This is a genomic window from Mesorhizobium sophorae (genome assembly GCF_002270415.1).
GTDB lineage: Bacteria > Pseudomonadota > Alphaproteobacteria > Rhizobiales > Rhizobiaceae > Mesorhizobium > Mesorhizobium sophorae.
Map to the genome: position 1 here is coordinate 797495 of NZ_NNRI01000007.1, position 110211 is coordinate 907705.

Consider the following 110211-nt stretch of genomic DNA (forward strand, 5'->3'; position numbering starts at 1 on the left):
CATCGAGGCCGGCGCCAAGTACATGCTCTATCTCACGACGCACTACGTGACCGAGCGAGACATCAAGCCCGTCGACCGGATCCTCATCACGCTCGCCGCCTACAATGCAGGCGCAGGAAATCTCAAGAAGATCCGGCGCGCCACGATGGATCTCGGGCTCAATCCGAATGTGTGGTTCGGCAATGTCGAGAACGGCGCCGCCAAGATCATCGGGCGCGAGACGGTCCAGTATGTTGGCAACATCTACAAATATTATATCGCCTACACGCTCTATGAAGAGCGCAAAGCCGAGCGGAAGCCTGAGACCGCTGTGGTGGGCGCCCAGTGATGGGCGCCAAAGTCGGTCGAATCCGCCTCAGCGCGACTTCACGGCCCGAAATGTTGTGCAAGTAGCGTCGAACGTGCTGATTGCGCTGAGACCTGGACCGTCTGCTGCGGATCGCCATGGCAGCTGGTGGGAGATTGAGCTGAGCGGCAGCTGGGACTTCAGCACCAGTTCGATGGTCTTCGCCAATGTCGAACACCAGCACGCCTTCGAGGGCGATTCCGACGATGTCGGGTTGGCAGGTTGACCGGCCGGGTGAGGATATTGCCAGCCTGGCCAATCGAGGCACGCTGCCCACTCAGCCTCATGCCCAATCTCCAGTGTGCAACCGCAAAATCACCGTTAGCTGTTTGCTCGATCTGGCAGCTTGAAATAACAGAACGGTGTCACCCCGGTGTTACCCCAAACATTGCGCCAGAAGTCTACCTTTGAATGCACGCCGTATTTGGTAATAAGATCAGCCTTTTACATGGCGCACCCGACAGGATTCGAACCTGTGACCTCTGCCTTCGGAGGGCAGCGCTCTATCCAGCTGAGCTACGGGTGCTTTCAGGACCGGCGATCTTGAAAACGAACCAGCCGGTGAACCGGCAAGTCACGGCTTCTTAGCGGAAGCCGGAGCGGGCTTCAACGGGCAATTGGTGATTGGCCGCGTCTGAGGGTCGAGCAGCCTGATCCGGTTCGCGCTCCGCGTGGCCCTTCGCAGGCTCCTTGCCCTTCGGGCGTTCAGCCCCCTCAAAAGGTCCACCGGACCTTTCGATCCGCCCGAAGGCGGACCGGGGTTTCACCGTTCGTCGTTCGGAAAGCCAAGCAATTGGCTTTCCGTCCGCTACCGCTCCTCCACTCCTCACCCCTTCACCGCTCGCGCCCTTCGCGGCGCGCGCTTTGGCTTCTTGGCGCCGGTCAGTTCGTGCATCGCGTCGAGCTGCATCTGCTGCATTTCGGCCAGGCGGGTCCATTGACGCGAGATGAGGTAGTCGAGTTTTTCGTGCAGATGGCGCACTTCGAGCTCGGCCTTGAGGTTGACCCGGTATTCGTTGAAGGAGCGCAGGCGGTCCTTGGTCTCCTGCCGCTTCTGGCTCATCATGATGATCGGCGCCTGGATGGCGGCGATGCAGGAGAGCAGAAGGTTGAGCAGGATGAAGGGGTAGGGATCGAAGGCGCTCACCGTGCCCTCGAGCAGGTTGACGCCGATCCACACCAGAAGCACGGTGGCGAAGGAGATCAGGAACCACCAGCTGCCGCCGAAGGCGGCCATGTTGTCGGAGACGCGGTCGGCAAATGTCCGGTGCTCCTCGAACTCCTCCTCGCTGTTTTCGGAAATGGTGTCTTGCCTGGCGATCGATTCGACCACCTGGCGGTCGAGCTCGGAGAATTCGCCATGCTCCTGCTGGAGCAGCTCCTCCATGTAGCGCATGCGGTAGCGGCCAAGCTCGGCGCGGCTGATGCGGGCGCCAGCCGGCAGGTCCGGATGGTCGGCATGGATGCGGTCGGCGAGGCTCGGGCGCAGCGTGTCGATGCGGACCAGATCGCGCTTGCGGAATTTCCGCCCCGAGATCGCCGATGGCTTTTTCTTCGCCTTGGCGTGTGATGCGCCTGGAGCCGATGGCTCCGAATCCGGCACTTCGGGCACCTCGGAGTGCTCGTCCGAACCATGCTCGGCCTCATGCTCGCCGATGGTCGGCGCCTCGAAATATTCGCCGCCGCCATCGTTCTGGTTTTCTGCCGGCTGCTCCGGCGTTTTCGGGACGGTGCTCATGGTGCGGGCTCCTGATGGGGGTGCTCAGCTTGACGATACGCCTATGCCGCAACATCGCCAGTTTCGCGACGGATTTCGCATGGCGTACAAGTTCTTGTGATCGATCTGAAGGGGCATCGGCTGGCATGGCCGAAGAATGCAGCGGCGGGATGGAAGCTCGTTCGGTAGCGATCCTTCCCACCCCCTCTGTCCTGCCGGACATCTCCCCCGCAAGGGGGGGAGATTGTATGTCACAACGGCTTTCGCCAATCCCCAACGTCGAAGAAAAGGCGCCGTCAGAGCAAACTGCCAATCTCCCTCCTTGCGGGGGTTGAGGAGTGGTCCGCGTAGCGGACGGGAAGCCAATTGCTTGGCTTTCCTAACGACGAACGTCCGGCAGGACAGAGGGGGGTGCCGTCCCGCCGACATCACACGAACTTCAGCACCGCGGCAGCGCTCCGAAGTCGCGGCATGGTTAGCGACGGCAACAAAAAACCCGCCTCGCGGCGGGTTACTCGTCCTGTAGGTCAGTTGGCGCAAATCAGCACCATAGCCGAATCTATAGCACAATTGCCCTCAGCGGGCAATGCTTGCTACCGGCAGCTCGCCCTTCGCAGACTCAGGGCGTTCGTCGTTCAAAAGCCAAGCAATTGGCTTTTTGTCCGCTGCGCGGACCACTCCTCACTGCTCGGCGAACATCAGCCTGGTCTTGGTGTCGGCCATGGCAGGCGACAGGCTGCGCTGGATCAGCGTCTCGACATGATCGTTGCGCTGGCGGGCGCTGTCGGCGCCCATCACCACGACGATCAGCTGGCGGCCGTCGGCGTCGTAGGAGGTGACGATGTTGAAGCCGGAGGCCCTGATGTAGCCGGTCTTGATGCCGTTGACGCCGCGCACGCGGCCGAGCATGTCGTTGTGGCCGCGCACCAGCCTGCCGCGGAACATGAAATCGCTTTCGGAGAAATAGTGGAACTGCTGCGGGAAGCGGGAATGCAGCGCCATGCCGAGCACCGCCATGTCGCGCGCCGAGCTGTGCTGGTCGTCGTCGGGCAGGCCCGACGCGTTGCGGAACACGGTGCTCACCATGCCGAGCTGGCGCGCCTTGGCGGTCATCATGGCGGCGAACTGCTCCTCCGAGCCGCCGAGATATTCGCCGACCGCCACCGCCACGTCGTTGGCCGACTTGACGACAATGGCGCGGATCGCCGAATCGACGTCGATGGTCTCGCCGCGCCGGAAGCGCATCTTGGTCGGCGGCTGCGAGGCGGCGTGATCCGACACCGGGATCTGCGTCTCCTTGGTGACGCGGCCGGTCTCCAGCGCCTCGAACAGCAGGTACAGCGTCATCATCTTGGTCAGCGAGGCCGGGTAGCGCTGCGCCGTCGAGTTGACCTCGAACAGCTGCTTGCCGGTTTTGGCGTCGACGACGATGGCGGCATATTTCTGCGGCGGCGCCGGCACCGCCAGCACGGCATCGGGCGGCGTCACGGTCGTGCAGCCGGCAAGCAGCAGCAACAGGCCAAGGGCCGCAAAAAGTCTCTGGACGAGCGGCAGTGGACGCGGGTTGGACAAGGGCAAGTCTGTTCTGGTCATACTGTTGCTGAGATGAGGCGAAGCTAACGTAACGCGCCAGCTGCGTCCAACTGGTTATGACGGTCTCAGGGCAATTCCCCTGGGTTTTGAACGGCGCCAACCGATTCTAGCCCCATCTTCCGGATGTTTGCGCTGCCCCTCACCCCCCTCTCCCCGTGAAGAACGGGGAGAGGGGGGTCGCTGGCGCTGGAGCTCTCCCTTCTCCCCGTTCTTCACGGGGAGAAGCTGCCGGCAGGCGGATGAGGGGCAGCGCCGACTTGGGATAGTGGTGCGCCCCTATCGAGCAGCCGCCCCGAAATCGCCTGTTTCCTGTCTTCCCTTGCCAAAGCCGCGCTTCCTGTGGGAAGGGGCGTGGCATCTGTCGGCTTGGGGGGCTTGGGCATGACGAACATCGGGGCTGGCGGCGTTGCGCCGTCGCTTATCAAGGCATCACTCAGCCGTACCGGCAAATGGGCCGGCAGCATCGCCTTTGTCGGGGGTGCTGCTTCAGACATCCTCAATCCGCTGGCGCCGTTCGCCGCCTATATCGCGCTGGTCGCCTCGGTGGCGGCGGTCATCATCGCCATCGCCATCGTTCTGCGGCTGGTGCTGGCGGCCAAGGCACTGCCGGCGCTCATTTTCGCCACCAGCGCCGCCGCCGTCGCCGGCGGCGTCTACGGCCTGCAACAGCAGACCAATTCGCAAAACGGGGTGATCGCCAGCCTGGTGCCAGCCATCGCCGGGCTGCAGCAATCGATGGGCATCGTCTCGGAGAAGGTGGCCAAGATCGAGCAGACCGTCACGCAGACGCAAAAGACGGTCGAAGCGGTCAAGCAGTCGACCGACACGGTGGCGAAGAAGACTGATGAGATCGCGTCGGCCCAGCAGCAGCAGACGCAGCAGACCGCGCAGGTGCAGAAGACCGCCGAAGAGGTGAAGAAGCAGACCGAGACGCTGGCCGCCGGACAGGCGCAGCAGCAGGCCCAGACCGAGAAGCTGCAGGCGACGACCGAGCAGATCGCCGCCTCGATCGACACCATCGCCAAGGGCTTTGCCGCCCTTGCCGCGCAGGGCGGGGCGATCGCCGAGCCGAAGCGGCCGGACGAGTTTTATCACAACGCCCGCGTCTACGAATTGTCGGGCGACATGCTCAATGCGCGGCGCTCCTACCTCGCCTTCGCCGGCTTCGATGTCGATGCCATCGACCCCTACACGCGCTTTGCCACGCTGCTTCGGGTGCAGGACGGCAAGGCCGGCGCCCGCGAGGTGTTCGGCGCCCTTTCCGACAAGGGCAAGGCGCTGTCGCTCAAGCTCGTCCATATCCTGCAGTTCGACGACGCCCAGCGCCTCGACAAGCTCAACGCCTTCATCGCGGCCAATCCGGATTTCGCACCGGCGCATTTCCTGCTGGCGCAGGAGTTCTCGGAAGATCGCCTCGGCGCCCAGACGCTGGCCGACAAGCGCAACGAGGCCAAGGCGCTGACCAAATTCATGTCCTACGAAAAGGACGGCGGGCTGCTCAAATATTTCGTCGACCAGACCCAGCTCGCCGACTGGCTGGACCGCAGCCGCAGCCGGCTGGCAGCACTCGGCGACGTGCTCGATCCCTCGCGCTTCGTGCCGACGCTGACGCCGATGCGCTCGAACCAGGGCTGGTCGATGACCATCTCGCTGCCCGAGCCGGCGACCGCCATCTCCTGGCGCATGGGCGACAGCGGCCCGTTCACCGACACCGGCTTCCTGGCGCTCAACGACCAGACCACCGGCAAGCCGATGCCCAATCCGAGTTTCGAGCTGCCTAGCAGCACCGCGGCCGGCACCATCGCCGTCAAATATCTCGACATCAGGGGGCGCGAGACCGGCCCGTTCGACATCCGCTTCGACCCGGAGGCAGCACTCCAGCAAGGCGACAAGCAGATCCTCGACCAGTTCTGGACCTCGTGGATCGCCTTCGACTCCGGCGGCAATCACGGCCTGGTCTATTTCACCCAGATGCTGTCTTACCGCTGCGCCATCAAGGAGGTGCATTACAGCCTGAACGGCGCCGCGCTCGACAAGTCGTTCGAAATACCGCCCTGCGACAAGAAAGACCCCTACGCCATCCCTTACGAGGCCAAGGGCTACATCAAGGTTGCCGACAGCGTGACGTCGATGTCGGTGCAGGTCACCTATACCGACGGCACCAAGTCGCCGGTGCGGGAGTACAAGCGGCAGTAAGCCGTTCATGGCGATGGCTTCGGGTCGAGATTTGCCTTGCCCAGCGTTTGCGCCGCCCCTCACCTGCCTGCCGGCATCCTCTCCCCGTATAGGAACGGGGAGAGGGGCGCTGTCGTCAACGGTTTCGCAATCACCAGCGTTGCGGAGAAGCGCGGGCGTTGCGGTCAGTTCCCTTCTCCCCGTCACTATACGGGGAGAAGGTGCCGGCAGGCGGATGAGGGGCAGCGCCGACCCGACGGTTTCGCTTGTGCCTGATGCAAAATGCCTTATGCGGTGCTTGCGCAAGCCGCGCCGAACGGGTTCTTCTTCCGCCCATCAGAATCGGTGAGAGCGCGATGACCATCAGCACGATCAAGGCAAAAGGCATTTCGGTCTCGCTCGACCTCACGGTCGGCCACATCGCCGACATGGTCGTCGAAAGCGGCGGCCGGAAGCTCAAGCCGCTGCATCGGGCGCCGTGGATCGACGAGCCGCGCGAGACGCTGCCGAAAGACCTGCCCGAGGGCACCGTCCGCCTGTCCGGCGACTTTCTCTGCGCGCCGTTTTCGCGCAGCGATGTCGAGGAGGCGCCGCTGCATGGCTGGCCGGCCAACAGCGCCTGGGATGTCACCGACAGCGCCGCGACCAACGATGGCTGGCGGGCCAGCTTCCGCTTGCGGCACAAGGTGATGGGCGCGACGGTCGACAAGGTCCTGACGCTGCGCGACGACCATCCGTTCCTCTATCAGGAGCATGTGTTTTCCGGCGGCCATGGCGCGATCTCGGTCGCCCACCATCCGATGACGGCGATGACGGGCGGCGGCAGGCTGGCCTTCTCGCCAAAGCGGTTCGCCGCGACGCTGGACGATCCGCTGGAGCCGGACCCCGCACGCGGCCGCTTCATGCTGGCCTATCCGGCGCGGTCCGCCGATCTCAGCCATTTCCCGGCCGCCGGCGGCGGCACGCTCGACCTGACGCAGTACCGCATGGACGACCGTCGCGAGGATTTCGTCACTTTGGTCGAGGCCGACCATGGCGGCCCGGGCTGGACGGCCTTGGCGCGCCAGGCCGAAGGCGATCTGGTGCTGGTGCTGAAGAACCCGGCCGAGCTGCCTATCACCATGCTGTGGCTCAGCAATGGCGGGCGCGACTACGCGCCATGGAGCGGCCGCCATCGCGGCGTGCTCGGCATCGAGGACGGCCGCGCGTCCGTCGGCCATGCCGCCTCGATCGGCGACAACTGGCTGAAGCGCGAAGGGGTGGCGACCGCCTTTGCGCTCGGCGAGGGCATCAGCGTTTCCTTTCGCCATGTCATCGGCGCCATGCCGCTCTCCGGCGGCGAGCCGCCTCGGGCAGTCACCACGGCGAACGGCCGCATGCTGCTGGCGGCCGGCGGCTCGACCCGGGAGGTTCCCTTCGACAACGATTTCCTGCGCATCGGCCAGCCTGTTCCAGGCTGAGTGCGCAGCATCAATGCGGATTTGAAATTTCCGCCGACTGCCGCCAAGATGTGGCCGAAATCATCATGCGGAACATGGTGGATTTGAAGCTCCTGCCAGAGAGAGGCTCTCATGTCCGAAATCGCCCATCTCGCCGCCACCATCTTCAAGCGCGCCGGCAAGGCACGGCGCTTCATCGTTGCCGTTGCCGGTCCGCCGGGCTCCGGCAAGTCGACATTGTCGGCAAGCCTGCATGACCTGCTGCCGGAAGGCGCGGTGGAAGTGGTGCCGATGGACGGCTTCCACTATGACGACGTCGTGCTTGAGCGGCGCGGCCTGCGCGCGCGCAAGGGGGCGCCGGAAACCTTTGACTTTGCCGGCTTCGAAACCTTGCTGAAACGCATCCGCGCCGGTGAACCCGATATTGCCATTCCGGTTTTCGACCGCAGCATGGAACTGTCGCGCGCCGCCGCCTCGATCGTCGCCACCGAGACCAAGTTCATCCTGGTTGAGGGCAATTACCTGCTGCTCGACGAGGAGCCGTGGTCGCGGCTGGCGCCGCTGTTCGATTTCTCGATCTTCGTCGATGTGCCGCGCGACGAGCTCGAGCGCCGCCTGCTCGAGCGCTGGCACGGTCATGGCCGCTCCGACGCGGATGCCCGCGCCTGGATCGCCTCCAACGACATGCCCAACATCGACCGGGTGCTTGCCCGCCGCCGGACCGCCGACCTGGTGATCGGCATTTCGGCGTGATTCTAAGGATTCTTCAAGGGGAACCTTAAGACTTTCAGTCCGTTATCCCACAGGCAATTCTGCCAGAAGAGGGATTCCATCCGATGGCACAAAAGGCAAGAAAACCCGCGCCCGCCAAGGGCAAGGCAACCCAATCGAAGGCAGGCGCCGGTCCGGCGATCGCCGAGCGTTCCAAGGACGCCAAGCCGTCTTTCGGCAAGGCGGCGCCGAAGAAAGTGGTGCCTGCCGCGGCGAAGACCGCGCCCAAGGTGGCAAAGCCCAAAAAGCCGGCAAACACTGGCGATTCGCTGTCGGGCAGCGCCATGCGCACGGTCAAGGCCACGGCCAATGTGGCAGCCGGCGCCGTCGTCGTCGCGGCAAGGGGTGCGGCATCGTTTGCCGCTTCCGTCGTGGGCAGGGGCGGCTCGAAAGCCAAGGCGAAGGCAAAATAGCAGCGTTCTGTCGAGGGCCTGGCCGGCTTTGATTCAGCCCTTCGCCGGGATGGTCAGGCCCTTTTGTACGGCTGGCCTGGCAAGGCCGCGTTCCAGCCATGTCCCGAGATTGCCGAAATCATCGAAGCCGACGAGTTCGCGCGCTTCGTAGAAGCCGATCAGGTTGCGCACCCAGCCGAGCAGCGAGATGTCGGCGATGGTGAAGTCATTGTCCATGATCCACCTGCGGCCCTTCAGCCGGCCGTCGAGCACACCGATCAGGCGCCGCGATTCATCGCGATAGCGCTCCAGCGGGCGCTTGTCGGCAATTTCTCGGCCGGCGAATTTGTGGAAGAAGCCGACCTGGCCGAACATCGGCCCGACCGAGGCCATCTGGAAGAACACCCATTGGATCGTCTCGTAGCGCCGCGCCGCGTCCACCGGCATGAGCAGGCCGGTCTTTTCGGCGAGGTAGAGCAGGATGGCGCCGGATTCGAACAGGCCGATCGGCTTGCCGTCCGGACCGTTCGGATCGATGATCGCCGGTATCTTGCCATTGGGGTTGAGCGACAGGAATTCCGGTGTCCAGCTCTCGTTCTTGCCGATGTTGACCAGATGCGGCTCGTAGGGCAGTCCGAGCTCTTCCAGAGCGATCGATATCTTCACCCCATTGGGCGTCGTGGCCGAATAGAGCTGGATCTGGTCCGGATGCCTGGCTGGCCAGCGCGTTGCGATCGGAAAGGCGGACAGGTCGGCCATGGAAAACTCCTGAACGGGGATGGCGCCGGGCGACGCTGGTTTTGGCGGGTTCAGCCAAGGATTTAGGCGGACCGCCGATTCTGATCAATATGGCGGCGACAGTTTCGCTGCGCCATTACCTTCGGTGTCCGAAGCACGTCCGTCATCAGGATGTCGGCAACGGGCGCGTGACATAGCGAACGTCGCGATCCGTGCTATATCTGGGCAGTTGGGGGGCTCGATGAACGACACCGACTACGCGCTGGGACATGCAGAGGCGGAGTTGCGCCGCCTCAGCACCCAGGCACGGTTGATCGATCCGATCACGCGTCGCTTTCTGGAAGCTGCCGGAATCACCAAAGGTATGCGCATCCTCGATATTGGCAGCGGCGCCGGCGATGTCGCGTTTCTCTGTGGCGAACTGGTTGGGCCGACTGGAGAAGTTGTGGGTACCGACCTTGCCCTTGCAGCCGTCGAAAGGGCGGAGCTGCGCGCCAGGAATGCCGGGTCAGGCACAATCTCCTTCAGACACGGCGATCCGGCTGAACTGAATTTTGACGAACCCTTCGATGCGATCGTTGGTCGCTACGTTCTCCAATTCATGCCCGATCCAGCACAGTCGCTCCGACGGATCGCCCGTCATTTGCGGCCTGGTGGGGTCGTCGTATTCCACGAACTTGACTGGGATGGCGCTCGTTCGTCGCCCCCGTCGCCGACATACGATAAGGTATGCGGGTGGCTCAGCCGTACAATCGAGGGGGCGGGAGCGCAGGTGCGCCTTGGTGCCCGACTTGCCTCTCTGTTTGAAGAGGCTGGTCTACCCTCGCCTGTCCTGAGGCTGGAGGCGGTCATCTCGTCAGGGCCACGGGCAGTTGACGTTGTACACCTTGTGACCGATCTCGTGGAAACACAATTGCCGACCATGGAGCGGCTAGGGATCGCAGCAGCTTCGCAGGTCGAGCCCCTTACACTCGCTGACCGCATCCTGTCGGAGGTCGGTGCCGACGGCACGTTGATGGGGCGATCGGAGATAGGTGCCTGGACCACGAGGCCGGAGTGAACGCACGCGTCGTCGTGCGATGGCCGCTCTGCAACCTCCTCCAGACGGTCTTCCAGCAGCACAGCATCGGGCAGACGCAACCGCCCGGATAGGCCGGGATCGCCTGCGGCCGGTCGAGACCGGGTGGGATCAAACCGCCTTGAAGGCCAGCACCGCATTGGTGCCGCCGAACGCGAAGCCATTGCTGATCGCCGTGCGCACCTTGCGTTCACGCGCCACGTTCGGCGTGATGTCGAGGTCGCAATCGGGATCGGCTTCGCGAAAATTGGCCGTCGGCGGCACCATGCCTTCACGGATCGCCATCACGCAGGCGATCATCTCCAGCGCGCCCGATGCGCCAAGGCAATGGGCATGCATGGATTTGGTCGACGACACCGACAGTTTGTAGGCATGGTCGCCGAAGACGCGCTTGATCGCCGCCGTCTCGATCTGGTCGTTGGCCTTGGTGCCGGTGCCATGGGCATTGAGATAGTCGACATCCTCGGGATTGAACCCGGCGTCGGCCAGGCAGGCGCGCATGGCGGCCGTCGGTCCTTCGATGGTTGGCGCGACGATGTCGGACGCGTCGGCGGAAAGGCCGGCGCCGGCAATTTCGGCAAGGATGGTGGCGCCGCGCGCCATGGCATGTTCGTAGCTCTCCAGCACCGCCATGCCGGCGCCCTCGCCGAGCGACAGGCCCTGGCGATCAGCCGAGAATGGCCGGCAGGTGTCGGGCGCTAGCACCCGCAATGCCTCCCAGCCCTTCAGGATGCCCCAGACCAGCGGCGCATCGGTGCCGCCGGCGACCATCACGTCGGCGCGGCCGAGCCTGATCTGGTCAACGGCCGAGGCGATGGCATGGTTGGACGACGAGCAAGCGGAGGTGACGCCGAAAACCGGACCGCGCAGGCCGAGACTCATGCTGACCTGGCCGGAGGCCGCACTGGGCATCACTTTCGGCACGGTGAAGATGCCGGCGCGGTTCTTGCCCTCGATCAGGATGGCGCGGTAGTTTTCCTCGATCGCTTCCCAGCCGCAAACACCGACGCCGACGACGGTGCCCATCCGGTAGGTGGTGGCTTCGTCCGAGGCCAGACCGGCCTGCTGCATAGCCTCCCTGGCCGCGATCACCGCCAGCAGGCTGAAACGGTCCATCGACACCAATTGCTTGCGGTCGATGCCGTGATCGGGAAGCGTCTTGATTTCGCAACCGACCTTGACCTTCAGATCATGCAACTGCGGACTGCTGATCTGGCCGATGGCCGAGCGGCCGGCGCGCATTTCATTCCAGATCGCGGGCGCGTTGGTGCCAAGCCCGCAAATACCGCCCATGCCGGTGATGACGACGCGCTGCTGCATTCAGGTCAGTCTTTTTTCGCGATCAGCGCGCGAACAGCTTCGACCATGTCGCCGACATTCTTCAGATTGCTCCAGGCATCGACCGTGTTCATCTCGATCTCGATGCCATAATCTTCCTCGAGATCGAAGATGATCTCCGTCAGCTCGAGCGAATGGATACCAAGCGAGGTCAATTCAGTGTTGGTGGTGATTTCTTCGCCGCCCGGCTCGGCATGAGCCTTGATCTTCGCGATGATATCCGTTGCCAGCTGGTCGGCCATTCGGTTTCTTCCCCACTATGTCGCGTTTCCCGGCGCCAATTGAGCAGCGCCCCTTTTTCTCCCGGTATCTAGCCGCCGTCTTCGCTCTATACCCCCGCCAAGCGCTGCATGACCGTACCAAGGTGGTTCCCTCTATAGAAACCGAAACGTTGTCAAGCAACAAGCTATATCAGGCCATGGATCGACAAAGGCGCCGGAGTGCTTAACGTGCTGGCATGGATAAGATCGAACATGGCAGGATTTCGACGCAGCGCGCCGCGGGCGCGGCTCGGCTTTCCTGCGCCGTCGTCGACGGTCGCACGCGGCTGCGGCGCCTCTATCAGGACGGTGCCGCCAAGATAAGGATGCCGGCGGTCTCGGCCGATCCGCTCGAAGCGGTGCTGATCAACACCGCCGGCGGGATGACCGGCGGTGACCGTATCGCCTGGGACGTGGATGTCGGTGCGGCGGCCTCGGCCTCGATCACGACCCAGGCCTGCGAGAAAATCTATCGGGCGGCATCCGACCATGCCGAGGTGCGGGTGAAACTATCGGTCAGTGAAAACGGCCGCATCGCCTGGCTGCCGCAGGAAACCATCGTCTTCGACCAGGCGGCGTTTGCCCGCACGCTGGACGTCGAGCTTGCCGTCGGCGCCGAGGCGCTGGTGCTGGAGGCCACGGTCTTCGGCCGCCTGGCCATGGGCGAACACGTCACGAAAGGCAATTTCCATGACCGCTGGCGTGTCCGCCAGGACGGCGAGCTCATTCATGCCGAGGATTTCCGCATCGGACCCGATATCGCGGCCACGCTCGACCGACCGGCGATTGCCGGTGGCGCGGTCGCGATGGCGACGCTGCTGTTGGTGTCGCCGCGGGCCGAGGCCCTGCTCGATCCGGTTCTGGAGATCGTCAGCGACCAGGGCAGCGCCAGTGCCTGGAGCGTGAGGAAATCTGGCAAGCTTCTTGCGAGGCTCTACGCCGGGGACGGCTATCGGCTCCGCCAGCGGCTGGTTCCGCTGGTCGAATTGCTCAACGGAAAGGCGGGGTTGCCCAAATTATGGTCACTGTAAGTCTGTCTATGCCAGTCCAGGGAAGCGCATGAACCTGACACCGAGGGAAAAGGACAAGCTGCTGATCGCCATGGCGGCGATCGTGGCGCGCAAGCGGCTCGAACGCGGCGTCAAGCTCAATCATCCGGAAGCGATCGCGCTGATCACGGATTTCGTCGTCGAGGGCGCCCGTGACGGCCGCCCGGTCGCCGAGTTGATGGAGGCCGGCGCCTACGTCGTCACCCGCGCGCAGGTGATGCAAGGCATCGCCGAGATGATCCCTGACGTGCAGGTCGAGGCGACATTCCCCGACGGCACCAAACTGGTGACCGTGCACGAACCCATCAGGTGAGGAGAGAAAAAGATGCTTGAGCTGCGTCCCAATTGCGAATGCTGTGACAAGGACCTGCCGCCGGAGGCGGCGGACGCGCTGATCTGCACCTTCGAATGCACCTTTTGCGCCGACTGCGTGGAACACATCTTGGGCGGCACCTGCCCCAATTGCGGCGGCAATTTTTCGGCGCGGCCGATCCGCCCGCCGGCGATGCTGAAGAAATATCCCGCCTCGACCAAGCGCGTTCTCAAAGCTGAAGGGTGCGGGCCCCGCAAGGCCGCGTGACACCACCACCCCGCAAACGAAAGGCAATAGAATGATGTCCGCCAAACGCCTGTGCCTGTCGGCGATCCTGCTGCTGGCAGCAGTCATGCCGGCCTATGCCCATGTCGGCATCGGCACGACCTCCTCCTTCACGGCCGGCTTCATGCACCCGTTCTCCGGCCTCGATCACATGACGGTGATGATCGCGGTCGGCCTGTGGGCGTCGCTCAAGGGCGGCAAGGCAATCTCGGCCTGGCCGGCGGCTTTTGTCGGCGTGATGCTGGTCGGCGGCGGGCTCGGCATGCTGCATATGCCGCTGCCGTTCGTCGAACCCGGCATATTGGCGTCCGTCGTGGCGCTCGGGCTGCTGGTGGCACTGGCAGTCGATCTGCCGGTCTCGGCCGGCGTCGCCATCATTGGCCTGTTCGCGCTGTTCCACGGCCACGCGCATGGCACCGAGGTGCCGGAAAATGCCGGCGGGCTGGAATATATAGCCGGCTTCGCCATCGCGACAGCGCTGCTGCATGCCACCGGCATCGCTGCCGGGCTCGGGCTTGGCATCAGGTTCCGTGGCCTGGCCCGCGCCGCCGGCGCGGGCTGCACGGCGGTCGGTGCCGGCCTCGCCTTCGGCATGTTGTGAGGCACGATGATCCCCGGCGAAATCATCCCCAAGGACGGTGACATCGAACTCAACAAGGGCTTGCCGACCGTCACCCTGAAAGTGGCCAACAGCGGCGACCGGCCGATCCAGGTCGGCAGCCACTATCATTTCTTCGAGACCAATGAGGGGCTGAGGTTCGAGCGCGACCGCGCGCGCGGCATGCGCCTCGACATCGCCGCCGGCACAGCCATGCGTTTCGAGCCTGGCCAGGAGCGCGACGTGACGCTGGTGCCGCTTGGCGGCAAGCGCGAGGTCTACGGATTTCAGCAGAAGGTGATGGGCAGGCTGTGAGATCGATGGCGTCTCATGCATGTCGCCCAAGAATGACTGGCGCTTTCGACTCAGTCCGACGGCTTGGCCGCAGCGTAGATGACGATCTTTCCAGGATCGTCGAATTCGACGGCGAGGACGTCCTGTGCAAGCACGCGCCGCGACTCGATGGCGTTGAACAGCAGCGCGTTGGCCTCGATCTCCTTGCGCAATTCCGCAATGTCGTCCTGATGCTGTTTGACCTTGCTCTCGATCACCGGCGGCGGGCCGCCTTCGCTACGCGCCGCATCGGTGAGGAGCACGATCTCGACCTTGTCGAGCTTGGACGTCTTGCGCACCGTGCCGATGTTTTCGCGCGTCCGGTCGATCGCCGTGTTGACGTTGCGGGCTTCGGCGGTGGCGCTGGCTTCTTCCTGCTTGACGTCCGAGCCGACGATACGGTTGACGGTCTCCGGGCTTTCAAGGCCCTGCGCATTCAACGTGGCGTGGGGCAGGCTCGCCGACAGAAACGCAGCCGCTGCAATGGCATGCAACCATCGGGCGTCGGGCAGGGTGGTGATGGTCATCGCTCGCTTTCGAGATTTGTTTCGACACTCAAAAGGCGAAACGAATCCAGCCCTGCCAAGGTTCCTTTACCTCTGCAGGCGGCGGGCCGGACGCCGGCCCGCCGCGCCGCGTCATCAGCTCGCCTTCTTGGTGATCAGGGTCAGCGCGCCATTGGGCTGCATGCTGGCGGCCACGACCTGTGCCGAGCTGAGCCCCTTGGCTTCGAGCGCGGACTTCACCTTTGGCGTGGCGTCGATCGAGCTGCGCAATTTCTGCAGGCCGGCGTCGCCACGCTGGGCGATCACCTGGTTGACCTGCGTCTGGGTGTCCTTCGGCAGCTCCGTGATGTCGACGATGTTGACGCTCTGGATCGTCGGAACGGCAGGCTGAGCCTTGGGCGCGGCCGGGGCAGGCGTGGTCGGCGCCGGAGCGGGCTGTTGCGCGGGTTGCTGCTGGGCATTGGCGGCGCCCGCCAGCATCAGCGTGGCGGCGGCTGCAATCAATATCGTCTTGCGCATGGATTTTCCTTCCATCGATTTGGCAAACGGTCGGTTTGGGGTGACGCCCTAACCTCAACCGTCAAATCGGATGAGAAGGTGTCGGCCAGCGGGTCATTGCGTGACCATTGGATGGCGACAATGTGCAGCCAGGCTTCAATCAAATCGCATTTCGGCAAACCACATTTCGGGAGCAATCGCTGATGGCCAGAGTTACCCGCGCCGCCTATGCGCAGATGTATGGCCCGACCGTCGGCGACCGCGTGCGGCTTGCCGACACCGAGCTGTTCATCGAGGTCGAGAAAGATCTCACCACCCATGGCGAGGAGGTGAAATTCGGCGGCGGCAAGGTGATCCGCGACGGCATGGGCCAGAGCCAGGTGTCACGCGCGCAAGGCGCGGTCGACACCGTCATCACCAATGCGCTGGTGGTGGATGCCAGCGCCGGCATCTTCAAGGCCGATATCGGTCTGCGCGACGGCCGCATCGCGGCAATCGGCAAGGCTGGCAATCCGGACATGCAGCATGGCGTCACCATCATCATCGGCCCCGGCACCGAGATCATTGCCGCCGAGGGCAAGATCCTGACCGCCGGCGGCTTCGACGCGCATATCCATTTCATCTGCCCGCAGCAGATCGAGGAAGCGCTGATGAGCGGCATCACCACCATGCTCGGCGGCGGCACCGGCCCGGCCCACGGCACACTGGCCACCACCTGCACGCCGGGGCCATGGCACATGGCCCGCATGATCCAGTCCTTTGACGCCTTCCCCATGAACATCGGCCTGTCGGGCAAGGGCAACGCTTCGCTGCCTGCGGCACTCGAGGAAATGGTGCTCGGCGGCGCCTGTTCGCTGAAGCTGCACGAGGACTGGGGCACGACGCCGGCGGCCATCGACTGCTGCCTGTCGGTTGCCGACGATTACGACGTGCAGGTGATGATCCATACCGACACGCTGAACGAGTCCGGCTTCGTCGAGAACACGGTGGCGGCGATCAAGGGCCGGACCATCCATGCCTTCCACACCGAGGGTGCCGGCGGCGGCCATGCGCCTGATATCATCAAGGTCTGCGGCCTGCCCAACGTCATTCCGTCCTCGACCAATCCGACCCGGCCCTACACGGTCAACACGCTCTCCGAGCATCTCGACATGCTGATGGTCTGCCATCATCTGTCGCCGTCGATCCCCGAGGACATCGCCTTCGCCGAAAGCCGCATCCGCAAGGAGACCATCGCGGCGGAAGACATTTTGCACGACATCGGCGCGTTCTCGATCATCTCGTCGGACAGCCAGGCCATGGGGCGCGTCGGCGAGGTGGCGATCCGCACCTGGCAGACCGCCGACAAGATGAAGCGCCAGCGCGGCGCGCTGCCGCAGGAGACCGGCAACAACGACAATTTCCGCGTTCGCCGCTACATCGCCAAATACACGATCAATCCGGCCATCGCGCATGGGCTGTCCAGGGATATCGGCTCGATCGCGGTCGGCAAGCGCGCCGACCTAGTGCTGTGGAACCCGGCCTTCTTCGGCGTCAAGCCGGATATGGTGCTGATCGGCGGCATGATCACTGCTGCCCCAATGGGCGATCCCAACGCCTCGATCCCGACACCGCAGCCGATGCACTACCGGCCGATGTTCGGCGCCTATGGCAAGGCCAGGAGCAACTCGTCGGTGACCTTCGTCTCCAAGGCGGCGCTCGAGACGGGGCTGCATGGCAGGCTCGGTGTCGACAAGCAGTTCGTCGCCGTCGAGAACACCCGTGGCGGCATTGGCAAGCATTCGATGGTGCTCAACGACGCCATGCCGCACATCGAGGTCGATCCCGAGACCTATGAGGTCCGCGCCGACGGCGAGTTGCTGGCCTGCGAGCCGGCGACAGTGCTGCCGATGGCGCAGCGGTATTTTCTGTTCTGATGCGGAATTGGCTAGCGAGCCGACGGGTGCAATATCCGTTGCGGCCCCTGGTGGGACGCAGCAATATGCGGCCGACGAACAGCTCCGTTGTAATCAAGCATGGCCACCGAAATCGCTTCCGCCCACGACATCTTCCCGCATATCCGCATCGTCATGGGCATGGTGATCGGGCTTGGCGTCGCCCGCCTGCTGTCGGGGGTGGCGCGCATCGTCCAGCATCCCGCCCAGTACCGGCTCTATCCCGTGCACCTGGCCTGGGTCGCCTCGGTGCTTCTGATGCTGGTGCATTTCTGGTGGTGGGAGTTCGGCCTCTACACCATCGAGACCTGGACCTTCGGCAAGTACCTGTTCATCATCTTCTATGCGATCACGCTGTTCCTGCTCTGCGCGCTTTTGTTTCCGGATTCGATGCTGGACTACACCAGCTACGAGGATTTCTTCTATTCGCGCCGGGCCTGGTTCTTCGGCCTGCTGGCGGCGACCTATCTGCTCGACGTGATCGACACACTGCTAAAGGGCCCGGAGCATTTTGCCCGCTTCGGCAACGAATATCTGTTCCGCACGCCTGTCTTCGTCGCGCTGTGCATCGCCGCGATCCTGGTGCGCGATCGACGTTTCCACATCGCCTTTGTCGCGGCCGCGCTCGTCTATCAGATATCGTTCATCCTGCGGCTCTTCGACACGATCGTTTGACTACAGCGCCGCGCGCCTTTCCGACGCGCAAAGGACGCTGTAGCACTTTGACAAGCGCCCATTGGGATGAAGTGAGGGATGGTCTAAGGCTTCCAGGGAAAGGCAGGTTTGCGCATGTACAAGGCCGTCGGATCGCGTGGATCCCGGGTCAGCCGCGTTCTCTGGATGCTCGAGGAGCTCGGGCAGCCCTATGAATTCGTCGAGGTCAAACTGCGCTCACCGGAAGCCTATGCGCTGAACCCTTCGGGCAAGGTGCCGATCCTGATCGACGGCGATTTCACGGTGACGGATTCGGCGGCGATCTGCGTCTATCTCGCCGACAAGCACGCCGACAAGGGCATGGGCGCCAATCCGGGCGTTGCCGGGCGTGCAGAGATGGATTCCTGGATGCATTTTGCCCAGAGCGAGTTTGAAGCGCCGTTGTGGAACAAGCTGCGCCATCGCTTCCTGCTGCCGAAGGAGGTGCGGGTCGATGTCGGCCCGGCGGCGGCTTACGACTTCGCGTCCGAGCTCAAGGCTCTGGACCGTCGGCTGGGCGACAGGCCGTTCGCACTGGGCGACCGGTTTTCGGCCGTCGACGTGCTGCTCGGCGACATGGGCGGCTGGGCGCGCGCCGGCCGGTTTCCAATCGAATCCGAGCGCGTCAACGCATATTTCGACCGCGTCTTGGCGCGGCCCGCCCGTGCAAGGGCGCAGGCTAATGGGGGATCCATGAAATGAAGCTCGACATCCGCACTGACTTCACCAAATTTCCCCGCGCCGTCTCGGTGCTGACCGCCGGCAATGCCGGGACCACGGCACCCTCCGGCCGCGCCATTCTCGCCCATGACGAGCGGCATCTGCGCCGCAGGGCGATCGAACTTGCCGACGGCAGCAAGGTGCTGGTCGACCTGCCCGAGCCCGTCGCCCTGAACGATGGCGACCGGCTGGTGCTGGAGGATGGCCGCCACATCGAGATCATCGCGGCACCGGAAGATGTCTACGACATCCGCGCTCGCGACGGCGTGCATCTGGCCGAGCTCGCCTGGCATATCGGCAACCGTCATCTCGCCGCGAGCATCGAGGCCGGGCGCATCCTCATCCTGCGCGACCATGTCATCAAGGCGATGCTGGAGGGGCTGGGCGCCACGGTGTCCGACGTCTCTGAGCCGTTCAAGCCGGTGCGCGGCGCCTATTCCGGCCACGGTGGGCACAGCCATGACCACGGCCATGCGCACGCCGAGGCCCACGCACACAGCCATGGTGAAGCGCATAGCCATAGCGAATCGCATTCTCATTCGCACAGCGGCCACCATCACGATCATGACTGACCAGCCTTCGAACATTGCTCTGCTGCGATTGATGGCGTGGCTGTCGCCGGCCTTTCCGGTCGGCGGTTTTTCCTACAGCCATGGTCTCGAACGCGCGGTGCATGATGGGCTGATCGTCGATACGAAAACCCTCGCCGGGTGGCTGGAAACGCTGGTCGAGATGGGCTCCGGCTGGAACGATGCGGTGCTGTTCGCCGAGAGCTGGCGCCGCGCACGCCACAGCGGCGACCTCGATGAAACAGCGACACTCGCCGAAGCGCTGGCCGGCTCGCGCGAACGCCACACCGAGACCATGCTGCAAGGTGCGGCCTTCCTCAAGGCGGCGGCAGCCTGGCCCAGCCCCGTGCTGGAGCGCTTGCCGGCCGAATGCGCCTATTGCGTCGCTGTCGGCGCCATCGCAGGCGGCAATGCGATTGCGCTTCAGGATGCGCTGTCCGCCTTCCTGCAAACCTTCTTCTCCAACCTCGTCCAGGCCGCGATCCGGCTCGGCATCGTTGGTCAGAGCAAGGCCACCGCGCTGCTTGCCGGCTTCGAGCCGCTGGCATTGTCGACAGCCGGCCGCGCCGCGCGCTCGGCATTGGACGATCTCGGCGGCTGCGCCCTTGTCTCCGAAATCATGGCGATGAGACACGAAACCCAGTATTCGCGGTTGTTCCGTTCATGATTTTTCTCGCCTTCGCGCTATCGTTTGTCCTGCTGCTGATCACGGCGCTGCATGTCTATTGGGGCATCGGCGGCACCTGGCCGGGCCGGGATGCGGCCTCTTGCGCCCATGCCGTCGTCGGCTTTCGCGGCGTCGATGAGATGCCGACCCCTTTCGCCAGTTTCGCCGTTGCCGCGTGCCTTGCCCTGGCGACACTGTGGCCGATGGCGCTTGAAGGGGTATTTGCCTCGCCCTTCCCCAGGGAGGGCCTCGCCGCCACCTCGCTGCTCATCGGGCTGGTGTTCCTGGGGCGCGGCATTGCCGGCTTCACGCCATGGTGGCGGCGGCTGGCACCGGAACAGCCTTTCGCGCGGCTCGACCTGCGCTACTACTCGCCGCTGTGCCTGTTGATCGGGCTCGGCTTTGCCATCCTCGCCATCACGGAGTTTCCCGCATGACACAGAAAAATGGCCCACTGCGCGTCGGCATTGGCGGTCCGGTCGGTTCGGGCAAGACGACGCTGACCGAAAAGCTGTGCAAGGCGCTGCGCGACGAATTCTCGATCGCCGTGGTGACCAACGACATCTACACCAAGGAAGACGCCATGATGCTGGCCCGGCTGCAGGCGCTGCCCGAGGATCGCATCATGGGTGTCGAGACCGGTGGCTGTCCGCATACCGCGATCCGTGAGGATGCCTCGATCAATCTGCAGGCGATCGCCGAGATGAACAAGAAATTCCCCGATCTCGATATCGTCTTCATCGAATCCGGCGGCGACAACCTCGCCGCCACCTTCTCGCCTGATCTCGCCGACCTGACGCTCTATGTCATCTCGGTCTGCCAGGGCGAGGAGATCCCGCGCAAGGGCGGGCCGGCGATCACCCGCTCCGATTTCCTGGTCATCAACAAGAGCGATCTGGCGCCCTATGTGAACGTCAATCTCGATGTCATGGAGAGCGACGCCGGCCGCATGCGCGGCAAGCGGCCGTTCGGCTTCACCGACCTGTCGCGCGGCAAGGGTCTGCGGGAGGTCATCGACTTCATCGTCGAGCACGGCGGCCTGCGGGCCGGAGCTGCTGCCAGCACGGCGGCGTAGGCAAAGACATCGGCGTCGGTCCCTGCACCAAGCGAAAGCGGTTGCGAGCCTCGGCTGGTCGCGGCATTCTCGCCAAAACTGGAGGATTTTCGATGAGCATCGCCCGCCTGCAAAAGGAAACGCTGACCAACCTGCCCTTCTATGAGGAGCGTGTCGATCTCGCCTGCGCCTTTCGCTGGACGGCGCGGCTCAACATGCACGAGGCTGTGGCCAACCATTTCTCGCTGGCGGTCAACGACGACGGCACGCAGTTCCTGATGAACCCCAACCAGGTGCATTTCTCGCGCATCAAGGCGAGCGACCTGCTGCTGATCGACGCCAACGATCCCGACACGCTCTCGGGGCCGAACGCGCCCGACCCGACCGCGTGGGGGCTGCATGGCGCCATCCATCGCAACGTCCGCCACGCGCGCTGCGTCATACATGTGCATTCCATCCACGCCACGGTGCTGGCATCGCTCGCCGACTCTCGCCTGCCGCCGATCGACCAGAACTCGGCGATGTTCTTCAACCGCCATGTCGTCGATGCCCACTATGGCGGGCTGGCCTTCGAGGAGGAGGGCGAACGCTGCTCGCAGCTCCTCGTCGATCCCAAGGTCAAGGTGATGGTGATGGGCAATCACGGCGTGCTGGTCATCGGCGACACGGTCGCCGATGCCTTCAACCGCATGTTCTATTTCGAGCGTGCCGCGGAGACCTACATCAAGGCGCTGTGGACCGGCCGCCCGCTGCGCACGCTGTCCGATGCGATCGCCGAGAAGACGGCAAGCGAGATGGACGACTATCCCGGTCAGGCCGAACGCCACCTCAGCGAGTTGAAGGCGATCCTGGACGAGCAGGAACCGGTCTACCGCAACTGAGCACCACGGGTTCTTGGCTGGCGCCTGTTTCGTCGTGAGAAGAATTTTCAGCGTCGCTCCGCCCCTCATTGCTCTGCCGGGCATTTCTCCCCGTATGGTGACGGGGAGAAAGGTCGCTGTCACAGACGGTTTCACCAATCATCAACGTTGAAGAAAGAGCACCAAGGTGTGGCAAGTCCCTTCTCCCCGTCACTATACGGGGAGAAGGTGGCGGCAGCCGGATGAGGGGCGGCGCCGACGTTCGTGAGTTCGATCAGAGAGCCAGCTCTTTCCGCAATTCCTCGGCGCTGTTGATGACGATAGCACCGGGCGGGCCTTCCATCGGCTTTTCCGGCCAGAAGATCGTCGTCATGCCTGCCGCCAGCCCCGCCATGGCGCCCGGCCAGCTGTCGTCGATCGCTATCGCCTCAGCAGGAGCGACGCCAGCGAGATACGCGGCGCGCAGGAAGGGTTCGGCGTGCGGCTTGCCCTCGCGCACATCGTTGCGGCTGATCGTCTTCATGCCGGGATAGGTCAGCCCGACCATGCGAAGGTTGGCGTCGACGATCATGCGGTCCGAATTCGACACCACGGCTTGCGCCACGCCCCTTGCCCGCAAGTCGTTGAAGATCTCGATCGCACCGGGGCGCGGCTGCAAGCGCTCGACCAGCGGAAGATAGTGCTCGTATTTGCGGATGATCCAGTCGTCGAACGGCAGGTCCAGGCCGAACTCGTCGCGCATCATCTCATAGACCGGCCAGGCGGCTACGCCGAGCACGCGCTCATGCAGGTCGACCGGCGGGACTAGGCCGACATTGCGCATCGCCGCCACCAAAGCGGCCTCGTGCAGCGGTTCGCTGTCGACCAGCGTGCCGTCCATATCCCAGAAAACCGCTTTCGGCGTCATGCAAGGCTCCTTTTTGCGATCCCTTAAAGGGTTTACGCAGGGAGATAAACCTTCCCGATCGCAGAACGTGCCGCATGTCGGAACTGAACCCGAAGGTCCTTCTCCGGCGTAAGCCTCGCCGGAGGAGGAAATTTGCGTGCCGTGTGCGCCGAGGGCTGCAAGCAATTGCCCTCGAGATTGACAATTGCGCAGCGGCCCGTTCCCTGCAAGAGTAGAAGCGGACCGCGCTCATGACCGGCGGTTTCGGGAGGCAGGACGTGAATACCCGGCAGGATGGCGGCAGCAACAGGCTGGACGACGCGGCACGCGCCGGCTGGCTTTATTATGTTGCCGGCAACACGCAGGACCAGATCGCCACCACGCTCGGCATTTCGCGGCAGACGGCGCAGCGGCTGGTGTCGCTGGCGGTGTCGGAAGGCTTGATCAAGGTCCGCGTCGACCATCCGATCGCCAACTGCCTCGAACTGGCGGCGCGGTTGAGATCTCGCTTTGCGTTCGACTTGGTCGAGGTGGTGCCGAGCGATCCCAATTCATCGTCCACCACCATCGGCATCGCCGAGGCGGCCGCGGCCGAGATCGAGCGCCGGCTGCGCTCGCCGACCCCAATCGTCATGGCGATCGGCACCGGCCGCACGCTGAAAGCGGCGATAGAACAGCTGCCGCCGATGGAATGCCCGCAGCACAAGGTGGTGTCCTTGACCGGGAACATCTCGCCGGACGGCTCGGCTGCCTTCTACAACGTCATCTTCACCATGGCCGACAGGGTCAAGGCGCGATCCTTCCCGATGCCGCTGCCGGTCATCGCCTCTTCGCCGGAGGAGCGCGAGATGCTGCTCAACCAGCCGATGATCCAGCCGACGCTGGCGCTGGCCGCCGAGGCCGACGTCACCTTCATCGGCATTGGCGATCTCGGTCCCAAGGCGCCTCTCTATGAGGACGGCTTCATTTCCGAAAGTGAACTGAAGGCGCTACAGAAGGCCGGCGGAATCGCCGAAATCGTCGGCTGGGTCTACGATCGCGAAGGCCGCATGATCGAGGGCATCACCAACGACCGGGTGTCGTCGGCTTCGCTGCCATCGCGCGAAAAATCACTGGTGATTGCACTGGCGATGGGCGAACGCAAACTGCCGGGTATCCTGGCGGCGGCCAACCGGCGGCTGATCAATGGCCTCATCACCGACGAGCGGACGGCGGCTGCCCTGCTGGCCAGCGTCTAACCGGGCTGCCGTCGATCGCAGACGCCGGCGCGACTGATTTCGGATAAAGCCAGCCGGGCTATTTGCCCCGCCCGAAAGGGTCGTTGCCGTCGAGGAAGCCGACGTCGCGCTGCAGATGCGGCGACAGGTCCCTGATGTCGAGATGCGTCCGTTTTCTGATTGCGAACCAGCCCAATCCGTCCGTGAGCCACGAAATCCAGCGATGATCCGGAGCGGGAGTGCACTTTTGCTGCGCCATGGTCATGATCGTCAACCTTCGCTATCCTGAACCCGAATGAATGGTTGACCCTGAATGTCGGTCTTGCAGGCCGGCTTTGCCAATCGAACATCTGTTATGACCCATAAGGAGGTTTTATGCCTGACCTCAGCTCGCGACAGCTCTCCCAACTCCCGCCGCTGCAAGCGATCAGGGTGTTCGACGCGGTGGCGCGGCATCTTTCCTTCACCAAGGCCGCCGAGGAGCTCGCCATGACGCAGGCGGCGGTCAGCTATCAGATCAAGGTGCTGGAGGAGCGCGTCGGCGCACCGCTGTTCCTGCGCCGGCCGCGGCAGATTGTGTTGACCGAGGCCGGACAGCGCCTTGCCCCGGGGGTCAGCGAAGCCTTTGCCCTTCTTGGCCAGGCCTACGCCGCGGCGCGTGGCGGTGCCGACGGACTGCTGTGCGTCACCACGGTGCTGACCTTTGCCTCGAACTGGCTGGCGCACCATCTGGGCTCGTTCCAGATCGCTCATCCCTCCCTTGCCGTTCGGCTCGAGACGTCAAGCCGCCTGACGGACTTCGCCCGCGAGGATGTCGATCTAGCCATCCGTTCGGGCGGCGGCAAATGGCCGGGACTGGAAGCCTACAAGCTGCTCGATGCCGATTTCACGCCGATGCTGAGCCCGAAACTCGCGGCGACCATCGGCGGCGTCAAAGAGCCGGCCGACCTGTTGCGGCTGCCGATCCTCGATCCCGGCGACATCTGGTGGACCGAGTGGTTTTCGGCTGCCGGCGTGAACTCGCACGACCTTGCCAAACGGCCCGGCAGCAGCATGGGCGCGCAGGCCTATGAGGCCAATGCAGCCATCGCCGGCCATGGCGTGGCGATCCTAACCCGGGCGCTGTTCAAGGCGGAACTCGCCGACGGCCGCCTGATCCAGCCTTTCGACCTGGTGGGCGACGATGGCCATGCCTATTGGCTGGTCTATCCCCAGGCGCGCCGCAACGTGCCGAAGATCCGCGCCTTCCGCGACTGGCTGCTGGCCGAAATCGCCTGCTGACCGGCAAGTCCTCCGGCAAGCCAATCCTGCCCTGTCGCCTGAATGCCCAGGACCGGCGCAGTCGGCTCGGCAATTTCCACGCACCCATGGCCCCGTCGATACCGCTGAGTGCTGCGCTGCAGCATCGAATCCGGCTTGACATAATTGACGTCAGGTGAGTAATTGCTCAAAGCCAAGGCAAATGCTCATCTTGGTTCATGGGAGGAATTTGATGAAACTTCGCACGCTCACCCTGGGCTTGTTGTCGGCCAGCGCTCTTGCCTTCGCCGCACATGCCGAATCCATCACCATCGCCACCGTCAACAATGGCGATATGGTCCGCATGCAAAAGCTGACGGAAGACTTCACCAAGGCTAACCCCGACATCCAGCTCAACTGGGTCACGCTCGAAGAAAATGTGCTGCGCGAGCGTGTCACCACCGACATCGCCACCAAGGGCGGCCAGTATGACGTGATGACGATCGGCACCTATGAAGTTCCGATCTGGGCCAAGCAGAGCTGGCTTCTGCCGCTCGACAAGCTCGGCGACGACTATGACGCCAAGGACATCATCCCGGCCATCGCCGGCGGTCTTTCGGTTGACGGCAAGCTCTATGCAGCGCCTTTCTACGGCGAGAGCTCCTTCGTCATGTACCGCAAGGACCTGATGGACAAGGCCGGGCTGAAGATGCCCGACGCGCCGACCTGGGACTTCATCAAGCAGGCCGCCGACAAGATGACCGACCGCGCCAATGGCGTGAACGGCGTCTGCCTGCGCGGCAAGGCCGGCTGGGGCGAGAATATGGCCTTCCTGACCGCCATGTCGAACTCCTTCGGCGCACGCTGGTTCGACGAGAACTGGAAGCCGCAGTTCGACCAGCCCGAATGGAAGAACACCCTGCAGTTCTATGTCGACCTGATGAAGGCCGACGGTCCTGAGGGCGCATCGTCCAACGGCTTCAACGAAAACCTGGCGCTGTTCCAGCAGGGCAAGTGCGGCATGTGGATCGACGCCACGGTCGCCGCATCCTTCGTATCGGACCCGAAGAACTCGACCGTCGCCGACAAGGTCGGTTATGCGCTGGCGCCCGACAATGGCCTAGGCAAGCGCGGCAACTGGCTGTGGGCCTGGTCGCTGGCCATTCCCGCCGGCACGCAGAAGGCAGATGCCGCCGAGAAGTTCGTTTCCTGGGCAACCAGTAAGCACTATGCCGACCTGGTGGCCTCGAAGGAAGGCTGGGCCAATGCTCCTCCCGGCACGCGCTCCTCGCTCTACGCCAATGCCGAGTACCAGAAGGCGGCTCCGTTCGCCAAGATGACGCTGGACTCGATCAATGCCGCCGACCCGACGCATCCGACCGTCAAGCCGGTGCCCTATGTCGGCGTGCAGTTTGTCGCCATCCCTGAATTCCAGGGCCTTGGCACCACTGTCGGCCAGCTGTTCTCGGCGGCTCTTGCCGGCCAGTCGAGCGTCGACGATGCCCTGAAGCAGGCCCAGGACGCTGCCACCGCGGCAATGACCGAAGGCGGGTATATCAAGTAGGCTCCTCCCGGTGCCGAATGCCGGTCGCCTCCTTGACCGGCAACGGCCGCCCGAGTCCCAGTTCGGGCGGCCGCCTTTAACGCCTTTTGAAAATTCCGTCTGACCATTGAAGGGTGACCGTCATGGCTACTCAGCAGACCCGTTCGCTTGCCCGTTTCATGATGGCGCCATCTGTCGTGCTCCTGCTGGTCTGGATGGTTGTTCCACTGGCGCTCACGCTGTGGTTCTCCTTCCAGCAGTACAACCCGCTCAATCCGATCCGCGACGGGTTCGTCGGCTTCTCGAACTACGCGCTGTTCTATTCCAACCCAGCCTTCCTGCAATCGATCCTCAACACGCTTACGCTGGTGATCAGCGTGCTGTTGATCACGGTGATCGGCGGCATCCTGCTGGCGCTTTTGATCGATCAGCCGATGTGGGGCCAAGGCATTGTCCGCATCCTCGTCATCTCGCCGTTCTTCGTCATGCCGCCAGTGGCCGCATTGGTGTGGAAGAACATGATCATGCACCCGCAATACGGGATTTTTGCCGACATAGCGCGCTTCTTCGGCGCCCAGCCGATCGACTGGTTCGGGCAGCATCCGATGACGGCGATCATCATCATCGTCGCCTGGCAATGGCTGCCCTTTGCGACGCTCATCCTGTTGACCGCGCTGCAGTCGCTCGACGGCGAGCAGAAGGAAGCCGCCGAGATGGACGGCGCCGGCTTCATCAGCCGCTTCATCCATCTGACGCTGCCGCACATGTCGCGCGCCATCACCGTCGTCATCCTGATCCAGACGATCTTCCTTTTGTCGGTCTATGCCGAGATCCTCGTCACCACCAATGGTGGCCCTGGATACGCCTCCACCAACCTGCCCTTCCTGGTCTACCAGAAGGCCTTGCTGGAGTTCAAAATCGGCCAGGCATCCGCCGGCGGCATCATCGCTGTCATTCTCGCCAATATCGTTGCCTTCTTCGCCATGCGCGCCGTCGGCAAGAACCTGGACAAGTAAGGGAGATTGAGATGGCACGTGCAGTCACCACCCAGCACAAGACAATCGCGACCGTTGCCGCCTGGATCGTCGCGCTGCTGATCTTCTTCCCGATCCTCTATACGATCATCACCTCGTTCAAGTCGGAGCAGGAAGCGATCCAGGGCTTCAACCTGATCCCGTCAGGGACGTTCGAGAGTTACACTGAAGTCCAGGCGCAGAGCGGCTACTTCAAGTTCTTCTTCAACTCGGTGCTGCTCTCGGTCGGCTCGACCATCCTGGCTCTGCTGGTCGCCATTCCGGCGGCATGGTCGATGGCTTTCTCGCCGACCAAGCGGACCAAGGACATCCTGATGTGGATGCTGTCCACCAAGATGATGCCGGCGGTCGCCGTGCTGTTCCCGATCTACCTGATCTTCCGCAACTTCGGGCTGCTCGACAGCCGCGTCGGCCTGATGGTCATGCTGATGCTGATCAACCTACCGATCGTGGTGTGGATGCTCTACACCTACTTCCGCGAAATCCCGGGCGAGATCCTGGAAGCGGCGCGCATGGACGGCGCTTCGCTGTGGAACGAGATCGTCTATGTGCTGACGCCCATGGCAGTGCCGGGCATCGCCTCGACCATGCTGTTGAACATCATCCTGGCCTGGAACGAGGCATTCTGGACGATCCGGCTGACCACCACGGACGCCGCACCCCTGACCGCCTTCATCAGCTCGTTCTCCAGCCCGCAAGGCCTGTTCTGGGCCAAGCTTTCGGCCGCCTCGACGCTGGCCATCGCCCCAATCCTGATCATGGGCTGGTTCAGCCAGAAGCAGCTGGTGCGCGGCCTGACATTTGGTGCGGTGAAGTAACAGAAATTGCCTGACGCAATCCGGCAGAAATAAGCCCTCGGGGAGGAAACCATGGGAAACATCACGCTCAAGAACGTCTCCAAGCATTTTGGATCGACGATCATCATCCCCGGCCTCGACCTGGTGATCGAAAATGGCGAGTTCGTCGTCTTCGTCGGCCCGTCGGGTTGCGGCAAGTCCACGCTGCTGCGCCTGATCGCCGGGCTGGAGGACACCAGCGGCGGCACCATCAACATCGATGGCCGCGACGTCACCGGTGAAGCGCCTGCCAAGCGCAAGCTGGCCATGGTGTTCCAGTCCTATGCGCTCTATCCGCACATGACGGTGGCCAAGAACATCGCCTTCCCGCTGAAGATGGCGGGGGAAGACCAGGCGACCATCGACAAGAAGGTGAAGGATGCGGCGCGCGTCCTGAACCTCACCAACTATCTCGAACGCCGGCCCGGCCAGCTCTCCGGCGGCCAGCGCCAGCGCGTCGCCATCGGCCGTGCCATCGTACGCCAGCCCTCGGCCTTCCTGTTCGACGAACCGCTGTCCAACCTCGATGCGGCGCTCCGCGGCACCATGCGGCTGGAGATCAGCGAGCTGCATCATCAGCTCAAGACGACGATGATCTACGTCACCCACGACCAGGTCGAAGCCATGACCATGGCCGACAAGATCGTCGTGCTGAACGCCGGCAACATCGAGCAGGTCGGCTCGCCGATGGAACTCTACAAGACGCCGCGCAACCTGTTCGTCGCCGGCTTCATCGGCTCGCCGAAGATGAACCTGATCGAAGGGGCGCCGGCTGCCAAATACAGCGCCAAGACCATCGGCATCCGTCCCGAGCACATGGAGATCTCGACCACCGCTGGCGAATGGAAAGCCATCGTCGGCGTCGCCGAGCATCTCGGCTCCGACACCTTCCTGCATGTCCAGGCCGACGGCGTCGGTCCGCTGACTGTGCGCGCCGACGGCGAACTCGCCGTCCACCACGGCGACACCATCTACCTGACCCCCGACAAAGCCAAGCTGCATCGCTTCGGCGCCGACGGGAAGGCGATGTGAGCGTGCGCCTGGACGGCAAATCCGCGCTGATCACGGGTTCGGCCCGTGGCATCGGTAGGGCTTTCGCCGAAGCCTATGCCGGTGAAGGCGCCACCGTTGCCATTGCCGACATCAATCTCGAGGCTGCGCAGAAGACAGCCGCCGAGATCGGCGGCAAGCACTATGCGGTCAAGCTCGACGTCACCGACATCGCCTCCATCGAGGCGGCGGTGAAAACCGTCGAGACGACGACCGGCGGCCTCGACATCCTGATCAACAACGCCGCCCTGTTCGATCTGGCGCCGATCGTCGAGATCACCAGGGCAAGCTACGACAAACTGTTTTCCGTCAACGTCGCCGGCACGCTGTTCATGCTGCAGGCCGCCGCCCGCTCGATGATCGCGCGGGGCAAGGGCGGCAGGATCATCAACATGGCGAGCCAGGCCGGGCGGCGCGGCGAGGCGCTGGTCGGCGTCTATTGCGCCACCAAGGCCGCCGTCATCTCGCTGACCCAGTCGGCGGGGCTCGACCTGATCAAGCACCGCATCAACGTCAACGCGATTGCCCCTGGCGTCGTCGACGGTGAGCACTGGGATCATGTCGATTCGCTGTTCGCCAAGTATGAAAACCGGCCGAAGGGCGAGAAGAAGAGGCTGGTTGGCGAGGCGGTGCCGTATGGCCGCATGGGCACGGCGCATGACCTCACCGGCATGGCGGTCTTTCTCGCCAGCAGCGAGGCCGAATACATCGTCGCCCAGACCTACAATGTCGATGGCGGCCAGTGGATGAGTTGAGGCGGGGACGGCCTCTGCTCTTCGTCCCTCCGCGGGGAGCAGAGGCCGACATCAAAGGGCGCATCGATCTCGAAAGGGTATGTGCCACCCCGAACTCTCTTCCCGTGAAAGACCGGGAGAGAGGGGAGTAAAGAAGGCCGAAGCCCGGCCAAAGGGTAAAACAGATGACCGTGAAACTCTCGTCTTCGAACCTCGCCAAGCTGCCCGCCAAGGTCGCCGGTCCAAAATATGATCGCGCGGCGCTCAAGCCCGGCATCGTGCATTTCGGCGTCGGCAATTTCCACCGCTCGCATCAGGCCGTCTATCTCGACGACCTGTTCAATTCAGGCATCGGCCACGACTGGGCGCTGGTCGGCGCCGGCGTGTTCGAGGGCGAGAAGATCGGCCGCGGCAAACTGGAGGAGCAGGACTGGCTGACCACCGTGGTCGAGCAGGACAGCGGCCATATGAGTGCCCGCGTCACCGGCGCCATGATCGACTTCCTGATGCCGGGCGATGCGGCAGGCATCATCGAACGGCTCGCCGATCCGGCGATCAGGATCGTTTCGCTGACCATCACGGAAGGCGGCTACTTCATCGACCCGGCTTCCGGCGTCTTCAACCCGACCCATCCCGACATCGTCGCCGACGCGCAGCCGGGCGCGACGCCGAAGACGGTGTTCGGCATCATCCTCGCCGGGCTGGTCCGCCGGCGCGATGACGGCGTCGTGCCGTTCACGGTCATGTCGTGCGACAACATCCCTCACAATGGCCATGTCACCTCCGACGGCGTCATCGGCCTTGCCCGGCTTATCGACGAGGATCTGGCAAATTGGGTCAGCGAGCATGTCGCCTTTCCCAATGGCATGGTCGATCGCATCACGCCGGCCACCACGGATCGCGAACGCGGCATCCTGGCCAGCGAGTTCGGGCTGGAGGACAACTGGCCGGTGTTCTGCGAGCCGTTCCGGCAATGGGTGCTGGAAGACCATTTCACCGACGGCCGGCCGCCGCTGGAAAAGGTCGGCGTACAGTTCGTCAAGGACGTCGCGCCCTACGAGCTGATGAAGATCCGCATCCTCAACGGGGGCCATGCCACCATCGCCTATCCAGCCGGGCTGATGGACATCCATTTCGTCCATGAGGCGATGCAGGAGCCACTGGTCAGCGGCTTTCTGGCCAAGCTCGAACGGGAAGAAATCATTCCGACCGTGCCGCCGGTGCCGGACACGGTCCTGGAGGACTATTACCAGCTCATCGAGAGCCGTTTTTCCAATCCGAAGATCGGCGACACGGTGCGCCGGCTTTGCCTCGACGGCTCCAACCGCCAGCCCAAATTCATCATCCCGACCATTGCCGACCGGCTGAAGGCCGGCAAGGGCGTCGCCGGCCTGGCGCTGGAATCGGCCCTTTGGTGCCGCTACTGCTTCGGCACGACGGACAGCGGCGCCGTCATCGAGGCCAACGACCCGAGCTGGGACCGGCTGCAGGCGACTGCAAAGGCGGCAAAGGACGCGCCGGCCGCCTGGCTTGCCATGGAGGACATCTATGGCGATGTCGGCCGCGCCAGCGTGTTCGTCGAGGCCTTCGCCCATGCGCTCAACGTGCTGTGGGCGAACGGCACACGCGCGACGCTGACGCGCTACCTCGCCGGCGAGCTCTGAGACCATTCGACGCCATGACGCCTGAACTGGTCATCTTCGACTGCGATGGCGTGCTGGTCGACAGCGAGGCGCTCTCCGTCTCGGCGCTGCTTGGCATGATCCGGCTTGCCGGCGGCAGCGTCAGTGAGGACACCGCCTACGAGCACTTCCTCGGCAAGAGCATGAAAAGCGTGCGCGAGATCCTCGGCCGCGACTTCGGGCTTGAGATCACCGACAGCCAGCTGACCGACATGCGCGTCGAATTGATGCGCAGGTTTCGCGAGGAGCTGAAGCCGATCCCTGGTGTCATGGAGATGCTGCCGAGGCTCGGGCTGCCGTTCTGTGTCGCGTCCTCGGGCACGCTCGACCGCATCCGCTACGCGCTCGACGTCACCGGATTGCTCGGGCTGATGGAGCCGTATCTGTTCAGCGCCGCTATGGTGACCATGGGAAAGCCGGCGCCAGATCTGTTCCTCCATGCCGCCGCCAGCATGCGGGCCCATCCGCGCAAATGCCTCGTCGTCGAGGACAGCCCGGCCGGCATCGCGGCGGCGCGGGCGGCGGGCATGCGCGTCTTTGCCTTCACCGGCGGCTCGCATGCCGGCAACCCGACCTTGCAAGCGCGGCTTGCGTCGAGTGAACCGGACTTTATATTCGCTGACATGCTGCAATTGCCCGATCTGATTGCAGGCCTGGGAGCGAGAGTAAGAGCATCTTGAAACAGTTCGTTTGCGCGGTCGATGTCGGCACCGGGAGCGCTCGCGCGGGCATTCTCGACACCAGCGGCACCTTGCTCGGCCGTGCCGAACGGCCGATCGCCATGAACCAGCCGAAGCCCGATCACGCCGAGCATAATTCGCGCGATATCTGGTCCGCCGTCTGCATCGCCGTGCGTGCCGCGCGCGAGAAAGCCGGCGTAGCCGCCGAAGATGTCGTCGGCATCTCCTTCGACGCCACCTGTTCACTGGTGGTGCGCGACCGGCAAGGCGACCAGCTCAGCGTCTCGGTCACCGGCGACAGGCGTTGGGACACCATTGTCTGGCTCGACCACCGCGCGATCGCCGAGGCCGACGAATGCACGGCCAGCGGCCACGCCGTGCTCGACTATGTCGGCGGCGTCATGTCGCCGGAAATGGCGACACCGAAGCTGATGTGGCTGAAACGGCACCTGCCGAAGATCTGGAATGAAGCCGGCTATCTATTCGACCTGACCGACTTCCTGACCTGGCAGGCGACCGGCTCGCTGGCTCGTTCGCAATGCACGCTGACCGCCAAATGGACTTATCTGGCGCATGAGGAGACTGGTTGGCGCCGCGATTTCTTCGAGCTCGTCGGCCTCGACGATCTTTTCGAGCACGGAAACCTGCCCGAGAGGGCCAGTCCTGTGGGCACCGATATCGGGCCGCTGACGGCGCAAGCAGCGGCGGATCTCGGCCTCACGCAGAAATGCCGGGTCGGCGCCGGCGTCATCGATGCCTATGCCGGCGCGCTTGGCGTGCTCGGCGGTTTTGCCGGCGACGAACAGGACATCGGCCGGCACCTGGCGCTGATCGCCGGCACGTCGAGCTGCGTCATGGCGATGTCGCCCGATCCACAGCCCTTCGCCGGGGTATGGGGTCCGTACTACGGCGCGGCGCTGCCGAAGCTGTGGCTCTCGGAAGGCGGGCAGTCGGCCACCGGCGCCCTGCTCGACCACATCATCCGCTGGCACGGCGCCGGCGGCGAGCCGGACGCCGCCATGCATGCCAAGATCGCCAGGCGTGTCGCCGAACTGCGCGCCGCCGAGGGCGAGGCGCTCGCGGCAAGGCTGCATGTGCTGCCGGACTTCCACGGCAACCGGTCGCCGCTCGCCGATCCGCACGCTGTCGGCGTCGTCAGCGGGCTGACGCTGGACTCCTCCTTCGACAGCCTGTGCAAGCTCTACTGGCGCACCGCCGTCGGCATTGCGCTGGGCGTGCGGCATGTGCTGGAGGCGTTGAACGAAAACGGCTACCTGATCGACACGCTGCATGTCACCGGCGGCCACACCAAGAACCCGCTGCTGATGGAGCTCTATGCCGACGCCACCGGCTGCACGGTGGTCGAGCCGCTGGCCGACGAAGCGGTGCTGCTCGGCACCGGCATGGTCGCCGCCACCGCGGCCGGGATTTTCCCGGACCTCAACGCCGCCTGCCTTGCGATGCAGCAAGGCGGCAGGACGCGTGCGTCGAACCCGAAATCGGCCGGGCGTTTCGACCGCGATTACAGGGTTTTCCTCGAAATGCACCGGCAGCGGCAGATGCTGGACGCGATCCGGTAGGAACGCGACCCGATCGCTGGCTCAATCTGTTCCGGCCCCTCCTCTCTTGCCTTCATGTCGCGTTTCGTCCAAAAGCTGACGCAAACGCTGCGAAACCGAAGGTTTTGCCGTTTGAAATGCGGCTTCCGGCTTCTTGCCGACGCGCCGTATCTGGAAAGAGCGGAACAATGTCTGCGATCGAAGCCGGCGCTCGCGCGCCGGAAAATCTTTGGCGTCAGGAAATCAGGGCGACGCTGGCGCTCGCCTGGCCGATGGTGCTGACCAATCTCGGCCAGACCGCCATGACGGCCACCGACGTCATGATGATGGGTCGCCTGGGGGCGGACACGCTGGCCAGCGGCGCGCTTGGCGCCAACCTCTATTTCATGCCGCTGATCTTCGGGCTCGGCCTGATGCTGGCGACGTCGCCGATGATTGCCACCGAGCTTGGCCGCCGCCGCCATTCGGTGCGCGACCTGCGCCGCACCGTGCGCCAGGGCCTGTGGCTGGCGATCCTGATCTCGATCCCGATCTGGCTGGTGCTTTGGCACGGCGAGGCCATTCTGCTGGCGATGGGCCAGGAACCCGCGCTGGCGCATCAGGCCGGCATCTATCTGCGCTGGCTCGAATGGGCGGTGCTGCCTTTCTACGGCTATATCGTGCTGCGCTCGTTCATCTCGGCGCTGGAGCGGCCGGGCTGGGCGCTGATCATCGTCTTCGTCGCCGTCGCCTGCAACGCCCTCTTCAACTGGGTGTTCATGTTCGGCAATCTCGGCGTGCCATCGATGGGGATTGCCGGCTCAGGGCTTGCGACCACGCTGTCCAGCACGCTTATGTTCATCGGCATGGCAGTGGTGGTGATGCTGGAGAAGAAGTTCCGGCGCTACCGTCTGTTCGGGCGCTTCTGGCGGTCCGACTGGCCGCGCTTCAAGGGGCTGTTGCGGCTCGGCATGCCGATTGCCGGTATCCTGGCCTTCGAGGTGACCATCTTCAACGCCGCGGCACTGCTGATGGGCCTGATCGACGCCGATTCATTAGCCGCGCACGCAATCGCCATCCAGATCGCCTCGATCAGCTTCATGGTGCCGCTCGGCCTCAACCAGGCGGTGACGGTACGCGTCGGCCTGGCGCATGGCGCCGGCAATCCGGAAGGCGTCTCCCGTGCCGGCTGGACCGCCTTCGTCATCGGCGTCTCGTTCATGGCGCTGATGGGGCTGGTGATGATCCTGTGGCCGCATCTGCTGATCAGCGCCTTCATCGATCTCGCCAACCCGGCCAATGCCAGGGTGATCGCGCTTGCCGTGTCGTTCCTGGTCTTTGCAGCCCTGTTCCAGATCTTCGACGGCGCGCAGGCGGTTGCCGCCGGCATGCTGCGTGGCCTGCACGACACCAAGGTGCCGATGATCTATGCCGCGATCGGCTATTGGGGCATCGGCCTGCCGCTCGGCGTGCTGCTCGCCTTCCATTTCGACTTCCATGGCGTAGGCATCTGGATCGGCTTATCGTCGGGGCTGGCCGTGGTGGCGGCGCTGCTGCTGGCGCGCTGGCTGCGGCGGGACCGCCTGGCGCCGCCCTTGGTGTTTGGGCATTGAGCCAAGGCCAACATCGTGGCTCGTCAAACGACGGCCCGCGAAACGTCGTTAGGCGCCATGAGCCGACGCTTGGCACCGAGGCGACGAATGCATTAGCAGTCCGGCATCGGGTTGCTCGCCAACAGTGATGATCCGATGTCTCCGTCGAGCGCAAGACGCTCGCAGCGCTCGCCGTCGGCCTCATCGATGAAGCTCTCGATATGGTTGAAGCCGAGCTTCGCCAATATCCGCAGCGACGCGAAATTGCGCGCCGCCGCCTCGGCCGTCACCCGTTCAAGCGCCAGAGTTTCAAAGGCGTAGCGGAGGACTTCGCGCGCCGCCTCGCTGCCCAATCCGTGCCTCCAATGCGCACGCGCCAGCACAAATCCCATTGCCGCTGTCTTGGCGTCGGTTGCGCCGAAGGACAGGGTTATCGTCCCGATCGCGTCCGATACCCCTGCCTGGTCTATGGACCACTTGATCGCCTTGCCGTCAGCGAACCGCTGACGCGAACGGGCGAGCCATCGTTCGCCTGCGCTTATGTCGTCGGGAACGGGATCGCCGGCAAGGGAGGCGGATTCGACATCCGTCGCGCGTGCAAACCATGCCGGGATATCCCGTTCGCTCGGCGCCCGAAGCACGAGCCTTGGTGTCGAGAGCCTGGGAAATCGGACAGCTTCCATGGGGGCATTTTCGACGTGAGGCGGCGCCGATGCAACGGCCGGGCATACTGCCGTGTGCTCAGGGGCGCCTGCCCCCGCGTCCGAAACTAGGCATCCGGCAACAATCAGCCCGCAAGGCGCGCACGAAACAAGGTGCAGCCGTCCGTCAGGCGCGACCTGGAGATATCGCGGAATCCAGCCTCGGTCATCCACGCTCGATACTGACCTTCAGTGTACGATTCGCCGTTGCGATAGAGGTTCAAGAAGGTGAGATTCAGAAAGACACCCTCACGCGGGCCGAGGCGGTCGTCATCGACGACACCCCACCCCGCAATTGCGATCTCGCCGCCCGGTGTGAGGCAACGCGCCGCGTTCAGGATCGAACTGCGCGCCTGGTCCGGCGGCAGGACCTGGACGACGGCCTTCAGGATCGCCAGATCGTGCCGACCGACCGATGGCGCGACAGTTATGTCCCCCTCTTCGACAACCACGTCGTCGGCACCATATTCCGACAGGATATCCGGCGCGACCGCTGCGACCGTTGGGAGTTCCATCAGCGTTGCCGCAATCTGCGGCCACCGCTCGCGAAGTCCGACGAGAATGGTCCCTGGGCCCCCACCGATGTCAATCACCGAACCGATCGCCGAGAGGTCCATCTCCTGGGCCAGAAGTCGGCCGAAAATCACCGCCCCCGGTGCGAGCATGCGGCTGAAGGCCGCCGCTTCCTCGGGCCCTGCTTCGGAAAAATCGTGTAGCGCAGCCGGCCGGTTCTGTCGCAGCGACTCTGCGGTCAGCAGATCGGCTCCCCAGAGCTCGCGCAGGAGCGCATGATCGCCGACGCGATAGGTCGGCTTGGACGCGTCGAGGAAGGCCGACGCTTCGGCTCCGTTGCGAAATTGGCCATCCTCGACTTCGAGGAAATCGATGCTGGCGAGCGCGTAGAGGAGCCGCGACAGACGATCGGGCTCGACTTTGAGCGCGGCCCCGAGGCTGTCAGCAGTCATCGCGCTGCCACCGAGCCGGGTGAAGATGCCAAGGTCCAGCCCGGCTCGAAGCGCCAAGGCGGGGGGCACCGCTTTGATCATCTTGTCGATCCGATCAGAATCCACCATGTCGCATCCCCTTCCGCGATCCAGGACCGGCTAAGATTAGAACTCCACTCTCCGGAAAGTGAAGACAAGATCAACTATTTCGACCGACCGACACGATGACGTCACGGCACCGGCAATCGGCGGCCGTTTTCGTTTTCGCACAGGTCCGGTCAGTTGCCTTCGGACGACATCGCGCCGAGCAGCCTGCGGATGTCTCCGAACTTGGCGATCGCCCCGAACACCAGGGCTGCCACCGCGACGAAGAACACCGACACCGACGCCATGGTCGGCGTGTAGCCGTAGCGCAGCGCGTTGAAGATCTTGATCGGCAGCGTCTCGGTGGTGAACCCGATCGTCATATAGGCGACGATGTATTCGTTGAGCGACAGCACGAAGGCGAAGGCGTAGCCGGAGACGAGGTAGGGCAGGATCAGCGGCAGTACCACCGTCTTCAGCACCGTGCGGTCGTCGGCACCCATCGTCGCGGCGGCCTCGACCAGCGAGCGGTCGATCGAGGCAAAACCCAGCGACAGCGTCACCAGCGGCAGCGTCACGAAGAAGATGGCGTGGCTGATGATAGCGGTGAAGAACTGGCCGAACAGCCCGACCGTCGCCCAGAAGGTGAGGAAGCCGAGCGCGGTGATGACCGGCGGCAGGATGAAGGGCGCGAGCCCCAACACCTGGAAGATGTTTGCCCAGGGCGCAATGCGCCGCCACAGGAACCAGGCGAGCGGCAGCGCGATGGCGACCGCGATCGCCGCCGAGCAGACGGCGAGCGTCACCGAATGGATCAGCGCCAGCCGCCATTCCGGATCGGCAAAGATCTGACCATACCAGGCGAGCGAGAAGCCTTTCGGCGGGAAGGTCAATTCCTGCCGCGCGTTGACCGAAACGCCGGCGACGACGATCAGCGGCGCGGCCAGGAACAGGGCCACGATGGTGAAATAGAGCCGGCGAAGGAAGGTGGCGGTCATAGTGCGTTCTCCCTGCGGCCGACGAGCAGCGTCAGCCCGACCAGCGCCAGCGAGATCAGCACCAGGAAGACCGCCATGGCGGCTGCGAACGGCATGTTGGACTGGTAGATCGCCTGGTCTGTGATCAGCACCGACAGCGTCCAGTGGCGTGGCCGGCCGAGGATCTGCGGCAGCAGATAGGAGCCGAGCGCGAAGACGAACACCATGATCAGCGTCGCCACGATGGTGTTGCGCAGCGCCGGGGTGACGACGTTGAAGAAGGCTTTGACCGGCGAGGCGCCAAGTGTGCGGGCGGCCTCGAGCAGCGTCGGGTCGAGGCGGACCAGGGCCGGATAGAGCACCAGTATTGTGTAGGGCAGCGCCTGGTAGATCATGCCGGCCAGCACAGCGCCGAAGGTCGGCAGCAGCGCCACCGGCTTGTCCATCAGCCCGAGCGCGACGAAGAGGTTGGTGATGCCGGCGGTCTGCGAAAACAGCGTCGACCAGGCAAAGCCGATGATGACTTCCGACAGCGACAACACAGACAGCAGGCCGACCAGCCACAGCGTCTGCGCGCGGCGCGAGCGCTTGGTCAGCAGATAGGTGAAGGGAAAGGCGATCGAGACGCAGCAGACGGCGACCAGCACCGCCAGCATCAGCGAAAAGCCGAGCACGCCGGCGAAGAAGGTGGTCAGGAACCGCGCATAGTTGTCGATGACGAAATCGGGCGTGTAGAAACCGGCCGGATTGCGCTTGAAGAAGCTGACCGCGATCATCGTCGAGAACGGTACGACGAAGAACACCACGAGCATCAGCCCGGGGAACAGGAGCGGCGTATAGTCGGCGAATGATTTTGGCGCTTCGCGTCTCATGAGCCGAGCACCACGCAGCTCTCGGGCGGCAGCGTGACGCCGACCTTTGCGCCGACCGAGACGTTGGGTCTTTCGCGCGGCGTCGCCACCGCGATGATGCTGGTGCTGCCAACCTCGACGAAGGTCTCGATGGTGCCGCCGAGATCGCGCACGAAGGTCACCTGGCCGGTGATGGCGCGGCTGCCGGGTTGGCCCAGGTGCACGTCTTCGGGACGGATCGACACCGAGGCCCTGGTGACGCCGGCCGGCATGGCGAGGCCCGGAATGGCGGTACCGAGGATGGTGGTGCGTCCGGCGCTGTCGACCTCCGCCGGCAGAAGGTTGGTGATGCCGATGAAATCGGCGACGAAGGCGTCGGCCGGCTTGCGGTAGATCTCGATCGGCGGTGCCGCCTGCAGGATCCTGCCGTGGCCCATGACCACGACCAGGTCGGCCATGGTCATCGCCTCGCGCTGGTCGTGGGTGACGACGATGGTGGTGATGCCCAGCCGCTGCTGCAGCTGGCGCAGTTCCACCTGCATGGCCTCGCGCAGTTTGGCGTCGAGCGCCGAAAGCGGCTCGTCGAGCAGGAACAGCTTCGGCGACAGTGCCAGCGCACGGGCGATCGCCACGCGCTGGCGCTGGCCGCCGGAAAGCTTCGCCACCGGCCGGTCGGCAAAGCCGGGCAGGTGGATCAGCGTCAGCAACTCGTCGACGCGCTTCTTCTGCTCTTCCTTCGAGGCGCCGCGGATGCGCAGGGCGTAGGCGATGTTGTCGCCGACCGAAAGATGCGGAAACAGCGCCAGCGACTGGAACACCATGCCGAGATTGCGCTTGTGGGTCGGCAGCGGCGTAATGTCCTCGCCGTCGAGTACGATGGCGCCGCTGGTCGGCTCCTCCAGCCCGGCGATCATGCGCAGCAGCGTGGTCTTGCCGCAGCCGGATGGTCCAAGCAGGCAGACGAAGGTGCCGTGCGGCACGTTGAGCCGAACATTGTCGACCGCGATGAAATTGCCGAAGGCCTTGGTGATGGCGTTGATATCAAGTCCGGACATGGCTGATCCTGTTAACCGGAGGATATGGAATGGTTCCTCGCCGCCTCGTTTTCGCGGCGGCCTCTCCTCGGTCGCAAGAGGAGAGGCGCCGCGATTTCGGCGCGTAGCATATCCTCTCCCATCGCAATGGGAGAGGTGGTTCGCGAAGCGACCCGTCATGAGGAGCGCTTCGATGTCGGGCGAGCCGTTTTCGGCTTAGCCGACGATCAGCTCGGTCCACTTCTGGTTGATCCAGTCGGCCTTGGACGTATAGAGGTCGTAGCGCGGAATGATCGGCTCGATATCCGACGACACCGATGCGAACTCGGCCGGCGTCAGGTCGAGCACCTCCTTCTTCAGCGTCGGCGTGGTGCCGACCTTGCGCGACATCACGCCCTGCATCGACGGCTGGCTCATATAGTCGATGAAGGCATGCGCCTCATCGACCTTGGTCGAGGCGCGCGACAGCACCCAATTGCCGGAGTCCTGGATGCCGCCCTCCTTTGGGAAGGTGGTGCGGACATGGAAGCCGTCGGCGATCGCGAGGCCGGTGACGTCGTGATAGTACTGGCCCATCGGGATTTCGCCCGACTTCAGCGCCTGTTCGAACTGCGCCTCGTCGCGATACCACAGGCGCACATTCGGCTTGACCTCGGCAAGCTTCTCGAACGCCTTGTTCAGCCCTTCCTCGGTGTCGAGGGCATTGGTGCCGCCCATGAAGGTCTTGGCGGTCACTTCAAGCAGGAACGAGTTGGAGGCGAGCGCCAGCAGGCCGAGCTTGTCCTCGTTCGCCTTGTCCCAGAATGCCGCCCAGGAGGTCGGCGCCTCCTTGTAGACATCGGTGTTGGAGACCAGCGTGATCCACCAGGCCACCGCACCGATGCCGGCAACGCGGCCATCCGGATATTTGTTGATGAAGCGCGGCAACAGGTCGCCGTAATGCTTGAACTTGGAGGTGTCGAGCGGCGTCCACAGTTCGGTCGACTGGCCCTTGAGCGTCGAGGTCTGCGACATCATCGAAAGATCGGCCGGCGCCTGGCCGGCCTTGGCTGCCTGTTCGAGCTGCACCAGCCACGCCTCGCCGGTCGGCTCGGCGACCGATTCCACCGCGATGCCGGTGGCCTTGGTGAAGTCGGGGAAGACGTGCTCGTCGAAGGATTTCTTGAAGTAGCCGCCATAGACGCCGACCTTGAGCGACTTGTCCTGCGCCCGCAGGATCGACGGCATGGCGAGCACGCCGGCCGTCGCCAGGCCAGCGCCAAGCACGCTGCGCCGGCTGACTTGTGTTGAGATCAATCTGTTCATCTGGTCTCTCCTCTGTTTGTGCCGGCTCTCCGGCTGGTTCCCTTGATTCCGTTGCCCGCCGTCTTCTTGCGGCTCAGTGGGCGGCGCGTCGTTCGAGCGAACGCGCGTATTGCGTCAGTGGAAAACACATGACGAAAAAGATCAGCGCCACCAGCCCGTAGACCTTGAAGGGTTCGAAGGTCGCATTGTTGATGGCGTTGGAGGTCCGCACCAGCTCCTCGAAGCCGATGATCGAGGTGAGCGCCGTCGACTTGATGAGCTGCACCAGGAACCCGACGGTCGGCGCGCGGGTGATCGAAAACGCCTGGGGCAGGATGATCAGACTCAGCTCCTGCAGATAGTGCAGGCCAAGGCTGGCGCCGGCATCCCACTGGCCACGCGGCAAGGCGTCGACGCCGCTGCGCCAGATCTCGGCCAGATAGGCACTGGCGAAGAAGGTGAGGCCGAGCACCGCCGCCGTCCACGGCTCGATGCGCAAGCCGAGCATCGGCAGGCCGAAGAACATCAGAAACAGCTGCATCAACAGCGGCGTCCCCTGGAACAGGGCGATATAGCTGGAGGCAACGCGCCGGCTCCATTTATTCTTGGCGATCCTGAAGAACAGCACGACCATGCCGACCACGCCGCCGCCAACGAAGGCGGCCAGCGACAAGAGCACCGTCCAGCGGGCGGCGAGCAAAAGGTTGCGCACGATGTCCCAGAAGGTGAATTCGATCATGACACGCCAGCCCCCAGGACGCGGCGTCCGCCCGTGACCAACAGCCGGCGCAAGGCCAACGACAGGACGAGATAAACCAGCGTCACGACAAGATAGGTCTCGAAGGACCGGAACGTGCGTGCCTGCAGCATGTCGGCCTCGTAAGTAAGCTCGCGCACCGCGATCTGCGACACCACGGCGGACTCCAGCATCATGATGACGATCTGGCTGGTCAGCGCCGGATAAATCACCTTGAGCGCCTGCGGCAGCACGATCTTGACGAAGACCTGGCGTGGCCTCAAGCCCAGCGCAAGGGCTGCTTCGGTCTGGCCGGGCGGCACGGCGTCAAGCCCGGCGCCGACGATCTCGATCGTGTAGGCCGCCATGTTGAGCGTCATCGCCAGGATGGCGGCCAATACCGGGTCAAGCCTGATCCCGAGGCTGGGCAGCCCGAAGAAGATGAAGAACAGCTGCACCAGGAACGGCGTGTTGCGCATCACCTCGACATACCAGGCAATGGCCCGCTTGAGCAGCACCGGGCCGTTTCGCCGTCCCGCAGCACCCAGGATGCTGAGGAACGTCCCCGCCAGCGTGGTCACAGCGATCAACAGGATCGTCGTGACCGCTCCGCGCGCGATGTCACCCGCAGCCCCTGGAAGCCAGGCAAAGGCCACCGGATCTCAATCCTTGAGGTTGTCGGGGTTGAGCGGCGTCTTCAGCCAGGCCTGCGAGCTTGCGTCCAGCTTGCCGTCCGCCAGCATCTTGGCGATGGCGTCGTTGACCGCCTTCTTCAAGCTGTCTTCGTTCTTGTTGAGACCGATATGCGAAGGCGAGGTCAGAAGCTGGAACTTCTGCTCCGGCTTCAGCGCGTCCTGCTTGGCCAGCACCTGCGCGCCGACATCGTTGCCGACGACCATCAACTGCGTCTGGCCGGAGATGAAAGCCTGGATCACCGAATTGTAGTTGTCGAAACGCTTGATGTCGGCCGACGCCGGAGCCGCTTCGGTGAGCGAGGTGTCTTCGAGCGTGCCACGGTTGACGGCGATCGACTTGTCGGCAAGGTCTTCCTTGCCTTTGACCGTCAGCGCCGCCGGACCGATCACGGCGATGTAGTAGGGCGCGTAGGCAGCGGCGAAGTCGATCACCTGCTCGCGTTCCTTCGAATAGCCGACGCTCATTAAGATGTCGACGCGATGGTCGTTCAGGTACGGGATACGGTTCTGGCCGGTGACGGCCACGGGATTGAGCTTCACCTTGAGCGTGTCGGCAATGTATTGCGCGACATCCATGTCATAGCCCTTGAGGCTCATGTCGGCGCTGGCCGAGGAGAAGGGCGGAAAATCGGCGAAGACGCCGACATTGATGGTGCCGGCCTTGGTGATGTCCGCCAGGGCGTCGGCATTGGCGGCTTGCGTGGCGAGGCCAAGGCTTGCGGTGCCAAGCATCAGCACGGCGGCGATGGATGATTTGAGTGCGATACGGATCGTCATTTTTATTCCCCTCTGGAAGCTTTGTGTGTTTGGGTCGGCCGCCGGCTCCAGCGCGGCAGCCACCTTTGCTTGTCTAGACGTCAGGCTCCTTTACCGGTGATCGCCGGGCTGAACACCATCAGGCTCAGGATTTCGAACAGAACCTGGGCGCCGGCGTGCGCCGTGTTGGTGGTCGCGTCGTATTGCGGCGCCACCTCGACGACGTCGCCGCCAACGATGTTGAGGCCCTTCAGGCCGCGCAGCAGTTCGAGCACTTCGCGCGTCGTCAGGCCGCCGACCTCGGGCGTGCCGGTGCCAGGCGCGAAGGCCGGATCGACGCTGTCGATGTCGAAGGAGATATAGGTCGGCCCGTCGCCGACGATCTTGCGCGCCTTCTCGATGATGGCGGGGATGCCGAGACCGGTCACCTCCTCGGCATGCACGACGGTCATGCCGGACTCGTAGGTGAACTCCCACAGATATTCAGCCGAGCCGCGAATGCCGATCTGGATCGTGCGCGTCGGATCGAGGACGCCGTCGAGCACCGCGTTGCGGAACGGTCCGCCGTGGTGGAACTTGGTCATGTCGAATAGGCCACTGGTGTCGCAATGGGCGTCGATGTGGATCAGGCCGACCGGAGCCTTCTTGCCGACGGCCTTCAGGATCGGATGGCTGATCGAATGGTCGCCGCCGACCGACAGCGGGATGACGCCGGCATCGACGATCTGGTTGGTGCGGCGCTCGATATCCTCATGGCTGATCTCGAGCCGGTAGCGGCTGCGGAACGGCGTGTCGCCGATGTCGGCGACCCGAAGTTCATGCGTCGGGGCGCATTCCAGCACGTGATTGTAGGGGCCGATGCGTTCGATGGCGCGCAGCGCCCTTGGCCCGAAACGCGAGCCCGGCCGGTTGGTGACGCCGAGGTCCATAGGCACGCCGATCATCGCCACCTGCAGGTCGCCGAAATCCGGATTGTCGGCCGCTATTTCGCGGTAGGGGGCGGCGAGGAAGGTCGGTATGCCGGAATAGGGCGCCAGCCGGGTTCCGGACTTGGAAAATATCTTGTCGGCGACGCGCCGGAATTTCGGGTCGAACATTTCGCCGCCATGGCTCTCGCCATATTTACGACGCAACGCGTCGAGCTTGCCGCGATCGTAACCCATGTCCGCTCCTCCTGCCGGGCCTGATGCAATGCGGCCGCCGGTGATCTTGGCGAAGCGACCGTCATCCGGCCGGGTCGTTGTCCCGCTGGCTGCCTGCAGATTTCACGTCTTGATGCTGTTCCGGGCCAAAGTGTCTGGCAGCCGCATTGAAAAATCAATTGATATTGTTAGGGTGTTGGCTGTGAGAAAATCTCACAATTAACTCTAAGCACTATCTCATCCGAAAAACCGGCCTCCATTTTTCGGGATCGTGCTTCAATGGATGCTCATGGCCAAGCGCCTGCCACCGCTGAATCCGCTGCGCGCCTTCGAGGCAACGGCCCGCCATGGCTCGCTGACCAAGGCGGCGAGTGAGCTGAATGTCACGCATGGCGCCATCAGTCACCAGATCAAGGCGCTCGAGCAGTCGCTCGGCGTCAAGCTTTTCGAGCGCGCCGGCCAGCGGGTCAAACTGACGCCACATGGTGCCGAGCTGCTGCCGGCGGTCTCGAGCGCCTTCGACGGCATCGCCGCCGCCACGCAGCGCATGACAAGGCCGGCGAGCAGCGGCACGCTCTCCGTCTCCTGCGTGCCGGCATTGCTCTTGCTGTGGATGACGCCGCGGCTCGGCAGTTTCATGGCGCAATACCCTGACATCAGGCTGACGCTGATCCCTTCCAACGACGCCAAGGATATCCGCGCGCCGCAGATCGATGTCTGCGTACATTACGGCGATGGCAGCTGGACCGATTGCTGGATGCGCAAATGGTCGGGGCTCGAACTGTTTCCCGTGGTGAGCCCGACGTTGATCAACAACCGTCCGATCCGCAGCTTCAGGGATCTCGCCGACCATGTCTTCCTGCATGGCGATGACGGCCGCGAATGGCACACCTGGCTGGCGGCCGCCGATGCGCTGGACCTGGAACGCGGCCGCCGTCATCATCTGGGCGATGCACGCATGGCGGTTGAGGCCGCGGTCCACGGCCATGGCGTGGCGCTGGGCGATTCGGTGACGGCCAGTTCGCTGCTGGCCAGGGGCATGCTGGTGGCGCCGTTCAGCTTGTCGGTGCCGGCGATCGACGATTTCTATGTCGTCTGTCGCAACGAGATGAAGTCGACGCCGATCGTGCAGTTGTTCATCGACTGGCTGTTTGCCGAGAAGGCGCAGGACGACGGCCGCGCCGATGCGCCGGTGGCGGGCCGCGTCGTCACCCGCCGCAAGCGTCCGGCGCTCAGGGTCATCGGCGGCAGAACCGGGATCTGACCCCGGCCGGTCGTTGGCGGCGACGGCCGATTGTATTCGGCGGCGTGCAGGGTTCTCTTTTTGTCGGGCCAGCCTGAAACCGGGCAGCGTTTTGGTCAATTCGATGCTATGAGGCCTGTCGCGGTTGTGGGTAGCAGGCAGCGAGGGCAGTGTTGAAACATGGCTAAGACCGATATTGCGCGGCGTGTCTATAATCACACCTGGAAGCTCGACCCGATCGTGCGCAGCCTGCTCGATACCGATTTCTACAAGCTTTTGATGCTGCAGATGATCTGGGGCATGTACCCCAAGGTCGACACGACCTTCTCACTGATCAACCGCACCACCTCCGTGCGGCTGGCCGAAGAGATCGACGAGGGCGAACTGCGCGAACAACTCGACCATGCCCGCACCTTGCGCTTCAGCAAGAAGGAGATGATCTGGCTCGGCGGTAACAATTTCTACGGCCGCAAGCAGATCTTCGAGCCGGAATTCCTCGCCTGGCTGGAGAATTTCAGGCTGCCGGAATACGAATTGTCGAAGCGCGACGGCCAGTATGAGCTCACCTTCAGCGGGCCTTGGATGTACACCACGCTGTGGGAAATCCCGGCGCTCGCCATCATAAATGAACTCCGTTCCCGCGCGGCCTTGCGGGCGTACGGCCCGTTCGCGCTCGACGTGCTCTATGCCCGCGCCAAGGCCAAGATGTGGGCCAAGACCGAACGGCTGAAGGCGCTTCCCGGTATCCGAATCTCTGACTTCGGCACGCGCCGGCGCCATTCCTTCCTGTGGCAGCGCTGGTGCGTCGAAGCGCTGAAGGAAGGCATCGGCGAGGCCTTCACCGGCACCTCCAACGTGCTTTTGGCCATGGACAACGACCTCGAAGCGCTCGGCACCAACGCGCACGAACTGCCGATGGTGTTCGCAGCGCTCGCCAATTCGGAAAAAGAGCTGAAACAGTCACCCTACAAGGTGCTGCAGGACTGGCAGCGCTATTATGGCGGCAATCTGCTGATCGTGCTGCCCGACGCCTTCGGCACGGCCTCGTTCCTGCGCGACGCGCCGGACTGGGTGGCCGACTGGACCGGTTTTCGCCCCGACAGCGCTCCGCCCATCGAGGGCGGCGAGAAAATCCTGTCCTGGTGGCGCGACAGGGGTAAGGATCCCCGGCAGAAACTGCTGATCTTCTCCGACGGGCTCGAGGTCGAAACGATCGAGGAGACCTACCGCCATTTCAGGGGCAAGGTGCGCATGTCGTTCGGCTGGGGCACCAACCTCACCAATGATTTCGAGGGCTGCGCGCCAACCGAAACCAACAGCCTGGACGCCATATCGCTGGTCTGCAAGGTCACCGAGGCCAATGGAAGGCCGGCGGTCAAGCTTTCCGACAACCCGGCCAAGGCGACGGGCGACGAGAAAGAGATCGAGCGTTATTTGCGCATCTTCGGTCAGAAGGACCGCGTGGAGCAACTGGTCAAGGTGTGAGGGGTGATGGGTTGAATGACATGACCGCCCGGTCGCATTCCCTCCCACCCCCCTCTGTCCTGCCGGACATCTCCCCCGCAAGGGGGGAGATCGGCCGCCACCTCTGGTTTCGCCAATTTTCAACATTGCAAGAAAGGCGGCCGGCAGATGAACTGCTGATCTCCCCCCTTGCGGGGGATATGTCCGGCAGGACAGAGGGGGGTGCGAAGGATCGCGGCAGTGGCGTGTATCCCTGCTCGACGATTGCCTTTGTCGGAGCCCTGATCTTTGTCCTCCCCACGCCCGCCTTCGCCCACGCTTCCGACCGTGGCCATGTCCTGCTCTTGCCGACCGGCTACTATCTGGCCGGCGGGGCTTTCGCTGTGGCCGTCAGTTTCCTCGTGCTGGCGCTGCTGCCGGGGGATTGGCTTGATCGTTTCTGGCGCCGGCGCATGCCGCTGTTCAGCTTTGGCGACAGCGCGCGCACCACAGTGAGCCTGATCTCCTTTGCCGGCTTTGCAATCCTCATCGCCGCCGGCCTTTTCGGCAGCCGCGACCCGCTTTCAAACCCTTTGCCGCTGGTGATCTGGACCCTGCTGTGGGCTGGCGTCACGCTGCTGCAAGGCGTCTTCGGCGATCTCTGGTCATGGCTCAATCCATGGTATGGGCCGTGGCGTCTTGCCTCGCGTTTGCTCGGCGCCGGGGACGAAGGGAGATGGCGACTTCCCGGGTGGCTCGGCTGCTGGCCGGCGGTCCTGTTGTTCTTCGCCTTTGCCTGGTTCGAACTCATCGATGAGGCGCCCGACGATCCGGCGCGGCTGGCGTATGCTGCCGGCCTCTACTGGCTGCTCACCGTCCTTGCCATGCTGGCGTTCGGCTGTCGAAACTGGAGCCGCAACGGCGAATTCCTGTCGGTCTTCTTCTCGATGGTGGCGCGTTTCGCGGTCGTCGAGCGCAACGAAACCGGCGGGCTTGGCCTGTGCTGGCCGGGTGCCAAGCTGCTCGCCGCCGAGCCGTTACCGGCCAGCGGCATTGCCTTCCTGCTTCTTGCCCTGTCGTCGGTGTCCTTCGACGGCCTGTCGAAAACCTTCTTCTGGCTCGGCCTGTTCGGCATCAATCCGCTCGAATTTCCCGGCCGCACGGCGGTGCTCGGCAGCGGCAGCCTTGGGCTGGTTCTGATGTTCATGTTGCTTGCAGGCGTGTTCATGCTTGCCGTCTGGCTCGGCCAGCGTCTTGCGCGCAGCGATCGCCCCATCGGCCAGGCAGCCGGACTGCTGGTGTGGTCGATCGTGCCGATCGCGCTTGCCTATCATGCCGCGCATTACCTGACGTTGCTGCTCGTCGACGGCCAGTATGCGCTTGCGGCACTGTCCGACCCGTTCGCGCTGGGTTGGAACCTGTTCGGCACCGCCGACATGCAGATCGAGGCGGGCATCGTTGCCGGTGCGGATTCCGCCTGGTGGCTGTGGAATGTCCAGGCCGGCGCCATCATATCAGGCCATGTGCTCGCCGTCCTCGTCGCACACGGCTTCGCCTGGCGCCTGCACCCGAAGCCCTCCCGCGCGGCCCTCAGCCAGTTCCCGCTCACCGTGCTGATGATCGCCTATACGGTCTTCGGCCTCTGGCTGCTTGCCACGCCGACGGTTGGCTGAGCCGTTTGCGCTGGAAAATAAACCGGGCTTCCCCCACGGAACCGGCATTGCCGTGTCCGGACTTTGGTGATTTAGTTTGTACACATGCAATTTTTCGACTTCCGGAAATGAGCGGACTTTGCGCTCCTAAACGCTGAACAAGGGGAACGGCATCATGGACAAGAGCAAGACCTTCGACCTCTCGAAAACCGGTCTCACCCGCCGCACGGCGCTGAAGGGGCTGGCCGCCACCGCCGGCCTGGTCACCGCGCCAGGCTTCGTCCGCTATTCCCAGGCACAGAGCTCGGCGCCGATCAAGATCGGCTTCCAGTCGCACCGCACCGGCATCGGCGCCGCCTATGGCCGCTGGTACGAGAAGACCACCGCTGCCGCCATCAAGGCGATCAACGCGGCCGGCGGCATCAACGGCCGTCAGGTCGAGGTGATCATCGAGGATGACGGCACCGATCCGGGCCGTGGCGCCGAAGTGGTCGGCAAATTCGCCACCCAGCACAAGACCGACATCGTGTTCGGCACATTGTTCTCGCATGTCGTCATCGGCTCGGCGCCCGCCGCCGGCGAGGCCAAGATCCCCTACTTCGTCGTCAGCGAAGGCCATCATGTCGCTTCGACCAAGCTCAACCGCTATGTCTTCCAGCCCGGCATCACCGACGTGAAGAGCCAGATCCAGTCGATGGCGCCGTGGATCGCGGCCAATGCCGGCAAGAAGGTGACGCAGATCTTCCCGGATTTCGCCTTCGGCTACGACCACCGCGACTACCTGCCGCCGGCGCTGAAGGCGCAAGGCGCCGAAGTCATCGCGCAGATCGCCATCCCGCCGACAGAATCGTCCTTCACCAAATACTTCCCGCAAATCCCGGCCGAGACCGAGGTGATCTACCATGTCATGGTCGGCCCGGCGGTGCTCACCTTCGTCAAGGAACTCGGCGAGTTCTACGGCTCCAACCGGCCGCAGCTGTTCGGCTTCATGGATTCGCTGGAGGCCACCGACATCAACAGCCCTGGGCTCGAGTTTTTGGACGGCAGCCATTTCTGGGAGGGTTCGCCGCGCTATGCGCAGGCCGATGACAGCGCCGGGCAAAAAGCCTATCGCGCCGCCGTCGGCATCGACGACAATGGCGCCGCCGTCGGCGATCCAAAGGACGTCTCCACCGCGTCGCACATGTTCGGCTGCTGGGAAACGCTCTATGTCGTCAAGAAGGCGATGGAAGACGCCGGCTACAAGGGGCCGGAAGACCGCGCCAAGCTGGTCGAGGCGACCGAGGCGCTGACCGCCTTCGCCGAAGGACCCGAGCATCCGCAAGGGCCAAAAACCTTCAACGGCAAGATCCACCAGTGCTTCGGTATCCAGAACATATCCAAGGTCGAAGGTGGCAAGCTGAAGGTCGTCCACAAGACCAAGATCGAGGACGGGCTTTACGAGGCCGAGGGGGATTACACGACGCAGGCGCTGTGAGCTTAGCTGCTCCAGCAAGCGTGAGCGCCAAGCCACCCCCCTCTGTCCTGCCGGACCCGGCCCTTCGCTGTCGCTCCGGGCGTTCGTCGTTCGGAAAGCCAAGCGATTGGCTTTCCGTCCGCTACGCGGACCACTTCTCACCCCCCTCAAGGGGGGAGATCGGCAGGTCGCATGGCGGTACCTATTTGCCAGTGTTGATAGTTGGCGAAACCCGCGGTGAAATCCAATCTCCCTCCTTGCGGGGGAGATGTCCGGCAGGACAGAGGGGGGTGCCTCGCGCATCCGCCGGCGCTTAACCGATGCACTTCGGTCCCCACCTCCTCCTCGCCGCCCTCGAAGGCCTCGTCACCTCCGCCGTGCTGGCGCTGACGGCGCTTGGGCTGTCGTTGGTGTTCGGCGTCATGCGCGTCGTCAACGTCGCCCATGGCGAGTTCTTCATGCTCGGCGCCGTGCTCGCCTGGGCGATCACCACGGCGATCGGGGGGCACCCGGCGCTTGGCTTCCTGGCGGCGCTGGTGATTGCGCCACTGATCGTCGGCGTTATCGCGCTGGTTGCCGAACGGCTGGTGCTGCGCCGGCTCAACTACAATCCGGAAGCCACCATCGTCGCTACCATCGGCATGCTCTATATCATCCAGCAGCTGGCGCTGACCTTCTACGGTCCCGAGGCGCGTCCGGTGGAGCCGCCGTTCAGCTATCGCATCCTTTTGCCGTGGTTCGGCTATTCCGGCTACAAACTGTCTGTCATCGCCGCCTCCGCGCTTCTGCTGGTGGCGACATGGCTGGTGCTGACGCGCACGAAGATCGGCCTGGTCATGCGCGCCACGCAGTACGACAGCGAGACGGCGCAAGCCTTCGGCATCCCGGTCGGCCGCGTCTATGGCGGCGTCTTCGCGCTTGGCGCCATGCTGGCGGCCATCGCCGCGGTGCTGATCGTGCCGATCAGCCAGGCGCACTACCTGATGGGCCAGGATCCGCTGCTGCTGTCCTTCATCGTCGTCATCATCGGCGGTCTCGGCTCGCTGCGCGGCACGGTCGTCGCCGCCGTGCTGATCGGCCTGTCCGACGGCATCATCTCGGTCTTCTTCTCGCCGACGCTGGCCAAGATCATCGCCACGCTGCTGGTCGCCATGGTGCTGGTGTTCCGGCCCCAAGGCCTGTTCGGGACGGCGTCGCGATGAGCGAAGCTTCGCCGGCAAAGGCCTACGGCCTGCATTTCGGCGCCATCGCGCTGCTGTTCGTGCTGAGCTTCCTTTTGCCGGAGTACTATCACGGCCTGCTCGCCCGCATCATGGTCCTGGCGGTCTTTGCCATGGGCTACAACATGCTGTTCGGCTATGTCGGCCTGCTCAGCCTCGGCCACGCCATGTTCTTTTCCGCCGGGCTCTACGGTGCCGGCCTTGCCGTCATCCAGCTTGGCTGGAGCGTGCCGGCGGCATTCGCCGCGGGCCTCTGCTGCGGTGTCGTTCTTTCCCTGGTGATCGGCCTGCTGGCGCTACGCACGTCAGGCGTCGCCTTCATGATCGTCACCATGATGTTCGCGCAGGTGTTCTACCTCATCATTCTCTACTTCTCGTCATGGACCGGCGGCGACCAGGGCATGGTCGTGCCGCAGCCGGCGCGGGTGCTTGCTTTCGGCGCCACATCGCTCGATCTCACCAACCCGACCGTGCGCTACATGAGCGCGCTCGGCTTGTTCTCGCTGGTGCTGATGATCACGCTTGTCCTTGTCCGATCCAGATATGGCCGCGTGCTGGTCGCCATCCGCGAGAACGAGGAGCGGACGAAGATGCTGGGCTACGACACCTTCTCCAACAAGCTCGCCGCCGTCGTCATCTCCGGCATCGTCTGCGCTGCCTCGGGTGCTGCCTATGCGCTGCTGTTCGGCTATGTCGGCTCGGGCTTCGCTTCGGTGCAGTATTCAATCCTGCCGCTGCTGTGGGTGCTGCTCGGCGGCGCCGCCACGACGCTTGGGCCGCTGATCGGAACCTTGTTCATGTACTACGTCATCGACATCACCAGTGGCTACACCTCGGCCTATCTGCTGATCGTCGGCGTCGCCCTCATCCTGCTGGTGCTGTTTTTCCCCAAGGGCATTCTCGGCAGCATGCGGCAGCGCTGGCTCGGGTGGCTGCCGTGACGCCGCTTTTGACCACCAAGGGCCTGTCGCGCAACTTCGGTGGCCTGCGCGCCGTCGACAGTGTCGATTTCACCTTGATGCCCGGCGAGATCCGCGCCGTCATCGGCCCGAACGGGGCGGGGAAGACCACCTTCGTCAGCCTGGTCAGCGGCCGCATCCAGCCGTCGTCGGGCATGATCGTCTTCGATGGCGCCGACATCACCGGCCTGCCTGCCTATGTCCGCGTCCGCCAGGGCATCGCCTACACGTTCCAGATCACCAGCGTCTTCGCCAACCTCACCGCCTACGACAATGTCGCATTGCCGGTGCAGCGCACGCTGAGCGATGGCCGCTCGAAGGGCGCGGTGCGTGCCGGCGTCATGGCGGCGCTCGACCGCACCGGCCTGGCCGACCGCGCCCACATGCCGGCCGGGCAATTGTCCTATGGCCACCAGCGCTTGCTGGAAGTGGCGATGGGCCTGGCGCTGAAGCCGCGCCTGCTGATCCTCGACGAGCCGACGCAGGGCCTGGCTGACAGCGAGATCGACAATTTCATCACCCTGGTGCGCGAGATCGCCGCGAATGCGACCGTGCTCCTGATCGAACACAACATGCCGGTCGTGATGCAATTGGCCGACCGCATCACCGTCTTCAACGCCGGCAAGATCCTCGCCGAAGGCACGCCCGAGGCGATCCGCGAGAACGCGGCCGTTCAGCAAGCCTATCTGGGGACCGCCCCATGACCGAAACGACCAAAGCGGAGACAAGGTCCGAGGCGCTGGCGATCTCGGGGCTGGACTGCTTCTATGGCGAGGTCCAGGTGCTTTACGGCCTCGATCTCGTGCTGAACAAGGGCGAGGTGCTCTGCCTGTTCGGCCGCAACGGCGCCGGCAAGACGACGACGCTCAAGGCCATCATGGGACTGGTCCCCTCAAGCGCCGGCTCGATCAGGCTCGGTGGCCAGGAATTGACCGGTCTGCCGGCGCATGAGGTGCCGAAGGCCGGCGTCGCCTATGTGCCGCAGGGAAGGCGGCTGTTCGCCGAAATGACGGTGGCTGAAAACATCGAGATCGGCCTGATGGCTCGCGGCAAGGGCAAGGCGACGCGCGAAACCGTGCTCGACCTTTTCCCGCTGCTGCGCCAGCGGCTGCGGCAACGCTCGGGCACCTTGTCCGGCGGCGAGCAGCAGATGCTGGCGATGGCGCGCGCGCTTTGCCTGGAACCGCAGGTGCTGCTGCTCGACGAGCCGACCGAAGGGTTGATGCCGTCGATGATCGCCAAGATCCGCGAGACGGTGTCGACGCTGCGCGACATGGGTGTGTCCACGATCCTGGTCGAACAGCGGGTCGATGCGGTGCTGTCCGTTGCCGACCGTGTTTGCTTCATCGAGAACGGCCGCAACCGCGAGACGGTCGATGTCGAGGAACTGCGTGCCGACCCGTCGGCAGTGCGTCGCTATGTCGGCGTGGGCTGATCAGCCGAAGAACAAAAAGCCGGCGACCAGGAAAGTCGGGATCAGCACCAGCCCGGACCACAGCATGTAGCCGAAGAAGCCCGGCATCTTCACGCCGCGATGCCTTGCGATGGCATAGACCATGAAATTGGGTGCATTGCCGATATAGGTGTTGGCGCCCATGAACACCGCACCCGCCGAAATCGCCGCCAAGGTCGAGGCGAACTCCGTCATCAGATGCCGAGGGTCGCCGCCGGCGAGTTCGAAGAACACCAGATAGGTCGGCGCATTGTCGAGGAAGGACGACAGCGCCCCGGTCAGCCAGAAATAGGCGAGATCGTTGGGCTGGCCGGAGGGCGAACTGACAAGTGCCACCAGCGGCGCCAGAGCGCCGTCATGGCTTGCCCTGAGGATGGCGATGACCGGCACGATGCAGATGAAGATGCCGGCAAACAATTTCGCCACCTCTGCTATCGGCCCCCAGTTGAAGCCGTTCGCTTTGCGGTGGCTCTTGTACGATAGGGGAAGCGACAGCAAGGCCAGCGCCAGGTTGATGGCGTCGCGCACCAGATTCTGCAGCTCGAGGCTCACGCCCAACACGGAAAAGGTCACGCCCGGCTTCCAGGCCGCCGACAGCAGGATCGCACCGATCACGCCAGCCAGCAGCGGAAGGTTGGCCAGGCCGCGCAGGCGCACCTTCGTATCCGGTGTCGGATCCTTGATCTTCGGCGCCCCAGCTTCGCGCCGGTGGAGGATGATGTCGATGGCCAGGAAGACGGCCAGCACGACGACGCCGACGAACAGCGTCTCGCGCCAGAGGTTGGCGGTGGTCCAGAAAAAATCGACGCCGCGCAGGAAACCAACGAACAGCGGCGGGTCGCCGAGCGGCGTCAGCGAGCCGCCGATGTTGGAAACCAGGAAGATGAAGAAGATGACGACATGGGCGTTGAACGGCCTGGCGTCGTTGGCGCGCAGGATCGGCCGGATCAGGACCATCGAGGCGCCGGTCGTGCCGATCACGGAGGCCAGGATCGCGCCGGCAAGCAGCAGCCCGGCATTGACCAGCGGCGTCCCGTGGATGTTGCCGGCAAGCAGGATGCCGCCCGAAATCGTGTAGAGCGCGAACAGCAGGATGATGAACGACATGTATTCGGTGAGCAGCGCGTGCAGCACCGCCTCGGTCGCGCTGGGAATGCCGAAGGCCAAGGCCAGCGGCACGATCACCAGCGCCGACCACAGCGCTGATATCTTGCCATAATGATGCTCCCATATGTGATGGAAGAGCAAAGGCCCGGTGGCGATCGACAGCAGCAGGCCGGCAAAGGGCAGCGCCCACCACAGCGACATCGCGGCGCCGGGCAGCGCGTGTTCCTCCGCTGCCAAGGCCTGGCCTGGAAACAGCATTGCGACGGCGATCACAGCGCCCGCTCCTGTCGCAATCCGCAAAAAGCCCCTCTTGCGCCCCACGTTCAGTTCAATCCAAGACGTGGTCTTCAAGCGTCACGCCGGCGTCGCGCATGCGGTGCAGCATTGTCTCGAGCGAACCGTTGAGATCGATGCCACGACAGGCATCGAGCCGGACGGTGGTTTTGAAACCTTGGCTGATGGCGTCCAGCGCCGAAAAGGCAACGCAGAAATCGGTTGCCAAGCCGACCAGGGTCAGCGTGTCGATGCCGCGCTCCCTGAGATAGCCGCCAAGGCCGGTCGGCGTCGTCCGGTCGTTCTCGAAGAAGGCCGAGTAGCTGTCGATGGCAGGCCGAAAACCCTTGCGGATGACGAGCTCCGCCTTGGTCCAGGCGAGGCCGGAATGGAAATCCGAACCCAGGCTGCCCTGGATGCAGTGGTCCGGCCACAAAGTCTGCTGGCCGTAGAGCATGTCGATCATCGTGAACGGCTGCGAGCCCGGATGGCTGGAGGCAAAGCTCGAATGGCCGGCGGGATGCCAGTCCTGCGTCAGCACGACATGATCGGCGTGCCGGATCAGGTCATTGACCAGCGGCACGATCTCGTCGCCGCCGGCAACCGCCAGTGCGCCGCCCGGACAAAAATCGTTCTGCAGGTCGATGACAACAAGCGCTTCGTCGGCCATGCGGCTTCCTTCCTCTCTGTCTTGATGCCGCTGTTGCGACCGGAGGCAGAAACTCGACCAGATGACTGGCTGCGTCAACCTCTGGCAGCATAACAACATCGTAACAAATGCGTGCCGACCGAGCCGCTGCAAACTCCGGCTTTGACAATTCCTGCCGTCTTGATATCATTTGCATACGAATGAATTCCGCCCGGCTCCAATGCTGGTGGAGTCTTTCGAAATACCGGTTTCTGGAAGGCCTCTTTTCTGGAAGGCAAAGCGTGATCCGTTACGCGAAACCCACCATAGTCGACGAAGCGCTCGCTTTGCTTGGCGAGGGCGCCTGGCGCATTCTAGCCGGCGGCACCGATTTCTATCCGGCACAAGGCAGCAAGCCGTTCCGTGACAATGTTCTCGACATCAATGGCCTGGCGGCGCTGCGCGGCATTGCCGAGACGGATGACCACTTCGTCATCGGCGCGCGCACGACCTGGACCGACATCATCCGCCATCCCTTGCCACCGGCCTTCGATGCGCTGAAGCAGGCGGCGCGTGAGGTCGGCTCGGTGCAGATCCAGAACGTCGCCTCGGTCGCCGGCAATCTCTGCAACGCCTCGCCGGCCGCCGACGGCGTGCCGGCGCTGCTCGTCCTTGATGCTGAGGTCGAACTGCGATCGGCGATAACGACACGTTATTTGCCGCTGCAGGACTTCATTCTCGGCAATCGTCGCACGGCCCTGCAGCCCGGCGAGATGGTCACGGCCATCCGCGTGCCGAAACCTGCAGCCGGCACGTCGGCTTTCGTCAAGCTCGGCGCGCGGCGCTATCTCGTCATTTCCATCGCCATGGTGGCGGCGCGTCTGGTGGTTGACAACCGCATTGTCGTGGAAGCGGCGGTTACCGCCGGCTCCTGCTCGGTGGTGGCCAAGCGCCTCGCCGGCGTCGAAGCCGCCTTGCGCGGCCGGCCCGCCGGCCAGGCGCTCGCCGATGCGGTCCTGGCCGCGCCGATGGCTGAGCTGTCGCCGATCGCCGATGTGCGCGGCAGCGCCGAATACCGGTTCGATGCGGTGCGCGAGATCGTTGCCCGCGCCGTGCTCAAGGCCTGTGGGCTGATGAACGACCCCGAGGTGGTGGCGGCATGAGCCAGGTCTCGCCTGAAATGCGTGAAGCTCTGCCCGACCTGGGCGACGGCCAGCCTCGCCTCGGCCCTGAGCGAGCCGACATCGCCTTCGAGGTGAATGGCGCAGCCATCTCGGTCAACGTGCCGCCGCTGCGTCGGCTGTCCTCGGTGCTGCGCGACGAACTGCTTTTGACCGGCACCAAGGTCGGCTGTGACGCCGGCGACTGCGGCGCCTGCACGGTGCTGGTCGACGGTGATCCGGTTTGCGCCTGCCTGATGTCGGCGGCTTCCGCGGCGGGAACGGCTGTGACAACCGTCGAAGGGCTCGCCAATGGCCGGCTGTCGGCGCTGCAGGCCTCGTTCCTCGACCATGGCGCGGCACAGTGCGGCATCTGCACGCCGGCCCTGCTTGTCGCGGCCACGGCATTGCTGGACAAAAAGCCCAAACCGACCGAGACCGAGGTCCAGGACGCGCTGGGCGGCATCCTCTGCCGCTGCACCGGTTACCGGAAAATCATCGCAGCGGTGATGGATGCCTCCCTGCAGGAAGGAAGCCTCGATTTCCGATTGCCGCAATCGGGCCAAGCTGTGGGCTCTTCGCCCATTCGGCTCGACGGCGTGCCGAAGGTCACCGGCGGTGAAAAATTCGGCGGCGATTCCTTCCCCGCCGATGCATTGGCCGTGCTGGTGATGCGCTCGCCGCATTACCATGCCAGCTTTACCTTCGGCGACCTCGACGGCTGGGTGAAGGCGCATCCCGGCATCGCCGGTGTCTTCACCGCCGCCGACATTGCGGGCAAGAACTGCTTCGGCGTCATCGGCCCGTTCGCCGACCAGCCGGCGCTGGCAGAGGGTTTCGCACGCCTTCGGGGCGAGGCGGTGGCGCTGGTCGCCGGCGAGCGCGAGGCCATCCTCGATCTCGACCTGTCGGATTTCCCAATACGCTGGAGCGAGTTGCCGCATCTCCTGCAGCCTTGCGAGGCGCAGTCCAGCGGCGCCAGGCTGATCCACGACAATCGCCCGGCGAACCTGCTCACCGCCGGCTTTGTCGAGCGCGGCGATCCCGAGGCGGCACTTACCGGCGCTGCCATCACCGTGTCCGGCGCCATCGACACCTCCTATGTCGAGCACGCCTATATCGAGCCGGAAGCCGGCTATGCATATCTGGATGGCGACACGCTGGTCGTCGTCGCCTGCACCCAGGCGCCCTATATGGACCGCGACGAGACCGCGAAGGTGCTCGGCCTTGCCATCGACAAGGTGCGCATCGTGCCGACCGCGACCGGCGGCGGCTTCGGCTCCAAGCTCGACGTTTCGCTGCAGCCTTTGATCGGCCTTGTGGCGCTGAAGACCGGTCGGCCGGCGGCGCTCGCCTATACCCGCAACGAATCGATGATATCGACCACCAAGCGCCATCCGGCCGAGATGAAGGCGACCATCGGCGCCGATGCCGAAGGCCATGTCACCGGCATGATCTTTGCCGGCGACTTCAACACCGGCGCCTATGCCAGCTGGGGGCCGACTGTGGCAAACCGCGTGCCGGTGCACGCCTCCGGCCCCTATGCGACACCGAACTATCGCGCCGAGGGCCGCGCCATTCACACCCATGGGCCGATCTCCGGGGCCTTCCGCGGCTTCGGCGTGCCGCAAGCGGCGATCATGCAGGAGACGCTCTATGACGAGCTGGCCGACAAACTGGGCATCGACCGGCTCGAGTTTCGCTTGAAAAACTGCCTTCGGAACGGATCCGAAACGGTTACCGGACAGCGGCTGGAGTCCGGCGTCGGCATCGCCGAATGCCTGGAATCGCTACGGCCGCATTGGACTCGGGCGAAGGCCGATGCTGCCGCGTTCAACGATACCAACAGGGATAGAAAGCGCGGCGTTGGTGTGGCTTCCTGCTGGTATGGCTGCGGCAACACCTCGCTGCCCAACCCGTCGACCATCCGCGTCGGCATCGCGGCTTCAGGCGACATCATCCTGCATCAGGGCGCGGTCGATATAGGCCAGGGCTCGAACACGGTCATCCCCCAGATCTGCGCCGACGCGCTCGGCCTGCCGCTGGAAAAATTCAAGCTTAGGAGTGCCGATACTGCGATCACCCCCGATGCCGGCAAGACATCGGCCTCGCGCCAGACTTTCGTGACCGGCAAGGCTGCCGAAAAGGCCGGCCGTGCCTTGCGCGAAAAGATCCTGCGCTTTGCCAATGTCTCGGAGAAAGCATCCCTGCAACTGGATGGCCCGGCGATAATCATCCGCGAGGGCGAGGCCACGCGCCACATCGACCTCGCAGCTTTGGATGTGGATGCCGATGGCTTCGTCTTCCGCGCCGAGGAAAGCTACGACCCGCCGACACTGCCGCTCGACGCCAAGGGCCAGGGCAAGCCCTATGCGGTTTATGGCTACGGTGCGCAGATCGCCGAACTCGAAGTCGATCTCAAGCTCGGCACGGTCAAGCTGATCAAGATCACCGCGGCGCACGACGTCGGCAAGGCGATCAACCCGCTGCTGGTCGAGGGCCAGATCGAAGGCGGCATCGCGCAAGGCATCGGCATGGCGCTGATGGAGGAGTATATCCCCGGCCGCACCGAGAATCTGCACGACTACCTCATTCCGACCATTGGCGACGTGCCGCCGATCGAGACCATCCTGATCGAGGTTCCCGATCCCGAAGGACCGTTCGGCGCCAAGGGCCTGGGCGAGCATGTGCTGATCCCGACGGCGCCGGCGATCCTCAACGCCATCCGCCACGCCACCGGCGTTCTGGTCACCAAGGTTCCGGCGACGCCGACGCGCATCCGCGCCGCCATTCGCGAAAAGGAGGCACGTCCATGAGCGAGCTTGCCGAACGCTTCGAAACCCACGATCCCGGCGAAAAGCAGATGGCGGAGAAGATCCGCTGCGATGCCTGTCCGGTCATGTGCTACATCGCCGATGGCCGTACCGGCGCCTGCGACCGCTACGGCAATATCGGCGGCAGGATCGTGCGCGTGGATCCGCTGACCATCCTCGACCATGCGGCCGAGACCGGCGCGGCCATGGTGCCGTTCATCGCCGAGGGCGAGGCATGGGACGGCGAGCTGGTCAACACCGGCCGCCGCTTCGTCACCGCCATCGGTGCGGGCACCACCTATCCCGATTACAAGCCGGCGCCGTTCATCGTCAGCCAGCAAGTCGAAGGCGTCGATCTCGTCACTGTCGTTACCGAGGGCATCTTCTCCTACTGCGGCGTCAAGGTGAAGATCGACACCGACCGTCATATCGGGCCCGAAACGGCTACAGTACGATCGCAAGGCGAAGCGATCGGCCATATCACGACGGGCGAATATGGCTCGCAGATGCTGTCCCTGGGCGGCGTGCATCACCTGACCGGCGGCTCGAAGTCGGAAGGCCGGGCCACTTGCGACGCAATGCTCCATCTGTGCAACCGCAAGCCAGTGGAGCTCAGCATCGACGGCGGTGCCACCGTCATCGTCGAAGCCGGCAAACCACCGGTTATCGACGGCAAGCAGGAACACCGCATGCGTGTCGGCTGCGGCTCGGCCACCATCGGCATGTTCGCCACGCAATGGCGCGGGCTGGTCGACGAGGTGGTGGTGGTCGACGACCACATCACCGGCGTCGTGTCCGAGCATCAGGCCGGCAAGGTACTGGGCTGGCAGGACACGGGCATAAAAATCATCGGCCGCCGCTCGACGCCGGGCCGCTATTTCAAGGTGTCCGATCCCGGCCTCGGCTGGGGCGGCACCAGCATATCCGACCCGCTGTCGATCCTCGGCGAGTGGAACGCCAAGAAGGGCGCGCGGCCGGGCCTGTCGCTGCTGATGGTTTCGACCACCGGCGAGCAGTTTGCCTATTACGAACTCGATGACGACTTGAAACCAGTACAGAAACCCTTTCCGGAGCGGCTGCAAAAGTCAGTCGGGCTGATCGAGGACAATTGCGAGCCAGCGCTGTGCACCGTGCTGTTCATCGGCGGCGCCGGTGGCTCGCTGCGCGCTGGCGTCACCGAAAACCCGGTCAACCTCACCCGTTCCGTGCAAGGCCTGAGCACCTACGTGACAGTCGGCGGCGCGCCGGTCTATGTCTGGCCGGGCGGCGGCATCACGCTGATGGTCGATGTCACGCGGGTGCCGGAAGGCGCCTTCGGCTATGTGCCGACCCCGGCGCTGGTGGCGCCGATCGAATTCACCTTGCGCCGCGACGACTATGTCAGGCTCGGCGGCTACGAGGCCGAAATCCGCAGCGTCGAGGATATCGTCGCCAAGGGAGGTGAGTATCTCAATCCGCGCCGCGGCTCAGGTGCCGCGGCCGGCAATCCATGGCCGCCGCTGGCACAATTGCACCGTGTTCGCTCCAACGGGGCCGGGTGATGTCCGGCCCGCAAGCGCATTGGCTGCAGGACGGCAAGCGGCTGCATCTGAACCACGGGCCGATCGACCTGATCGTCGAGGCCTTTGGCGAGGCGCACGAATGCCGCAAGGCCTTTGAGCAGGCGGTGGCGCGTTTCCAGACCATCTTGCCGGAGATGGTCGAGGAATTGCCGGAATTGCGCCAGCCGGCCACGAGTCGACCGCGCGCTTTCGCCGGTTCGACAGCGCAGCGCATGGAAGCGGCCGTCGCGCCCCTAGCGAAAGATTTCATCACGCCGATGGCCGCCGTCGCCGGTTCGGTAGCCGACGAAATGCTCGAGACAATGTTTGCCGGCCGGAAGCTCGACCGCGCCTATGTCAACAATGGCGGTGACAGCGCGATCCATCTCGGCGCCGGCCAGTCGATGACGCTTGCCATCGCCGGCACCGGCCACGGTCTGGCCGACCGCATTGTCATCCATGCCGGCGATGGCGTGCGCGGCGTCGCCACCAGCGGCTGGCGTGGACGCTCGTTTTCGCTTGGCATCGCCGATGCCGTCACCGTGCTGGCGCGGACCGGGGCCGAGGCCGATGCCGCCGCGACGCTGATCGCCAATGCCGTCGACCTGCCCGGCCATCCGGCCATCCGGCGCGTGCCGGCGCGCGATCTGGCGCCGGACAGCGACCTTGGCGACAGGTTGGTGACGCAAGAGGTAAACCGGCTTTCCTCAGAGGAAATCGCCACGGCGCTGGACGGCGGACTTGCCGTCGCCGAAGATTTCCGCCGCAGGGGATTGATCGCCGCATCGGCGCTGTTTCTTGCCGGCCAGACCCGCATCAGTGGTTCCATGGCGCTTGCCGCGCCCGACAAAAGTCCAGGGAAGGAAGTTGCCCATGCCTGAGTTTCCGATCCGCAAGATCGCGGTTCTGACCGAAGAGATCTTTCACGAGGGCGGGCCGGTGGCCAAGGTGCCGCGCCGGCGCGCCGCCGCCATGGCGCTGGTCAAGAACCCGTTCGCCGGGCGCTATGTCGAGGAGTTGCAGAGCGCCATGGACGATCTGAAGCCGCTCGGCCTGCTGCTGGCCGACCGGCTGATCGAGGCGCTCGGCGGCGACGTGAAGCAGATCGACGGCTATGGCAAGGGCGCCATTGTCGGCACCGCAGGCGAACTGGAGCACGGCGCGCTGTGGCATGTGCCCGGCGGCTACGCCATGCGCGAGCGGCTCGGCGATGCCAAGGCGATCGTGCCGTCGGCGAAGAAGGTCGGCGCCTTCGGCTCCAGGCTCGACGTGCCGCTTGGCCACATCAATGCCGCCTATGTGCGCAGCCATTTCGACGCCATGGAAGTCGGCATCAGCGACGGCCCGCGCCCCGACGAGATCCTGTTCTGCCTGGCCATGACCTGCGGGCCACGCGTGCACGACCGCATGGGCGGCCTGGCGGCCGGGGATATCAAGGCCTGGGACGGGCTGCGGTGAGCGCCGAGGACAATCTGCTGAAGCTGGTCGAGGCCGAAGAGCCTGACGAAAACGACTATCGCTTGCAGGAGCAGGTCGGTTTCATCCTGCGCAAGGCGCATCAGCGCCATGTCTCGATCTTCGCCGCCCATATCGCCGATCTGACGCCGCCGCAATTCGCGGCACTGGCCAAGCTGCGCGATGTCGGCGAGACCTCGCAGAACCAGCTCGGCACGCTGATTGCCATGGACGCGGCGACGGTGAAGGGTGTCATCGACCGGCTGAAGGCGCGCGGCTTGGTCGATCTCTCCAAGCATGAGGTCGACAAGAGGCGGCTGCTGGTCAATTTGACCGCTGAAGGCCGCGACGCGGTCGAACGCCTGATCCCGCTTGCCCGCGACATCACCCAGGAAACACTGGCGCCGCTCTCGGCCAAGGAGATCGCCACATTCATGAAGCTGCTGGCGAAACTGGCCTGAGTCCCGACAGGCCCGAGCGCCTTTCGCACAAGGTAGCGTTCAGAGCTTGAACGCCTCCGAAGAAAGCTCCCGCAGCTTTGGGAAGACGCCCTTGCCGCCCGTGATGACCAGCGTCCCGTCCCGTAGCACCGTCTCCGGATTGGGTTTCACGACCATGCCGTCGGCTTCCTCGACCAGAAGCATGCCGGCCAGGCAATCCCAGGCGTTCATGTGCTCCTCGACATAGCCGAGCAGGCGGCCGGCGGCGACGTAGGCGAGCATCAAGGCACCCGATGCGTTGCGGAAGAAGACGCCGCCTTCGGCCAGCAGCATGCGGACCAGCACGGCGACATTTTCGGTGTCGGCACGGTTTGAAAATCCGGTCCCGACGGATCCTTCTTCCAGGCTGGTGCCCGCACTGGTCCTGATCGGTCTGCCGTTGACGAAGGCGCCGCCGCCGAGCCGGCCGTGAAACGTCTCGCCGGTCGACGGTTCGTGGATCACGCCAACCACGGTCTCGCTGTGCAGGGCGCAGGCGATCACCACGCACCAGGCCGGGATGCCGCGCACGAAATTGGCGGTGCCGTCGATGGGATCGATCACCCAGTCATAGCCTGTCGAGCCGGTGACCGAGGCATGCTCCTCGCCGACGATGCCGTCTTGCGGATAGTCGGTGGCAATGGCCGCGCGGATGAACAGTTCGACCTCGCGGTCTGCTTCAGAGACCAGGTCCTGATGGCCCTTGCTCTCGATGGTCAGGCTGTCGAGGTCGCGAAAGTACTTCAGGCCGAGTTCGCCGGCACGCCGCGCCAGTTCGATGGCAAACTGCATGCGTGCGTCATGGTCATTTTTCACGGGGGAGCTCGATCTTGCGGAAGGGTGCCCCGCCCTTAGCAGAAGCACCCCGTATCCTCCAAGCCAAGAATATCAGGCCGCCTGCGACAGCGATTTGTGGGCCTCGGCCAGGATCTCGAACGACCGCACACGGGCCGCATGGTCGAAAATCTGCGCGGTGACCATCAGCTCATCGGCGCCGGTGCGGCGCACGAACGCGTCGATGCCTTGCCGGACCGCTTCCGGAGACCCGACGACAGCGCAGGACAGCGCCTGGCCAAGCATGGTCTTGGCCATCGGATCGAGATCGCGGTCATAGTTCTCGACCGGCGGCGGCAGCCGACCGGGCCGGCCGGTGCGCAGATTGACGAAAGCCTGTTGCAGCGAGGTGAACAGCAGCCTCGCCCCCGCATCGGTGGGCGCGGCAAAGACGTTGAGGCCGAGCATCACATGCGGTTTGTCGAGTTGTTCCGACGGTTGGAAGCGCGAGCGGTAGACGTCCAGGGCATGGTCGAGTTCCGCCGGCGCGAAATGCGAGGCAAAGGCATAGGGCAGGCCGAGCATGGCGGCGAGCTGGGCGCCGTAGAGGCTGGAACCGAGGATCCAGATCGGCACGTTCTGGCCCTCGCCCGGCACGGCGCGGATGCGCTGGCCTTCCGCGGCCGGCTGGAAATAGCCCATCAACTCGACGACATCCTGCGGGAAATTGTCGACGCCGGCCTCGAGGTTGCGCCGCAAGGCGCGTGCGGTGCCCATGTCGGTGCCGGGCGCGCGGCCGAGGCCGAGATCAATGCGGCCCGGATGCAAGGCGGCCAGCGTGCCGAACTGTTCGGCAATCACCAGCGGCGAATGGTTGGGCAGCATGATGCCGCCGGCGCCGACGCGAATGGTCCTGGTGCCGCCGGCGACATGGGCAATGACGACCGCAGTGGCGGCACTGGCGATGCCCGGCATGTTGTGATGCTCGGCCAGCCAGTAGCGCTTGTAACCCAGCCGCTCGGCATGACGGGCAAGATCGAGCGAGTTGGCGAGCGACTGGGAGGCATCGCTGCCTTCGATGATCGGCGACAGGTCGAGAACGGAAAGAGCGGTCATGAATGGGGTCCTGTGTAAGGTCCGCATGTAGGAAGCGCCTGGCGACGCCGCAAATTCAAAAATATTGATCAGCCCTTCGCGGATTCCGTGTCGGCGATGTCATCTTCCACGACGACGGCCGTGTGCTGCGCGGCGAGGAAGTTGCCGACAGGGCTGAGCCCGTCGAAATGATCGCAGAACACCTTGATGACGACCAGCAGCGGAACCGCCATCAATGCGCCGACGAAGCCCCAGAGCCACGACCAGAAGGCGATGGCGATGAAGATCGCCACGGCGTTGATCTCGAGGCGCCGGCCGACCACCATCGGTGTCACGAACTGGCCTTCGACGATGTCGCACACCAACACGAAGGCCGGCGCCAGCAGCGCGTAGGAGATGGTGTCGAAGCTGATCAGCGCCATGATCGCAACCAGCACGATGGTCATCAGCGCCCCGACATAAGGCAGGAAGTTGAACAGGGCGGCGGCGACGCCCCAGACCAGCGGGTTGGGCATGCCGAGCGCCCACAAGCCAAGGCCGATGACCGTGCCAAGACCGGCGTTGATGATGGTGACGGTGAGCAGATAGTGCGAGATTTCCCGTTCGACGTCATAGACGACGCGCAGCGCGCGCTTCTTTTCGCTGAGGCTGGCGAAGGACTGGATGATCTTCTCATAAAACATCGTGCCCGAAGCGAGCAGAAACAGCGACAGCACGAAGATGATGGTGAGGCCTGTTCCCGCCGACAGGATGTTGCTGGCCGCCGACGACAGGATGCCTGATTGGGCGACCGCCACCTTCTGGATGCCGGACTCCTGCGACGTCTCGGTCAGTTGCTCGATCTGGTGCGAGATCTGCATGATCCTCTCGAACGGACGCCGCAATTGCGCCAGCCGTTCGGTGAGCTGCTGGCCGATCGACGAGGTGTTGTTGATGAGGTCGATGACCGGGCCGCTGAGCAGATAGCCTGCACTAGCGAAAATGCAGACCGACAACAGCACCAGAAGGGTCGCAGAAACCACCTCGGGAACGCCGCGCCTGCGCAGAAGCCGGACGATCGGTGTCAGTGTCAGCGCCAGCAGGAAAGCCAGGATCACCGGCATGAAGAAAGCGCGGGCGAAGTAAAGCGCGTAGATGGCCATGAACAGGAAGATGCCGACGAGCAGCGAACGCATCAGATGCGTGTCCGCGCGTGCCGCTGCGCGCGGGTCTTCAGGCTCGGCAACGCCTGTGCCTAAAGCGGCAGGTTCGGCTTTCATCATGGACCCTCACCGGCGCACCGCAATTGGTGCAATCCAATGACGAAAACGCCTCTACCGCCGCTTGGGTTCCGTTAGCCGGGCAAGGCCCGGAGCGCGGACCTCCCGCTCACCTCTATGCAACGGGCGCCGGCACCGCGGGCGCGGACTTCGCTGTTTCCTTGCGCACGATCGGCGCCACCCTGGTGCCGAAGAGCTCGATCGCCTTCATGATCCTGGCATGCGGCATGGTGCCGATTGCCATCTGCAGCAGGAAGCGGTCATTGCCGAAGATCCTGTGCTGGGCGACGATCTTTTCGGCCACCTGCTCGGGATTGCCGACGAACAGGGCGCCATTGGGGCCACGCGACTGGTCGAAATGCGCCCGCGACGTCGGGCCCCAGCCGCGCTCGCGGCCGATGCGGTTCATCACTTCGGCCTGCGGACCGTAGAAATCATCGGCCGCCTGCTCGGTCGTTTCAGCGATGAAGCCGTGCACGTTGATGCTGGTGGCGAGGCTTGCCGGATCGTTGCCGGCGCGGTTGGCGGCCTCACGGTAAAGATCGAACAGCGGCGCGAAGCGCGCCGGCTCGCCGCCGATGATGGCGAGCGCCAGCGGCAGGCCAAGCGCGCCCGCGCGGGCGGCAGACTGCGGTGTCCCGCCAATCGCGATCCAGACCGGCAACCTGTCCTGGAACGGCCTGGGATAAACGCCGCGATCGTTGATTGGTGCACGCAGATTGCCGGACCATGTGACTTTCACGCTGTCCCGGATGGCGAGCAGCAGGTCGAGCTTTTCGGCGAACAACTCGTCATAATCCTCGAGATTGTAGCCGAACAGCGGGAAGGATTCGATGAACGAACCGCGCCCGGCCATGATCTCGGCACGGCCACCCGACAGAAGATCGAGCGTGGCGAACTGCTGGAAGACGCGCACCGGATCATCGGAGGACAGGACGGTGACCGCGCTGGTCAGCCTGATACGCTTCGAGCGCTCGGCGGCCGCGGCGAGCGCCACCACCGGTGCGGAGCCAGCATAGTCGGGCCGGTGATGCTCGCCGAGACCGAAGACGTCGAGGCCGACCTGGTCTGCCAGTTCGACCTCCTCGATCAGGTTGCGGAGCCGCTCATGCGGGCTGATGGCGCTGAGCCCCGGCTGCGGGCTGACGTCGGCGAAGGTGTAGAGACCGAGTTCCATTCGAATGTCATCCTGGTGTTGGAGTTTCGAGCTAGAGGTAGCCATCGACCCGCCTCGCCGCCAGAGGGGCGGACGGTGAACAGTGCATGTCGGTCCGGTCAAAAATACGTCTCCCAGGTGCAACATCCCGGAATTTCATGGCTGGCATGCCGTTTTGGCGCTTGAACTCTCGGTATTCGCGCGTATGTAAGCGTCGCGAATTGACTTCAGGGAAGTGGACTTGGCTATCTACAGGGAAAAAGACATTTTCGAGCGGCGCAATGCCGCAAACGAGGCAAAGAAGGCGCTTCTGGAGCGCTTCAAGTCAAAGCCGGCAGCAGACGATCCTTCGGTGCTGGCACGACAGGCCGAACGCAAGGCAATCCTCGAGGCTCGCCAGATACGCGAGGCTGAAAAGGCCATGCTGAAGCAGGAAAAGCTGGCACGCGAGGCGGTCGAGAAGGCCGAGCGCGAGGCAGCAGCCGAAGCGGCACGCATCGCGGCCGAAGAGGCGGCGCAGGCTGAAGCCAAGATTCGGGACGCCGAAGAAAACGAGCGCATCGCCCGTTTGCTGGCCGACGAAGCCGAACGCAAGGCCAAGCGCGACGCGCGTTATGCCGCGCGCAAACAGCGCACGGGCAGGACGCCTCCGGGCTTCTCCGCCCGCTAGCCTCCAGGCAACGGAGCAATCTGCTTCGAAGATCAGGGTCGCCTTGCAGCGGCCCTGAATGTGTCTGTCCAATGCATGTCTCGCAAATGAGGCCCCGGTTTTGGGAGGACGACATGCAAGACCCTAAAGCGCCTCACCCGAATCCGGCCAAACGCGACGCGCTTTGGAGCAATTCCAGGAAAAGTGTGAAGCGGTTTTCCCGGGAAGAGCGCGTAGCGCTTTCCCTCAGGGAATTGCGTAAAACAAAAAGATAGAGCGGTATGATCAGGCGGCGAACTTCAGCCCCATGATGCCGCAGACAATGAGCGCGATGCACGCCAGCCTGATCGCGGTGGCCGGCTCGCCGAGCAGCCAGATGCCGAGCAGTGCCGTGCCGACGGTGCCGATGCCGGTCCACACCGCATAGGCGGTACCGACGGGCAGCGCCTTCAGCGCCAGGCCGAGCAGAGTGAGGCTGACTATCATCGAGGCAACGGTCAGCACGGTCGGCATCAGCTTCGAGAAGCCGTCCGTGTATTTGAGGCCGATTGCCCAGCCGATCTCGAACAGGCCGGCAAAAAACAGAAAAATCCACGCCATCGACTACGCTCCATCAAAGCATCGGACCGAATTCGGATTCGGTATCCGACGCTCAATCAACAATGGCGGGTCGTCCCGGCCGGATTTTCGGGGAAAGCGCGAGGTCGTCCCCGCCCCGCCAATATAAGAAATTCGAGCGCTCGATCAACAACGACCGGCAACAACATTGCCGGTCGCAATCCCGTTCGGACGGGTATTGCCCGGACCTACTTGTCCTTGAGCTTCATCGCCTTGACCGGCGGCGCCTTCAGGGCCGGAGCCGGGGCTGGCTTCTTGGCATCCTTCTTCGGCTTGCGGGCTTCCTTGCCTGCCTTCATCGCACCTTTAGCCATGATTCGTTCCTCCGATTGCGGGAAGCGAAGTGAAACAAGAGAAACGTCCGACTGCAAGAGGCCAGCGCCTATCGACACCGCCAGCCGGCCGCTTTTAACCGGTTTCTAATTTGCTCGTAAACCACGCCGGTCCGTGCCATGGTCATCTTCGCACTGCAGCATCAGCCCGGCTTTTCGCCGGGCGATGAACAGGCAGGCCGGTCAGGACGACAATGCGAATCCATATCGGCTGCGAGATGAGCTTCGACTTTCCCCAGGAAACCCCGCTCATCGCGATGCTGAGTGTTCACTATTCCCGCGCCTCCGACCTTGAGCGGCCCGACTTTTTGACCTCCAACCCGCCCGTGCCGATCGAGAGTTATCGCGACAGTTTCGGCAATTGGTGCAACCGGTTCGTCGCTCCGCCAGGGCGGTTCACCTTCGGCACCGACGCGGTGATCCGCGATCCCGGCACCTTCGAGATGGGCGACCTGATGGCCTGGCAGCACGAGGTGCGCGACCTGCCGGCGGATACACTGCTGTTTCTGCTGCCCAGCCGCTTCTGCGAGAGCGACCTTCTGGCGAGCGAAGCGTGGCGGCTGTTCGGCCACACGCCGCTCGGCATTGCGCGTGTGCAGGCGGTCTGCGACTTTGTCCACAATCATATCGTCTTCAACTACGGCAATGCGCGGCCGACTCGTACCGCGGCGGAAGCCTATCGCGAACAGAGTGGTGTCTGCCGCGACTTCGCGCATCTCGCGGTCACCTTCTGCCGGGCGCTCAACATCCCGACGCGCTACTGCACCGGCTACATCAGCGACATCGGCACGCCGAAGCCGTGGTCGAGCATGGATTTCGCCGCCTGGATGGAAGTCTATCTCGGCGGCCGCTGGCATGCCTTCGACCCGCGCAACAATGCGCCGCGCATCGGCCGCATCCTGATCGCCTCCGGTCGTGACGCCGCCGACGTGCCGCTGACCCATATCTTCGGGCCGGGCACGCTCGCCGGTTTCAAAGTTTGGACCGACGAGGTCGTCGAATAGTCGACCGAACGAGCCGACGGTTCGCGCGTTATGGTCTTGTGGAGCTTTGACGGGCTGGCCGTTAGACTGGCGCCTTGAACGGGGGCAGCATCATGGCCGGGCATGGCGGCTCAAAAAGGGTGATCTACGCGGCGCTCGCCGGCAATCTCGCCATCGCGTTGACCAAGTTCGCCGCCGCTTTCTTCACCGGCAGTTCGGCGATGCTGTCGGAAGGCGTGCACTCACTGGTCGATACCGGCAATGGTGGCCTGCTGCTCTATGGCATGCACCGCGCCGCCCGCCCGGCCGATCGGACGCATCCGCTCGGTCACGGCCGCGAGCTTTATTTCTGGAGTTTCATCGTCGCCCTTCTGGTCTTCGCGCTGGGCGCCGGCGTGTCCTTCTACGAAGGCGTGATCCACATCATGGCGCCGGAGCCGGTCGTCAACGCCAAGGTGAACTACATCGTTCTTGGCCTGTCCTTCCTGTTCGAGGGCAGCTCCTGGTTGGTGGCGCTGAGGGAGTTCCACCAGCAGAAGGGTAAGCAGGGCTGGCTGCAGGCCGTGCAGTCGAGCAAGGACCCCAGCGTCTACACCGTGCTGTTCGAGGACAGCGCCGCCCTGCTCGGCCTGATCGTCGCCTTCGCCGGCATCCTTGCGGCGGAACTGCTTGAGATGCCGGAGCTCGACGGCGCCGCCTCGATCGGCATTGGGCTGATCCTGGGCGCGACGGCGATCTTCCTGGCCCGCGAAAGCAAGGGTCTGCTGATCGGCGAGCCAGCCTCCCCAGAGGTGCAGAGACAGGTGCTGGCGATCGTCCAGCAGGATCCGGCGGTGCAACAGGCGAACGGCGTTCTGACCGTCCACATGGGGCCGCAAGAGATCGTCGCTGCTCTCAGCATCGAGTTCGAGGATCACCTGACGGCGCCGGAGATCGAAGCCTGTGTGGAGCGCCTGGAGGCGCGGCTGAAGACAGAGATGCCGGAGATCGCCAGGCTGTTCGTCAAGCCGCAGACGACCGGGACCTGGGAACAGCGGCGCAAGATTGTTGAAGCCGCGTCAGGAGACGAGCCGGATCAGGCCGGTTAAGATGCCGACGAAGCAGGGAGAAACAAGATGAAAATCGACGGCGGCTGCCATTGCGGCGCTATCGCCTACGAGGCGGAGGTCGACCCGGAAAAGACCTCGATCTGCCACTGCACCGACTGCCAGAAACTGACCGGCACGGCCTTTCGGGTGACTGTTCCGGCGCCTGAGGATCACTACCGGATCACCAAGGGTACGCCGAAAATCTATATCAAGACCGGGGCGAGCGGCGCCAAGCGCGCCCAGGCCTTTTGCGCTGACTGCGGTTCGCACCTTTACGCCACCTCGGTCGCAGATGGTCCGAAGGTCTATGGAATTCGAGCGGGAACCGCGCGGCAACGCGAGGATTTGGTCCCGACACAGCAAAAATGGCACAGTTCAGCGCTGCACTGGCTGCCGGAATTCCAGGGCATGATCACCGTGGAGGAGCAGTAGCGCTCCTCAGGCGTCAGTCGTCGCCTTCGACGACCCTCAGCCTGAGCTGCCCGGTCTTCGAATCGGCGACGCGGGTCCCTGTCTCGACCTTCGCGGTGGCAGGCCGTGATGCGGCTTCGGGGCCAGCCTCACCGTCGGGCTGGGCGCCGAACTCCAGTGCCTCGATCTTCTGGCCGCGTCTGGTCACCTTCGACGTCGAGACGAGGATGTCGTCGATGTCCTTGGCCGACTGGCCGAAATGGACCTGCAGCTTGCGCACCCGCTCGTCGACGCGCGCAACGTCTTCCATCAGCCGGATGACCTCGCCCTGGATCAGATGCGCCTGTTCGCGCATGCGGGCGTCCTTGAGGATGGCCTGGATGACCTGGATCGACAGCATCAGCAGCGACGGTGAGACGATGACGACGCGAGCGCGGTGCGCCTTGTGGACGATGGCCTCGAAATTCTCGTGGATCTCGGCGAACACCGATTCCGACGGCACGAACATGAAGGCGGTGTCCTGCGTCTCGCCCTGGATCAGATATTTCTCGGATATATCACGGACATGTATCTCGATGTCGCGGCGGAAGGCCTGGGCAGCGACCTTCTGCAGGTCGGCGCCATCGGCGGCGCGGATGGCGTTCCAGGCTTCGAGTGGAAATTTGGCATCGATGGCGAGCGAAGGCGCGCCATTGGGCATCTTCACCAGGCAGTCCGGCCGGCTGCCATTCGACAGTGTTGCCTGGAACTCGTAGGCACCGTGCGGCAGGCCGTCGGCAACGATCGCCTCCATGCGCGACTGGCCGAAGGCACCGCGCGTCTGCTTGTTGGAGAGGATCGCCTGCAATTGCACGACCTGTCCGGCAAGCGACTGGATGTTGCCTTGCGCGGTGTCGATGATCGCCAGCCGCTCCTGCAATTTGGCCAGGCTCTCATGCGTGGATTTGGTCTGCTCGGTCATGGTCTGGCCGATGCGGCCGGTCATGGCGTCGAGGCGCTGGCCGATAGACTGCGTCAGCTCGGCTTGGCGTGCTCCGAACACTTCGGCGATGGCGCCCATGCGGCCCTGCATCTCGGCCTGGCTTTGCAAGATGCCGGCCATCCGCGCCTCGGCGTCGCGGGCATGATCGGCGGCCTCAGCGGCGGCGACGGCGCGCGCCTTGGCCGACCGCCACAGCGCGATGACAAGCGCCACGAACAGGCCGAGAAACAGCAATGCGCCGACGGCCAGAGCATGGCCGAGCGTGATCGTGGAGGCGCCAAGCCGGGCGACAGGCTCCGAAAGGATGGATGTCAGATCATTCATGTGGACAGCATAGCCGATTCGCGGGGCTGGCACAGATCAAAACGTGAACGGCGCCCCGGCGCCCCGGTTGACGCTTTTCGCTGGAGGTCTTAGGTGGAACGCCATGCCGATCAAGCCGCTCATCATCCTTCCCGACCCCATCCTGCGCCAGGTTTCGAAGCCGGTGGAGCGCGTCGACGGGCCTTTGCGCAAATTAGCCGACGACATGCTGGCGACCATGTATGACGCGCCCGGCATCGGACTGGCGGCAATCCAGATCGGCGAACCGGTGCGCATGCTGGTAATCGATCTGGCCAAGGAAGACGAGACGCCGGCACCGCATGTCTTCATCAACCCGGAAATCCTGAGCAGCGCCGACACCCGCTCCGTCTACGAGGAAGGCTGCCTGTCGATCCCGGACTACTATGCCGAGGTCGAACGCCCGGCAGCCGTGCGGGTGAATTATCTCGACCGCGACGGCAAGCTGCAGGAGATCGAGGCCGAGGGGCTGATGGCGACCTGCCTGCAGCATGAGATCGACCACCTCAATGGCGTCTTGTTCATCGACCACATCTCGAAGCTGAAGCGCGACATGGTGGTGAAGAAGTTCAAGAAGCTCGCCAGGGACAAGGCGCCAGGCAAGATGGTGGGATAGGGGAAATGCCCCTTCGCGTCATCTTCATGGGCACGCCGGAGTTTTCGGTGCCGACGCTGCGGGCCATCGCCGAGGCCGGACATGAAGTCGCTGCCGTCTATACGCAGCCGCCGCGCGCCGCCGGACGGCGCGGGCTTGAGCTGACGCCGTCGCCGGTACAGCGCGAGGCGGAGCGGCTGGGCATCGAGACACGCACACCGGTCTCGCTCAAAGGCGAGGCCGAGCAGGCCGCTTTCCGCGCCCTGCGGGCCGATGTCGCAGTGGTCGTCGCTTATGGCTTGCTGCTGCCGAAGGCGGTTCTGGAGGCACCCCGGCTTGGCTGCATCAACGGCCATGCCTCGCTTTTGCCGCGCTGGCGGGGTGCCGCGCCGATCCAGCGCGCGATCATGTCCGGGGACAGCGAAACCGGCATGATGGTGATGCGCATGGAAGAGGGCCTGGACACCGGCCCGGTGGCAATGGTTGAAAAATGCGCCATCGAACCCGATATGACTGCCGGCGATCTGCATGATCGGTTGATGAGTGTCGGTGCTGCACTGATGGTGGAAGCGCTGGCGCGACTGGAAAGGAACACCCTGACATTTACCGCACAAGCGGTGGAAGGGGTGACCTACGCCAAAAAAATCGATAAATCTGAGACTCGCTTGGACTGGACTCGCTCGGCGAGCGAAGTGCACAATACCATTCGTGGCCTGTCGCCCTTTCCCGGGGCCTGGTCCGAGATTGCAATTGGCGGCCGCCCGGAGCGGCTGAAACTGCTTCGCTCGGCGCTATCGCAAGGCGCCGGCGAGTCGGGAGGAATTCTCGATGACCGGCTGACGGTCGCCTGCGGGGCAGGCGCGATCAGTCTGGTCGAAGTTCAACGGGCGGGCGGAAGGCCCGCTGCCGCGTCGGAGTTCCTGCGCGGGGCCAAGATCGAAAAAGGAATGAAATTCTCATGAGCATGATGTCGATACGCGCGGCGACGCCGCGGGATCGCGAGGCCATCCGCCTCGTCGAGGAACACGCTTTCGGCCAGCAGGCGGAGGCCGGACTGGTCGACGCGCTGGTGACCGGCGGCGACGCCGTTGCCGAACTGGTGGCGGAAGAGGACGGCCAGGTGGTCGGCCACATCCTGTTTTCGCGGCTGTTCGTGCAGAGCGGCGGCAAGAACTTTGCGGCCGTGGCGCTCGCGCCGCTGGCGGTCGAGCCCTCGTTCCATGGCAGCGGCATTGGCGGCGCGCTGATCCGCGAGGCGCATATCCGCCTCAGGGATGCCGGCGAGACGCTGGCCGTGGTGCTGGGTGATCCGGCCTATTACAGCCGTTTCGGCTACACCCATGCACGCGCCGAAAAGTTCGAGAGCGAGTACCAGAGCGAGGCCCTGCAGGCACTGACCTGGGGCGACGCCCCGGAAGCCGGCAGGCTGGTTTACGCCTCGGCCTTCGGGTCGGCGCTCGCCGCGTAAGCGGCATCTGAATGCGCCTCTAACTCAAAGAGATAGAAGCATGATGTCGTCCGAAAGCCGCTTCACACTTTTCGGCATCATGCTCTAGCATGCCGCGTTTTCGCCTCGACATCGAATATGGCGGCAGCTTGTTTGCCGGCTGGCAGCACCAGGCGGATCAGCCTTCGGTGCAGCAAGCGATCGAACAGGCGATCGAAAAATTCTGCGGCGAAGAGGTCCGGTTGCGCGCCGCCGGCCGCACCGATGCCGGCGTGCACGCAACCGCCCAGGTGGCGCATGTCGACCTCGCCAAGGCGTGGCCCAGCGACAAGGTGCGTGATGCCGTCAACGCACATCTGCAGATGGCCGGCGCACATATCGCCGTCCTGAAGGCGACGGTCGTCGCAGACAGCTTCGATGCGCGCTTCTCAGCCACCGGCCGCCACTATGTCTACCGCATCCTCAACCGTCGCGCGCCGGCAGCGATCGACAAGGGCAAGGTGTGGTGGGTGCCGAAACGGCTCGACGCCGGCGCCATGCACGAAGCGGCGAAAGTCCTGCTCGGTCGGCATGACTTCACCACCTTCCGCTCGACCCAGTGCCAAGCCAACAGCCCGATCAGGACGCTGGAGCGGCTGGATGTGAGCCGAGAGGGCGACCTGATCGAGGTGAAGGCTTCGGCGCGCTCGTTCCTGCACAATCAGGTGCGTTCGATGGTCGGCTCCCTCAAACGTGTCGGCGAAGGCGCCTGGACCGTCGCCGACCTGAAAGCGGCGCTCGATGCGCACGACCGCGCCGCCTGCGGCCAGGTGGCGCCGCCCGACGGGCTTTTTCTCATTGGCGTCGATTATCCCGGGGGCGTCGACTATCCAGGATAGAGCCCCATAAGGCTCTATCCCGAGATGAACCCGGAAAGGCTCTGAGACCCGAGATCGTCCGGCACGGTGATGCCGAGCAGCGCCTGCAGGCCGAACAGCGCCAACAGCGAGGCGATGAACATGCCGACGAAAACGGCCGAGCCGATGGCTACGCCCTTGCCGATTGTGGTGTTGGTCATGCGCCAGGTCAGCACCATCGACAGGGCAAACAGCAGCAGCGACACAAGGCTCGAAACCTGGCTTGCCGACGACAGGAAAAGCCTGATCAGCGCCGAGGGCAGCATCAGCCAGGCGGTGATGGCCGAGGCCCAGTTGCTGGCAACGACATAATGGACGAAGCGGCCGCCAATGCCGGCGCGCGGCGCGACCAGGGCCAGAGCGATGAGCGGCAGCACCCAGGAGCCGATATCGACCGTCGCCAGGCGCAACAGCATGCTGAAGCGTCCGGCAAAGGCCTCGGGATCGCCGATCTCGTTGGCGATGCCGACCCAGCCGACGATCAGCGCCGGTGCGGCAATGATGATGGCGAAAAAGGAATTCCAGAAGCCGTCGGCCGACAGGTCGAGCAGGCGCAGGCCGTCGGCCTTGCCGAGCATCAGCCGCCAGGCGCCCGTCAGCGAAGCTTGGGTTTCGTCCGCTGAAAGCATGCTCATGCCTGCCCGAACCAGTCTTCGATGAAGCGTTGGTAGATTTGGGTCAGTGTTTCCAGATCTGCAATGGCGACCCGCTCGTCGACCATGTGCATGGTCTTGCCGACCAGCCCGAACTCGACCACCGGACAATAGTCCTTGATGAAGCGCGCATCCGAAGTGCCGCCCGAGGTCGACAGCGTCGGCTCCTTGCCGACCGCCGACCTGATCGAACCGCGCAGCGTTTCGATCAGCCTGTCGTCACGGGTCAGGAAGACATGGCTGGGCCGGTCGCGCCAGACAAGGTCGTAGTCGACCGGCGTCTTCTTGCCCTGCCGGTACTTCTTGCGTTTGGCCGCCTGATCGAGCCGATTGTGGATTTCCGCCTGCACGGTCTCGGCTGTCCAGGTGTCGTTGAAGCGGATGTTGAAGGTCGCGGTCGCCTTGGCCGGAATGACATTGGTGGCCGGGTTGCCGACGTCGATGGAGGTGACCTCCAGATTGGTCGGCTGGAAGTCCCTGGTTCCCTTGTCGAAGACAGGATGCAGCAAGGCATCGACCAGGCCCATCAGGCCGCGCACCGGATTGTCGGCAAGATGCGGGTAGGCGACATGGCCCTGGCGGCCGTTGACGGTGATGGCGCCCGACATCGAGCCGCGGCGGCCGATCTTGATCATGTCGCCAAGCGCGTCCGGGTTGGTCGGCTCGCCGACGATCGAGGCATCCCATTTCTCGCCCCTGGAAGCCGCCCATTCGAGCAGCTTGACCGTGCCGTTGATGGCCGGCCCTTCCTCGTCGCCGGTGATCAGCAGCGAGATCGAACCTTTCGGGCCGCCATTGTCCTCGACATGGCGCGCCACGGCGGCGATGAAACAGGCAATGCCGCCCTTCATGTCGACGGCGCCCCGGCCATACATCTCGCCATTGGCGATTTCGGCGCCGAAGGGCGGATGCGTCCAGGCGGTTTCGTCGCCGACCGGCACCACGTCGGTGTGGCCGGCGAACATCAGATGCGGGCCGTTGCCGGAACGCCTGGCATAGAGGTTTTCGATGTCCGGCGTGCCATCTTCCGAAAACACCGGCCGATCGACCAGGAAGCCGAGCGGTTTCAGCATCGTCTCCAGCGCAGTCAGCGCGCCGCCTTCGGCGGGCGTCACCGAAGCGCAACGGATAAGGGCGGCGAGGTTCTCGGTGGGATCGGTCGGCAGCGTCATGGCAAAAGCGATAATCGAAAGCGGCGGGCCTGTCACGGCCAGACATAAGGGCCAGTGATGGCGCCGACATTATGGTTTTCATGTCGTATAGTTGCGGGCCGGTGCGGAGCGACGGGATGGCAAACGCGGACAAGAGGATCGTCATTGCCGGCGCCGGCAGCATCGGCTGCTATGCCGGCGGCTGCCTGGCGCTCGCCGGGCGCCGGATGGTCTTGCTGGCGCGGCCGCGCATCGAGGCGGCGTTGCGGCAGCGCGGATTGCGGGTCAGCGACCTCCAGGGCCGCGACCGCATGATCGCGCCGGACGCGCTTGTCGTCACCGCCGATCCGGCTGTCGCCCTGCCTCAAGCGGACGTGATCCTGGTCACGGTCAAGAGCGGCGCGACGCAGGATATGGCAGACCTCATCAGGGCTCACGCCCACCGCGATGCGGTGGTGATCAGCCTGCAGAACGGCGTCGACAATGCCGACAGGCTGCGCGCCGGGCTCGACGGCCGGACAGTGCTGGCCGGCATGGTGCCGTTCAACGTGGTGCAATCCCCGGACGGCGAGTTGCCGCTGCGTGTGCACCGCGCCAGCGACGGCAAGGTGATAATCGAAGACGGTGATGCCGGCCTGGCTGGCCTTCTCGGTGTCGAAGGGTTTGCGGTCGAAACCCATGGCGACATGAAGGCCGTGCTGTGGGGCAAGCTGCTGATGAATTTGAACAACGCGCTGGTGGCGCTGTCCGGCCTGCCGATGGCGAGCGAACTCGCCGACCGTCGCTGGCGCCTGATCCTGGCCGGCCAGATCGACGAGGCGCTCACGGCGATGAAAGCGTCCGGCATCGAGCCGGCGCGGATCACCGGCTTGCGGCCGACACTGCTGCCGAAGGTGCTCAGGCTGCCGGACTGGCTGTTCAGGCTGCTGGCGCGGCGCATGCTGGCGATCGACCCGCAAGCGCGTTCGTCAATGTGGGACGATCTGCAGCGCGGCAGGCCGACGGAGATCGGCGAACTGCAAGGGGCGGTGCTCGGCCTCGCCGAACAGACGGGTACGCCGGCGCCCCTGCTTAAAAAGGTTACCGCCTTGGTGCGCGCGGCGGAGGCGGGGCGGCTTGGCTCGCCGGGCCTGGCGCCGGAGCAGGTTGTTGCGCCGCCGGATGGGCCTCGATCAGCGTGATCTTCTGCCAGATCTTGCGCGACAGGTTGGACGCCAGGTTCTCGATGTCGTTGACGCCGTCGATGACCACGTCGTCATTGACCGACTGCGCGAACAGTGCGGCGATCTTGCCGGTGATCGACAGCATTTCGGAGCAATAGTCGAGGTATCGCGCCAGGTCGGCGGCATTGGTGATGCGGGCCGGTGAGTGCGAGGTCGGCTTGAAATTGGCCGAGAGGGCCGCCGGATCCTTGGTCAGCTGGTGCATGTCGATGACATGGATCAGCGACCGCAGGCCGTGCAGCTGGCGAAACCCCCGCTTGCGCTTGATGCGCTCCTCGGTGCGGACCAGCGCCAGGAAGCCGAGCACGGCGAGGATCATCATGTTGATCGTGGCTTCGATGCCTTGCACCGACTGAACCGCGTCGTCGGCCTGGGAGATGTGAATGAGCGGCAGGATGGTGCCGACGAACAGGAAGACCAGCGCGCCGGCGACAACGGCGGCGACGATGAGCCCGCGCAGCCACCAGATCGGCGCCTCGAGCGCCTGAGCCGCCTTGGTCAGATCGCGCGACAGGGACACCAGTTCGGCGGCGACGCCGCGTAGTCCGGCGTTGGGAAAGCGCTCGGCGACGCGGCCCTCCAGCCGTTCGGCGGTGTCGATGATCAGTTTCGGATCAAGCGTGCGGTAGCGCATGTCCGATCGGCCCTCAGGATTGCGCCGGCTCGTTGGTGCGCCGGCCATAGCGATTGGGCCCAGGCTGCCCTGGAAACAGGCACAACACAAGGAAGGCGACGATCGAGACCACCGGCACGAACAGGATCAGCGCGGCAATGCCCGGCTTGTCGACGTCGTGCAGCCGCTTCACCGCCAGCGCGATGTTCGACCATAGCGAGGCGATGAAGGCGATGAAGAAGATGAACGACCACATGTTGCTCTCGGCCGAACCTTCCGGCACCAGCGTGAAGCGGTAGAGCGGAAAGGCCTGTATGATGGCGACGAGCAACCCGCCAAGAAAATAGGCCGCGCGACTGACGCGGCCCGATGTTTTGAAGAAAAGCCAGGTGAGATCTGATCTGTCAGGCAAGCGGGTCCGGTCCATATTGATTGGCGCCCTTGGCGCCTTCGAGAATGCCGCACTCCACCAGAAACCAGATCCCGCCGATGATCGGCACGAGGATGATCAGGCTCCACCAGCCGGACTTGCCGCGATCGTGCCAGCGCTTGGCGTAGACGGCGAAGATCGAATAGAGCATGGCGAGCGAGTAGAGCAAATAGATAAAGCCGTAGGGCATTTGGTTGAACGTCGTGCCGAGTATGTTGTCGAGGATCGTCGCGATGATCCCGCCGACAAAGACAACGCCGACACAAGCCCAGAACTTGGCACGGTTGATGCGACCCTCGTAGCTGGTCAGCAGATACTTCCAGTCCATGTCACCCCTCCATCAGTCACGCGCGACTCATTGTCGCGCCGGCGGAAGGTGCGTCCCTTTCCGGAAAAGATCAATCGCGCAGCAATTCGTTGATCGAGGTCTTGGAGCGGGTCTTGGCGTCGACCCGCTTGACGATGACGGCGCAGTAAAGACCCGGGCCTGGCTCGTTGTTCGGAAAAGGCTTGCCAGGCATCGACCCGGCGACAACGACGGAATTCGGCGGCACTTCGCCGTAGAAGACTTCGCCGGTGGCGCGGTCGACGATCTTGGTCGACTGGCCGATGAACACGCCCATGCCGAGCACAGAGCCTTCGCGCACGATGCAGCCCTCGACCACTTCCGAGCGCGCGCCGATGAAGCAATTGTCCTCGATGATGGTCGGGCCGGCCTGCATCGGCTCCAGCACGCCGCCGATGCCGACGCCGCCCGACAGGTGCACGTTCTTGCCGATCTGGGCGCAGGAACCGACCGAAGCCCAGGTGTCGACCATGGTGCCGCTGTCGACATAGGCGCCGACATTGACGAAGGACGGCATCAGCACGGCGCCCGGCGCGACATAGGCGGAACGGCGCACGATCGACGACGGCACGGCGCGGAAGCCGGCCTTCTCGAAGTCGACGGCGCTCCAGCCGTCGAACTTCGACGGCACCTTGTCCCACCACACGGCCTGGCCGGGACCGCCCTTGATGATCTCCATCGGGTTGAGCCGGAAGGACAACAGCACGGCCTTCTTCAGCCACTGGTTGACATGCCATTTGCCATCAGCCTGCCGCTCGGCGACGCGGACGCTGCCTCGGTCGAGCAGGTCGAGCGCCGACTGGATGGCGTCGCGGGTTTCGCCACGGGTCGCCGTCGAAATCGCGTCGCGTTCCTCGAAGGCCTTCTCAATGGTCTTCTCGAGGCTCGCCAGATCGGGCTTCGACATGAATTTGCTCCATTACCAAGCTGTTAAGGGGCTGCGCCTTACCCTGTTTTGAACGTCGCGCGGACCCCTGGGCAGGCTTTGCCCGCCTGGGTCTTTGCATGTAGCAGGTTCTTGTCGCAAAACCGCCGGACACTTTTGCGGAACCTGCTTATGTTAAGGCTCAATGGGGGTCAATCGCGGCTGCGCCATGGGACGGCGCAAGTGAAGAAATTGGACGGGTAAGGTAATTATGACTCCTATGGAAAAGGCGGGGTGGACCCCGCTGCCGCATTCGGACGAGGATCTGGAGCGGTCGAAGAGCGTGCCGGACACGCCGCAGACGCGTGCCGAGACCTACCGGCTCGCCTGGAACGATCCCGAGTTCATGACGCGGCGCGAATTGCGCGCGGTCAGGCTGCAGCTCGAACTCTTGAAGCCGGAAATGATCCTGGCCGAACGCGGCATCCGCTCGACGGTGATCCTGTTCGGCGGCGCACGCCTGCCGGAACCCGGCGGCGAGGCCTGGGCGGCCAAGAACGAGACGCAGAAGAAGAACCTCGAGGAAAACAGCAAATATTACGAGGAGGCGCGCAAGTTCGCGCGGCTGTGCTCGCAGCAGTCGGCTGCGTCATACTACCGCGAATATGTCGTGGTGACCGGCGGCGGGCCTGGCGTGATGGAAGCCGGCAATCGCGGCGCCGACGATGTCGGCGCGCCATCGATCGGGCTTAACATCGTCTTGCCGCACGAGCAGGCGCCGAACGCCTATGTGACGCCGGAGCTCTGCTTCAACTTCCACTATTTCGCCATTCGCAAGATGCATTTCGTCATGCGCGCCAAGGCGGTCGCGGTGTTTCCCGGCGGCTTCGGCACGATGGACGAGTTCTTCGAGACGCTGACTCTGATCCAGACCGGGCGCATGGAGCGCGTGCCGGTGATCCTGTTTGGCAAATCCTTCTGGAAACGGGCGATCGATCTCGATTTCCTCGCCGAACAGGGCACGATCAGCCCCGGCGACCAGGACATCATCGATTTCGTCGACACCGCCGACGAGGCCTGGGGGATCATCAGCCGCTTCTACAATCTGTGAGAGCACTGACGGTTCGAGGTTCATCGAGATTCAGGTCAGGCCGAGCCGAAAACGGTGGGTTCCGAGAACCGGAGCGGAGCGTACGTTCGGGTACGTGAGCACCGGAAGCGCAGGAAGCCGCCGTTTGCAGGCCGGCATCACCTGAATATCCATGAACCTCAGGCGGTGAGCTCGACGATCGCGGTCAGGAAGCCGGCGAGGTCGTCGGTGACGAAATCGACATCATCCTCGTTGGCCGGGTCGCGCTCCCATATCTCGGAGAAGGTCGGCTCGAAATTGCGTGGCACGACGAGCACCGTGGTCATGCCCAGTGACTTCGGCACCGCAAGGTTGCGGGCAAGGTCCTCGAACATCACCGCATTGTGGCCGGTGACGGCGTGGAGTTCGGCGAATTTCTCGTAGGTCTGACGTGCCGGTTTGGGATTGAGCCCGGCAGCGACGATATCGAAGATGTCGTCGAAATGGTCGAGGATGCCGAGCTGGCGCGCGGTGCGTTCGGCGTGCCTGCGGTCGCCATTGGTGAAGATGAACTTGCGGCCCGGAAGCTGGCGGATGGCGGTGCCGAGAACGGGATCGGGCACCAGCCACGAATAATCGATGTCATGCACCTTCTCGAGGAAATCGTCAGGGTCGATGCCGTGGCGCGTCATCAGCCCGTTCAACGTCGTGCCATATTCCAGATAGAGCTCCTTCTGCAGCTTGCGTGCCGCCTCGCGCGGCAACGCCAGCAGTTCGCCGACATAGGCGGTCATCTTGACGTCGATCTGCGAGAACAGATTCGAATGATGCGGATAGAGCGTGTTGTCGAGGTCGAACACCCAGTCGGTGACATGAGCGAAGCGGGCGGGGTCAGGCAGCGTGGTCATGCGCTCCTTATGGCATGAAACGGACATTCTGAAAGAGACTTTATCCACAACTTATGCGCGCCGAGAGTCGCGGAAATAGCGTCACCCTTCAATTTTTAAGCATCCCGGAAAGGTAGCCTTCAGGGCTTGCTGGCACAGAGGCAGACCTGTGGGAGCACGCGATGAATAGCATAATTTTGAGATCCGCCGCCGTTGCTTTTGCCTCTGTCGCAGCCTCTCTCCTTTTGACGCTGATCATCGTTCCGGCGATGGGATTTCCTGTCAACCGCACGATCTGGCTGACCACCACGCTCTGTCCGCTGGTCCTCGCCTGGGTCGCCAGCGCAAGCACTTTCTGGCAAAGCGACAGGCTGAAAAGCGCCCATCGCGACCTTGCCCGAGCCCATGCCCAGCTCGCCGCCGCGCATCGCCGCCTGGCGGACAAGGCGAGCCGCGACGACATGACCGGCATGCTCAACCGGGAAAACTTCTTCGCCGCCCTCGATGGTTCCCGCCGCAAGTCCGATCGCGGGGCGCTGCTGATCATCGACGCCGACCACTTCAAGAGGATCAACGACAATTTTGGCCACCTGACCGGCGATGACGCACTGCTCTTGATCGCCAGCGCGATCGAACGCGGCGTGCGCAGCGGCGATGTGCTCGGCCGCATCGGCGGTGAGGAGTTCGGCGCCTTCCTGATCGGCGCCACCGAGCAGGAGGCCAAACGCGTCGCCGAGCGCATTCGCCGCGAAGTCGAGCTGATCCGCTTCCGGCCCGTCGACGAGCGGACCGTTCCGCTCACGGTCAGCATCGGCGGAACCGTCTGTGGCGAGGATATCAGCGTATCGGACCTGATGCGCGCCGCCGACCGGCGCCTCTACCAGGCCAAGCACCGGGGCCGCAATCTGACGATCCTCGACACGGACATTTCCGAGGCGGCGTGATCAGGCCGCCGATCCACTGGATCCGGCCCGTTAAGAAAATCCTAACCCTGTTCACACTCGGTTACGCCGTTTACCCGGTTTTCGCTGCTTTGCGGGTAGCCTGGCACAATACTGGCTTCTGCCGCGATGCATGTGCCGTTCCGGGACCCGTCGTTCAGGTAACGCCATGCGCCGTCGAAGCCCCCACCCGAGAGACCAGCCATGAGTTTCTTCATCAAGAAAATATCCCGCCGCACGATCGTGCAGGCGTTGATCGCACTGCCTGCCCTGTCCCTGTTCCGCACGCTGCCTGACGCCGATGCCTCGCATGCTGATCCAAACCGAGCCGACCCGACACGGGCCGATCTGAACGAGATCGTCGAGATCAATGGCTGGATCCTGAAGCGGAGCGATCTGGCATGATCTTCGACAGCTACGATGCGTTTCGCGCCGCGAATTTCACCGCCAAGGTCTGCATCCTTGGCTCCGGCCCGGCCGGCACCACCATTGCCCGCAAGCTTGGCGCCGCCGGCATTCCGGTCGTGGTGCTGGAGGCCGGCTCGCGTGAATTCAGCGACGAGTCGCAGGATTTCTACCGTGGCACGACGGTCGGTGATTTCTACTTCGATCTCGACGTCACCCGGCTGCGGTTCATGGGCGGCAGTTCGAACCACTGGGCGGGCTGGTGCCGCGTGCTCGACAAACAGGATTTCGAGCCTAAGGCCTGGGCGCCCGACACGGGTTGGCCGATCCGCCGCTCCGACATCGAACCCTATCTGCCGGAAGTGCACGATATCCTCGAACTTCCCGGTTTCCGGCCGGACGTGCCGGTCTCCGACGACATTCGCTGGGTGCAGCTGATCAAGAGCCCGGCGGTGCGCTTCGGCGAGAAATTCGCCGACGAGCTCGACAAGAGCGGGAACATCGCGGTCGTGCTCAACACCTACGCCACTGAACTTGCCGGCGACGGCAAACGCGTGACGGGCGCCAGGCTGTGGTCCAACGGGCAGGATGCCGGCGCCTTCAGCGCGGACTATTTCATCGTCTGCACCGGCGGACTGGAGAATTCGCGCCTGCTTCTTTGGTCGAACCAGCGCTCGAACGGCGGCGTCGTGCCGAATGCGACGGCGCTTGGCCGCTACTGGATGGAGCATCCGACCTTCGAGGGCGGCAATGCCATCCTGGCCGACTATGGCGAGTTCGAGGTCGATGCCGTCAACGAGGTCTTCTTCTCGCCGACGCTTGCCGCGATGGAGCGGCTACAGATCATGAATTTCGGCATCAGGCTGATCGAGACGCCGTATCCGGGCGTCAAGAGCCTGATCGCCGACCTCGCCTGCACGGCGCCAGACATGGCCGAATGGATGTCTGCCAAGCTCAGCCAGAATCTGCGATGCGCGGCCCAGCTCTATGTCGCCTGGGAACAGGCGCCGCTGGCCTCCAACCGGATCGAACTGTCGACGACCGATGTCGACCATGCCGGCGTGCCGCGCATCGAGCTGCACTGGAAGAAATCGGAGCTGGAACACCGCACCCTACTCGAAGGGCTTAGGCTGTTCGGCACGACGCTGATCGAGAAGAATCTCGGCCGGGTGCGCATTGCCGACTGGATCACCAATGGCAGCGACTACCCGACCAATGACGAGACGGCGGGCCATCACCATATGGGTGGCACGCGCATGGGCACCGACGTCACCAAGAGTGTTGTCGACGCCAACTGCAAGGTGCACGGCATGGACAACCTCTATGTCGGCGGTTCCTCGGTGTTCTGCACATCGGGCGAATGCAATCCGACGACGACGATCACCGCGCTGGCCTGCCGGCTGGGTGACCATCTTGCCAAGGTGGTCGCCGTCTGACGGTTCCATGGGGAGCCGGCGCCAGTGATGGCGCCGGCTGATGTGCGGCATCGATTTTTTTTTACGCAATTCCCTCAGGGAAAGCGCTACGCGCCTTTCCCGGAATTGCTCTAGCTCAGAAGCCGTAGACGGCGATGCGCGCCAGAACCGCGGCAGCGGCCAGCGCCACGAGCAAAATGCCCAGGCCGATGGGAGATCCCCATCCGTACCATTCCATGGCCAGCTTGGCATATTTGAACTCTTCCTCATGCGAGAGGGGCGTACGCTGTTGAATCAAGCTCATTTTTTCACTCCATGATGGCGGCCGGCTCTTGCCTTGTGGGCGCTGCAACCGCATATTGTTGAGATAGTCTAAATATTAGACGGATTGATAGTTAGATGATCGAAATAAATTCGTCAAGCGAGAATCGGACAGAAATGACGACGGCCATCGGCCTTGCCATCATGCAATGGCAGGACGCGACGCAGGCCTATGACGAGGCGGTGGGACTGAGGCTGGGGCTGAACATGGCCGAACGCCATTGCATCGGCCTGCTCCATGGCGGCCCGCAATCGGCCGGTGCGATCGCCACCGCAACCGGGCTGACGCCGGCCGCCGTGACAGCGCTGATCGACCGGCTGGAGGCGCGCGGCTTGCTGACGCGCACGCGCAGTCTCGAGGACAGGCGCAAGGTGGTGATAGAGGCGACCGAGGCCACGCGGGACCTGTCGGCGCGCTACTACGGCACTATTGCGCGGGAAGGTGAAAGGGTCATCGCGACCTTCAGCGAGGCCGAGCTCGCCACAATATCGCGCTTCGTCAACGCCGCCCTCGACCTGCAGCGCGCCCAGCTTGCGCGGCTGAAGGCCGAGGGGTCGGACATCCGCGGGCAATAGGGTGCGATGTGTTGGCGGCGTTACTGCGAATGTCGGCAGGCAACGGGACTATTTCGGCTGGACCCCATAGGCGACAAGAAACGCCCCCACTGAGGCATCCGCGTGCCGTTCCAGTTCGACCTTGGAGCGCCGGTTGCTTCCCGTGAACATGGCTTCATTCATGGGGATCCAAAGAAGCATCCCAAAAAAGTGGCTGGCTGCCAGATAGGGGTCACTGGTTTGTATCAGCCCTCGACTGGTGAGCTTTTGAAAGCAGGAAGCCATTGAGCCAAGCATGCGCTCGAAGCCCTTTTCGTACCAACTGCGGCCAAGCTGCGGCATTCGATCCGCATTGGCGATGATCAAGCGCCGCAGCTTCAACAACTCTTCATCCATGAGCGTCGTTATCAAACATCGAGCGAGCTGCTGCAGGCCGCCTTCCATGAATTTCGCCTCGGAAAGCAGCGTCGTCACGGACTCGATGACATCGTTGGCCTGGGTAGCGGTTGCAAGAACGACTTCGCCGAACAGCGTCTCCTTGTCGGTGAAATGCTTGTAGACGGTCTGCTTGGAGGCCCCCGCCCTGGTGGCGATTTCCTCCATGCTGGTCCCGTCATAACCCTTGCCGATGAACGCCGCCGTGGCCGCCTGGATGATCTCACGATCCTTGCGTGCCGATCTCGTCTCACCGTCGATTTTCATGGCGACCTCCTGACCAGTACTAGACGGTACCGTTCCCGTATGATAGTCATAAAAACGGTACTGGACTGACTAGTACCTGTCAACGAAGGCAAGGCTTAGACCGATGACCAAGATGATCTTCATAAATCTGCCGGTGCGCGATCTGCAGGTAGCGACCAAGTTTTATCTCGCGATCGGCGGCACACTAAATCCGCAGTTCTCGAACGACCAGGCCAGTTCGATCATGTTCTCCGACTCGATTGGGGTGATGCTGCTGACGCACCAGCACTATGGCCAGTTCACAACGCGTCAGATCGGCGACGCCAGGCGTGACAGCCAGATGCTGATCGCACTCACCGCCGGCAGCAAGGACGAGGTCAATGCCACAATCGAGAAGGGTGTGGCGGCAGGCGGCCGCGCCGATCCCAACCCTGCGCAGGACCTCGGCTTCATGTTCAACCGCCACATCGAGGACCCCGACGGCAACGTCTGGGAGTTCCTGTGGATGAACCCCGCCGCCATGCAATAGCCCAGCGGGATCAAAGCGTCCAAAGCGCGTCGCGTCGACACGGATTCATGCGACGCGCTTTGTGTTTCATGCAAGTCGTTCCCGGCGGAAACAATTCTCCCGGAATTGTTTAGACCGTCGCCGGGTCGAGCGCCGGCTGGCCTTTGTGGCGCCCGACGATCGCCTCGAAATCGGCGGTCTGGAAGGCATCGCGCAAGACGTCGAACGACGGCAGCACGAAATAGGCGCGCTGGAATTTGTCGATCTCGTAGCCGGTGCGCATCACCGTTTCGAGGTCGAACGGCACGTGGTGGGCGTCCTTGCCGTCGACGGCGAACTGCAACTCGGTAAACGACGACATCAGGCCGGCCCCAAAGGCCTTCAGCTGCTGGCCGTTCTCCTGCATAAGGCCATATTCGGCCGTGTACCAGTAGAGCCGGGTGATCATCTCGTCGCCGCCCAGCGCAATGATGTCGCCGGCCTTGCGGCCATACATCTGCATGAAGTCGGCAAACACCGGCTGCGACAGCACTGGTACGTGGCCGAAGAAATCATGGAACATGTCCGGCTCGACGATGTAGTCGAGCTCCTGCCTGGTCCGAAGCCAGTTGGTGACCGGGAAGCGGCGGTTGGCGAGATGGTCGAAGAAAGGTGCGGCGGGAATGAGACCCGGCACGGCGACGATCTCCCAGCCGGTCAGCTTGCGCAGCTTGGTGCTGACGTCCTCGAAATCGGGGATGCGGTCGAGCAGGCCGAGCTTCTCGACGCCGTCGAGATAGGACTGGTGGGCGAGCTTGCGCGTAAGTTTGGTCTGGCGGTCGCACAGCGTGCGCCAGACCGCCTGCTCCTCGGAGCTGTAATCGTAACCCTGCGCTACGGTGAAATCGGCACGGCAAACCGAATAGTCGCCGCGCAACCCTTGCGCCGCGCAGTCGCGGGCATATTCGGCAACGCTCATCGTCGTCATGGTTCTTCTCCCTGCAAGTCATGAATGGCGGACGTGCCGAAAGGATAACCGGATCTGCCGAGGCAAATCGGTTTTGATGATGGCTCGAGCGCGATATTTTGGATAACATTCACTCCAGAAACGCTTTCATGGAGTGAAAATGCCTCAATTCGATGATTTCGAGATCAGGATGCTCGAGGTCCTGCAGGGCGACGGGCGCAAGCCGGTGTCCGAGCTGGCGCAAGAGATCGGGCTGTCGACGACCCCATGCGCACGACGCTTCGAGGCGCTGCAGGAGGCCGGCATCATCAAGGGTTTTGCCGCGGTAATCAGCCGCCGCGCGGTCGGCCTGATGGTCGAGGTGTTCATTCAGGTGCGCCTCGTCAGCCACAGCGACGGCTCGCCTGAAAGCTTCATCGCCGCCGTGCAGCGCATGGACGAGGTATCGTCATGCTGGACGATGACCGGCGACCACGATTTCCTGCTGCATGTCATGGTGCCGTCGGTCGACGAGCTCAATGCTTTCGTCATGCACCGGCTGATGCGGCTCGACGGCGTGCGCGATGTCCACACTCAGCTGGTGCTGCAGAACATCAAGGGCCCCGGCCACGTGCCGCTCGGCCACCTCAGGCGGTGATGGTGCCTGCCCTGCCCATCCCTGGGGAAAAGCTGCACGCAAACTGCTGAAACGGGCCAATCGGGCGTCCATATCGCCGGCCAACATCCGCGGACCAACTTGCCCGGAGGTCCACCATGAAAATCGTCCTGATCAATCCGCCGCACACCGCCATCGGCAGCCGCGTGCCGGACGATCACCTGCCGCCGCTCGGCCTGCTGGCGCTCGGCGGACCGCTGATCGATGCCGGCCATGAGGTGCGCCTCGTCGACGCCGAGTTCGGGCCGATGCCGCTCGACATGGTGGTGCGCAATGCCCTGGACGATGATCCCGATTTCGTCCTGATCGGCCATTCCGGCTCGACCTCGGCGCACCCGACCGCCTTGCTGATAGCCGGCATGATCAAGCAGCGCGAGCCGGCGACCATCATCATCTATGGCGGCGTGTTTCCGACCTACCACTGGGGCGACATCCTGGCTGAAACGGACGTCTTCGACTTCATCGTGCGCGGCGAGGGCGAGGCGACTGTCGTGGCGCTGGTCGAGGCGCTGGAAATGCACCAGCCGCCTGCAAGCGTGGCGGGCATCGCCTTTCGCGACGATCTGCGCCGTCCCTTCGCCACGCAGCCGGCAATGACCATCGCCGATCTCGACGCCTACCGTGTCGGCTGGGAGTTGATCGACCATATCAGCTACAGCTACTGGGGCGGCAAGCGTGCAGTGGTCATGCAGTTTTCGCGCGGCTGCCCGCATCTGTGCAATTATTGCGGCCAGCGCGGCTTCTGGACCCGCTGGCGGCATCGCGATCCGGTGAAATTCGCCAAGGAGATCGCCTGGCTGCACCGCGAGCACGGCGTCGAGCTGATCAACCTTGCCGACGAGAACCCGACCGTATCGAAGAAGGCCTGGCGCGCTTTTCTCGACGCCATGATCACCGAGAACGTACCGGTGCTGATCGTCGGCTCGACCCGCGCCGACGACATCGTGCGCGATGCCGACATCCTGCATCTCTACCGCAAGGCGGGCGTCATCCGCTGGCTGCTCGGCATGGAAAACACCGACGAACAGATGCTTGCATTGATCCGCAAGGGCGGCAGCACCTCGTCCGACCGCGAGGCGATAAGGCTGCTGCGCCTCAACGGCATCCTGTCGATGGCGACCTGGGTGGCCGGTTTCGAGGACGAAGGCTTTCGCGACCTGTGGCGCGGCTTTCGCCAGCTCATCGCCTACGATCCCGACCAGATCCAGGCGCTTTATGTCACGCCGCATCGCTGGACACCGTTCTTCAGGATCGCGCGGGATCGCAAGGTGATCCAGAAGGATGCCCGCCTGTGGGACTACAAGCACCAGGTGCTGCAAATGACGCGGCTGAAACCGTGGATGCTGTTTTTCAGCGTCAAGCTGATCGAACTGGCGGTGCAATCGCGGCCGAAGGCGCTGGCGCGCATGCTGTTCCACAAGGACCCCGAGCAGCGGCATTCGATGCGCTGGTACACGCAGATGGGGCGCCGCGTCTGGTTCCGCGAGGTCTGGGGATTTCTAGCCCGCGACGGACGGGTGACGGACGGCCCGACGCTTGCCGAGTTCTGGGGGGCGCCGCAGGACGCCGAGGAGGAATCGATGAGCGTTCGCCGCCCGCCGCGCAAGCTGGCTTTGCCCGGGATCGCGGTCTCACCGAACGCCTGACCGCTCGTCTCTTGAATTAATATACGTCGCGTATGCGTATTGACATACGAAGCGTATGCACCCACATCGAACATACGGGACGTATGTCAATAGCCGCCCCGCGCAGTGGAGTGCAGTGATCCAAAACCCTTAAGCCTTACGAACGGCACTCGCCTTGCCGGCGAAGCCAATTCGCGACGCTGGAGGCCTGGGCTGCCTTGTTTGAAATGGAGTGAACTATGACCAAACGCGACGCGATCTTCCCTGCCGGCCGGCAGGCTCTCTACGAGATCAACCGTTACTCGGCGGCGATCCGCTCTGGCGACTTCCTGTTCGTCTCTGGCCAGGTCGGCAGTCGCGAGGATGGGTCGGCCGAGCCGATCTTCGAAAGGCAGGTCCATCTGGCTTTCGACAATCTCGCCGCGGTGCTGAAGGCCGCCGGCTGCACGTTCGACGACATTGTCGACGTGACCACCTTCCACACAGATCCGGCCACGCAATGGGGAGCGATCGACGCCGTTCGCCTGAAGGCGTTCGGCGAACCGCCCTACCCGAACTGGACCGCGGTGGGCGTGAACTGGCTGGCGGGCTTCGATTTCGAAATCAAGGTCATCGCGCGCCTTCCGCAGCCCGCCTGAGCTTCGGCTCAGCGCACGATCAGCGTGCCGGCGCCGTGTTCGGTGAACAGCTCAAGCAGCACCGAATGCGGCGTCTTGCCGTTGAGGATGACGACGCCCTCGACGCCGCGCTCTATCGCCTCGATGCAGGTCTCGACCTTGGGGATCATGCCGCCCGAAACCGTGCCGTCCTTGATCAGCGCCTTGGCCTCGGCCACGGTGAGTTCGTCGATCAGCTTCTTGTTCTTGTCGAGCACGCCGGGCACGTCGGTGAGGAACAGCAGGCGCGTTGCCTGGCAGGCGCCGGCAATGGCGCCGGCGAAGGTGTCGGCGTTGATGTTGTAGGTGTGGCCGTCGCGGCCGGGCGCCACTGGCGCCAGCACCGGGATCATTTCGGAGCGCGCCAGGAGGTCGAGCAAGGTGCGGTCGACCTCGACCGGCTCGCCGACGAAACCGAGATCGAGGACGCGTTCGATGTTGGAGTCCGGATCGATCATCGTCTTGCGCGCCTTTTCGGCGAAGACCATGTTGCCGTCCTTGCCGCACAGGCCGATTGCCCATTCGCCCTCGGCGTTGATCAACGCCACGATCTCCTTGTTGATCGAGCCGGCCAGCACCATCTCGACGATCTCGACCGTCTTCTGGTCGGTGACGCGCAGGCCGCCCTCGAACTTGGATTCGATGCCCATCTTGGCCAGCATGGCGCCGATCTGCGGGCCGCCGCCATGGACGACGATCGGGTTGACGCCCGATTGCTTCAACAGCGCGATGTCGCGCGCGAAAGCCTTGCCGAGCTCGATATCGCCCATGGCGTGGCCGCCATATTTCACCACGACCGTCTTGTGCTCGTAGCGCTGCATGTAAGGCAGCGCCCGCGAAAGCAGGGCGGCCTGCATTTCGGCGGTGGCGGTGATTTCCGTCATCGGCGTGGTTCCTGGCTTTTGGTTTTGTGCATGTCGTCGTCCCAAAACTGCTGGGCACTCTTGGGCGACATGCACTTGGTTTATGCATGATGCATCAGGTAAGGACGGCGGCGTCTTAGCGGGAATTGGGGCCAGCCGCAAATGGCTTTGCTGTCATATTCGGGCGCCTCACGACGTCGTCATCATGACGGCACCCTCAGCGGCGCCCTGCGGCCCAACCAACCCGAGATCTTCTCCATCTGCGCGGCAAGCGACAGCAGTGTCTCCTCGTCGCCCGGCCGGCCCACCGCCTGGATGCCGAGCGGCAGGCCGGCATCGGTGACATGGACCGGCAGCGCGATCGACGGCTGGCCGCTGACATTCTGGATCGCCGGCCAATGGGTGAACCCGAGGCTCTTGTCCATCAGTTGGCCGAGCAATGGCTTCAGCTTCAGCAAGACGGTGAGATGAAGCTTGTCGAGCAGGTTCTCGATGAGTTCGTCAGCGCCTTTCGGGTCCATGGCGCCGCAGGCGAGCGGCGGGTGGGCGATGATCGGCATCAGCACGGCATCATATTGCGCGGTCTCCGCGATCAGCTGTCGCGAAGTCGCATGCAGCCGCTGCAGGCCGGCGTAGATCTCGCCGGCCGATACGAGCTCGCCGAAGCGAGCGAGGATGCGCGTCGCGCGCTCGATGTCGCCCAGAACGGAACGGCCGACACGCAGCGCCTCGGCCCGCATCGTACCGGCGACGGCCGAGGCCACGCCCGTGGCAAAATCGGCGAAGAAATCGCGCCGGATAAAGGGCAGGTCGATGTCCTCGACCGTATGGCCGCCCTCGCGGGCGAGCGTGACCGCGGCGTCGAGCGCGACAAGCGTCTCGACCGAGACCGGCAGGCCAAGCGGCGACTTGCGGTACACGGCCAGCCTGAGCTTGCCGGGATCGCGCGCGGCAGCCGCCACGAAGCTGCCCTTGGGCGACGGCGCCGCATAGGGCGTCAAAAGATCGGGACCGTGGGTGAGGTCGAGCAGCAGCGCGCAGTCGCGCACCGAGCGGGTGAGCGCATGGTCGACGACCATGCCGTACCAGCTCTCGCTCACCAGCGGCGTCAGCGGTATGCGGCCGCGCGACGTCTTCAGGCCGACAAGCCCGGTGCAGGCGGCAGGCACCCGGATCGAGCCGCCGCCATCCGAGGCATGCGCCACCGGCACGACGCCGGCAGCGACCAGCGCCGCCGCACCCCCGGATGAGCCGCCGCTGGTATGGCCGGTGTTCCAGGGATTGCGGGTGATGCCGAAGGCCTTGGATTCGGTCATCAGCCGAAGCCCGTATTCCGGCGACGTCGAGGTGACGATCGGAATGAGGCCGGCGGCGAGGTAGCGATCGGTCAGCACCGAATTGACATCAGCCCGCCATGCCGGAATACGGCTGCCGCCATGCGTCGAGACGCCCTTGATGGCGATGCCGAGATCCTTGATGGCAAAGGGAATGCCGGCCAGCGGCAGCGAGCGGTCGACGGTCTTCGCCAGGGCCCGCGCGGCATCGTAAAGCGGCTCCGCCGTGGCGTTGATGTCGGAACGGGTGGCCTCGGCGCGGGCGATCGCGGCTTCGGTCAGCTCGATTGGTGACAACTCGCCCTTGCGGACCAGGTCGGCAAGGCCGGTTGCATCTTGCGCCCACAATGTATGTTCAACCGACATGCGCGTTTTCCTCACCGTGGGAAGACAAGCTAGCCAGTGGCGATTTCATTGGCAATCGACGGACAGATCCGGGCCGGCAATGCGGCAAGTCTGGCGTGCACAAGGCGATTTCCGTCGTTGCAAATACGTTTCAATCCCCTAACTTGCCTGCATGACGCCGCAGGACATCACCAAGCTGATCGTCCGGACTTCGATGAAGGATCGGGCAGCGTTCGATCTGCTCTACCGGCAGACCAGTGCGAAACTTTTCGGCGTCTGCCTTCGTGTATTGAACGACCGGGGAGATGCCGAAGAAGCCCTGCAGGAAGTCTTCGTCAAGATCTGGACGAAGGCGGACCGTTTTGCCGTCTCAGACTTGAGCCCGATCTCCTGGCTGGTGGCGATCGCGCGCAACCACGCGATCGATCGCGTCAGAGCGCGACGCAAGCCCGCCCTCGATATCGATGCCGCGCTCGACGTGGCCGATCCGACGCCAGGGCCTGAAGCGATGGTGGTGGCGGGCGGTGAATCCGAACGCATCCATCATTGTCTCGACGAGCTGGAGAAGGACCGGGCGGCGGCCGTCCGGGGCGCCTACCTCAAGGGCGAGAGCTATGCCGAACTGGCGGAGCGCCATGGCGTACCGTTGAACACGATGCGTACCTGGCTGCGCCGCAGCCTGTTGAAACTCAGAGAATGTCTGGAAAGATGACGCTGGCAGAAGACAACGGACCGGAACGTGGAGGCGACGACCTGCTCGCCGCCGAATACGTTCTCGGCGTGCTGCCGGCGGAGGAGCGGCAGATCGCGTCCAGGCGCATCGATGCGGAGACCGGGTTCGCCCGTCTTGTCGACAGCTGGGAGGTCTCGTTCTCGCCGCTGGCCGCCGCCTACCCGGAAATCGTGCCGCCGGCTTCGGTCAAGGCTGCGATCGATAGCCGCCTGTTCACGTCCACTGCGGCCGTGACCACGCCCACCGAATCGCGCGGCGGGCTGTGGTCCAGCCTGGCCTTCTGGCGCGGCCTCACTGCGGCGGCGGTCGCTGCGCTGGCGATCTACATCGCCGTGCCCGCTATCAACCCGCCGGTCGAGCAGCCGCAGGCGCGCCTCGTCGCCTCGCTGGCCGCCGATGGCAGCGATGTCAAATATCTCGCCGTCTATGACGCCGCGCATCACGAGGTCGGCCTGTCGCATGTCTCCGGCGAGCGTGCCGCCGGCAAGGACTTCGAGCTGTGGATGATCGAAGGCAAGAACCCGCCGGTCTCGATGGGCATCATCCCGGCCGGCGCGACAGCGCATATTGTCGTCTCGCCGGCAGCCCGGCAGAAGCTCGCCCAGGGCGCGGTGCTCGCCGTCAGCCTCGAGCCGGCAGGCGGTTCGCCGACCGGCCAGCCGACCGGACCAGTGGTCGCGGCGGGCGATCTGAAGAGCATCTGACGGCTTTACCGCTTACATAGAAGACTTTCAGTCTATTTTTCGCATATGATGTCTAACTGCGTCGGTGAGTGGCCAAAACGCATTGTGGGAAAATCACTCTGCGGGGCAAATAAAATTAAAAAATCCTGATGTTTCTGAAACTCCCGCATTTTTTACCCGTATCTCCTCGCGTCCCCAAGGATGGGAAGAGAAAAACCCGAGGAGTTTGACATCATGCGTAAATACGCCACCCTTTTGCTTGCCAGCGTGATCGCTGTTTCCGCTCTTGCCACTGCGGCCTATGCCGAAAACCCGATGGTTGGCGGCGCTGCCATGTTTGCCAGCAAGAACATCGTCGAGAACGCCGTCAATTCGAAAGACCACACGACGCTGGTCGCTGCGGTCAAGGCGGCCGGCCTTGTCGACACGCTGCAAGGCGCCGGTCCGTTCACGGTGTTCGCGCCGACCAACGAGGCCTTTGCCGCGCTGCCGGCCGGCACGGTCGAAATGCTGCTCAAGCCCGAGAACAAGGACAAGCTCACCAAGATCCTGACCTGCCATGTCATCGGCGCCAAGGCGATGGGGGCGGACGTCGCCGCGATGGCCAAGGCCGATGGCGGCACCCACAAGGTCAAGACGGTTGGCGGCTGCGAGCTGTTGCTCAAGGCTGACGGCGGCAAGGTCACCGTGACCGACGAGAACGGCAACGTCGCCAATGTGACGATCGCCGATGTCGAACAGTCCAATGGCGTCATCCACGTCATCGACAAGGTTCTGCTCCCCAAAATGTAAAAAGAGGGGCGAAGATGTAACAAGGGGCTTGCTGCCGACGAAATTGCAGCAAGGGCTCTCCGTCGATTGCATGGTTTCGCTCCCGTGACCCGCAACCGGCCCGCGCACTCCGCGCCGCCCACATTCAGATGTGGAACGGCGCGGAGTGTTCGTTCGAGGGCCACCGTCACCGGCTTTTGATTTCCGCGTGGCGGTATAGTTTGGCAAAAGAGACGACAGGAGGAACTGGTCATGAACCGTCGCGACTTTCTTTTGAGCGGTGCCGCCGCCATCGGCGTCGCCGGGGCTGCCGCAACGATGCTGCGCATGGGCAAACCACAGCCCGCACAGGCTGCGGAAACCTTCGAGGTCACCAAGACCGATGCCGAGTGGAAAGCCATCCTGTCGCCGGCCGCCTTCGACGTGCTGCGCAAGGAAGGCACGGAATATCCCGGCACCAGCCCGCTGCTCAACGAACACCGCAAGGGCATCTTTGCCTGTGCCGGCTGCGACCTGCCGGTCTATCCGTCCGAGACGAAATTCGATTCCGGCACCGGCTGGCCAAGCTTCTGGCAGGAGATTCCCAAGGCCATCGGCACGACCGTGGACAGGTCGCTCGGCATGACCCGCACCGAGGCACATTGCCGCCGTTGCGGCGGCCATCTCGGCCACGTCTTCGATGACGGCCCGGCGCCGACCGGCCTGCGGCACTGCATCAACGGCGTGGCGCTGACCTTCAAGCCCGCCACAGCCTGACATATCTCTTTTTGACGCAATTCCGGTGCTCCAATCCGAATACAAAAAAACTCCGGGCTTGCGGCCCGGGTTTTTTTTGCGCGGTCAGAGCTTTTCGGGCGTGGACTGGAGGAGCTTCCCGAAACTGCTGTCCACGTTTGGTATCAGTGGCCGCCACCACCGCCGCCGCCGGCCGCGGCCGGCTTGCGGATCAGCATGGTGAACAGCCCGAGCGTCGCAAACAGCACCGTCAGCAGGAAGAACACGTCCATGAAGGACAGCAGCGCGGCCTGCTGCTGCACCATGCCCGACAGCTTGGAGATCGCCGCGCTGGTCGCGTCGAGGCCGGCGGTCTGCTCGAAATTGAGCGTCATGTTTTGCAGCTTCTGCTTCGCGGCGGCACTGCCCCACTGCACGTGCTCGGAGAGCCTTGCGTAGTGGAACGCGTTGCGGTCGATCAGCACGGTGTTGATGACGGCCAGGCCGACGGCGCCGCCAAGGTTGCGGGTGAGGTTGAACAGGCCGGAAGCATTCTTCAACCGGTCTGGCGGCAAGGTGCCGAGTGCCAGGTTGTTGATCGGCACCATGCACAGCATCATCGAACAGCCGCGCAGGATCTGTGGAATGAGCAGCTCATAAAAATCCCAGTCGGCGGTCAGATGCGTCATCCACCAGGTTCCGGTGGCGAAGCCGAAGAAGCCGACCATCATCATCAGGCGCGGGTCCATCTTGCTCGACAGGATGCCCGAGACCGGTGCGGTGAGGAACATCGCCAGGCCACTGACGAACAGCGCCTCGCCGATCATCATCGAATCGTAGCCGCGGATGCGTCCGAGGAACACCGGATAAAGATAGGTCAGGCCATAGAGGCCGATGCCGATGACGAAGGAGAACAGTGAGCCGAAGGCAAAGTTGACGTTGGTGAACGCCTTCAGGTCGACGATCGGCTCCTCGGCGGTGAACACACGCCAGAAGAACAGCACGGCGCCCACGGTCATGACGATGGCGCAGATGAATACGCCCTGGTCCTGCAGCCAGTCGTTGTTCGGGCCTTCCTCGAGCACATACTCCATGCAGCCCAGGAAGGCGGCCATGCCGGCGAGGCCCCACCAGTCGAACTTGCTGAACAGCTTGAGATTGGGCTTGTCGAAGTCGATCAGCGTCCAGGCCGCCGTCGTCACCAGGATGCCGGGCACGACATTGATGAGGAACAGCCAATGCCAGGACATGGCATGGCTGATATAGCCGCCAACGGTCGGGCCGATGGTCGGCGCCAGCGTCGCCACAAGGCCGATCATCGGCGAGACCACGGCGCGGCGCGACGGCGGGAAAATGGTGAAGGCAGCGGCAAAGACGCTCGGGATCATGCCACCGCCGATGAAGCCCTGGACGGCACGGTAGACGATCATCTGGTCGATGTTGGTGGCGGTCGCGGCCAGCGCGCTGGCCGCGGTGAAGCCGGCCGCCGAGATCGTGAACAGCACGCGCGTCGACAGCATCCGGCTGAGGAAACCCGACAGCGGGATCATCACCACCTCGGCGATCAGATAGGCCGTCTGCACCCACGGGATCTCGTCGGAACTGGCGCTCAGGCCAGCCTGAATCTCGGCCAGCGAGGCCGAGACGATCTGGATGTCCAGGATGGCCATGAACATGCCGAACACCATCGCCAGGAAGGCGATGACGCGCCGCGTCGAGATGGTGTCAGGCACGGCCGGCATCGCCGGCGGCGCTCCTGCTGTCAGGGTTGCGGTGGCCATGGCATTGCTCCCCGGCGGCCGCTCAGTTCGAGGCCGTAGGCGCGGTGCGGCTGTCGACGGCGACGACGACACTCAGGCCGGCGCGCAGCCTGCCGCTCTTCAGCACGTCGGCCGGCACATCGATGCGGACCGGGACGCGCTGCACGACCTTGGTGAAATTGCCGGTGGCGTTTTCGGGCGGCAGCAGCGAGAACACCGCACCCGAAGCCGGCGCCAGCGAGGAGACGGTTCCCTCGAAATCCTGGCCGTCGGTCGCATCGACCGAGATCTTGACCTTCTCGCCGGGAACCAGCCGGGCAAGCTGCGTCTCCTTGAAGTTGGCGACGATGTAGAGCTTGTCCATCGGCACGATGACGGCCAGCTTCTGGCCGGGGCTGACGAGATCGCCCTGCTCGACCGAGCGGTTGCCGACGACACCGTCATAAGGCGCCTTGAGCACGGTGAAGGAAAGATCGCGCGCGGCCTTGTCGCGGCTGAGCTGCAAGGAAGCAAGCGTGCTTGCCGATTCGGCGCGCTGCGCCTGCAGCACGCCGATATTGGCCTGTGCCGCCGCGATCTGCGCGTCGGCGCCGACAAGAGCGGCGTTGGCCTGCTGGACCGCCGTCTGGGCATCGTCCAGCTGTGCCTGCGTGCCGACATGCGTCTTGAGCAGTTGCGAGGCGCGTACCTCTACCTTCGCCGCATTGTCGGCGGCGGCCTGGTCAGCGACCTTCTGTGCCTGCGCCTGCTGCAGCGAGGCGCGCGCCGCTTCGGTCTGGGCGTCGATACGGTCGAGCGTCTTGCTCAAGGTGGCGATCTGCGCCTCGGCCTGGGCAACGGCTATCTTGTAGTCGCCGTCATCGACGACGAGCAGCGGGTCGCCAGCCTTGACCGACTGGTTCTCGCTCACCTTGACCTGATCGACATAGCCGGAAATCTTGGGCGAGATGAACGCCATGTCGGCCTGGACATAGGCGTCGTCCGTCGAGATCATGAAGCGACCCGTGGTCCAGTAGTTGTAACCGTACCAGGAGGCCGCGCTCAACAAGGCAACGCCGATGATCGGCAGCAGAAACGAACGCACCGAACGCTTCTTCTTGGCTGGTGCCTCCACCGGCGCGCTGATGGCGGGCTGGAAAGGCACTTCGGGTGCTTCCGTCGCCGGAGCGACCTTGGCATTGGGGAAAGGACGGACTTCGGCGGTGGCTGGCGCGTTCGAGGACATGACATCTCTCTAAAATAAGGCTATGATACTGAACCGTTCGGTTCGATCCGGCCGTTGACATAGCGCGGAAACAGGACCATATCAAGTGCAATCGAACCGATTGGTTCGAATTATTTTCGAGGTGTGACTTTCATGGTTGAGACCCAGCCTAACGTCGAAACCGACCCGTGCGGCGACCTGCTGGACCATGTGCGCCGTGGCCGCCCGGCGGCAGGCCAGGACCCGGTCAAGCGCAGCCAGATCATCGAGGGCGCCCGTCGTGTGTTCATCGACAAGGGTTTTGAGGCTGCGTCGATGAACGACATCACGCGCGAGGCCAGCGTCTCCAAAGGCACCATCTATGTCTACTTCGCCAACAAGGAAGAGCTGTTCGAAGCGCTGATCGAGGAAGAGCGCGGCACGATCTTCAAGAACATGTATGACGTGCTTGATAACGCCGACGACCTGCGCGAGACGCTGGTGAAGTTCGGCAAGGTGCTTGCCCTCAAGATCACGTCGGCCAAGGTCATCCAGGCGCAGCGCACGGTGATCGGCGCATCCGACCGGATACCCGAGCTTGGCGCGCGTTTTTACGAGCGCGGACCCAAACGCGGCCATGACAAGGTCGCGGCCTTTCTCGATGCCGCCATCGAGCGCGGCCTGCTGCGGATCGACGATGTCGATCTTGCCGCCTACCAGTTCACCGAACTGTGCCTGGCCGGTCTATTCCGCCAGTGCATCTTCGCCTACCGCACCAAAGCCCCGGGCCAGGATGAGATCGACCACATCGTCAGGTCCGGCGTCGGGATGTTCCTGAAGACCTACGGCACGGAAAACCTCGCCGCGGAAGAAAGCCACCAGACGATTGCAATCGAGGCCAGACCCTAGCCACCATTCGCGGCCAACACGATCGCAGCCTGCAACTCGTCGAGGCCCTCGGCCTTTTCCGACGACGTCGCCAGGACGAACGGAAACGCCGCCGGCCGCTTCTTGATCTTTGCCAGCGTCTCCTCGATCAGCCGCGGCACGCCGGCAGCCTTGATCTTGTCGGTCTTGGTCAGCACGATCTGGTAGGACACCGCCGCCTTGTCGAGCAGCGACAGAACTTCGTCGTCCTTGGCCTTGATGCCGTGGCGGGCGTCGATCAGCACATAGACCCGCTTCAGCGTGACGCGGCCCTTGAGATAGTCGAAGACCAGCTTGGTCCACTCGTCGACCTTCTCCTTCGGCGCGGTGGCGTAGCCGTAGCCCGGCATGTCGACCAGCGCCAAGGGCGGCAGGTCGGCGCCCTCGCCGGAAAATCCATCCGGCACGAAATAGTTGAGCTCCTGCGTGCGCCCCGGCGTGTTGGAGGTGCGCGCCAGCCCCTTCTGGTTGACCAGCGCGTTGATCAGCGACGACTTGCCGACATTCGACCGGCCGGCAAAGGCGATTTCCGGCGGCCCTTCCGGCGGCAGGAACTTCATCGCCGGCACGCCGCGGATGAAGATCCACCCGCGTGTAAACAGTTCGGTGCCGATGACGGTGTTGTTCAGAGCGTTCAAGCTGCTGCCTCCAGAAGAGAAATATCGGCACCCCGGATAGCATCGAGGTTGCGGCTGATCTTGTCCACCGGCCAGTCCCACCACGCCACCGCCAGCAGCCGCCTGATCGTCCGGTCGTCGAAACGCGTCTTCACCAATTTGGCCGGGTTGCCGGCGACAATCGCATAGGGCGGCACGTCATGCGTCACCACCGATTTCGCGGCAATGATGGCGCCATGGCCGATCGTCACGCCGGGCAGGATCACCGCCTCCATGCCGATCCAGACATCGTTGCCGAGTACGGTGTCGCCGCGCACTTCCTTCGACCATGTCGCCGGGGTCAAAACCCTTTTCCCAGCCATGGCCGAAAATATTGAACGGATAGGTGGAAAAGCCTGACATGGCGTGATTGGCGCGTTCATGATGAAGCGCGCGCCCTCGGCGATGGCGCAGAACCTGCCGATGATGAGCTTGTCGCCAATGAACGGATAATGATGCAGCACGCATTTCTCGGCGAATTTGTCCGGCCCGTCCGGATCGTCGTAATAGGTGTAGTCGCCGATCTCGATGTTCGGCGCGCTCACCAATCCCTTGAGGAAGCCGACGCGGGTGTGCATCGGGATCGGGTGCTTGATGTCGGGGTTGGGTCCGTCCATGTCGATGTCCGTCGGATGATTGGCCACCAGGCAACAGGCGAAGTTCGCATGCGCCGGTTCAAAATAGCGTGATCCGCCCTATAGCACCAATCGGCTGAGGAGCGAGTCTTGCGTGGTGGCGTTGCTCATTTGTTGCCGCGGCAGATCACGATCGGATCGGACAGCGCACTGTCGAAACCGCTGCCCTGGTAGACGGTGACGTTCGAAGCTCCGGGCGGCAACATGAAGGTGCCTTCGACGATTTTCTGATCGCCGGCTGACGTGTGCAGAGCCCAGCTAAACGTGCAAAACTGAGGCGGCGCCTGGGGTTCGACGTGGCTGCAGTTCAATTGCGCCCCACCCAGCATGGCGGCGCCGCCGCAGCTTACCGCCTCCCTTGCGAGTGCAATGCCGGGCCATCCCAAGAGAGCCGCCACGGTCGCGATCTTGAGCCAATTCATCATCAAATCCTCGTCCGGCAACGGTCTGTTGCTCGACCCTTCTGGGGCGCCGCAAGCGCGTGCGACATTTTTTCCGGACTTAGTGCGTCTTGTGCGCCGCGTCCAGCAGGATTATGTGCATGATGATAATAAGCATGCTCACTAAAAGTCGCGTTCAGAAAACCAGCCCCTCCCATGCCATCGTCACCCAACATCAGCTTCGTGCTGCACGATGTCGCGCGTCTGCTTCGAAAGCGGTTCGAGCAGCGGTCGCGGGCGTCGCGGCTGACCCGCGCCCAGTGGCAGGTGCTGGCCTATCTGTCCCGGCATGAAGGCATCCACCAGAACAAACTGGCCGACCTGATCGAGATCATGCCGATCACGCTCGCCCGGCTGCTCGACAAGATGGAGGCGCGCGGCTTCATCGAACGCCGGCCCAATCCGGCCGATCGCCGGGCGTGGCTGCTTTACCTGACGCCGCAAGCCCATCCGCTGCTCGAAATCGTGCGCAGCAACGGCCAGAAGACGCGCGACGAGGCCTTCGTCGGTCTTTCGGCGGATGCCCAGCTGCATCTGCTGCAGACCTTATGCCTGATCAAATCCAATCTGCTCGAGGCTTGCGCCCAGCCAGCCGTCGACCGGGAGAACGACCATGACTGAATCGACCTCACCCAAAAAGCCCGGCAAGGACGAACCATCGGATCGCAAGAGCGACCAGATCATCCGGCTGGATAGCGAACGCGAGCAGAGGCGTGCCAGCGCAGTCATCGCCGATGGCGAGCTGGAAACGCCGGTTGCGCTGGAGCCGGTGGCACTTGAAGCCCCCTCCAAAGAGCCGCAGCCGCAAGCCATGGTGGCGGTTGCGCCTGCGGCGCCGGTCAAGCCCAGGCGCAGCCTGACACGGCCGATCCTTTTCGCCCTGCTTCCCGTAGCGCTGGCTGTCGGCGGCTATTACTACGTTGTCGGCGGCCAGGTCATGACATCGGACAATGCCTACATCCAGGCGCAGTCGCTCGGCGTCTCCACCGACGTCTCCGGCACCGTCTCCGAGATCGACGTGCACGAGAACGAGGCGGTGAAGAAGGGCGACGTGCTTTTCCGCCTGAGGCCGGCCTCCTTCGAAACCGCTCTTTCCGCGGCCCAGGCCCAGCTGGGAACGGTGCGCAACCAGGTGCTGACCTTGCAGGCAAGTTACCAGCAGTCGCTGGCGCAGATCGAGCAGGCGCAGGCCGACATTCCCTATTATGAGGCCGCTTTCAAGCGTCAGCAGGATCTTCTCAAGACGTCTACCTCTTCGCAGGCCACTTTCGACAGCGCCCAGCACGATCTCGATGCCGCCCGCCAGAAAGTGTCCGTCGCCAAGGCGCAGGCACAGGCGATGCTTGCCCAGCTGGGTGGAGACGCCAGCCAGCCGGTCGAGAAGAACCCCTTCTACCTGCAGGCCCAGTCGGCGGTGGACGACGCCCAGCGCAACCTCGGCGATGCGATCGTCAAGGCGCCGTTCGACGGCATCGTCACCAATGTGGACGCGCTCCAGGTCGGCAAGTACCTGCCGGCGTCGCAACCGGCGTTCAGCCTGGTTTCGGCGACGGACCTGTGGATCGCGGCGGAGCCGAAGGAAACCGAACTGACCTATGTGCGGCCGGGGCAGACGGCGACGATCAGCGTCGACAGCTATCCGGGCAGTGTCTGGCACGGCATGGTCGCGTCCATCAGCCCCGCCTCGTCGTCGAGCTTCTCGCTGCTTCCGGCGCAGAACACCACCGGCAACTGGGTCAAGGTCGTGCAGCGCATCCCGATGCGCGTGACGATTGACGATCTTCAGGGCAAACCGCCGCTGCGCGGCGGGATGAGCGCCGTCGTCGGCATCGATACCGGCCATGCGCGCGGCCTGCCGGACTTCGTCACGGATCTCATCAACCGGTTCGATCAGAAGTCATGACCAGCGCGTCCGCGACAGGGGGCACATCGGTGGTCGCCAATCGCGGCGCCATCACCGCCTGCGTGATCCTGGCCGTAATCATGCAGGCGCTGGACACGACCATCGCCAATGTGGCGCTTCCCTACATCCAGGGCAGCGTTTCGGCGAGCGCCGACCAGATCAACTGGGTGCTGACGTCCTACATCGTCGCCGCGGCCGTCATGACGCCGCCTTCGGGCTACCTTGCCAATCGCTTCGGCCGCAAGCGCATCCTGCTGACCTCGATCACCGGCTTCGTCGTCGCATCGGTGCTTTGCGGCTTCGCGCAGTCGCTGCCGCAGATCGTCGGCTTCCGCCTGCTGCAGGGCCTGTTCGGCGCCGCCCTGGTGCCGTTGTCGCAGAGCATCCTGCTCGACATCTACAGCGTTGAAGAGCGCGGCTCGGCCATGGCGCTGTTCGGCGTTTCGGTGATGGTCGGGCCGGTGCTCGGGCCGGTCATCGGCGGCTGGCTGACCGAAAATGTCAGCTGGCGCTGGGTGTTCTACATCAACGTGCCGATCGGCGCCCTGGCCTTCGCGGGCGTGTCGATGTTCGTCCTGGAAACCAAGACCGACCTCAAGGCAAGGCTGGACTGGCTGGGCTTCGGCATGCTCAGCCTCACCATCGCTTCGCTGCAGATGTTTCTCGATCGCGGCGAGCAGCTCAACTGGTTCTCGTCATCCGAGATCATCGTCGAGGCGCTGATCTGCGCGTCGGCCTTCTACATCTTCCTCGTCCACACCTTCACCGCCCGCAACTCGTTCGTGAACCCACGGCTCTTCCTCGACCGGAATTTCGCCGTCGGCATGGTATTCATCTTCATCGTCGGCATCACCTATCTCGCCTCGCTGGCCTTGATGACGCCCTACCTGCAGACACTGATGGGTTATCCGGTGGTGACCGCCGGCATCGTCATGGGACCGCGCGGCCTCGGCACCATGGCGTGCATGTTCCTGGTCGGCAGGCTGGTCGGCAAGGTGGATACACGCTGGCTGCTCCTGACCGGCCTGCTGATCACCGCCTGGGCGATGTACGACATGACCGGCTGGACGCCTGATGTCTCGCAATGGACGATCATCAGCACCGGCTTCATCCAGGGTGCGGGGCTCGGCTTCCTGTTCGTTCCGCTGACCACCATCACCTTTGCCACGCTGGCGCCGGAGCGGCGCGCGGAAGGCACCGGACTGTACAATCTGTCGCGAAACATCGGCTCCAGTGTCGGCATATCGGTGGTCACCGCGCTTTTGACCCAGAATGTCCAGGTCAACCACGCCAACATCGCCACCTATGTGACGCCCTACAACCAGGCGTTCAGCAACCCGGCGATCTTCCAGGCGATGAACCCTTACAGCGCCGCCGGCCGTGCCGCGCTCGACGGCGTGGTAACGCTGCAGGCGACGATCATCAGCTACATGAACGACTTCAAGCTGATGATGATCCTTTCGCTTGCCGCCGTTCCGCTGGTTCTTTTGCTGCGCAAGCCGGCGACGCCGGCCAAGGTCGACCACAGCGCCGTCGTGGAGTGACGACGCGAGGGGCTACCCTTTGGATATGCCGATGCAAAAAGAAACCGGGGCCCTGTGGGGGACTACAGGACCCCGGCCGATGCCGAGACGGCTTCCCAAGAAACATGGCACCTCGTCATGAGGTGGGGACGGCAGGCCCGAGAAAGCCCAACGGACCTGCCTTGATCCCCTGCGCCGGAAGCCGTTACTTCGGCAGCAGCACCTTGTTGACGACATGGATGACGCCGTTCGACTGGTTGACGTCGGCGATCGTCACCTTGGCCTCACCGCCGGACTCATCCATGATGTAGAGCTTGCCCTTCTTGACCTCGGCGGTCAGCGTATCGCCGGAGACTGTCTTCATCTCATACTTGCCGCCCATTGCCTTGGCCTTGGCCATCATGTCCTTGCCGGAGATCTTGCCGGCCACGACATGCGCGGTCAGCACCCTGGTGAGCTGGTCCTTGTTCTCGGGCTTGAGCAGCGTGTCGACGGTGCCTTTGGGCAGCGCGGCAAACGCTTCGTTGGTCGGCGCAAAGACGGTGAACGGCCCGGCGCCCTGCAGCGTGTCGACCAGGCCGGCCGCCTTGACGGCGGCGACCAGCGTCGTGTGGTCCTTCGAGTTCACGGCGTTCTCGACGATGGTCTTGGTGGTGTACATCGGCGCGCCACCAACATTGGGGTTCTTGGCATAGGCTGGAGCGACGATCGTCGCACCGGCGACGAGTGCGGAAAGGGCAAAGGTCCTGAATGACGGCAAGCGCATGTGGTCTTCCTCCGGGTGAGGGCTGATCGGGATTGATAGCCTTTGGAAATGCACACGCAGTCACGCCCCGCGACCGCTTTCAGTTTCGCCGATCACGGGAACGTGACCCGACCTGTGGCCAATAAAAAAGCCCCGGACCAGCCGGGGCTTTTGATGGAAGGAGACGCCTGCTATTCCGCCGGCGACGGTTTCTTTCGAAACAGTGCCACGAGATTGTCCCACAGTTCGATCTTGGCGCCCTGGCGCTTCATGATCACGCCCTGCTGCAGGATCGACAGCGTGTTGTTCCAGGCCCAGTAGATGACGAGACCGGCCGGGAAACCGGCCATCATGAAGGTGAAGATGACCGGCATCCAGGTGAAGATCGCGGCTTGCGTCGGGTCCGGCGGCGTCGGGTTCATGCGCATCTGCAGGAACATGGTGACGCCCATGATCAGCGGCCAGACGCCGATCATCAGCATGTGCGGCAAAGTGACCGGCACGAGGCCGAACAGATTGAAGATCGATGTCGGATCGGGTGCCGCCAGATCCTGGATCCAGCCGAAGAACGGCGCGTGGCGCATCTCGATGGTGATGTAGAGCACCTTGTAGAGCGAGAAGAAGACCGGGATCTGCAGCGCCACCGGCCAGCAGCCGGCCAGCGGGTTGATCTTCTCGGTCTTGTACAGCTCCATCATCGCCTGCTGCTGCTTCATCTTGTCGTCCGCGTATTTCTCGCGGATCTCGAGCATCTTGGGCTGTACCTTCTTCATGTTCGCCATCGACGCGTAGGACTTGTTGGCGAGCGGGAAGAAGATGGCCTTGACGATGACGGTGGTGGCGAGGATCGCCAGGCCGAAATTGCCGAAGAATTTGTAGAGCGTGTCGATCAGCCAGAACATCGGCTTGGTGATGAAATAGAAATACCCCCAGTCGATCACCAAATTGAACTGGCGAATGTGACGGTCGGTCTCATAGGCGTTGATCTTGGCGACTTCCTTGGCGCCGGCGAAGATCTCTGTCTCGACTGTCGCGGACTGGCCGGCATCGACATTGATTGCATCGGTGAGGAAGTCGGACTGGTAGCGGTGACGACCATCGTCGAAAAAGGCATAGCGCGGCTGGAACGGTTGCTTCTCGGTCGGCACCAGCGTGACGGCCCAGTATTTGTCGGTGATGCCGAGCCAGCCATCGGTCGACTTGCCCGGAGTGACCTGCTTTTCGGATTCGATCTTGGCGTATTTGTATTCGGCCAAGCCCTCGGTGCCGGTAACGCCGATCAAACCTTCATGCAGCACGTAGGTACTGGCGACGGCCGGCTTGTCATAGCGCGTGACGCGGCCATAGTTGAACAGCGAAACGGCGCTGCTGCCGGAATTCTGCACCGTGTCCGAAACCGTGAACATATAGTCGTTATCGACGGAGAACGTGCGCTTGAAGGTCAGGCCCTTGTCATTGGTGTAGGTGAGCGTGACCGGCGTCGACGGGCTCAGCGTCGGATTGCCGTCCACACTCCACACCGTGTCCGAATCCGGCACCGCACCGGTCTTGTCGTTACCGACGAAACCGATCTCGGCAAAATATCCCGTCGCCAGCGTTTGCGGGTTGAGCAGCTCGATCTCGGGTGAATTCTTGTCGACGGTTTCGGTGTAATGCTTGAGCTTGAGGTCGTCGAGCCGCGCGCCGGTCAGGTTGATCGAGCCCTCGAGGCTCGGCGTATCGATCTTGACGCGCTTGCTTGCCGCCAGCGCCTGGTTGCGGTCGACCGCCGCAATCGCGTTGCCGCCGGGTGCGTTCGGAATGGCGCCAGGTGCGGCGGGCGTTGCGGTACCGGCGCCAGGATTGGCGGCGTCGGCGGCCTTCTTCTGCTCTTCGACGCGCTGCTGTTCGATGCGGGCCGCCTCGCGCTGCTGCTCGCTGCGCGGCAAGACATAAAAATACTGCCATACCGCCAGGATCAGCACCGACAGCGCGATGGTGATGAAGAAGTTCCGGTTGTTTTCCATCGAAAGCCCTTGGCCTATCGTGTTCCGCGCAATCGGCGGGAGAGTTCGGCCTTCAACTGGCCGAACGGAATGGTCAGCACGTCTTCGCGCCCGACGATGACATAGTCATTGCCAGGCGCCATGTCACTTGCCGCATGCGTACGGACCGCTTCTCGCAGCCGTCGCCGGACGCGATTGCGGACAACCGCATTGCCGACCTTCTTGGTGACGGTATAGCCGACGCGCGGCGACAGGCCGTCGCCGCGGTCGAGAACTTCAACGAGAAAAAGCCGCCCGCGTCGCTTTTCACCACGACGGACGGCCAGGAATTCGGCGCGCTTCAGAAGCCGCTTGGGATTTGGTCCCATTGGCTTGCCGGATGCGGGCAACGATCTC

General features: G+C 63.8%; 118 protein-coding genes, 1 tRNA gene and 1 pseudogene (1 of these 120 running past the window's edge). 71 read left to right on the forward strand and 49 right to left on the reverse strand.

All coding sequences use genetic code 11. The features are described from left to right. Both CGZ66_RS08205 and CGZ66_RS08210 read left to right on the forward strand, forming a co-directional pair. Nucleotides 1–328: the end of an MltF family protein gene (locus CGZ66_RS08205; protein ID WP_095083308.1), read on the forward strand. It extends 845 nt beyond the left edge of the window; the window shows 328 of its 1173 coding nt (coding positions 846–1173); its start codon lies off the left edge, out of view; its stop codon occupies nt 326–328. 55 nt (nt 329–383) lie between these two features. Beyond that, nucleotides 384–572: a hypothetical protein gene (locus tag CGZ66_RS08210; protein WP_095083311.1), complete on the forward strand. Its 189-nt coding sequence runs from the start codon at nt 384–386 to the stop codon at nt 570–572. Between the two features lie 223 nt (nt 573–795). Here the strand turns inward: CGZ66_RS08210 and CGZ66_RS08215 are convergent. The 3 genes from CGZ66_RS08215 to CGZ66_RS08225 form a co-directional block, all read right to left on the reverse strand. Next, a tRNA-Arg gene (locus CGZ66_RS08215) sits at nt 796–872 on the reverse strand. Nucleotides 873–1172: 300 nt separating this feature from the next. Continuing rightward, entirely contained in the window at nt 1173–2084 is a 912-nt protein-coding gene (locus CGZ66_RS08220; RefSeq protein WP_095083313.1) for a DUF1003 domain-containing protein, read from the reverse strand. 660 nt (nt 2085–2744) lie between these two features. After that, complete coding sequence (locus CGZ66_RS08225) at nt 2745–3656, reverse strand: D-alanyl-D-alanine carboxypeptidase family protein (RefSeq protein WP_245331041.1); 912 nt, start codon at nt 3654–3656, stop codon at nt 2745–2747. Between the two features lie 381 nt (nt 3657–4037). Here CGZ66_RS08225 and CGZ66_RS08230 point away from each other — a divergent pair, with 381 nt between their 5' ends. The 4 genes from CGZ66_RS08230 (at nt 4038) to CGZ66_RS08245 (ending at nt 8454) form a co-directional block, all read left to right on the forward strand. After that, nucleotides 4038–5852, forward strand: coding sequence for a methyl-accepting chemotaxis domain-containing protein (locus CGZ66_RS08230; RefSeq protein WP_167392033.1), 1815 nt, complete (start codon nt 4038–4040; stop codon nt 5850–5852). 335 nt (nt 5853–6187) lie between these two features. Then, nucleotides 6188–7291, forward strand: coding sequence for a hypothetical protein (locus tag CGZ66_RS08235; protein ID WP_095083319.1), 1104 nt, complete (start codon nt 6188–6190; stop codon nt 7289–7291). Nucleotides 7292–7402: 111 nt separating this feature from the next. Continuing rightward, nucleotides 7403–8023 carry a nucleoside triphosphate hydrolase gene (locus CGZ66_RS08240; protein ID WP_095083322.1) on the forward strand — a complete coding sequence of 207 codons (621 nt, stop codon included), beginning with the start codon at nt 7403–7405 and terminating at the stop codon, nt 8021–8023. A gap of 83 nt (nt 8024–8106) precedes the next feature. Continuing rightward, complete coding sequence (locus CGZ66_RS08245; RefSeq protein ID WP_095083324.1) at nt 8107–8454, forward strand: hypothetical protein; 348 nt, start codon at nt 8107–8109, stop codon at nt 8452–8454. A 33-nt stretch (nt 8455–8487) separates the two neighbouring features. Here CGZ66_RS08245 and CGZ66_RS08250 read toward each other — a convergent pair whose 3' ends face one another. Next, entirely contained in the window at nt 8488–9192 is a 705-nt protein-coding gene (locus CGZ66_RS08250) for a glutathione S-transferase family protein (protein ID WP_095083327.1), read from the reverse strand. Between the two features lie 220 nt (nt 9193–9412). Here CGZ66_RS08250 and CGZ66_RS08255 point away from each other — a divergent pair, with 220 nt between their 5' ends. Then, the gene (locus CGZ66_RS08255) at nt 9413–10231 is read left to right on the forward strand and encodes a class I SAM-dependent methyltransferase (protein WP_095083329.1); all 819 of its coding nucleotides are present in this window, start codon (nt 9413–9415) and stop codon (nt 10229–10231) included. Between the two features lie 129 nt (nt 10232–10360). Here CGZ66_RS08255 and CGZ66_RS08260 read toward each other — a convergent pair whose 3' ends face one another. Both CGZ66_RS08260 and CGZ66_RS08265 read right to left on the reverse strand, forming a co-directional pair. After that, nucleotides 10361–11569, reverse strand: a complete 1209-nt coding sequence (locus CGZ66_RS08260; protein WP_095083332.1) for a beta-ketoacyl-[acyl-carrier-protein] synthase family protein — start codon at nt 11567–11569, stop codon at nt 10361–10363. Nucleotides 11570–11574: 5 nt separating this feature from the next. Then, complete coding sequence (locus CGZ66_RS08265) at nt 11575–11829, reverse strand: acyl carrier protein (RefSeq protein WP_095083334.1); 255 nt, start codon at nt 11827–11829, stop codon at nt 11575–11577. A gap of 215 nt (nt 11830–12044) precedes the next feature. On the opposite strand from CGZ66_RS08265, the gene CGZ66_RS08270 reads away from it, so the two are divergent. The 5 genes from CGZ66_RS08270 to CGZ66_RS08290 are packed head-to-tail and all read left to right on the forward strand — an operon-like array spanning nt 12045 to nt 14407. After that, on the forward strand, nt 12045–12878 hold the full coding sequence (locus CGZ66_RS08270; protein ID WP_095083336.1) for an urease accessory protein UreD: 834 nt from the start codon (nt 12045–12047) through the stop codon (nt 12876–12878). Nucleotides 12879–12906: 28 nt separating this feature from the next. Continuing rightward, entirely contained in the window at nt 12907–13209 is a 303-nt protein-coding gene (locus tag CGZ66_RS08275; protein WP_095083338.1) for an urease subunit gamma, read from the forward strand. 12 nt (nt 13210–13221) lie between these two features. Continuing rightward, complete coding sequence (locus CGZ66_RS08280; RefSeq protein WP_095083341.1) at nt 13222–13476, forward strand: DUF1272 domain-containing protein; 255 nt, start codon at nt 13222–13224, stop codon at nt 13474–13476. Nucleotides 13477–13507: 31 nt separating this feature from the next. Further along, entirely contained in the window at nt 13508–14095 is a 588-nt protein-coding gene (locus CGZ66_RS08285) for a HupE/UreJ family protein (protein WP_095083344.1), read from the forward strand. 6 nt (nt 14096–14101) lie between these two features. Next, complete coding sequence (locus CGZ66_RS08290) at nt 14102–14407, forward strand: urease subunit beta (protein ID WP_095083346.1); 306 nt, start codon at nt 14102–14104, stop codon at nt 14405–14407. A gap of 50 nt (nt 14408–14457) precedes the next feature. Here the strand turns inward: CGZ66_RS08290 and CGZ66_RS08295 are convergent, their stop codons facing one another. After that, nucleotides 14458–14952 (reverse strand): hypothetical protein, encoded by a 495-nt coding sequence (locus CGZ66_RS08295; RefSeq protein ID WP_095083348.1) that lies wholly within the window; start codon nt 14950–14952, stop codon nt 14458–14460. Between the two features lie 114 nt (nt 14953–15066). Continuing rightward, on the reverse strand, nt 15067–15450 hold the full coding sequence (locus CGZ66_RS08300; RefSeq protein ID WP_095084327.1) for a hypothetical protein: 384 nt from the start codon (nt 15448–15450) through the stop codon (nt 15067–15069). Between the two features lie 179 nt (nt 15451–15629). Here CGZ66_RS08300 and ureC point away from each other — a divergent pair, with 179 nt between their 5' ends. From ureC to CGZ66_RS08340, 8 genes are all read left to right on the forward strand, one after another. Continuing rightward, nucleotides 15630–17345, forward strand: a complete 1716-nt coding sequence (gene ureC, locus CGZ66_RS08305) for an urease subunit alpha (RefSeq protein ID WP_167392077.1) — start codon at nt 15630–15632, stop codon at nt 17343–17345. Nucleotides 17346–17444: 99 nt separating this feature from the next. After that, nucleotides 17445–18038, forward strand: coding sequence for a hypothetical protein (locus CGZ66_RS08310; RefSeq protein ID WP_095083350.1), 594 nt, complete (start codon nt 17445–17447; stop codon nt 18036–18038). 114 nt (nt 18039–18152) lie between these two features. Beyond that, nucleotides 18153–18758: a glutathione S-transferase family protein gene (locus tag CGZ66_RS08315; protein ID WP_095083352.1), complete on the forward strand. Its 606-nt coding sequence runs from the start codon at nt 18153–18155 to the stop codon at nt 18756–18758. After that, a complete protein-coding gene (gene ureE, locus CGZ66_RS08320) occupies nt 18755–19348 on the forward strand; it encodes an urease accessory protein UreE (RefSeq protein WP_095083354.1) in 594 nt (197 codons plus the stop codon). The genes CGZ66_RS08315 and ureE overlap by 4 nt, the downstream gene beginning before the upstream one ends. Continuing rightward, the gene (locus tag CGZ66_RS08325) at nt 19341–20012 is read left to right on the forward strand and encodes an urease accessory protein UreF (protein WP_167392035.1); all 672 of its coding nucleotides are present in this window, start codon (nt 19341–19343) and stop codon (nt 20010–20012) included. The genes ureE and CGZ66_RS08325 overlap by 8 nt, the downstream gene beginning before the upstream one ends. After that, on the forward strand, nt 20009–20449 hold the full coding sequence (locus tag CGZ66_RS08330; RefSeq protein ID WP_095083356.1) for a DUF3995 domain-containing protein: 441 nt from the start codon (nt 20009–20011) through the stop codon (nt 20447–20449). The genes CGZ66_RS08325 and CGZ66_RS08330 overlap by 4 nt, the downstream gene beginning before the upstream one ends. Further along, nucleotides 20446–21087, forward strand: a complete 642-nt coding sequence (ureG, locus tag CGZ66_RS08335) for an urease accessory protein UreG (RefSeq protein ID WP_095083358.1) — start codon at nt 20446–20448, stop codon at nt 21085–21087. The genes CGZ66_RS08330 and ureG overlap by 4 nt, the downstream gene beginning before the upstream one ends. 92 nt (nt 21088–21179) lie before the next feature. Beyond that, on the forward strand, nt 21180–21947 hold the full coding sequence (locus tag CGZ66_RS08340; RefSeq protein WP_095083360.1) for a class II aldolase and adducin N-terminal domain-containing protein: 768 nt from the start codon (nt 21180–21182) through the stop codon (nt 21945–21947). A 253-nt stretch (nt 21948–22200) separates the two neighbouring features. On the opposite strand, the gene CGZ66_RS08345 is transcribed toward CGZ66_RS08340, so the two are convergent. Beyond that, nucleotides 22201–22833, reverse strand: a complete 633-nt coding sequence (locus CGZ66_RS08345) for an HAD family hydrolase (protein WP_095083362.1) — start codon at nt 22831–22833, stop codon at nt 22201–22203. Between the two features lie 257 nt (nt 22834–23090). Between CGZ66_RS08345 and CGZ66_RS08350 the strand changes: the two genes are divergently transcribed. After that, entirely contained in the window at nt 23091–24050 is a 960-nt protein-coding gene (locus CGZ66_RS08350; RefSeq protein WP_095084330.1) for a sugar-binding transcriptional regulator, read from the forward strand. A 58-nt stretch (nt 24051–24108) separates the two neighbouring features. Here the strand turns inward: CGZ66_RS08350 and CGZ66_RS08355 are convergent, their stop codons facing one another. After that, nucleotides 24109–24294, reverse strand: a complete 186-nt coding sequence (locus CGZ66_RS08355; protein WP_095084331.1) for a hypothetical protein — start codon at nt 24292–24294, stop codon at nt 24109–24111. A 110-nt stretch (nt 24295–24404) separates the two neighbouring features. On the opposite strand from CGZ66_RS08355, the gene gcvA (CGZ66_RS08360) reads away from it, so the two are divergent. From gcvA (CGZ66_RS08360) to CGZ66_RS08405, 10 genes are all read left to right on the forward strand, one after another. Continuing rightward, nucleotides 24405–25310 carry a transcriptional regulator GcvA gene (gene gcvA, locus CGZ66_RS08360; protein WP_095083364.1) on the forward strand — a complete coding sequence of 302 codons (906 nt, stop codon included), beginning with the start codon at nt 24405–24407 and terminating at the stop codon, nt 25308–25310. 211 nt (nt 25311–25521) lie between these two features. Next, entirely contained in the window at nt 25522–26832 is a 1311-nt protein-coding gene (locus tag CGZ66_RS08365) for an ABC transporter substrate-binding protein (RefSeq protein WP_095083366.1), read from the forward strand. A gap of 122 nt (nt 26833–26954) precedes the next feature. Next, on the forward strand, nt 26955–27827 hold the full coding sequence (locus tag CGZ66_RS08370) for a carbohydrate ABC transporter permease (protein WP_095083368.1): 873 nt from the start codon (nt 26955–26957) through the stop codon (nt 27825–27827). A gap of 11 nt (nt 27828–27838) precedes the next feature. Then, on the forward strand, nt 27839–28663 hold the full coding sequence (locus tag CGZ66_RS08375; protein WP_095083370.1) for a carbohydrate ABC transporter permease: 825 nt from the start codon (nt 27839–27841) through the stop codon (nt 28661–28663). A gap of 51 nt (nt 28664–28714) precedes the next feature. Next, a complete protein-coding gene (locus CGZ66_RS08380) occupies nt 28715–29713 on the forward strand; it encodes an ABC transporter ATP-binding protein (protein ID WP_095083372.1) in 999 nt (332 codons plus the stop codon). A 2-nt stretch (nt 29714–29715) separates the two neighbouring features. Beyond that, nucleotides 29716–30486: an L-iditol 2-dehydrogenase gene (locus CGZ66_RS08385; RefSeq protein ID WP_095083374.1), complete on the forward strand. Its 771-nt coding sequence runs from the start codon at nt 29716–29718 to the stop codon at nt 30484–30486. A gap of 164 nt (nt 30487–30650) precedes the next feature. Beyond that, the gene (locus CGZ66_RS08390; RefSeq protein WP_095083376.1) at nt 30651–32129 is read left to right on the forward strand and encodes a mannitol dehydrogenase family protein; all 1479 of its coding nucleotides are present in this window, start codon (nt 30651–30653) and stop codon (nt 32127–32129) included. A gap of 14 nt (nt 32130–32143) precedes the next feature. Then, the gene (locus tag CGZ66_RS08395) at nt 32144–32827 is read left to right on the forward strand and encodes an HAD family hydrolase (RefSeq protein WP_095083378.1); all 684 of its coding nucleotides are present in this window, start codon (nt 32144–32146) and stop codon (nt 32825–32827) included. After that, the gene (locus tag CGZ66_RS08400) at nt 32821–34407 is read left to right on the forward strand and encodes an FGGY-family carbohydrate kinase (protein ID WP_095083380.1); all 1587 of its coding nucleotides are present in this window, start codon (nt 32821–32823) and stop codon (nt 34405–34407) included. The genes CGZ66_RS08395 and CGZ66_RS08400 overlap by 7 nt, the downstream gene beginning before the upstream one ends. Nucleotides 34408–34574: 167 nt before the next feature. After that, nucleotides 34575–35978 carry an MATE family efflux transporter gene (locus tag CGZ66_RS08405; RefSeq protein WP_095083383.1) on the forward strand — a complete coding sequence of 468 codons (1404 nt, stop codon included), beginning with the start codon at nt 34575–34577 and terminating at the stop codon, nt 35976–35978. 92 nt (nt 35979–36070) lie between these two features. Here CGZ66_RS08405 and CGZ66_RS08410 read toward each other — a convergent pair whose 3' ends face one another. From CGZ66_RS08410 to speB, 10 genes are all read right to left on the reverse strand, one after another. Continuing rightward, a complete protein-coding gene (locus CGZ66_RS08410; protein ID WP_167392036.1) occupies nt 36071–36640 on the reverse strand; it encodes a GNAT family N-acetyltransferase in 570 nt (189 codons plus the stop codon). Between the two features lie 104 nt (nt 36641–36744). Next, nucleotides 36745–37704 (reverse strand): methyltransferase, encoded by a 960-nt coding sequence (locus CGZ66_RS08415; RefSeq protein ID WP_245331042.1) that lies wholly within the window; start codon nt 37702–37704, stop codon nt 36745–36747. Between the two features lie 176 nt (nt 37705–37880). Continuing rightward, a complete protein-coding gene (locus CGZ66_RS08420) occupies nt 37881–38684 on the reverse strand; it encodes an ABC transporter permease (protein WP_095083388.1) in 804 nt (267 codons plus the stop codon). Further along, nucleotides 38681–39535, reverse strand: a complete 855-nt coding sequence (locus CGZ66_RS08425) for an ABC transporter permease (protein ID WP_095083391.1) — start codon at nt 39533–39535, stop codon at nt 38681–38683. The genes CGZ66_RS08420 and CGZ66_RS08425 overlap by 4 nt, the downstream gene beginning before the upstream one ends. Further along, a complete protein-coding gene (locus CGZ66_RS08430; protein ID WP_095083394.1) occupies nt 39532–40569 on the reverse strand; it encodes an ABC transporter ATP-binding protein in 1038 nt (345 codons plus the stop codon). Before CGZ66_RS08430 ends, CGZ66_RS08425 begins: the two co-directional genes overlap by 4 nt. Nucleotides 40570–40764: 195 nt before the next feature. Beyond that, complete coding sequence (locus CGZ66_RS08435; protein ID WP_095083396.1) at nt 40765–41853, reverse strand: ABC transporter substrate-binding protein; 1089 nt, start codon at nt 41851–41853, stop codon at nt 40765–40767. A gap of 73 nt (nt 41854–41926) precedes the next feature. Beyond that, a complete protein-coding gene (locus CGZ66_RS08440) occupies nt 41927–42571 on the reverse strand; it encodes an amino acid ABC transporter permease (protein ID WP_095083398.1) in 645 nt (214 codons plus the stop codon). After that, nucleotides 42568–43224, reverse strand: coding sequence for an amino acid ABC transporter permease (locus CGZ66_RS08445; RefSeq protein ID WP_095083400.1), 657 nt, complete (start codon nt 43222–43224; stop codon nt 42568–42570). The genes CGZ66_RS08440 and CGZ66_RS08445 overlap by 4 nt, the downstream gene beginning before the upstream one ends. Before the next feature lie 6 nt (nt 43225–43230). Next, complete coding sequence (locus CGZ66_RS08450; protein ID WP_095083402.1) at nt 43231–44040, reverse strand: transporter substrate-binding domain-containing protein; 810 nt, start codon at nt 44038–44040, stop codon at nt 43231–43233. 80 nt (nt 44041–44120) lie between these two features. Next, nucleotides 44121–45182 (reverse strand): agmatinase, encoded by a 1062-nt coding sequence (gene speB / locus CGZ66_RS08455; protein WP_095083404.1) that lies wholly within the window; start codon nt 45180–45182, stop codon nt 44121–44123. Between the two features lie 268 nt (nt 45183–45450). On the opposite strand from speB, the gene gcvA (CGZ66_RS08460) reads away from it, so the two are divergent. The 8 genes from gcvA (CGZ66_RS08460) (at nt 45451) to CGZ66_RS08500 (ending at nt 54569) form a co-directional block, all read left to right on the forward strand. After that, complete coding sequence (gene gcvA / locus CGZ66_RS08460; protein ID WP_095084332.1) at nt 45451–46425, forward strand: transcriptional regulator GcvA; 975 nt, start codon at nt 45451–45453, stop codon at nt 46423–46425. A 159-nt stretch (nt 46426–46584) separates the two neighbouring features. Continuing rightward, nucleotides 46585–47889, forward strand: a complete 1305-nt coding sequence (pncB, locus tag CGZ66_RS08465; RefSeq protein ID WP_095083406.1) for a nicotinate phosphoribosyltransferase — start codon at nt 46585–46587, stop codon at nt 47887–47889. 179 nt (nt 47890–48068) lie between these two features. Then, nucleotides 48069–49520, forward strand: a complete 1452-nt coding sequence (locus tag CGZ66_RS08475; protein WP_095084333.1) for a hypothetical protein — start codon at nt 48069–48071, stop codon at nt 49518–49520. Nucleotides 49521–49674: 154 nt separating this feature from the next. Beyond that, entirely contained in the window at nt 49675–50976 is a 1302-nt protein-coding gene (locus tag CGZ66_RS08480) for an ABC transporter substrate-binding protein (protein ID WP_425352271.1), read from the forward strand. 299 nt (nt 50977–51275) lie between these two features. Continuing rightward, entirely contained in the window at nt 51276–52157 is an 882-nt protein-coding gene (locus tag CGZ66_RS08485; protein ID WP_095083411.1) for a branched-chain amino acid ABC transporter permease, read from the forward strand. Then, nucleotides 52154–53116: a branched-chain amino acid ABC transporter permease gene (locus tag CGZ66_RS08490; RefSeq protein ID WP_095083413.1), complete on the forward strand. Its 963-nt coding sequence runs from the start codon at nt 52154–52156 to the stop codon at nt 53114–53116. The genes CGZ66_RS08485 and CGZ66_RS08490 overlap by 4 nt, the downstream gene beginning before the upstream one ends. Next, entirely contained in the window at nt 53113–53838 is a 726-nt protein-coding gene (locus CGZ66_RS08495; protein ID WP_095084335.1) for an ABC transporter ATP-binding protein, read from the forward strand. The genes CGZ66_RS08490 and CGZ66_RS08495 overlap by 4 nt, the downstream gene beginning before the upstream one ends. After that, nucleotides 53835–54569: an ABC transporter ATP-binding protein gene (locus CGZ66_RS08500; RefSeq protein WP_095083415.1), complete on the forward strand. Its 735-nt coding sequence runs from the start codon at nt 53835–53837 to the stop codon at nt 54567–54569. The genes CGZ66_RS08495 and CGZ66_RS08500 overlap by 4 nt, the downstream gene beginning before the upstream one ends. Here the strand turns inward: CGZ66_RS08500 and CGZ66_RS08505 are convergent, their stop codons facing one another. After that, nucleotides 54570–55952 (reverse strand): sodium:proton antiporter, encoded by a 1383-nt coding sequence (locus tag CGZ66_RS08505; protein WP_167392078.1) that lies wholly within the window; start codon nt 55950–55952, stop codon nt 54570–54572. It abuts the gene before it with no gap. Nucleotides 55953–56022: 70 nt separating this feature from the next. Then, nucleotides 56023–56637, reverse strand: a complete 615-nt coding sequence (pncA, locus tag CGZ66_RS08510; protein ID WP_095083419.1) for a bifunctional nicotinamidase/pyrazinamidase — start codon at nt 56635–56637, stop codon at nt 56023–56025. A 260-nt stretch (nt 56638–56897) separates the two neighbouring features. On the opposite strand from pncA, the gene CGZ66_RS08515 reads away from it, so the two are divergent. The 6 genes from CGZ66_RS08515 to CGZ66_RS08540 are packed head-to-tail and all read left to right on the forward strand — an operon-like array spanning nt 56898 to nt 64025. Then, entirely contained in the window at nt 56898–57758 is an 861-nt protein-coding gene (locus CGZ66_RS08515) for an FAD binding domain-containing protein (RefSeq protein ID WP_095084336.1), read from the forward strand. Nucleotides 57759–57775: 17 nt separating this feature from the next. After that, a complete protein-coding gene (locus tag CGZ66_RS08520) occupies nt 57776–60571 on the forward strand; it encodes a molybdopterin-dependent oxidoreductase (RefSeq protein WP_167392079.1) in 2796 nt (931 codons plus the stop codon). Next, on the forward strand, nt 60568–62109 hold the full coding sequence (locus CGZ66_RS08525) for a 6-hydroxynicotinate reductase (RefSeq protein WP_095083423.1): 1542 nt from the start codon (nt 60568–60570) through the stop codon (nt 62107–62109). Before CGZ66_RS08520 ends, CGZ66_RS08525 begins: the two co-directional genes overlap by 4 nt. Beyond that, entirely contained in the window at nt 62109–62990 is an 882-nt protein-coding gene (locus CGZ66_RS08530; protein WP_095083425.1) for a UPF0280 family protein, read from the forward strand. The genes CGZ66_RS08525 and CGZ66_RS08530 overlap by 1 nt, the downstream gene beginning before the upstream one ends. Then, nucleotides 62983–63567 (forward strand): amino acid synthesis family protein, encoded by a 585-nt coding sequence (locus CGZ66_RS08535; protein WP_095083427.1) that lies wholly within the window; start codon nt 62983–62985, stop codon nt 63565–63567. Before CGZ66_RS08530 ends, CGZ66_RS08535 begins: the two co-directional genes overlap by 8 nt. Continuing rightward, nucleotides 63564–64025: a MarR family winged helix-turn-helix transcriptional regulator gene (locus tag CGZ66_RS08540; RefSeq protein WP_095083429.1), complete on the forward strand. Its 462-nt coding sequence runs from the start codon at nt 63564–63566 to the stop codon at nt 64023–64025. The genes CGZ66_RS08535 and CGZ66_RS08540 overlap by 4 nt, the downstream gene beginning before the upstream one ends. A gap of 39 nt (nt 64026–64064) precedes the next feature. Here CGZ66_RS08540 and CGZ66_RS08545 read toward each other — a convergent pair whose 3' ends face one another. From CGZ66_RS08545 to CGZ66_RS08560, 4 genes are all read right to left on the reverse strand, one after another. Continuing rightward, nucleotides 64065–64859, reverse strand: a complete 795-nt coding sequence (locus CGZ66_RS08545; protein WP_095083431.1) for an inositol monophosphatase family protein — start codon at nt 64857–64859, stop codon at nt 64065–64067. A 72-nt stretch (nt 64860–64931) separates the two neighbouring features. After that, the gene (locus tag CGZ66_RS08550) at nt 64932–65933 is read right to left on the reverse strand and encodes an LLM class flavin-dependent oxidoreductase (protein WP_095083433.1); all 1002 of its coding nucleotides are present in this window, start codon (nt 65931–65933) and stop codon (nt 64932–64934) included. Nucleotides 65934–66001: 68 nt separating this feature from the next. Next, complete coding sequence (locus CGZ66_RS08555; RefSeq protein WP_095084337.1) at nt 66002–67171, reverse strand: AI-2E family transporter; 1170 nt, start codon at nt 67169–67171, stop codon at nt 66002–66004. 115 nt (nt 67172–67286) lie between these two features. Further along, nucleotides 67287–68348 (reverse strand): LLM class flavin-dependent oxidoreductase, encoded by a 1062-nt coding sequence (locus CGZ66_RS08560; protein ID WP_095083435.1) that lies wholly within the window; start codon nt 68346–68348, stop codon nt 67287–67289. 220 nt (nt 68349–68568) lie between these two features. On the opposite strand from CGZ66_RS08560, the gene CGZ66_RS08565 reads away from it, so the two are divergent. Further along, a complete protein-coding gene (locus tag CGZ66_RS08565) occupies nt 68569–68997 on the forward strand; it encodes a DUF6481 family protein (protein ID WP_095083437.1) in 429 nt (142 codons plus the stop codon). A 264-nt stretch (nt 68998–69261) separates the two neighbouring features. Here the strand turns inward: CGZ66_RS08565 and sugE are convergent, their stop codons facing one another. Continuing rightward, on the reverse strand, nt 69262–69576 hold the full coding sequence (gene sugE / locus CGZ66_RS08570; protein WP_095083439.1) for a quaternary ammonium compound efflux SMR transporter SugE: 315 nt from the start codon (nt 69574–69576) through the stop codon (nt 69262–69264). A 206-nt stretch (nt 69577–69782) separates the two neighbouring features. Continuing rightward, entirely contained in the window at nt 69783–69908 is a 126-nt protein-coding gene (locus CGZ66_RS41320; protein WP_013528464.1) for a hypothetical protein, read from the reverse strand. Nucleotides 69909–70120: 212 nt separating this feature from the next. On the opposite strand from CGZ66_RS41320, the gene CGZ66_RS08580 reads away from it, so the two are divergent. The 3 genes from CGZ66_RS08580 to CGZ66_RS08590 all read left to right on the forward strand — a co-directional run bounded on the left by CGZ66_RS08580 (nt 70121) and on the right by CGZ66_RS08590 (nt 72429). After that, entirely contained in the window at nt 70121–70930 is an 810-nt protein-coding gene (locus CGZ66_RS08580) for a transglutaminase-like domain-containing protein (protein WP_095083441.1), read from the forward strand. Between the two features lie 92 nt (nt 70931–71022). Beyond that, nucleotides 71023–71997 (forward strand): cation diffusion facilitator family transporter, encoded by a 975-nt coding sequence (locus tag CGZ66_RS08585; RefSeq protein WP_095084338.1) that lies wholly within the window; start codon nt 71023–71025, stop codon nt 71995–71997. 27 nt (nt 71998–72024) lie between these two features. After that, nucleotides 72025–72429: a GFA family protein gene (locus CGZ66_RS08590; RefSeq protein ID WP_095083443.1), complete on the forward strand. Its 405-nt coding sequence runs from the start codon at nt 72025–72027 to the stop codon at nt 72427–72429. 13 nt (nt 72430–72442) lie between these two features. Here the strand turns inward: CGZ66_RS08590 and CGZ66_RS08595 are convergent, their stop codons facing one another. Then, nucleotides 72443–73714 carry a DNA recombination protein RmuC gene (locus CGZ66_RS08595; RefSeq protein WP_095083445.1) on the reverse strand — a complete coding sequence of 424 codons (1272 nt, stop codon included), beginning with the start codon at nt 73712–73714 and terminating at the stop codon, nt 72443–72445. A gap of 103 nt (nt 73715–73817) precedes the next feature. Between CGZ66_RS08595 and def the strand changes: the two genes are divergently transcribed. From def to truA, 4 genes are all read left to right on the forward strand, one after another. Further along, nucleotides 73818–74348, forward strand: a complete 531-nt coding sequence (def, locus tag CGZ66_RS08600) for a peptide deformylase (protein WP_095083447.1) — start codon at nt 73818–73820, stop codon at nt 74346–74348. 5 nt (nt 74349–74353) lie between these two features. Next, on the forward strand, nt 74354–75289 hold the full coding sequence (gene fmt / locus CGZ66_RS08605; protein WP_095083449.1) for a methionyl-tRNA formyltransferase: 936 nt from the start codon (nt 74354–74356) through the stop codon (nt 75287–75289). Next, on the forward strand, nt 75286–75795 hold the full coding sequence (locus tag CGZ66_RS08610; RefSeq protein ID WP_095083451.1) for a GNAT family N-acetyltransferase: 510 nt from the start codon (nt 75286–75288) through the stop codon (nt 75793–75795). Before fmt ends, CGZ66_RS08610 begins: the two co-directional genes overlap by 4 nt. Before the next feature lie 89 nt (nt 75796–75884). After that, nucleotides 75885–76652: a tRNA pseudouridine(38-40) synthase TruA gene (truA, locus tag CGZ66_RS08615; RefSeq protein WP_095083453.1), complete on the forward strand. Its 768-nt coding sequence runs from the start codon at nt 75885–75887 to the stop codon at nt 76650–76652. A gap of 14 nt (nt 76653–76666) precedes the next feature. Here the strand turns inward: truA and CGZ66_RS08620 are convergent, their stop codons facing one another. Continuing rightward, nucleotides 76667–77299 (reverse strand): transporter, encoded by a 633-nt coding sequence (locus tag CGZ66_RS08620; RefSeq protein WP_095084339.1) that lies wholly within the window; start codon nt 77297–77299, stop codon nt 76667–76669. Nucleotides 77300–77301: 2 nt separating this feature from the next. Beyond that, nucleotides 77302–78495 carry a succinyl-diaminopimelate desuccinylase gene (gene dapE / locus CGZ66_RS08625; RefSeq protein ID WP_095083455.1) on the reverse strand — a complete coding sequence of 398 codons (1194 nt, stop codon included), beginning with the start codon at nt 78493–78495 and terminating at the stop codon, nt 77302–77304. A gap of 116 nt (nt 78496–78611) precedes the next feature. Between dapE and CGZ66_RS08630 the strand changes: the two genes are divergently transcribed. Beyond that, the gene (locus tag CGZ66_RS08630; RefSeq protein ID WP_095083457.1) at nt 78612–79655 is read left to right on the forward strand and encodes a 2-dehydropantoate 2-reductase; all 1044 of its coding nucleotides are present in this window, start codon (nt 78612–78614) and stop codon (nt 79653–79655) included. On the opposite strand, the gene CGZ66_RS08635 is transcribed toward CGZ66_RS08630, so the two are convergent. From CGZ66_RS08635 to dapD, 4 genes are all read right to left on the reverse strand, one after another. Next, nucleotides 79555–80331 carry a hypothetical protein gene (locus CGZ66_RS08635; protein WP_095084340.1) on the reverse strand — a complete coding sequence of 259 codons (777 nt, stop codon included), beginning with the start codon at nt 80329–80331 and terminating at the stop codon, nt 79555–79557. The genes CGZ66_RS08630 and CGZ66_RS08635 overlap by 101 nt on opposite strands. A 13-nt stretch (nt 80332–80344) precedes the next feature. Next, nucleotides 80345–80722, reverse strand: coding sequence for a DUF805 domain-containing protein (locus tag CGZ66_RS08640; protein WP_167392037.1), 378 nt, complete (start codon nt 80720–80722; stop codon nt 80345–80347). Next, nucleotides 80715–81068, reverse strand: coding sequence for a DUF805 domain-containing protein (locus CGZ66_RS08645; protein ID WP_095083461.1), 354 nt, complete (start codon nt 81066–81068; stop codon nt 80715–80717). Before CGZ66_RS08645 ends, CGZ66_RS08640 begins: the two co-directional genes overlap by 8 nt. Before the next feature lie 70 nt (nt 81069–81138). Further along, the gene (dapD, locus tag CGZ66_RS08650; protein ID WP_095083463.1) at nt 81139–81993 is read right to left on the reverse strand and encodes a 2,3,4,5-tetrahydropyridine-2,6-dicarboxylate N-succinyltransferase; all 855 of its coding nucleotides are present in this window, start codon (nt 81991–81993) and stop codon (nt 81139–81141) included. A gap of 229 nt (nt 81994–82222) precedes the next feature. Here dapD and CGZ66_RS08655 point away from each other — a divergent pair, with 229 nt between their 5' ends. Continuing rightward, on the forward strand, nt 82223–83062 hold the full coding sequence (locus CGZ66_RS08655; protein WP_095083465.1) for an LOG family protein: 840 nt from the start codon (nt 82223–82225) through the stop codon (nt 83060–83062). A 158-nt stretch (nt 83063–83220) separates the two neighbouring features. Here the strand turns inward: CGZ66_RS08655 and CGZ66_RS08660 are convergent, their stop codons facing one another. Then, nucleotides 83221–83928: a pyrimidine 5'-nucleotidase gene (locus CGZ66_RS08660; protein WP_095083467.1), complete on the reverse strand. Its 708-nt coding sequence runs from the start codon at nt 83926–83928 to the stop codon at nt 83221–83223. 161 nt (nt 83929–84089) lie between these two features. Between CGZ66_RS08660 and CGZ66_RS08665 the strand changes: the two genes are divergently transcribed. From CGZ66_RS08665 to CGZ66_RS08675, 3 genes are all read left to right on the forward strand, one after another. Beyond that, entirely contained in the window at nt 84090–84851 is a 762-nt protein-coding gene (locus CGZ66_RS08665) for a GGDEF domain-containing protein (protein WP_095083469.1), read from the forward strand. 201 nt (nt 84852–85052) lie between these two features. Continuing rightward, on the forward strand, nt 85053–85253 hold the full coding sequence (locus CGZ66_RS08670) for a hypothetical protein (RefSeq protein ID WP_095083471.1): 201 nt from the start codon (nt 85053–85055) through the stop codon (nt 85251–85253). Beyond that, nucleotides 85250–86689, forward strand: a complete 1440-nt coding sequence (locus tag CGZ66_RS08675; RefSeq protein WP_095083473.1) for a GMC oxidoreductase — start codon at nt 85250–85252, stop codon at nt 86687–86689. The genes CGZ66_RS08670 and CGZ66_RS08675 overlap by 4 nt, the downstream gene beginning before the upstream one ends. A gap of 115 nt (nt 86690–86804) precedes the next feature. Here the strand turns inward: CGZ66_RS08675 and CGZ66_RS39805 are convergent, their stop codons facing one another. Beyond that, entirely contained in the window at nt 86805–86972 is a 168-nt protein-coding gene (locus CGZ66_RS39805) for a hypothetical protein (protein WP_167392039.1), read from the reverse strand. Nucleotides 86973–87067: 95 nt separating this feature from the next. On the opposite strand from CGZ66_RS39805, the gene CGZ66_RS08680 reads away from it, so the two are divergent. Then, entirely contained in the window at nt 87068–87565 is a 498-nt protein-coding gene (locus CGZ66_RS08680; RefSeq protein ID WP_095083474.1) for a MarR family winged helix-turn-helix transcriptional regulator, read from the forward strand. A 48-nt stretch (nt 87566–87613) separates the two neighbouring features. Here the strand turns inward: CGZ66_RS08680 and CGZ66_RS08685 are convergent, their stop codons facing one another. After that, entirely contained in the window at nt 87614–88246 is a 633-nt protein-coding gene (locus CGZ66_RS08685) for a TetR/AcrR family transcriptional regulator (RefSeq protein WP_095083476.1), read from the reverse strand. A 103-nt stretch (nt 88247–88349) separates the two neighbouring features. On the opposite strand from CGZ66_RS08685, the gene CGZ66_RS08690 reads away from it, so the two are divergent. Further along, nucleotides 88350–88754, forward strand: a complete 405-nt coding sequence (locus tag CGZ66_RS08690) for a VOC family protein (protein WP_095083479.1) — start codon at nt 88350–88352, stop codon at nt 88752–88754. A 109-nt stretch (nt 88755–88863) separates the two neighbouring features. Here CGZ66_RS08690 and phhA read toward each other — a convergent pair whose 3' ends face one another. Next, nucleotides 88864–89700, reverse strand: a complete 837-nt coding sequence (gene phhA, locus CGZ66_RS08695) for a phenylalanine 4-monooxygenase (protein ID WP_095083481.1) — start codon at nt 89698–89700, stop codon at nt 88864–88866. A gap of 139 nt (nt 89701–89839) precedes the next feature. On the opposite strand from phhA, the gene CGZ66_RS08700 reads away from it, so the two are divergent. The 3 genes from CGZ66_RS08700 to CGZ66_RS08710 all read left to right on the forward strand — a co-directional run bounded on the left by CGZ66_RS08700 (nt 89840) and on the right by CGZ66_RS08710 (nt 92597). After that, complete coding sequence (locus CGZ66_RS08700; RefSeq protein WP_095083483.1) at nt 89840–90316, forward strand: Lrp/AsnC family transcriptional regulator; 477 nt, start codon at nt 89840–89842, stop codon at nt 90314–90316. Between the two features lie 116 nt (nt 90317–90432). Beyond that, a complete protein-coding gene (gene bchE / locus CGZ66_RS08705; RefSeq protein ID WP_095083485.1) occupies nt 90433–91980 on the forward strand; it encodes a magnesium-protoporphyrin IX monomethyl ester anaerobic oxidative cyclase in 1548 nt (515 codons plus the stop codon). A gap of 218 nt (nt 91981–92198) precedes the next feature. Further along, a complete protein-coding gene (locus CGZ66_RS08710) occupies nt 92199–92597 on the forward strand; it encodes a RidA family protein (protein WP_095083490.1) in 399 nt (132 codons plus the stop codon). A gap of 8 nt (nt 92598–92605) precedes the next feature. On the opposite strand, the gene argB is transcribed toward CGZ66_RS08710, so the two are convergent. Together argB and CGZ66_RS08720 are read right to left on the reverse strand one after the other, a co-directional pair. Then, nucleotides 92606–93499, reverse strand: a complete 894-nt coding sequence (argB, locus tag CGZ66_RS08715) for an acetylglutamate kinase (protein WP_095083494.1) — start codon at nt 93497–93499, stop codon at nt 92606–92608. A gap of 182 nt (nt 93500–93681) precedes the next feature. Continuing rightward, complete coding sequence (locus CGZ66_RS08720; protein ID WP_095083496.1) at nt 93682–95178, reverse strand: amidase; 1497 nt, start codon at nt 95176–95178, stop codon at nt 93682–93684. 151 nt (nt 95179–95329) lie between these two features. Here CGZ66_RS08720 and CGZ66_RS08725 point away from each other — a divergent pair, with 151 nt between their 5' ends. From CGZ66_RS08725 to msrB, 4 genes are all read left to right on the forward strand, one after another. After that, nucleotides 95330–95869 carry a sigma-70 family RNA polymerase sigma factor gene (locus tag CGZ66_RS08725; protein WP_095083498.1) on the forward strand — a complete coding sequence of 180 codons (540 nt, stop codon included), beginning with the start codon at nt 95330–95332 and terminating at the stop codon, nt 95867–95869. Then, nucleotides 95866–96594 carry an anti-sigma factor gene (locus CGZ66_RS08730; RefSeq protein ID WP_095083500.1) on the forward strand — a complete coding sequence of 243 codons (729 nt, stop codon included), beginning with the start codon at nt 95866–95868 and terminating at the stop codon, nt 96592–96594. The genes CGZ66_RS08725 and CGZ66_RS08730 overlap by 4 nt, the downstream gene beginning before the upstream one ends. Before the next feature lie 213 nt (nt 96595–96807). Then, complete coding sequence (locus CGZ66_RS08735) at nt 96808–97365, forward strand: fasciclin domain-containing protein (RefSeq protein WP_095084341.1); 558 nt, start codon at nt 96808–96810, stop codon at nt 97363–97365. A 231-nt stretch (nt 97366–97596) separates the two neighbouring features. After that, complete coding sequence (gene msrB, locus CGZ66_RS08740) at nt 97597–98100, forward strand: peptide-methionine (R)-S-oxide reductase MsrB (protein ID WP_095083502.1); 504 nt, start codon at nt 97597–97599, stop codon at nt 98098–98100. A 143-nt stretch (nt 98101–98243) separates the two neighbouring features. Here the strand turns inward: msrB and CGZ66_RS08745 are convergent, their stop codons facing one another. Together CGZ66_RS08745 and CGZ66_RS08750 are read right to left on the reverse strand one after the other, a co-directional pair. Beyond that, complete coding sequence (locus tag CGZ66_RS08745) at nt 98244–99800, reverse strand: DHA2 family efflux MFS transporter permease subunit (protein ID WP_245331081.1); 1557 nt, start codon at nt 99798–99800, stop codon at nt 98244–98246. Nucleotides 99801–99861: 61 nt separating this feature from the next. Beyond that, nucleotides 99862–101043 (reverse strand): HlyD family secretion protein, encoded by a 1182-nt coding sequence (locus CGZ66_RS08750; RefSeq protein ID WP_095083506.1) that lies wholly within the window; start codon nt 101041–101043, stop codon nt 99862–99864. A 132-nt stretch (nt 101044–101175) separates the two neighbouring features. On the opposite strand from CGZ66_RS08750, the gene CGZ66_RS08755 reads away from it, so the two are divergent. Next, the gene (locus CGZ66_RS08755) at nt 101176–101910 is read left to right on the forward strand and encodes a TetR/AcrR family transcriptional regulator (protein WP_095083508.1); all 735 of its coding nucleotides are present in this window, start codon (nt 101176–101178) and stop codon (nt 101908–101910) included. On the opposite strand, the gene yihA is transcribed toward CGZ66_RS08755, so the two are convergent. From yihA to CGZ66_RS08770, 3 genes and pseudogenes are all read right to left on the reverse strand, one after another. Beyond that, on the reverse strand, nt 101907–102566 hold the full coding sequence (gene yihA, locus CGZ66_RS08760) for a ribosome biogenesis GTP-binding protein YihA/YsxC (protein ID WP_095083510.1): 660 nt from the start codon (nt 102564–102566) through the stop codon (nt 101907–101909). The genes CGZ66_RS08755 and yihA overlap by 4 nt on opposite strands. Next, nucleotides 102563–103201 (reverse strand): annotated as a pseudogene (locus tag CGZ66_RS08765) (CatB-related O-acetyltransferase). The gene yihA and the pseudogene CGZ66_RS08765 overlap by 4 nt, the downstream one beginning before the upstream one ends. Nucleotides 103202–103326: 125 nt before the next feature. Then, nucleotides 103327–103662: a hypothetical protein gene (locus tag CGZ66_RS08770; protein ID WP_245331044.1), complete on the reverse strand. Its 336-nt coding sequence runs from the start codon at nt 103660–103662 to the stop codon at nt 103327–103329. Nucleotides 103663–103815: 153 nt separating this feature from the next. On the opposite strand from CGZ66_RS08770, the gene CGZ66_RS08775 reads away from it, so the two are divergent. From CGZ66_RS08775 to CGZ66_RS08785, 3 genes are read left to right on the forward strand one after another with little or no spacing between them, the layout of a single operon-like run. Beyond that, nucleotides 103816–104280, forward strand: a complete 465-nt coding sequence (locus CGZ66_RS08775; protein ID WP_095083512.1) for a MarR family winged helix-turn-helix transcriptional regulator — start codon at nt 103816–103818, stop codon at nt 104278–104280. Then, nucleotides 104273–105562, forward strand: coding sequence for an HlyD family secretion protein (locus CGZ66_RS08780; RefSeq protein ID WP_095083514.1), 1290 nt, complete (start codon nt 104273–104275; stop codon nt 105560–105562). Before CGZ66_RS08775 ends, CGZ66_RS08780 begins: the two co-directional genes overlap by 8 nt. Continuing rightward, nucleotides 105559–107106 carry a DHA2 family efflux MFS transporter permease subunit gene (locus CGZ66_RS08785; RefSeq protein ID WP_095083516.1) on the forward strand — a complete coding sequence of 516 codons (1548 nt, stop codon included), beginning with the start codon at nt 105559–105561 and terminating at the stop codon, nt 107104–107106. Before CGZ66_RS08780 ends, CGZ66_RS08785 begins: the two co-directional genes overlap by 4 nt. 184 nt (nt 107107–107290) lie before the next feature. Here the strand turns inward: CGZ66_RS08785 and CGZ66_RS08790 are convergent, their stop codons facing one another. The 3 genes from CGZ66_RS08790 to rnpA all read right to left on the reverse strand — a co-directional run bounded on the left by CGZ66_RS08790 (nt 107291) and on the right by rnpA (nt 110204). Beyond that, complete coding sequence (locus CGZ66_RS08790; RefSeq protein ID WP_095083520.1) at nt 107291–107851, reverse strand: fasciclin domain-containing protein; 561 nt, start codon at nt 107849–107851, stop codon at nt 107291–107293. A 170-nt stretch (nt 107852–108021) separates the two neighbouring features. After that, on the reverse strand, nt 108022–109836 hold the full coding sequence (gene yidC, locus CGZ66_RS08795) for a membrane protein insertase YidC (RefSeq protein WP_095083524.1): 1815 nt from the start codon (nt 109834–109836) through the stop codon (nt 108022–108024). A gap of 14 nt (nt 109837–109850) precedes the next feature. Continuing rightward, nucleotides 109851–110204, reverse strand: a complete 354-nt coding sequence (gene rnpA, locus CGZ66_RS08800; RefSeq protein ID WP_095083528.1) for a ribonuclease P protein component — start codon at nt 110202–110204, stop codon at nt 109851–109853. Nucleotides 110205–110211: the final 7 nt, after the last annotated feature.

Coding starts and splice junctions, on each gene's coding strand:
- CGZ66_RS08220 (WP_095083313.1), bottom strand. CDS start 2,084: ATGAGCACCGTCCCGAAAACGCCGGAGCAGCCGGCAGAAAACCAGAAC.
- CGZ66_RS08225 (WP_245331041.1), bottom strand. CDS start 3,656: ATGACCAGAACAGACTTGCCCTTGTCCAACCCGCGTCCACTGCCGCTC.
- CGZ66_RS08230 (WP_167392033.1), top strand. CDS start 4,038: ATGACGAACATCGGGGCTGGCGGCGTTGCGCCGTCGCTTATCAAGGCA.
- CGZ66_RS08235 (WP_095083319.1), top strand. CDS start 6,188: ATGACCATCAGCACGATCAAGGCAAAAGGCATTTCGGTCTCGCTCGAC.
- CGZ66_RS08240 (WP_095083322.1), top strand. CDS start 7,403: ATGTCCGAAATCGCCCATCTCGCCGCCACCATCTTCAAGCGCGCCGGC.
- CGZ66_RS08245 (WP_095083324.1), top strand. CDS start 8,107: ATGGCACAAAAGGCAAGAAAACCCGCGCCCGCCAAGGGCAAGGCAACC.
- CGZ66_RS08250 (WP_095083327.1), bottom strand. CDS start 9,192: ATGGCCGACCTGTCCGCCTTTCCGATCGCAACGCGCTGGCCAGCCAGG.
- CGZ66_RS08255 (WP_095083329.1), top strand. CDS start 9,413: ATGAACGACACCGACTACGCGCTGGGACATGCAGAGGCGGAGTTGCGC.
- CGZ66_RS08260 (WP_095083332.1), bottom strand. CDS start 11,569: ATGCAGCAGCGCGTCGTCATCACCGGCATGGGCGGTATTTGCGGGCTT.
- CGZ66_RS08265 (WP_095083334.1), bottom strand. CDS start 11,829: ATGGCCGACCAGCTGGCAACGGATATCATCGCGAAGATCAAGGCTCAT.
- CGZ66_RS08270 (WP_095083336.1), top strand. CDS start 12,045: ATGGATAAGATCGAACATGGCAGGATTTCGACGCAGCGCGCCGCGGGC.
- CGZ66_RS08275 (WP_095083338.1), top strand. CDS start 12,907: ATGAACCTGACACCGAGGGAAAAGGACAAGCTGCTGATCGCCATGGCG.
- CGZ66_RS08280 (WP_095083341.1), top strand. CDS start 13,222: ATGCTTGAGCTGCGTCCCAATTGCGAATGCTGTGACAAGGACCTGCCG.
- CGZ66_RS08285 (WP_095083344.1), top strand. CDS start 13,508: ATGATGTCCGCCAAACGCCTGTGCCTGTCGGCGATCCTGCTGCTGGCA.
- CGZ66_RS08290 (WP_095083346.1), top strand. CDS start 14,102: ATGATCCCCGGCGAAATCATCCCCAAGGACGGTGACATCGAACTCAAC.
- CGZ66_RS08295 (WP_095083348.1), bottom strand. CDS start 14,952: ATGACCATCACCACCCTGCCCGACGCCCGATGGTTGCATGCCATTGCA.
- CGZ66_RS08300 (WP_095084327.1), bottom strand. CDS start 15,450: ATGCGCAAGACGATATTGATTGCAGCCGCCGCCACGCTGATGCTGGCG.
- CGZ66_RS08310 (WP_095083350.1), top strand. CDS start 17,445: ATGGCCACCGAAATCGCTTCCGCCCACGACATCTTCCCGCATATCCGC.
- CGZ66_RS08315 (WP_095083352.1), top strand. CDS start 18,153: ATGTACAAGGCCGTCGGATCGCGTGGATCCCGGGTCAGCCGCGTTCTC.
- ureE (WP_095083354.1), top strand. CDS start 18,755: ATGAAGCTCGACATCCGCACTGACTTCACCAAATTTCCCCGCGCCGTC.
- CGZ66_RS08325 (WP_167392035.1), top strand. CDS start 19,341: ATGACTGACCAGCCTTCGAACATTGCTCTGCTGCGATTGATGGCGTGG.
- CGZ66_RS08330 (WP_095083356.1), top strand. CDS start 20,009: ATGATTTTTCTCGCCTTCGCGCTATCGTTTGTCCTGCTGCTGATCACG.
- ureG (WP_095083358.1), top strand. CDS start 20,446: ATGACACAGAAAAATGGCCCACTGCGCGTCGGCATTGGCGGTCCGGTC.
- CGZ66_RS08340 (WP_095083360.1), top strand. CDS start 21,180: ATGAGCATCGCCCGCCTGCAAAAGGAAACGCTGACCAACCTGCCCTTC.
- CGZ66_RS08345 (WP_095083362.1), bottom strand. CDS start 22,833: ATGACGCCGAAAGCGGTTTTCTGGGATATGGACGGCACGCTGGTCGAC.
- CGZ66_RS08355 (WP_095084331.1), bottom strand. CDS start 24,294: ATGACCATGGCGCAGCAAAAGTGCACTCCCGCTCCGGATCATCGCTGG.
- gcvA (WP_095083364.1), top strand. CDS start 24,405: ATGCCTGACCTCAGCTCGCGACAGCTCTCCCAACTCCCGCCGCTGCAA.
- CGZ66_RS08365 (WP_095083366.1), top strand. CDS start 25,522: ATGAAACTTCGCACGCTCACCCTGGGCTTGTTGTCGGCCAGCGCTCTT.
- CGZ66_RS08370 (WP_095083368.1), top strand. CDS start 26,955: ATGGCTACTCAGCAGACCCGTTCGCTTGCCCGTTTCATGATGGCGCCA.
- CGZ66_RS08375 (WP_095083370.1), top strand. CDS start 27,839: ATGGCACGTGCAGTCACCACCCAGCACAAGACAATCGCGACCGTTGCC.
- CGZ66_RS08380 (WP_095083372.1), top strand. CDS start 28,715: ATGGGAAACATCACGCTCAAGAACGTCTCCAAGCATTTTGGATCGACG.
- CGZ66_RS08390 (WP_095083376.1), top strand. CDS start 30,651: ATGACCGTGAAACTCTCGTCTTCGAACCTCGCCAAGCTGCCCGCCAAG.
- CGZ66_RS08395 (WP_095083378.1), top strand. CDS start 32,144: ATGACGCCTGAACTGGTCATCTTCGACTGCGATGGCGTGCTGGTCGAC.
- CGZ66_RS08405 (WP_095083383.1), top strand. CDS start 34,575: ATGTCTGCGATCGAAGCCGGCGCTCGCGCGCCGGAAAATCTTTGGCGT.
- CGZ66_RS08410 (WP_167392036.1), bottom strand. CDS start 36,640: ATGGAAGCTGTCCGATTTCCCAGGCTCTCGACACCAAGGCTCGTGCTT.
- CGZ66_RS08415 (WP_245331042.1), bottom strand. CDS start 37,704: ATGATCAAAGCGGTGCCCCCCGCCTTGGCGCTTCGAGCCGGGCTGGAC.
- CGZ66_RS08420 (WP_095083388.1), bottom strand. CDS start 38,684: ATGACCGCCACCTTCCTTCGCCGGCTCTATTTCACCATCGTGGCCCTG.
- CGZ66_RS08425 (WP_095083391.1), bottom strand. CDS start 39,535: ATGAGACGCGAAGCGCCAAAATCATTCGCCGACTATACGCCGCTCCTG.
- CGZ66_RS08430 (WP_095083394.1), bottom strand. CDS start 40,569: ATGTCCGGACTTGATATCAACGCCATCACCAAGGCCTTCGGCAATTTC.
- CGZ66_RS08435 (WP_095083396.1), bottom strand. CDS start 41,853: ATGAACAGATTGATCTCAACACAAGTCAGCCGGCGCAGCGTGCTTGGC.
- CGZ66_RS08440 (WP_095083398.1), bottom strand. CDS start 42,571: ATGATCGAATTCACCTTCTGGGACATCGTGCGCAACCTTTTGCTCGCC.
- CGZ66_RS08450 (WP_095083402.1), bottom strand. CDS start 44,040: ATGACGATCCGTATCGCACTCAAATCATCCATCGCCGCCGTGCTGATG.
- speB (WP_095083404.1), bottom strand. CDS start 45,182: ATGGGTTACGATCGCGGCAAGCTCGACGCGTTGCGTCGTAAATATGGC.
- gcvA (WP_095084332.1), top strand. CDS start 45,451: ATGGCCAAGCGCCTGCCACCGCTGAATCCGCTGCGCGCCTTCGAGGCA.
- pncB (WP_095083406.1), top strand. CDS start 46,585: ATGGCTAAGACCGATATTGCGCGGCGTGTCTATAATCACACCTGGAAG.
- CGZ66_RS08475 (WP_095084333.1), top strand. CDS start 48,069: ATGTCCGGCAGGACAGAGGGGGGTGCGAAGGATCGCGGCAGTGGCGTG.
- CGZ66_RS08480 (WP_425352271.1), top strand. CDS start 49,675: ATGGACAAGAGCAAGACCTTCGACCTCTCGAAAACCGGTCTCACCCGC.
- CGZ66_RS08485 (WP_095083411.1), top strand. CDS start 51,276: ATGCACTTCGGTCCCCACCTCCTCCTCGCCGCCCTCGAAGGCCTCGTC.
- CGZ66_RS08490 (WP_095083413.1), top strand. CDS start 52,154: ATGAGCGAAGCTTCGCCGGCAAAGGCCTACGGCCTGCATTTCGGCGCC.
- CGZ66_RS08500 (WP_095083415.1), top strand. CDS start 53,835: ATGACCGAAACGACCAAAGCGGAGACAAGGTCCGAGGCGCTGGCGATC.
- CGZ66_RS08505 (WP_167392078.1), bottom strand. CDS start 55,952: ATGCTGTTTCCAGGCCAGGCCTTGGCAGCGGAGGAACACGCGCTGCCC.
- pncA (WP_095083419.1), bottom strand. CDS start 56,637: ATGGCCGACGAAGCGCTTGTTGTCATCGACCTGCAGAACGATTTTTGT.
- CGZ66_RS08520 (WP_167392079.1), top strand. CDS start 57,776: ATGCGTGAAGCTCTGCCCGACCTGGGCGACGGCCAGCCTCGCCTCGGC.
- CGZ66_RS08525 (WP_095083423.1), top strand. CDS start 60,568: ATGAGCGAGCTTGCCGAACGCTTCGAAACCCACGATCCCGGCGAAAAG.
- CGZ66_RS08530 (WP_095083425.1), top strand. CDS start 62,109: ATGTCCGGCCCGCAAGCGCATTGGCTGCAGGACGGCAAGCGGCTGCAT.
- CGZ66_RS08535 (WP_095083427.1), top strand. CDS start 62,983: ATGCCTGAGTTTCCGATCCGCAAGATCGCGGTTCTGACCGAAGAGATC.
- CGZ66_RS08550 (WP_095083433.1), bottom strand. CDS start 65,933: ATGACCGCTCTTTCCGTTCTCGACCTGTCGCCGATCATCGAAGGCAGC.
- CGZ66_RS08555 (WP_095084337.1), bottom strand. CDS start 67,171: ATGAAAGCCGAACCTGCCGCTTTAGGCACAGGCGTTGCCGAGCCTGAA.
- CGZ66_RS08560 (WP_095083435.1), bottom strand. CDS start 68,348: ATGGAACTCGGTCTCTACACCTTCGCCGACGTCAGCCCGCAGCCGGGG.
- sugE (WP_095083439.1), bottom strand. CDS start 69,576: ATGGCGTGGATTTTTCTGTTTTTTGCCGGCCTGTTCGAGATCGGCTGG.
- CGZ66_RS41320 (WP_013528464.1), bottom strand. CDS start 69,908: ATGGCTAAAGGTGCGATGAAGGCAGGCAAGGAAGCCCGCAAGCCGAAG.
- CGZ66_RS08580 (WP_095083441.1), top strand. CDS start 70,121: ATGCGAATCCATATCGGCTGCGAGATGAGCTTCGACTTTCCCCAGGAA.
- CGZ66_RS08585 (WP_095084338.1), top strand. CDS start 71,023: ATGGCCGGGCATGGCGGCTCAAAAAGGGTGATCTACGCGGCGCTCGCC.
- CGZ66_RS08590 (WP_095083443.1), top strand. CDS start 72,025: ATGAAAATCGACGGCGGCTGCCATTGCGGCGCTATCGCCTACGAGGCG.
- CGZ66_RS08595 (WP_095083445.1), bottom strand. CDS start 73,714: ATGAATGATCTGACATCCATCCTTTCGGAGCCTGTCGCCCGGCTTGGC.
- def (WP_095083447.1), top strand. CDS start 73,818: ATGCCGATCAAGCCGCTCATCATCCTTCCCGACCCCATCCTGCGCCAG.
- fmt (WP_095083449.1), top strand. CDS start 74,354: ATGCCCCTTCGCGTCATCTTCATGGGCACGCCGGAGTTTTCGGTGCCG.
- CGZ66_RS08610 (WP_095083451.1), top strand. CDS start 75,286: ATGAGCATGATGTCGATACGCGCGGCGACGCCGCGGGATCGCGAGGCC.
- truA (WP_095083453.1), top strand. CDS start 75,885: ATGCCGCGTTTTCGCCTCGACATCGAATATGGCGGCAGCTTGTTTGCC.
- CGZ66_RS08620 (WP_095084339.1), bottom strand. CDS start 77,299: ATGCTTTCAGCGGACGAAACCCAAGCTTCGCTGACGGGCGCCTGGCGG.
- dapE (WP_095083455.1), bottom strand. CDS start 78,495: ATGACGCTGCCGACCGATCCCACCGAGAACCTCGCCGCCCTTATCCGT.
- CGZ66_RS08630 (WP_095083457.1), top strand. CDS start 78,612: ATGGCAAACGCGGACAAGAGGATCGTCATTGCCGGCGCCGGCAGCATC.
- CGZ66_RS08635 (WP_095084340.1), bottom strand. CDS start 80,331: ATGCGCTACCGCACGCTTGATCCGAAACTGATCATCGACACCGCCGAA.
- CGZ66_RS08645 (WP_095083461.1), bottom strand. CDS start 81,068: ATGGACTGGAAGTATCTGCTGACCAGCTACGAGGGTCGCATCAACCGT.
- dapD (WP_095083463.1), bottom strand. CDS start 81,993: ATGTCGAAGCCCGATCTGGCGAGCCTCGAGAAGACCATTGAGAAGGCC.
- CGZ66_RS08655 (WP_095083465.1), top strand. CDS start 82,223: ATGACTCCTATGGAAAAGGCGGGGTGGACCCCGCTGCCGCATTCGGAC.
- CGZ66_RS08660 (WP_095083467.1), bottom strand. CDS start 83,928: ATGACCACGCTGCCTGACCCCGCCCGCTTCGCTCATGTCACCGACTGG.
- CGZ66_RS08665 (WP_095083469.1), top strand. CDS start 84,090: ATGAATAGCATAATTTTGAGATCCGCCGCCGTTGCTTTTGCCTCTGTC.
- CGZ66_RS08670 (WP_095083471.1), top strand. CDS start 85,053: ATGAGTTTCTTCATCAAGAAAATATCCCGCCGCACGATCGTGCAGGCG.
- CGZ66_RS08675 (WP_095083473.1), top strand. CDS start 85,250: ATGATCTTCGACAGCTACGATGCGTTTCGCGCCGCGAATTTCACCGCC.
- CGZ66_RS39805 (WP_167392039.1), bottom strand. CDS start 86,972: ATGAGCTTGATTCAACAGCGTACGCCCCTCTCGCATGAGGAAGAGTTC.
- CGZ66_RS08680 (WP_095083474.1), top strand. CDS start 87,068: ATGATCGAAATAAATTCGTCAAGCGAGAATCGGACAGAAATGACGACG.
- CGZ66_RS08685 (WP_095083476.1), bottom strand. CDS start 88,246: ATGAAAATCGACGGTGAGACGAGATCGGCACGCAAGGATCGTGAGATC.
- CGZ66_RS08690 (WP_095083479.1), top strand. CDS start 88,350: ATGACCAAGATGATCTTCATAAATCTGCCGGTGCGCGATCTGCAGGTA.
- phhA (WP_095083481.1), bottom strand. CDS start 89,700: ATGACGACGATGAGCGTTGCCGAATATGCCCGCGACTGCGCGGCGCAA.
- CGZ66_RS08700 (WP_095083483.1), top strand. CDS start 89,840: ATGCCTCAATTCGATGATTTCGAGATCAGGATGCTCGAGGTCCTGCAG.
- bchE (WP_095083485.1), top strand. CDS start 90,433: ATGAAAATCGTCCTGATCAATCCGCCGCACACCGCCATCGGCAGCCGC.
- CGZ66_RS08710 (WP_095083490.1), top strand. CDS start 92,199: ATGACCAAACGCGACGCGATCTTCCCTGCCGGCCGGCAGGCTCTCTAC.
- argB (WP_095083494.1), bottom strand. CDS start 93,499: ATGACGGAAATCACCGCCACCGCCGAAATGCAGGCCGCCCTGCTTTCG.
- CGZ66_RS08720 (WP_095083496.1), bottom strand. CDS start 95,178: ATGTCGGTTGAACATACATTGTGGGCGCAAGATGCAACCGGCCTTGCC.
- CGZ66_RS08725 (WP_095083498.1), top strand. CDS start 95,330: ATGACGCCGCAGGACATCACCAAGCTGATCGTCCGGACTTCGATGAAG.
- CGZ66_RS08730 (WP_095083500.1), top strand. CDS start 95,866: ATGACGCTGGCAGAAGACAACGGACCGGAACGTGGAGGCGACGACCTG.
- CGZ66_RS08735 (WP_095084341.1), top strand. CDS start 96,808: ATGCGTAAATACGCCACCCTTTTGCTTGCCAGCGTGATCGCTGTTTCC.
- msrB (WP_095083502.1), top strand. CDS start 97,597: ATGAACCGTCGCGACTTTCTTTTGAGCGGTGCCGCCGCCATCGGCGTC.
- CGZ66_RS08745 (WP_245331081.1), bottom strand. CDS start 99,800: ATGCCGGCCGTGCCTGACACCATCTCGACGCGGCGCGTCATCGCCTTC.
- CGZ66_RS08750 (WP_095083506.1), bottom strand. CDS start 101,043: ATGTCCTCGAACGCGCCAGCCACCGCCGAAGTCCGTCCTTTCCCCAAT.
- CGZ66_RS08755 (WP_095083508.1), top strand. CDS start 101,176: ATGGTTGAGACCCAGCCTAACGTCGAAACCGACCCGTGCGGCGACCTG.
- CGZ66_RS08775 (WP_095083512.1), top strand. CDS start 103,816: ATGCCATCGTCACCCAACATCAGCTTCGTGCTGCACGATGTCGCGCGT.
- CGZ66_RS08780 (WP_095083514.1), top strand. CDS start 104,273: ATGACTGAATCGACCTCACCCAAAAAGCCCGGCAAGGACGAACCATCG.
- CGZ66_RS08785 (WP_095083516.1), top strand. CDS start 105,559: ATGACCAGCGCGTCCGCGACAGGGGGCACATCGGTGGTCGCCAATCGC.
- CGZ66_RS08790 (WP_095083520.1), bottom strand. CDS start 107,851: ATGCGCTTGCCGTCATTCAGGACCTTTGCCCTTTCCGCACTCGTCGCC.
- yidC (WP_095083524.1), bottom strand. CDS start 109,836: ATGGAAAACAACCGGAACTTCTTCATCACCATCGCGCTGTCGGTGCTG.